The following is a 115,343-nucleotide window of genomic DNA, read 5'->3' on the forward strand; positions in this document are numbered from 1 at the left end:
GCAGCGTCCCGTGCAGGATTGATGACCTCGTCTGCACCGAGGCGCCTGGCGATATCGAGGCGTGAATCGCTGACGTCCAGGGCGATCACGCGCGCGCCCATCGCCTTGGCCAGTTGCGTACCCGCGAGACCCACAGGACCTTGCCCGAAGATTGCGATCGTATCCCGGCCCGACAGATCGAGCCGCCGCAGGCCGCCGAAGGCCGTGCCCGTGCCACAGGAAATGGCGGCGCCTGTGGTGAACGACAACTCGTCCGGTAGTGCCACCAATGTCGTTGCCGGCACTTTCAGGTACTTCGCATGCGCGCCGTGGTCGTTGGCGCCATACACGCGCAATGGCACCTCCTGGCACAGTTGCTGCCAGCCACTGCGGCAAGAATTGCAGCCGCCGCACCCCGCATAGTGATGCACCATGACACGCTGGCCCATACGCGCCAGCGAGGCTGGCACCGCCATGCCAATGGCCACGACAATGCCGCACGGTTCATGCCCGCAGATGATCGGCCCTTCATGAAAGCGGTGGCGCCCCGTTGGCGCCGTGCCCTTCTGGCGCCGGTAAGCGTGCAAGTCACTACCGCACATGCCAGACGCCTTCACCTCCAGTACCACTTCGCCGGCGTCCGGAACCGGATCTGCTAATTCGATGTACTCAACTTGCCGGTCGCCTGGAAACGTCAACCCTTTCATGCGTGCATCCCCTTGAATCGCTCGAAATGTGAAGCCGATTCTAGGATGTGATGGGAGGCCGAACATCCAGCCAGGGCGCGAAGCACCTTAACGCCTGATGTGATCACGGGCGCCAAGGGTCCCCTTTACGATTAATCCGACCCTGCACAAGTACGTGGATCGGGCTGCCCCCCTACCGCTGTCGCCTTGAACAGATCGACGAGGAAGTCAACGAAGACCCGGACCTTGCGCGAGACACCGCGATTGCTGGCATAGACGGCATATAGCTCACCGTCCGTCGCTGCATACTGCACCCGGTAATCGCTCAGCACTCTTTGCAGCCGTCCCTGTGCGATGAATACGCGCGCCCCCCATTCATTGGCGACCATTACACCGGCGCCCGCCAGCGCCGCCGAATAGAGCGCAAGTGTGTTGTCAGTCTGGATCGATCCACTGACAACGACTTCGCTGGGAAGCATTCCCGCTTTGGTAAAACACCACTTGTTTCCATAGTGAGAACCCTTGAACAGCAGGCATTCATGGTGTCGTAGGTCTTCCGGCACCCGCGGCACACCGCGAGCCTTCAGGTATGCCGGCGAAGCGAAGGCAATGCGTTCACCCGGACTGAGTCGTCGGGCGACGATATCGCTGTCCGGAATGGCGCCCATCCAGACCGCCACGTCGATATCGTCTGCAATCAAGTCTTGGCGCTCATCTGAGAAGGACACGTCGATCCTCAGGCCTGGGTACCTGGCAAGAAAGCCTGGCAAGGCCGGAACGATTACCGTGTGCCCCAGGGACGGCCGCAGTGAAATCCGCAGCGTTCCCTTCACGTGCTCCTGGAAGGAACTGGCCTCCTGCATGGCATTGCGCAAGTCCGTACATAGCGCGCATGCACGCGCATAGAACAGCTTACCCGGCTCCGTCAGCGTCAGCTTGCGTGAACTACGATGAAGGAGCCTGACCCTCAGCTCGTCTTCCAGCGAACTGACCTGGCGTGCAATGGTTGTGACCGAAGTATTCAGGGCTCTGGCTGCAGCCGAGAGGCTGCCCAGTTGCACTACGCGGATAAACGTGTGGATGCGAGAGAGGTCATTCATAGCCGTGCGCACTGGCTGTGCCATGCAACTCCTTTGTCGCCAGGCTGAACCTGGATGAACGATCCTAGCACAATGGTTCCGTTATTTAGCTCATGTTCCATTGTACAGAATCCATGCGCCGTTGCCCGCCGGCTTGCGCCCTGCGCGTTCAGGACCATTCGCGAAGCAGGGCCTTGGCATCAAGCCAATCACGGGTATCGAACCCTTCCGCAAATGTGCCATGAACTGCGGCCAGCAAATGGCGGCCGGCGTCACGCTTGCCCTGCAGATCCCGGACGCGGGCCAGGCTTAGTGCACATCGCAACTCAACCGACCGCGCGCCTTGCCGGCGCGCGAGCGCAATGGCCTTGCTGAGACAGGATTCCGCGTCCTTGTGCGTAGCGGCAATACCACCGGCGCCCTTCCCCGCCATCTGCAGCAACAGCTCGGCCTTTAGGCGAAGCAGTGCAGGTTGATCGAGCCGCTCGCCCGTACTTTCCGTCAGCGCCAGCGCGTGGCGCAGCACCCGAAGCGCGAGTTCGCATTTCCCCGCCCTGCCATATGCATCGGCCAGAAGGCCCAATAGCGATGACCGCCCCAGCCTGGATTTCGTGGCCCGGTGCGCGCGAAGACCCAACCGCATCTGCACGATGCCCTCCTCCTGCTTACCCAGCCGCGCGAGCGCCCACCCGCGAAGGATCGTTCCCCATGCCTCATAGAGCGGGAATCCGCGCTCGCTCGATACGGCGATGGCGGCGTCAGCATATTCCAGCGACTTCTGGACCTCATCCCGGCGCTGGTATAGCTCAGCCGCAAAGATCAGGCTCAGCGCCAAGCCAAATGGATCGGCTGCCGCTCTGGCTAGCTCCAGTGCCTCTTCGCAGCGGTTGCGCGACTGGTCCGCTAAGCCGAGATACCAAAGGATCCAACTCAAGGTGCTGCGTATATGGACGGCGGGGTTTCGCACAAGGCGAAGCAGGTGGTCATAGGACTGTCGGCCGGGACGGTGCAGTGTCAATGCCTGCTCCATGTGATGCCGCGCCATCCCGATCTTTCCCAGGCGAAGCAGAGTAACGCCTAAAGCCCGATGCGCCTCCGCAAGCCGTTCCACGTCGTTTGTGTTCTGCGCGAGACCCAGCAGGCGCTCAGCCAGGACGTATGCCCGCTCCAACTCCGCCCGCAACAGATAGTGGGACCACAGGCCTGCCTGCGCGGAAAACTGCTCCGGCATGCCTCCGTCGCGTTCGCACAAGGCTAATGCCTGCGTGTAGGTTTCCTCGACTTCTGCCGACCCATGGCCGCGGGCAGCGATCCAGGCAGGACCGAGCGTCAGCAGCAGGCGGATCTCCTCGCGTGTCCGTTCGGGGCTATCCGGCAACGCCCTGAGCAGCTCAAGGGCTGTACCGAGATGACGGATGCCTTCACGCTGCGCGGACTGCTGTAATGCCTGCTCACCTGCAAGATGCAGATACTGGATCGCTTTCCTGGCATTCCCGCTCTTGCTGTAGTGGTGGGCCAGCTCGTTGACGTAGTCGTCCAGCCGGTCGGGAAACAGGGACTCTATTGCCTCGGCAGTGCACTCATGCAGCTTGCTTCGCTGGCTGAGCAGCAGGGAGTTGGCGGCGACTTCCTGGATCAGCGCGTGCTTGAACGCGTACTCGACTTCCGGGAATGCGGGACGCTCGAAAATGAAATCGCTGCGCTGGAGATCGTCGAGTAGCGGCGGCAGCTTCTGCTCGGGCAATGCGGCAACACACCGCACCAGACTTAATGAAAAGTCCTTGCCGATAATCGCCAGGGTCTGCAACAGCTCCTTCTGCGCTTGCGGCAGGCGGTCAATGCGCGAGGCGACCACGCCCTGCACGGTGGTCGGGATATGAAGCGACACCGGTGCCGTCTCGGTCCGGTAGCTGCCCGGCTCCCCAAGGACAATGCCTGCTTCCGCCAGCGTCCTGACCACTTCTTCCATGAAGAACGGATTGCCCTCGGTCTTCGCCAGGATGAGCTGCTTTAACGCCCCAAGAGTAGGGTGATCACCCAATAGCGTGGTGAGCAGTCCTAGCGCATCCGTTTGGCCCAGGGGTTCCAGATGCAGCTGGATGTAGCACGGCAGGCGCTCCCAGTCATGCCCGTAATCCTGCCGATAGTTGACAAGCAACAGGATTCTGGCACCCGGCACATGCTCGACGAGCTCATCAATAAACGCTTCGGTCTCACTGTCCAGCCATTGCAGATCTTCAAACAACAACAAGACGGGCTGGTTCTGGCTTTCTCTTACCAGTAGACGAATCATCGCTTCAAAGGTGCGCTGGCGCCGGAGCTTGGCGTCCATCATTGGCGGGGTTGACGGCGATTCCGTGATACCGAGCAGATCGAGCAGATAGGGCAGTTGATCCTCCAGCGTGCGGTCCAGTGTCAGCAGCCTGCCGGTAACCTTCTCGCGATACAACCGCTCTTCATCAGACGCGACGATCTGGAAGTAGTTTTTCAACAGATCGATCAAAGGGAGATAGGGAAATGCCTTCCCATGCGAAACCGAGAAAGTTTCCAGCACCAGGCAACCCTGTTGCGAACGGGCTTTGAATTCGTGGAACAAGCGCGACTTGCCAACACCGGCCTCGCCCGCCACCCCCACGATCCTTCCGTGCTTTGCGTTGGCCGAAACCAGCGCCGCCTGCAAACACTCGAGCTCGCGCTCGCGTCCGATGAACTTCGCCAGGCCGCGGTACGCCGACACTTGCAGTCGCGTGCGCAACGTACCGAGCCCGAGCAGTTCATAGACTGAAAGCGGCGTCCGGATGCCTTTTACGTTCGTGGCACCCAACGCTTTGAAATGGAAGTATCCGTCGGCAAGCTTATACGTCGAGTCGCTGACGAGTACCGACGACGGCACCGCCATCCCTTCCATCCGCGAAGCGATATGAATGGTGTGGCCGACCGGGTCATAATCGGTGTGCAGATCGTCCTTGCGAATAGAGCGCACCACCACTTCGCCGGTGTGAATGCCAACCCGGATCTGCAGCGGGATACCCTTTTCCAAACGGATCCTGTCGCCTTGGCGGCGCATCGCTTCCTGCATCCGCAATGCCGCATACAACGCCCGCAACGGGTGGTCTTCGTGCGCGATCGGGGCACCGAACAGTGCCAGGATGCCATCTCCTAACGACTTGGCGACGTACCCTTCATAGTGGTGTACGGCCTCCATCATGATGGCCACGACAGGATCGATCAGTTCTCGGGCTTCCTCCGGATCGAGGTCCTGGATCATTGCCGTCGACCCGGCCATATCGGCGAACAGCGCGGTAATCGTCTTGCGCTCGCCAGCTTCCTGCCCTCTCGCCTCCATCGCTGCCCGTTCGGCCAGAATGCGCTTGGCCAGGTGCGCAGGCGTATACAGCACCGGGGCACCGACCAAATTCGCTGGCACGCTACCGGAGGCCAAAAGACTGCCGGGTCCAGACAAGGCGGCGCCGCATGCACCGCAGAACTTTGCCGTCGCGGGGGATTCGTGGCCGCATTGCAGACAGGTCCGGCCTAATGCATGGCCACATTCCTCACAGAACCTTCCTCGCACGGGGTTCTCGAACCCGCACTTTGTGCAGCGCATAGCACCCTCGAACAGCCTTTGGCTCCTACCATTACAGGCGTAAAGCACGTGCCTCGCAAGGCGGTTATGGCAGCCCGGGTCGCGCAGTGATGGAAAAAAGAAGGCTGGAGCCTGTCGTTCCGCCAGAATGCCAGGCCTGACAGGCTCCGCGGGGAGCAAATGGAGAACTGTGAAGGAGGAAGCGCCCCGATCCTTTAAATCCAGCCCCGCAGTCCATGACCGAATCACGACGCCGCGAGGACAATCAGCACTGGGAATTACAAGCGCGGCCGTATCAAACCGGTCGCAGTGGCATGGCATCCGCAGCAATCATGTCGGCGGCTTTCTCGCCGATCATCATGGACGGAGCATTGGTGTTTCCGGATGTCACCCGCGGCATGATCGAAGCGTCGGCAATGCGTAAGCGTTCCACGCCCCGCACGCGGAGCCGCTCGTCCACGACGGCAAGGTCATCGGTCCCCATCTTGCAAGTCCCTGCGGGATGAAAGGCCGAATTCCCGTGCTGCTGCATGAAGGCCATCAGTTCGTCATCCGTTTTTACACCGGGCCCGGGCAGCGTCTCCTGGCGGATTCGCGACGCCATCGGCTCGGTCGCCATGATGGCGCGTATTTTGCGGATACCGCTGATCATGGCGTCAATGTCTTCGTAATGTGTCAGGAAGTTAGGGGTCAATACCGGTGCGTGTGAAGGATCCGCTGACCTAAGGGTTACGGTGCCACTTGCGGCGGGCCGGACGCGATACACCGAGGCGGCAACGGCTGGCGCGGGATCAACCTCGATCCTGCCACCTTCTTGATAGGTGAACGTCATCGGGCGGAAGCTTATCTGCAGGTCAGCGTAGGGTTGCGCATCCCCGCTTTTGACAAATGCCGCCACCTGGGACGAACCGAGCGCGAGGTAGCCACCGCCGGTCGCGAGATAGCGCATTCCCTCCCAGAACTTGCGCAACCCGCTGATATGACGGTTATAGGAGCTGTCATTGGTCGTCTGAAAGCTGCAGTGGATATAGAAATGGTCCTGCAGGTTCTGACCGACGCCTGGCACATCGCAGCGCACCGGTATGCCGTGCCGCTGCAGTTCCTTGCCGGGTCCAATTCCCGACAGCATGAGCAACTGCGGCGAGTTCAACGCGCCTGCGCTCACAATCACTTCGCGCGAGGACATGAATGTGGTCCGTTGCCCGTTCAGTATGACCTCGACACCGCAGGCTTGTCGCTCTTGAAGCAGGATACGCGTGACCAGGCAGTCCGATTGCACGACAAGGTTCTGCCGATGGCGCACCGGTGCAACATAGGCGCTGTAGGCGGAATGACGGCGGCCATGTCGGATATTGTGCTGGATATAACCAACACCGTCGTGGACCTCGCCGTTAAGATCTGAGCTTCTTGCTATGCCCTGGCGAACCGCAGCCTCGATGAAGTCCGCAGAACTTGGATGCAATACCGCCGGATCGCTGATGTGAAGCGGGCCGCCGATGCCCCGATAAGCGTCTTCCCCGCGCGCGTTGTGCTCCATACGCTTGAAGTACGGCAGCACGTCATCATAGCCCCAGCCAGCGTTTCCTTCCTTTTGCCAATCGTCAAAGTCCTGCTGATGCCCTCGGATATAGACCATCCCGTTGATGGCACTGGAACCACCGAGCCCACGGCCCCGCGGCCAGTACATGCGCCGGTGATTCAACTGCGGCATGGGCTCGGTGAAGTAGTTCCAGTTGAGCTGCTTGTGGAAGAACATCTTGGCCATGCCGGCCGGCGTATTCACCCAGAAGCGCTCGGTCGACGGCCCGGCTTCAATCAGCAGGACCCGTATCTTTGGGTCTTCGCTAAGGCGGCGTGCCAGCACGCACCCCGCCGAGCCCGCGCCGACGACAATATAGTCAAATGTCTGCATTGCAATCCCGACTTTCTTTTGCGTATATCGAGCACGCGGCAACATCCCGGGTCGCCGCGCGCAAACCTACTGTCACTCTTTGACGATCTTCAGATCGGCGGCAACCTTTTCCAGACTGGCAAATTCCGTGACGAGCCGTTCGTCGAAGGCCTCGGGCGAAAGAGTGTAGGGCTCGGCGCCATCGGCCAGGAAGCGTTGCGCCAACGCTTTGTCGGTCAATGCGTACTTGAGTGCGTCTGAAAGACGGTTCATCACGTCCTTGGGCGTACCGGCCTTCGCCAACAGGCCGAGCCAGACGCTGAAGGTGTAATCGAGCCCTTGCTCCCTGAAGGTTGGGATATCCGGTGCGGCGGGCAAACGCTCCGCCGACGTGACGCCCAGCGCCCGCATTTTTCCACTCTTCACATAGGCAGAACTGCTGATATATGCGTCAAAGAACATCGATACGCGACCGGCAATGACGTCGGGCATCACAGCACCGTTCCCCTTATAGGGGACGGGCAGCACATTCAGCCGGTAGGCACGCAGCACCGCTTCGGCCGAAATATGCGGGGCGTTGCCCATGCCGCCATGCCCATAGCTCAGGTTTCCAGCGCTGGCTTGGGCTACGTACTCCTTCAGCGAACGCGGTCCGCCAGCACCGACCAGCATCAGAAACGGGGCGCGAGTCATCGGACCGATCCCGCTGAAGTCCTTGATGCTGTAACCGGGATCCTTCTTGGTGTAAGGAAGCATCAGGAAGCCCAACGACTGGGCCAGGATGGTATAGCCATCGGCGGGCTGGTCGCGGACGTATCGGGTAGCCACCATGGTATCCCCGCCCGGCCTGTTCTCGACAACGATCGGCTGCCCCAGACGCTCGCTCATTTTCTGTGCGACCAGGCGTGTCGTGATATCGGTAGCGCCACCGGGGGCCGTGCCAACGACGATGCGGATAGGTTTTGACGGATAAGGCTCTGCCGAAATGGCGGAGGCGGGACCCAGAGCGGCGATCGAGGCCATCAGGAAGCATACGACCTTCCCTGTTGTTACGTAGTTCATGTGCTGTCTCCGGTATTCGATATGTTTTGCACAACAAACGGACTTCCTGTGCTGCACCCGGGGCTGAAGCTCACCAGGAAATCGGGCGCAACCAGCCCTGCCGGATAAGTTGTCCTATCCGGCAGAGGCACAGCGAATCAGGGGAAACGCGTCAGATACGATTCAGGATGCGGCCGCCATCAACCAGCACCGATACACCCGTGATGAAGTTCGCCTCATCGGAAGCGAGGAACAATGCCGCATTGGCGACGTCCCAGCCAGTGCCCTGGCGGCCGAGGGGAACCTTGGCGTTACGCTCCGCGGACACCTGTTCGCGAGACTGATTCCATTCGCGCACGCGCGTGTCCACTGCCATGGGGGTTGCGATCAGCCCGGGCAACACGCAGTTGGCGCGGATGCCATATTGGGCATTCTGTAGCGCGAGTTGCTCGGTGAACGCGACAACGCCCGCCTTGGCTGCCTTATAGGCGACGTATGGATACTTGCCGACAGCAGCAGCCGAAGAGACGTTGACGATCGCCCCGCCGCCTTGCTTGCGCATGATCGCCACGGCGTGCTTGCATGCGAACACGGTGCCGCGCAGATTGATGCGGCAGACGTTGTCGAAGTTGTCCTCGGTGATATCGAGCAGGTCGGCATCGCCGCCAGCGATGCTTACGCCGACATTGTTGTGCAGCACGTCAAGTGAGCCCCATTTCTGGGTAGCTTCGGCCATCGCGCGCGCCAGATCTTCTTCCCTGGTGACATCCGCGGCAAAGCTGACGCATTCGAAGCCCTCTGCGCGGATGAGCTCCGCAGTTTCCTCGGCGGATTCGAGGCGCCGATCGACAGCGAGTACCCGAGCGCCCTCGCGCGCGAAGCGCATCGCCGCTGCGCGGCCATTACCGACCCCTTCGCCGGGGCTCTGACCCGCTCCGATGACCACCGCGACCTTGCCTTCCAGCCGTTTTGCGGGCGTCCAACCCTGATTGCCTTCCGATGTGTTCATAGCACTTGCCTCCCGTTCTTTCGTAGCTGTTCGATTTCAGCCCGCGACATTCACGTGTTTGCTGAAGCGGGCCCATTTTTCGGTATCTTCCTGAATGACCTTGCGCAGGTCGTCAGGACTGCCGGATCTTGGCTCCGCGTAGTATTTCTCCCGGACTTGCGCTGCGGACACCGACTCGCGCGATACGCGGTTAATGGCCACATTCAGTTTTGTGGCCACTGAGGCAGGCAAGCCTTTCGGCCCCACGAGGCCGTAGTAGGTATATGGATCAAGGCCCTCCAATCCGCTGATGCCGGCTTCCGCAAGGCTTGGCACTTCCGGTAGCGCCTTCACCCGGTGCGTGCCCGTCACCGCCAGCGCCCGGACCTTGCCACTACTGATTGCCGCCACCGCACCCTGGGCCGGCGCAATACCGATATGCACAGACCCAGTAGACATCGCCTGCACGATATCCGCATCCGCCTTATAGGGAATGTGGGTCATGGTGATGCCGGCAACCTTGCTCAGGTACGCGCCGGCCAAATGACTGGCCGAACCGATGCCCGACGAACCGAAATTCAGCGTGGTCGGGTTCGCCTTGGAGTAGGCAGAAAGGTCGCGCAACGCGCGCACCGGCAGGTCGCGGTTGACCACGATCACGCCAGGTGCGGTGGCCACCAGCCCGATCATGCTGAAGTCCTTCAGCGGCTCATAGGACAACGTGCCGCGCTGAACCCCTGGCGTCTGCGAAAGCGCGCTGCCGGTGCCCATATAGAGCGTGTACCCATCCGCTGGCGCGGCCATCAACGCCTTGATGGCAACGATCTGGCCCGCACCAGGCTTGTTCTCGACGACAACCGGCGTCTTCAACTCGAGGGCCAGCTTCTGGGCATAGAAGCGGGCAATCGCGTCCGTACTGCCGCCCGCGGCAAATCCCACCAGGATACGGATTGGACGAGCGGGGTACTCTGCGGCGTGCGCCGCCACGCTGAACATTGCTGCCATGCCAAGGGCAAGGAAGCGCGTGACTGGATTGATATCCATGACTTGTCTCCTACACAAACTATGGGCGTGGCCCCGGTCTCACAGCCGCATCAGCACGGATTTGGTCTGGCTATACGCGTCGATCGACTCCGCGCCCATCTCCCGACCATAACCGGATTGCTTATATCCGCCAATGGCCATCACGGGATCGGTTTCAGCATAGGTGTTGATCCACACGCGGCCGGATTTCAGCGCGCGGGCGACCCGGTGCGCGCGACTGACATCGCGTGTCCAGACCGCCGCAGCGAGCCCATACTCGGTATCGTTGCCCATCGCGACAACGTCGGCCTCGTCCTTGAACGGGATAATGGACAGCACCGGGCCGAAGATCTCTTCTCGCGCGATCCGCATCGCATTGGAGACGCCGCTGAATACGGTCGGCTCGACGAAGTAGCCTATGTCACCAACGCGCGAACCGCCCAGCACAACACGGGCACCATCTTCACGTCCAGCGTCCACATAGGACAGGACGCGATGCATCTGGCGCTCGGAAATAATGGGGCCCATCTGAGTGTCTGGTGCCAGCGGCGAGCCAACCCGGTACGTTGCGGCGATCTCCGCTACGCGCCCGGCGATCTCGTCATGCAAGCTCTCATGAACGAACAGCCGCGTGCCTGCGGAACAAATTTGTCCGGAGTTCCTGCAGAACGCCACCACGGCGGTCTCTATGGCACGGTCAAGATCGGCATCCGGGAAGATGATATTCGGCGACTTACCGCCAAGCTCCAGCGTCACCTTCTTCATGTTACCTGCCGAGGCCTGGAGAATCTGCCGGCCAACACCCGTTGAGCCGGTGAAGGCAATCTTGTCGATATCAGGATGGGCCGCCATGGCCGCGCCCGCCGTTGCCCCAAATCCCGGCACGACGTTGACCACGCCGGGCGGCAAGTCAAGCTCCTGAATCAGCTCGGCCAACCGAAGCGTCGTCAGCGGCGACTGTTCCGCTGGCTTCAGCACAGCCGTGTTGCCGCAGACCAGCGCCGGCGCCAGCTTGGTCGCCGCCATGACGAGCGGTACGTTCCAGGCATTGATCAGCGCGCACACCCCCATGGGCTCACGCAGCGTGTAGATGAAGCGGGACGCGTCCGTGGGGTTGGTGGTGCCATGCGTTTTCGTTGCCCAGCCCGCGTAATACCGGAACAGTTCGGCCGCCGATGCAACGCGGCCGATTGTAAAGGCCAACGGCGCGCCCATATCGAGGGTCTCCAGCACCGCGAGTTCCTCGGCGTGCTGCTCGATGGCATCGGCGATCCTCAGCAGATAGCGGGCGCGGACGTGCGGAGAAATCCCGGCCCACGAAGGCGCCTCGAAGGCCTGCCTTGCGGCGCGAACCGCCGCGTCAATATCTTCGCAGTCCGCCTCGGCCACCTCGACAAGTGTCTGCTCGGTGGACGGATCGATGGTGGCGAACGTTTTACCGGAGGCGGCGTTGACCCACTCGCCGCCGATCAAGAGGCGCTTCGGGCCGCTGGCAAGCCACTCCAATGCCTTGCGATGGCCCGCGTTGACAGGTTTGACGTCCGATGAGAAAGATGACATGCGTTGATCTCCTGAATGCTTTGGTGCTGTTGGGTCAGCGCCCCTGTGTCCCGGGGCGCATCGCTTCCCCTATTGCTTCTCGAGCTTGATTTCCTTCGACAGCCTGGTGACGTCCTCGACTTCCTTGGCCATGAAGGCGTTGAACTCGGCTGGCGACATGAAGGTGTCCTCGATGCCTTCTGCCTTGAATCGCTCCTTGAGGGCCTTGTTGGAGTACACGGCATGCAGCGCTTCGGACAGCTTCTGCACCACCTCCTTGGGGGTGCCTGCCGGCGCCACCAGGCCCATCCATGTATAGAAACTGTAGCCGGGCACGCCTTGTTCGGCGAGCGTGGGGATATCAGGCGCCGTGCTGACGCGGGTCGTCGACGAAACGCCCAGTGCCCTCAGCTTGCCGCCGGCCAGATAGCCCTTGCCGCTGCCGTAAGCTTCAAAAATCATGCTGACACGCCCGCTCATCACATCGGGCATCGCCGGGCCGTTGCCCTTGTACGGAACGTGCAGTAGTTGCAAGCCGGCCCTCTGCAGGTACAGCGCTGCACCGATGTGCGTGCCCGTGCCAACGCCTGCCGACGCGTAACTGAGCTTGTTAGGGTTCGCCTTGGCATTTCTGATGAAATCCGCAGCACTCTTGTTGGGACTGTCCGGCGCGACGACAAGGAGAAGCGGCGACTTGCCAAGGAAGCCGATGCCGGTGAGATCCTTGGTCACGTCATAGCCGGCGTCTTTCTTCAGCACTTGCTGGTACGTCATGGTCCCCGCGGAGGCGAGCAGCGTGTAGCCATCAGCCGGGGCCGCCTTGACGACGTTGATGCCGATCATGCCGTCGCCGCCAGCGCGGTTCTCAACGACGACTTGCTGCTTCAACCGCACACTCAGTTCCTGTGCGACCAGGCGCGTCGTGAAATCGACCAGGCCGCCCGGGCCGGTGTTCACCACAATGCGAACAGGGCGGCTTGGATATGCATCCGCTGCGAGCGCGGGGGCCGCGCTTGCCACCGCCAGAGGCAGGATGGCAAACAGCTTTCTGACAGACTGCTTCATTTCTTGTCTCCCATACTATTTGTAATTGGGTGATGGATCGCGATCAGCGCTCCTTTGCGTGCTCAGTGGCCATAGCGGACCCCTGCCATCGATTCATAAACGCTGCGCATCTGCAAAACATCGGCCGTGTCGGGCAACTGGTTGCCCCCCTGTTCGACCAGGCTGCGGACGATCTGCAGGAGCATCACGGGGGCGCCTGCCGAGACCGCCAGGGCGCAGGTAGACCGAAGTCCATCGATCACGGACCGCAGGCTGATGTCCTCCATCGCTTGGCCTGACACCAGGGCGGGCAATATGGTGCGCGAAGCCTCGCTCCAACCAGAGCTTCGGTTGATGACGGTCGCCAAGTCGGCGAGACCAAGGCCATAGCGAAGGCCGACGGCGGTGCATTCGTAAGTGACCAGGCGGCATAGCGCCGACACGCCATGTTCGAGCAGGTTCAGGGTCTGCTGCGCGTCGAGGTTTGCGCTGCCAGCAGCGTCGCCGGTGGGCGCCGGCGCCAGTTGCGTCCCCGCCAGAGACGCGATCACCCCGACCATGTCCTCCAGCTTCGCGTTCGGGCCCAGGGAATTGGCACCGGCTTGCAGCAGCCCCAGCGTCGCGCTGGTGATCGGCATCGGAACGCCGGTCTGGGCACCCAGCGAGACCGCCTGCGCCACGTCCTTCACCATCAACGCCAGCGCGAAGTTCGTCGACGCCTTGCCCTGCACCAGCGCGGGAAGCATCTTGTCGGTGGTCTGGTTCCGTGCCTTCCCACGGTTCAGATAGTCACTCATTGCCGCCAGCGACAAGCCGGCCCTTGCGCCAAGCGCCGCCATCTCGAGGGTACCGAGACGGGCACACGCGTTCATGGCGTTGTTGACCGTCTTCATCGCCTGGCCGTCGCCAACACGCTGGCCGCAGCGAACGATTGTCTCGCTGATCACGCGCAGGATCGGCAGCGCTTTTTCATACACCGCGTCCGGACCGGAAGCCATCAGAGTCGCACCTCCCTCGGCGACGACATGCGGACTGGCCGATACCGCCGAATCCATCATCTCCACGCCTTGCCGGGCCAACGCTTCCGCGATCTGCCGCGTCTCCCCGGGCACGCCACTGGTCTGGTCGATCACAAGCTTGCCCTTCGACAACCCTGCTGCCAGGCCGTCGGGCCCAAAGACAAGCCGGTGTACATCGGCACTGCGAGGCAGGCACACCAGGACGACGTCGCATTGCCGGCCCAGTTCCCCCGCGGACGATGCCACCGCGGCGCCCTGCGACGACAAGTATTCGCATGCGGCCGGATTCAGATCCCACACGCAAAGGTCATGCGCCGGCAGGAAACGCCGGGCGAGCTCCCGGCCCAGTGCGCCCAAGCCGATATATCCAATCTTCAAAGCAGTCTCCTCACCATGGTCCCGGCTGCGGGCAGCGATACCGCAGGGCCGGGGAACAACGCCTTTAATCTGAAGTGTTGGCGAAATCTCCGGGCTGAGCCGTATCGTCAGATCTCCATCATCTCGAAATCCCCCTTGGCGGCCGAGCACTCAGGACACACCCAGTCGTCCGGCACGTCATGCCAACGCGTACCTGGAGCAATACCGTCTTCCGGGCAGCCCGCCTCCTCGTCGTAGATGTATCCGCACAGGACGCACTGCCAGATCTTGAATGGCATTTCCGAGCCGGATGGTTGGCTGGCTGCCTTGCTTGTTTCATGCTCTGTCATATCGTGCAACTCTTCCACCAGGCTTTCAACGTTGCGCCATCAGAGTGATGCACCCTTCGCCTCCCGCAGCGCTCCACCGGCCGCGGCGATTTCAGCGAGCAGCGTGCTGGGCTGCCAGCGCTTGCCATATCGCTTATGCCATTCGGACACCTGCTGCCAGACTGCCTGTGCCCCGACGGTATCCGCCCAGAACATCAAGCCGCCGCGATGACGGGGGAAGCCAAAACCGTACAGCCACATGACGTCGATGTCGCTCGCGCGGTACGCCTTGCCCTCCTCCAGGATCTTGCAGGCCTCATTGACCGAGGCGAACAGCAGGCGGTGCAGGATCTCCTGGTCGGTGAACGAGCGCTGCGGAATCCCGAACTCCTCCGCCACCTGCGCGATGACCTGTTTCACCACGTCGTCGGGATACGGAGTGCGGTCGCCCTCGCGGTAGGCGTACCAGCCGGCGCCGGTCTTCTGTCCTTTGCGGCCCATCTCCACGAGCCGGTCCGGCACATGCAGCTTGCGATACTCCGGATTCGCCGCGGCGCGGCGCTTGCGCCCTTCATAGCTCACATCGAGGCCGGAAATGTCGTTGACGGCAAACGGCCCCATCGGGTAGCCGAAGTCGACCATGACCTTGTCGATCTGCTCCGGCGTTGCGCCTTCCTCGAGCATCAGCATCGTCTCGGTCATCATCGGGGCGCGACTTCGGTTCGCGGCAAAGCCGTCGCATGAACCGGCGACCGCACATACCTTGCCCATGTCGCGCGCCATCTTCATGGCATTCGCGACCGTCTCGGGCGAGGTCTTGCTGCCCCGCACTACCTCACAGAGTTTCATGACGTTTGCCGGAGCGAAGAAGTGCGCACCGGCGACGTCTTGCGGACGTGCAGTGGCGTTCGCCATGATGTCGATATCAATCGCCGACGAATTGGTCAGCAGCAATGCACCGGGCTTCATCACGGCGTCGAGCTGGCCAAAGATTTCCTGCTTGATGTCGATCCGCTCGAACACAGCCTCGACGACGGCATCGCAATCGGCGATGGCTTCGTAGCTTTGCACGCCTTCAATCAAGGCCAGCCGTGCATCCATGTCACCCTGCGACAGGCTGCCTCGCTTGACACGGACCGCATAGGTATCCCGGATTCGCTGCATGCCGCGATCGAGCGCCTCGCGCGTAGCTTCCAGCACTTTGACAGGGATTCCCGCATCGGCGTAAGACATGGCAATACCGCTACCCATCGTGCCCGCACCGATCACGGCAGCGGACCCGATGCGCTGCGTCTTGCCAGCGGGCGCAGCGCCAGGAACCTTGGCTGCTTCGCGCTCGGCGAAGAACGCGTAGCGAAGCGCCTTTGACTCGTCGGAACTCTCCAGCTCCGCGAAGCGTGCCGCCTCCAGGGCTACGCCCTCGTCAAACGGCATGGTGAGCGCGGCCTGCACGCATTCGAGCGCATACGCCGGCGCCTTGACATGGCGCGACTTCTTAGAGATGGACTTGCGTGCGGTGTCGAGCGTGGCCATGGCCGCAGCCGTCGGCTCGATGCGCTGCACCATATCGCGCGCGCGAGGCAATGGGCGGCGGGCAGCCACGTCCTTGGCGAAGCGGATGGCTGCCGCCTTCAGATCGTTGCCTTCGACGATGGCATCGACGATGCCAAGTCCCTGTGCCTCCCCGGCGCTGACATGGCGGCCGCTGAGAATCAACTCCAGGGCCGCGCCCGGGCCGGCGATGCGGGTCAGCCGCTGCGTGCCACCGCCCGCAGGGATGATGCCGAGGTTGATCTCCGGCAATCCGAGTCTCGCGTCCGGACTTGCAACGCGATAGTGGCACGCCAGCGCATGCTCGAGTCCCCCGCCGAGAGCATAGCCGTGCATGGCCGCCACCACCGGCTTCTCGCTTGCTTCGATCGCCGCTGAACTGGTGCGGGTGGAAACTGGCCGGGCATTCCCGAACCGGCGGATATCCGCGCCAGCGATGAAGTTCTTGCCCTCCCCCAGCAGAACAATGGCTTCTATACCGGCGTCCGCGTTGGCACGCGCGACGCCTTCCATGATGCCTTCGCGCACACCGGCCGCCAGCGCATTGACGGGGGGATTGTTCACGGCGATCAACGCGACGCCGTCCTCAACGGCATAAGTGACAGTCTGGGCTTGATTCATCAGGTTTCCTTCCACCCGCTACGTGCGGATCGGTATGTCCGACGTGGTTGCATGTTCGGATTCATAGTAGCACGAGTTTCATTGAAAGATATAGGTTTCTATGAGTGGAACTTAAAGGGGATCGTGTGAGAAGGCGATTTCGCGCACTCCGAAGACTCCTCTTAAGCGATTTCACACGCACGTGAAGTATCGAGAACCCATAGAGTTTCACTCATCAAAACCAATTTCATTTTATTGACGAGCGAAATTCTGTCGGCTAGAGTTGCCGCATTCCTGCCATCTGCAAGTCGCAGATCTGCACCTGAGGATGCCCTCCATCGCTACGAGAAGGCCTCCTGCGCATTCGATGCTTAGGTTCCGGCCGCGAGACACCGGCGACGCATCATGGCCGGCAAACCCTCTACCAATCGGTGTTCCGGATTGCGATGGGCGCCCTGCTCATCGTCCCCTGCAGTCTTGCTTGCTTCACAACTACAACCAAATGAGGAGACCCCATGAAGTTGAGAGCTAACGTCCTGCTTGCAGCCATCGCTGGCGCTTGTTCCACGTCCGCCGTGGCGCAATCCAGCGTGACGCTGTACGGGTTGGTCGATACCGGCTTCGAGTACATCAACCATCTGACTCCGGGCGATCATTCCGTCTTCCGCATGACGCCAGGCAACATGGCCGGATCGCGCTGGGGGATTCGCGGCGTGGAAGATCTCGGTAGCAACCTGAAAGGCGTGTTCGTCCTCGAAAGCGGCTTTGAGTCCGATACCGGCAGATCATCGCAAGGCGGGCGCCTGTTCGGACGTTCCGCCTATGTGGGCTTGCAGGGGCAGTGGGGCTCGCTGCTGCTGGGTCGCCAGACCAACTCGCTTTATGGCATTGCCGGTGATGTCGACCCCATGGGGATCATGGGCCGATACTCGCTGCTGGCCAACGACGGTGCTTTCGTCGGACGCGCGGACAACACCGTCAAGTATGTGGGCAAGTTTGGGGGCTTGCAGGCGAGCGCCATGTACAGCTTTGGCGCGGAAAGCGGGACGGCAAACGGCAGCGAGGTCCCCGGCAACAGCAAGCTCGGTCGCGAGTTTGGTGGCAACTTCACGTACACCACGGGCCCCTTTTCCATTGCCGCCGCATATGACGAGCTGAACATGGGCACGACCACTGTCAATCCGGACGCCACGGCACGTCGCGCGACAGTGGCTAGCACCTATGCTTTCCAGAAGGCAAAGCTGTACGTAGGCTATCGCTGGGCCAAGGCTTACGATGGTGCGCTGCTGCCTGGGGCTCCGGTGGCTGGCAATCAACGCTCCAATCTCTGGTGGACCGGCGTGCGCTGGGAGGTCACGCAGCCGCTGCAGATCTCTGCCGCGGTCTACTACCAGGACTTTGCGGATACGAAGGCGGATCCCTGGATGTTTGCCGTGAACGCCGACTACTCCTTCTCCAAGCGCACCGACGCCTATATCTCGGTCGGCTACACGAAGAACCGGAACGGGTCCAACCTCGGCCTTGGCGGCGGCGGCTACGGCTTTGGGACGGTGCAGGCGGGCGCCAACCAGTTCGGTACCGCTATCGGCTTGCGTCACAGGTTCTGACGATCCCGGGCAAAGTGGTTATCGAAAGGCCGCGCTGAGCAAGCGCGGCCTTTGTCTTTGTTATTGCGGAGATCGGATTCGCAGCCGCTACACCGCCCGGCTTGACGCGGCCCGATCGGCGAGGATCATGTCGGCCCCCTTCTCTCCGATCATGATGGTCGGCGCATTGGTGTTGCCCGAGGTCACGACAGGCATGATCGACGCATCGACGACACGCAAGCGCTCGACGCCTCGTACACGCAGGCGTGCGTCAACCACTGCCATGCTGTCCTTGCCCATCTTGCATGTGCCCGCGGGATGAAACGCGCACTGGCCTTCGCGCTCCATATAGTCGATCCATTGCGCGTCGGTGCGCACCGGGTCGCCCGGCACAAGTTCGCGGACGATCAGCGCAGAGAGCGGCTCCATGGCAAGTATTTCGCGCAAGCGCCGCAACCCCGCCAGCATGGCGCGGACATCTTCAGGATCCTGCAGGTAGTTCGGCACAAAGGCAGGCGACTGCATGGGATCGCCGCTACGCAGTACCACCTCACCGCGCGAGGCCGGGCGCACGCGATAGACGGACGCGCTGATGGCGGGGAAACTGTCGACTACCGCTTCACTGGACCCATCGTAGGAGAATGTCATGGGCCGGAAACTGAGCTCCATGTCCGCATACTCGACATCCGGCCCGCTGCGCACGAAGGCGGCTGCAATCGATGAGCCGAGTGCAAGGTAGCCACCCTTGGTGATCAGGTAGCGCGCGCCCTCAGCGTACTTTCGCCATCCGCCGAGATGCTGGTTGTAGGAACCGCCAGGCGTGGTCTGTGCCTGCACCCGCACCGCGAAATGGTCCTGCAGGTTCTTGCCGACGCCCGGCACGTGCGCAACGGTCGCGATGCCGTGTTGCCGCAACTGCTCGCCGTTGCCGATGCCGGACAGCATCAGCAGATGCGGCGAACTCAGTGCACCCGCGGACAGTATGACCTCGCGCGCGGCTTCGAACCGCTGGATCCGTCCCTCCAGCAAGACCTCGATTCCCGTAGCAGCAAGGCCACTGAAGAGCACGCGGCGTACATGCGCACCAGTACGGATCTCAAGATTCGGCCGGCGCCCGGCAACGGGGGCCAGGAATGCGTCATAGGTGGACTGCCGCACGCCGTTGCGAATCGTGGCGCGCAGCAGCCCTACACCCTCCTGATCGCCTTCGTTGAAGTCATCCAGGCGTGCCAGGCCAGTCTGTTGCGCCGACGCCAGGAACGCCAGCGCCGCAGGGTGCAGGACCGACGGATCGCTCACGGTCAGCAGTCCGTGCGGCCCGCTGGCGGGTTCGGTGTCAGCGGCATCGCACACCGAGCGCCTGAAATACGGCAACACGTCATCCCAGCCCCAACCAGGGTTGCCGAGATCCCGCCAATGATCAAAATCGCGCCGGTTGCCGCGCACATACACCATGCCGTTGATGGCACTACTGCCGCCAAGCGTCTTGCCGCGCGGCCAGTAGATCTGGCGATTGCGCAAGCTCGGCACCGGCTCCGTCTGGAAACACCAGTTGTAGCGCTCGGACTTGAAAAGCTTGCCCATGCCGGCGGGCGTGCGGATCCAGAAATCGTCGGCGGGCGGGCCCGCCTCCACCAGCAGCACACGCGTGCCCGGGTCCTCGCTCAGTCGACGGGCCAGCACGCACCCTGCCGAGCCAGCGCCAACGATAATGTAGTCGTAGCAATGCACGCAGTCAGTCTCCCCTTCCGAAGCCAGCAAGCCGCCACAGGAACCGAGGGGCCGTGGAGACGCTGCCGGGCAACGCAAAAAAAAAAAGCGCACCGAAGCTTCACGCCCGGATTGCGCCAGCAGATTGAATCTCGCAGATCCAGCTCGATCCCCACGCCCGCTGCCTTGACAGGCGAAGGGGATCACGATCAGTCGTCGCCGAGACGCAACTCGCTCGGCCTGCGCTTTTCAATGCTGGACTTCAACAGCGCTGCGGTGCGGAAGATTCCGTGCGCAAACTTCCCATACGGCAGCGTCGCAAACAACGCCATCACCACTCCCAGGTGTACCGCCAGCAGCAACGGCATCGCAGCCGTCTCACGTGCCGCCAGCAAACCCAGGCCGGTCGCACTGGTCAGCAACAGCAACGCGATAAATCCCCGGTCCATCGGACGCTGTTTCACATCCCCGTGCATGGGATGACGCCGCAGGTTCAGCCACAGCAATCCGGCCGGGCCGATCAACAGCCCGATGCCTCCAGCTGTGCCCAACAGCACCGGCAGGCTGAATACCGGGTACGGCGCATGCCATCCCAACAGATAGTGATAAGCCGTCGCCACCATCGTCGAAGCAAAGCACAGCATGAAGCCATAGAACGTGAAATGGTGGAAGCGCCGCCGCGCCAGCGTAAAGCGATCGCTCGCCTCATTGCAGCCATCGCCATGCCCGCCATCCAGGTAGGTCAACGCCAGCACGTTCTTCGCCGCCTCGGCCACGGCGGGCGCCGAGGCCGTGCCGGACGACACGTCCCGCCAGAAGCGCCGCACCCCGATGCCCAGCGCGATCACCGCAAAGCCGAACACCGCGCCGAACATGCTTGCCAGCGTGTTATGCGGAAACACCGCGTAGAAATTGCCGCCGGCATGCCGCTGCCACAGCGCACCGCCCATCGTGACCGCCAGCACCAGGAACAGTGCCAGCCCGATCGCCAGCGCCACCGAAACCGTCAGGCCGTTGCGCTTGTACAGCTTGCCCAGCGGCGCCGGCCACGCATATTCGCTGTACGTCTCCAGCCGCACCTTGGCCATCGCCTGCGGCACATTGACGCCGAAGTGATGCGGCGGCGCATACTGGCAAGCGTGGTAGCACGCCCCGCAGTTGTGGCACAGGTTCGCCAGGTAGTTCACATCGGCCTTGCCGAACTCAAGCCGGCGCGTCATCGCCGGGAATACCGCGCAGAAGCCTTCGCAGTAACGGCACGCATTGCAGATCTGCATCTGCCGCGCAACTTCGGCTTCGTTGTCGGTCAGCGGCAGCACGCGGATCACGCGTCCGGTGCCGGGCGTGGCGATCGCGCCCTCTTCGTTGCCGGCCAGTTGCGCGGCTTCCCGCGCCAGGGCTTCAAGCTTCTGCATGAATCGCTCCCGCCTTGATCCCGGCCGCCTGTGCGGCCTGCGTGCCGGCGATGCGTCCGAAAGCCGTGCCGATCGACATCCCGACCCCGGCCGTATATCCCTTGCCAAGCACGTTGCCCGCCATCATTTCTCCCGCCACGAACAGATTCCCACTAGGCTTGCCGCCAAAATGCACCTGGGCCCGGTCGTTGACCTTGAGCCCCAGGTAAGTGAATGTGATGCCAGGTCGCAGCGCATAGCCGTAGAACGGCGCCTGATCCAGCGGTCTTGCCCAGTGCGTCTTGGCCGGTGTCAGCCCTTCGGTATAGCAATCGTCCAGCGCCGTATGGTCGAACGTGCCGACGCGGCACGCCGCGTTGTAGTCCTGTACGGTGCGCACGAATTGCGCTTCCGGCAGCCCGAGCTTGCGCGCGAGTTCGGGCAGCGTGTCGGCCTTCTCGCCGGGGAACACCGGCGGCATGAAGCGGCCGATGGCCTGGCTGTCGATGATCGAATAGCCGATCTGCCCGGGCTGCTGCGCCACCAACCGGCCCCAGATCGCATAGCGCTTGGGCCAGAAGTCCTCGCCCTCGTCATAGAAGCGCATGGCGTCGCGATTGACCACGACGCCCAGCGACACGCAATCGATGCGCGTGCAGATGCCGCCGTCATACAAGGGTGCGCGCGCGTCGATGGCGACGCAGTGCGATTGCGACGGGTCACCGATGGCATCGGCGCCAGATTCGATCATGTGCCGCAGCAGCACGCCCTGGTTGAAGCGCGTGCCGCGGATCAGGAAGTTGTCGGCGGGCCATTCGCCGCGTTCGTTCTGGCCCCAGGCTTCGCGCAGCCATTCGCGGTTGGATTCGAAGCCGCCCGCGGCCAGCACGCAGGTGCGCGCGGTAAAGCGCTGGCTGCCGCTGCGCGCGGCGACGAAGCGGTCGCCGTCCAGTTCGATGGCGTCCACCGGGGTCTCATAGCGGACCTGCACACCCATCGCTTCGGCGCTGCGGTAATACGCATTGACCAGCGCCTTGCCGCCACCCATGAAGAAGGCGTTGGTGCGGGCCACGTGCAGCGCGCCCGACAACGGCGGCTGGAAGCGCACGCCCTGCCTGCGCATCCACGGCCGGCAGCTTGACGACGCACGGATCACCAGCCGCGCCAGGTGTTCGTCGGTGATGCCGCCGGTGACCTTGAGCAGGTCCTGCCAGTATTCTTCTTCGGGATAGGCATCGACCAACACGTCTTGCGGTGCATCGTGCATGCAGCGCAGGTTGCGGGTGTGTTGCGAGTTGCCACCGCGCCACGCGCGTGGCGCCGACTCCAACAGCAATACCGAAGCCCCGGCTTCGCGCGCCATCAGCGCGGCGCAGAGCGCGGCATTGCCGCCTCCTATCACTAGTACATCGATCATCCAATTCTCCATCATGGCGCCGCGCCCGGCCGCCAGGATCTGACTGTCACGCCTGCCGGGCGCCGCGGTCGCAAGGCGGGAACACGCACCAGGAACCGTCGGCGTGGCGGAAGAACATCAAGCACAGCGAGCCCGAAGGCCGCTCAACCTCGACCTGCACATAGCCGCGAGGGCTCGCGTCGTCGCGCATGCGGGTGATCCTCGCCATCGCCGGCGCATCTGACCCGAGCCACTTCTGCATCAGCCCGCGCAGGGACATTCCACCGATTCCCATTTCCCCCCTCCCTGGCGATCCTGCCTCGGACCGCGCCTGCTTTACCTGCCTGACCTATACCTCGACCATCTCGAAGTCGCTCTTGCCCACCGAGCACTCCGGGCACATCCAGTCGTCCGGAATGTCAGCCCAGCGCGTACCCGGCGCAATGCCCTCCTCCGGCATTCCCATCGCTTCGTCGTACACGAAGCCGCACAGCACGCACTGCCAAACCTTGAATTCGGCAAGGACGGCACTCGCACCCGAGTGGTCACCGCTCGCGCATAGCTGGTTCTCCATGGTCCTACTCCTTTCGTCATACCTGCCCCTTGCGGGCTCGGCGCTGGGGGACCTGCCTGCGGACAGAGCCCCCTCTTGAATTACTAAAACGAGCCATGCCGGCCCTGTCCCGATGTTTTTCAGGTTCCCCACAACCTTGGACACGATGGTATCATGGGTTCTGATCATTAGCATCGATTCCAGTGTATGAAACCGAACGGCAGTTGTCCAGTGACGGACTGCAAGGAGACTCGGCATGACAATCAAAGGCAAGGCCTACATCATCGGGGCGTATGAACACCCCCTGCGCAAAGCGCCGGAGCACTCCGTGGCGCAGCTCCATGCGGAAGTCGCCAAAGGTGCGATCGAAGACGCGGGTCTGTCGCGGGACGACATCGACGGCTTCTTCTGCGCCGGCGACGCACCGGGTGCCAATGTCTGGTCGATGGCGAACTACCTCAACCTGAACCGGCTCCGGCATGTCGATTCCACGGATATGGGCGGATGCTCGTACCTGGCGCACGTGGCCCACGCGGCCGAGGCGATTGCGGCGGGAAAGTGCAACGTGGCGCTCATCACTCTTGCCGGGCGGCCGAATTCGGAGGGCATCTCCGGCACCCAGGTCCGCGTCCGCGGCGTCAATATGCCTGAGGCGCCGTATGAAATGCCCTACAGCCCGGTCACGCTGAACCTGTACGCCATGTGTGCCATGCGGCATATGTACGAGTTCGGCACGACCAGCGAGCAGCTGGCCTGGGTAAAGGTTGCCGCTTCGCACCATGCGCAATACAACGAAAACGCGATGCTGCGCAACGTCGTCACGGTGGACGACGTGCTGGCATCGCCGATGATCGCGGATCCGCTGCATCGGCTGGATTCCTGCGTCGTCAGCGACGGCGGTGGCGCAGTGATCGTGGCGCGCCCTGAGATCGCCAGAGCCTTGGCGCGCCCTCGCATCAAACTGCTGGGCGCAGGCGAATCGACCAAGCATCAGATGGCCGGCAAAGTCGACCTGAGCTATACCGGCGCGGCATGGACAGGCCCGCGGGCATTCGAGGAAGCAGGCGTCACCCCTGCCGACATTCAGTATGCGTCAATCTACGACAGCTTCACCATCACCGTGATCCTGCAGCTGGAAGACCTCGGCTTCTGCAAGAAGGGCGAAGGCGGCCGATTCGTTGCTGACGGCAACCTGATCTCCGGCGTGGGCAAGCTTCCGTTCAATACCGACGGTGGCGGCCTGTGCAATAACCATCCGGCAAATCGCGGCGGCATCACAAAGATCATCGAAGCGGTGCGCCAGCTGCGCGGCGAAGCCCGCCCGAGCGTGCAAGTGCCAGATTGCACACTTGCCCTGGCCACCGGCATCGGCGGAGCCATTGGCCACCGCCACGGCGCTGCCACGCTCATCATGGAAAGGGAGTAAATGACATGCCGACGTTTTCCGAAGCTCGCAAAATCAGCGACCCCGCCCTGAATCCGGGTGACGAGCCCTATTTCGCCGCCGCTGCCCAGGGAAAGCTGCTGCTCAAGGTTTGCCGCAACTGCGAGCAATCGCATCACTACCCGCGTGCCTTGTGTCCTTTTTGCTGGAGCAGCGATGTGCAATGGGCCGACAGCCAAGGGACCGGGGTGATCTACACCTACAGTGTTACGCGCCGCGGCGCCGGCACGCCATACTGCATCGCATACGTGACGTTGGATGAGGGCCCCACCATCCTGACGAATATCGTGGACACAGATTTGGACACGGTCCGGATCGGCCAGCGCGTCAGGGTGGTCTTCAAGACGTCGGAAGGCGGCACATCGGTCCCGATGTTCACGCTGGTGGCCGACACTACGCCCTGACCCGAATACTCGCCGGAGAATCCGATGGCAAGATCCATCGCTTTATATAGCGCCGTTGACGACATGCTCACCCATTACGCGGTGGATGTCGATTCCGCTACGCTTGTCAGGAAGGGAACCGTCCGGGTTCCCGCCAAGGTGCAATATGCCTGGCGGCATCCTGCCAAACCGTACTTGTATGTTTCCACCAGCAACGGTGGCCCGCGGGTCGAATCGGACTACAACCACGTCAGCGCATTTGCCATCGGCGCGGATGGCGCATTGCTTCCCCATGGGGAAAGCAAGCCATTGCCGCGTCGCGCCGTACATATGTGCGTGGATCCCTCAGGGAGCTATATCCTGAATGGCCACAACTATCCGTCGAGCGGGGTCACAGTGCATCGCGTAGAGGCCAATGGCGAAATCGGCGATCGCGTCGTGCAGGCCACCGCCCTGGACTGCGGCATTTATCCGCATCAGGTCATGGTCACGCCGTCGGGCCGCACCGCGGTGATCGTCGACCGCGGCAACAAGGCACAGGGCGACAAGCCGGAAGAGCCGGGGGCGTTGCGGACCTTCGGCTTCGAAGAAGGCCACCTCTCGGCGGGCGGCGTGGTAGCCCCGCAGGGGGGATATGGATTCGGCCCGCGCCACATCGCGTTCCATCCGTCAAAACCCTGGCTCTACGCATCGGACGAACGCACCAACCGGCTCTATATGTTCCGCTATAGCGAACGCGGCATCGAAGCGGCGCCTGCCTTCACCTGTTCAACGCTGCGTCAGCCGGAACTGGTGCGCCCGCGGCAAATCGGCGGGCCGATTCATGTCCATCCGGCCGGTCATTGTGTCTACGTTGCCAATCGGGCCGACCACACTGTCGCCGACGGCGAGCACAAGGTATTCGCAGGCGGCGAAAACAATATCGCGGTTTACGGGATCGACCCGGAAACGGGGGAACCGACGCTTCTCCAGCACGCCAACACGCAAGCCTTCCACATCCGCACCTTTGCCTGCGATCCGGGTGGGCGCCTGCTGGTTACGGCGAGCATCAAGGCCCTGGACGAGCGCGATGGCGACCATATCCGGCACGTGCCGGCGGCACTTTCGGTCTTTCGCATCGCGGCCGATGGCCGACTCGAGTTCTGCCGGAAGTACGATGTACAAACTTCAGGCAGCCAGCTCCAGTATTGGATGGGAATGGCAGGTCTTGACTAGTAGCCGGCAAATTGTCGACGAACGTTTATCCGCCCCACCTTAGTGAGTAAGAAACATGGATCTCGGAATCAAAGGAAAGACTGCGCTGATCACCGCCTCCAGCGGCGGCATGGGCAGGAACATTGCGCACGCCTTGGCTGCAGAGGGCGTCAACGTGGTGCTGTTCGCCCGCTCCGCTGACAAGCTGCAAGCCGTTGCGGATGAGATCGAACAGCAGCACGGCGTGAAGGCCGTTGCGGTCCCTGGCAATATGCTGGTTCGCGCCGACGTGGAACGTCTGGCCTCCGCGCTCCGGCAGCACGGCGGTGGACCCGACATTGTCGTCCTGAATACGTCACGCCCCCCCAACCCGATCCGCGCCACACTCGAAGAAACCGACGAGGAGCGCTGGAAGGAGGCGTACCAGAACCAGTTGTGGGGCACCATCCAGGTGGTTACCCACGTCATTCCGCTGATGCTCGACCGCAACTGGGGCCGGGTCATCGCCATCACGTCGGCTTCGGTCAAGCAGCCGATGCCGCATCACAGCCTGTCAACGGTGTTTCGCGCCGGCGTGACGGCTTATATGAAGCACCTGGCGAATGAGGTCGGCGCCAGTGGCATTACGGTGAACTGTGTTGCGCCCGCGTTGATCGACACGTCACACCGCAGCGGCGGTGCCGCCTATTCGGCGGAACAGACGGCCGCCCGCAAGAAACTGACGCCGCTGGGCCGGCTCGGTACCCAGCAGGAGACAACCGGCGTGGTGACGTTCCTGGCTTCGATGCAGGCGGGATTCGTCACTGGCGCGACGATTCCAGTGGAAGGCGGGATGGTGGGGTCGCTGCTCTGACGCGCAAGCGTCCGGCGAGCGGGAGTGAAGAGTGGTGGTAGGCCGCGTGCAGCATGCCTACCCCATTTGACCGTCTAGTCCAGCTTGCCGCCGAACTGCAGCGAAATATTGGCGGCGGCGCTGACCACTTGCTTGACGAGTTCCTTTTCCCGCGTCTGCAAGCGCACCGTCGGCGCACCAAGTGAAATGCAATAGTGCACTTCCTCGTGCACGTCCTTGATGGGAGCCGAGATCGCCGAGATGCCCAGCAGGCGTTCCCCATGCGAGACCGAATAGCCCTGCTCGCGCACTTTCTCGAACTCCGCGAGCACATCGGCCTTGGTTCGCTTGGTCGCCTTGGCGACCGCGGTGACGAGAGGCGCCGCCTCATCCTTGGGCATATACGCCATCAGCACCTTGGAACCGGAGCCCATGAGCAGCGGAATCTGCTCGCCCGCCTGGACCACCGCGCGCAGCGGCGATGCGTCCGTCGACACCGCGTCGATGCAGATGCGATTCTGGCCACTGACCGTATGCAGCGAGATTGTCTCCTTGGTCTTCTCCGCTAACTCGACCAGGATCGGGCGGGCGATCTCGCGGATGCCGAGCGTACTCTTGACCAGGCCGGCCAGCCGCGTGAAGCGGAACGAGAGGCAGTATTGTTGGTCTTCCAAGCGAACCAGATAGCCGGCCTGGTCCAGGCTCTGGACAATGCGGAACGTCGTAGACTTCGGCAGCTCGATGCGGTCAGCAATCTCCTGTAGCGTCAGGCTGCTCCGTTCGGCGGTGAAGCTTTCGAATACAGCAAGAATACGTTGCACCGAGCGCATCATTTGGAGGTATTCCATCCATGTTTTCAAACCCTGTATGGTACATCACGGCAGTGGGGTTGGCGCCTCGTCCCACGACGCCCGCGACATCCCCACCGCCATGGACCACCACTGGGCGCGACGCTACATCAGCCCGAATAGGTACCGCATTCGTCACTTCTAGTGTCCTGTGAGCGTGGTTTAGCGGCCTTCGAATACCGGCTTGCGCTTCTCCTTGTAAGCCAGGATTGCCTCCTTGTAGTCACGGGTCGACTGCACCACAGCCATATGCGAGGCAACCGTTTCAAGGCTCGTGCGCAAATCGGTGCGAAGCGATTGATACATCAGCTTCTTGATATCACGCGTCTGGATCGGCGGGCCGTCCGCCAGGCGAGCGGCGAAAGCGATCGTCTCTTGCATCAGGTCATCCGCGCTGCAAACCCGATTGACCAGCCCGATCCGCAGCGCTTCGTCCGCCGGCACGAAGTCGCCAGTCCAAAGCAGCTCCAAGGCCTTGGCTGGGCCCACCAGGCGCGGCAGGAAATAGCAACCCCCGTTGCCTGGCAAAAGGCCGACACGGATGTACGCCTCCGCAAACCTCGCGGTGCTCGCCGCAAAACGCAGATCGCACATCAGCGAAAGGTCCATGCCTGCCCCAACAGCCGCACCGTTCACTGCGGCAATCAGCGGTTTCTCGAACTCTTCCACCGCCAGCGCGACCTGATGTGTGACGTTCTGGAGCCGCTGCTTGCGTTCCAGCGGTGTCGGGTCGGCTTCCGAGCCACGTCGCCCGAGATCGCCGCCCGAGCAGAAGGCATCGCCGCTGCCAGTGATGACAAAGCTGCCGATGGCCGGGTCGTTGTTCGCCGTTTTCAGTGCCGTGCGCAGAAGCTCGAGCATTTCCTCGCTCAGCGCGTTCTTCTTTTCTGGTCGATTCAGGCGCGCAACCATCACGCGGCCAATCGTTTCAATTTCCAGATCTGCCACTTTCTCCTCCTGATTGTTAACGAGCCACGGATTCGGCCGTCGCGACGGCCTTGCGGTGCCGGGCATGCTGGGCACGCGCTTCCAGCAGCGCCGCCTTCAGCTGCCGGTTGATCCATTGCTTGTTGTCCGCAAACACGCGCCGCTCCTTGGCGCCCAACGTTCCCGCAAGCACCGTCGCCGCATGTTTAAGTTCGTCGGCGGGAACCACGACCGCGACCAATCCCCGCGTCAACGCCTCGCGTGCCGGCATGCGCCTGCCTGTCTGGATCAGGTCCAGCGCGAGCGCGCGTCCGCCGATGACCTCAAGAATGTTGGCCCCGGAGAATGTGGGAATGCCCAGGTCGATTTCCGGCAAAGACAGCGAGGCCGTGTCCGCCGCGACACAGGCGTCCGACAGCAATGCCAGCATGGCCCCGCCGCCGCTGGCGATGCCGTTCAGTACGGCAATGACCGGGACCGGGTTGTCCATCACGGCGTCCTGCAACGCTGCCAGTGCATGGGACCGGCGCTCGCGCTGACCCGCCATGTCACCGTCTTCCGGCTGCTCGCGTACGTCCGCGCCGCCACTGAACACGCGCCCCCCCGCGGCCGTTAGCAACACGGCCTTGACGGTGGGATCGCTCGCGCCCGCCCTGATCGCAGCGGTGATGCCCTCCATGATGGCGACTGTCATCGCGTTCGCCTTCTCCGCGCGATTAATCATGATCCATAGAAGATCGTCCGCGCGTTCGACTGCCAGACTGTCTTGCCTGCTATCCATGAAAGCTGTCTCCTGTCTATTTGTACTAAGCAGCCGCCCGCACCGCTTTGCTTCCGCCAGACACAAAGATGTCGGCAAAAAACTCGCTCTCTGGCAGGCGGCAAACGTTGGTAAAATCATTGCGGGCGGACTGCACGACGATTGGCGCGCCACACGCGTAGACCTGATGGCCGGACAGGTCCGGGTAGTCTTCCATCACGGCCTGGTGGACGAAGCCGGTGCGACCCTCCCAGGCATCCTCATCGCGAGCCTCGGACACCACCGGCACGTATCGGACGCCATATTTCTCCTGCCACGTCGTTGCCAACGCATCCAGATAGAGATCGGAAGGACGCCGGCCGCCCCAGTACAGGGTCATCGGACGGCCGCTTCCCTTGCTGGCCTCATGCTCGATCATGGCCTTGATCGGCGCGAATCCCGTGCCGCTGGCCACGAAGATAATCGGCTTCCCGCTCTGCGCTCGCACAAAAAACGCGCCTACCGGGCCTTCGATCCGTAGCAGGTCGTTCTCCTTCATGACATTGAAGACGTGGGTGCTGAACGGGCCGCCGTAGTTGCGCAGATGCAGCTCGACCAACTCCTGGTCCTCCGGCGAATTGGCCATCGACAGGCTGCGGCGAATGCCACCCGGCATCACAATATTGATGTACTGGCCAGGCAGGAACTTCAGCCGTTGCGCGGCAGGCAAGCGCAGGCGGATGCGCATGACGTCGTGCGCCAGCCGTTCCAGCTGATGTACGCGGCAAGGCAGGCGCACGATGGGGATGTCCATGTTTTCACGGACCACGCTGCTTGCGATCGCCAGCGCGGAGCGCGGCCTGGCCTGACAAAGCAGCGCATAGCCTTGCTCCCGCTCCGCCTCCGACAATACGCAGCTGTCGGCGTCGCCGTGATCCACATCGCCCTCCAGTACCTTGGCTTTGCAGGTGCCGCACGTGCCGGTGCGGCAGCCATGCGGCAGCGGAAAATTGTGGCTCAGCGCGGCGGAAAGGATCGTATCGCCCTCGCGCACGGCGAGCGTGTGGCCGACAGGCTCGAACGTGACCGGGTGCGTCACTGGTTCCATCACGGTCTCGTTCATGACGGTTCTCCGGAGACCGGCTGTGATGTGGTGTGACCACGGGGAATGATGACAGCGTCGGCGGCCACCACGCCATTGGGCAGGACAAACAGCGGGTTGATGTCGACCTCGCCCACCTGATGGCGGGATTCCCAGGCAAATTGTGACAGCGCAGCCAGCGCGCGCGCCGCCGCATCGACATCCAGCGCCGGCTTGCCCCGGACACCGTCCAGGATGCGACGGCATTTCAGTTCATCGAGCATCTCCCGCGCGGTCACCTCGTCAAACGGTGCCAGCCTGCAGCTCGTGTCGCCAAGGAGTTCGGCATAGATGCCGCCCGCACCGACCGCCACTACCGGACCGAAGACCTCGTCGTTGACCACGCCCGCAATCAGTTCGAAGCCACCCTGGATCATTTCCGTCACCAGCACGCCGGAGATGCGGGCGGCCGGCGCCTTCTGGCTCGCATTGTCCAGCACCTCGGCGATCGCTGCCTCCAGTTCGGCGCGCGTGCGGATACCCACCTTGACACCGCCCACTTCCGTCTTGTGCGCGATGTCAGGCGAGACGATCTTGACCACCAGCGGTGCGGTCATCCTGTCGAAGACGACAGCGTCCTCGACATCACTGACGATCACATCGTTGGACACAGGAATGCCGGCTGCCGCAAGAATGGCTTTCGCATCGGCCTCGGATAGCGACGCACCCTCCGCGTTACGCGGGAACACTTCGCTCGGTGCCGCCGCATTTCGCGAAGCGGACGAGGCTTTGGCGCGTTCGATACGCGCGCGGGCCTGCCGGTAGTTGGCCAGCATTGCCAGCGCACCGGCCGCGCGCGAAGGCGAAGGCAGCACAGGAATGTTCGACCGCGCGAACACCGACAGCGCTTCGCCGATCTGGCTGGCTGGTGCCGAGGAGAAGACCACGATCGGCTTTTCGCTCGACCCGGCGATTTCGCCCAGCACCTCGGCAGCCACCACGCTCCCGGCCTTGCCGGTTGTCGCGATATTCACGCATACCGCGTGCACATTGGGATCCTCCAGCGTGGCCCGTACCGCCGTTTCCAGATTGGCGCGATTGCCCGCGGAGAAGTAGCCTGCGGTCAGATCGATGGGATTGTGGACTGCCCCGATATTCGGAATGACCGTTTGCAGGCTAGCCTGGGTCTTTTCGGTCAGTTCGCACAGAGACAGGCCCGCCGGTTCACCGGCGTCGGCAAAGACGATCGCGGAGCCGCCGGAAACGCCCATCACCGCCACCCCGCCGCCCGCCGGATACTTCCCGCCTTCCAGTGCCTTCAGGTAGTCAACCGCCTGGTCGATTTCCCGGATCTCCACGATACCGCTTTGCTTGAAGGCCGCCGAATAGTAGTCATAGCTGCTGGTCATGCTTGCGGTATGCGACGCCGCGGCGCGCGCGCCCTGCTCGGTCACCCCTGCCTTCCACAGCAGCAGCGGCTTGCCACGGGCCATGGCACGTTGGCCAACGTCGAGCAGCGCCCGACCGTCCCGGGTCCCTTCGATATAGGCAAGGATGACCTTCGTTTCGTCGTCATCGATCAGGGCATCGATAAGCTGGACGGCATCGATATCGCTTTCATTGCCGGTAGCGATCACATGCCGGAAGCCGATGCCGGCCGCCTCGCATGCCAGCGCGATGCTGTAGCCAAAGCCGCCGCTTTGGGTCACCAGCGAGACGGAACCCGGCTTGAGCTTCGGCTCGCGGGTGATGCTGCCAAAGGCGGCATAGACATTGGCGTGAATGTTTGCAAAGCCCAGGCAGTTCGGCCCCACGATGCGCATGCCGGATCCACGCGCGATCTCCAGCATCCGTCGTTCGCGCTCCACCCCTTCAGGGCCGCTTTCGCGGAAGCCACCGCTGAGGATCAGCGCAAACGGCACGCGCTTCTGCGCTGCCATTTCCACCACCGGCAGCACGCCCTTGGCCGGGACACCGATGACGACCAGATCCACGTCTTCCTCAATATCGGCAACGGACCCGTAGCACTTCATGCCGTCGAACTGCTCGTACTTCGGATTCACCGGGAAGATCTTGCCGCTGTAGCCGTTCTTGAGGAGTGCCCGCACAACCTGCGAACCCGGGCGCGCGACGTCGTCAGAGACACCCACCACGGCGATTGAGCGAGGCTCGAATAGATGACTGAATTTGTTCATACCAAGAGTTGATCCCTTCCCGAGAACATCGGGACAAAACTGCGCACTGATGCGCGACAACGTCTGCGACGAGCAGCCCCCAGCGGGCCAGGCGCTGTGCCGGCTCCGATAGCCCTGACTTTAGTCCGACCCGTCTGGACAGTCAACGTTTTTGGAATCGGTTCCACTGTTCAGAACCAACCAGCTCACATGTTTATGGTTCCGTTGACTGAAACTGATGCTATTCATCAAAACTTCTGCTAGGATGAGTCCATGGGTTGCCCGGCTGCTCTGAGCAACCCGCAAACCAGCGAGGGAATCTTTCGCGACCTGCGGCAGACGCAAAGGAGAAATGACTATGATTTACACGCGAAGTGGCGCCGACGCCTTGGCAAAACGGAATGTTGTGGTCTCCCCGGGGACCGGCAATAAGCATTGGGGAACCGTTTACTTCGGCCCGCGCTCTTCAAACGAGCGGCAGCCGGGTCCTCAGGCCACGATGTCGGAGTTGGACGCCAACGAAACGATCGTCCCGCATTTTCACGGTGTGACGATGTTTCAACTTTTCGTCGCCGGGTCGGGCACCATTGGTAACCGCGGCCAGGTGCTCCAACCCCTGACCGTTCAGTTCAAGGATCACCACACTGCGTATGGCCCGATCGTTTCCGGCCCCCAGGGCCTGTCATTCGTGGCGATGCGCATGTACACCGGGAATTCCGAGCCGATCTATCTCGACAAGCCGGGATACCGCGAGAAGCTGGAGCAAAGCAAACGCCGGCACCTGACTTCGGAACCGGTGCGCTTTTCCACCGAGCCGGTTCTCAAATCGCGCAAGGAAGTGGCATGGGAGACGTTGTTCGCGGACGAATCGGATGGCATGGCTGCGCAGGTGGTGCGGCTCGGTGAGGGTATGACGGTACAGGGCCCTGACCCCCGTGCAGCGGGCGGCTACTACATCTTTGTCGGCAACGGCAGCCTCGTTCATGGCGACGAAGAACTGCCGCAGTGGTCCATGGTGGTTGTGGAGCCGACTGAAGAGAAGTTCGAGATCCGTGCCGGCGCCAAAGGCCTGGAGGCGATGGTGCTGCAATATCCGCGGGAAGAGCGGGCGGCTTGGTGATTGCCGGGGGGGAATGCCCCCTCTACCGAATGTCTCACCTTCGGGGATGCACAACGGATCCGAAGGCTTTTCCCGCGTTCGCGGGAATTTTTTTGTCCGTTGAAGAAAGCGAAAAAGCCACGGTCGTCCCCGCACCCGCGGGAATGACTGTGGCTTGACGGAACGGTCTTACCTTGCAACAGGGCCGTTCGCCCCGGCGCGCTGCGCAATGCAGGGCGCCGGAGCACGAATGACCCGGACTTTGTATCGCGCCCGCCTCAGGCGGTGACGATCACCTCGTCCCCTTCCACATGGAAGGTATGCGGCATATCCTCGGATGCCCATTCCATGTAGTCGAGAACCTCGTCGAACTTCGGGTGCCCGCGCCGCAGGACTTCCGGCCGGTACCGCTGGTCCATGGCCATGGGCAGGAATCCGACGCGCACCACCCCCTCCTTCGACACCACCGCTTTCGCAAGCAGGCTCAGGGTACAGGCCTTGCCATATGGCATGAGCGGGAAATCGGGATCGAGATCCGTGTGGTTCCGGACCGCGCCGTGTGCCCATGCCGGCTCCGCCCAGGACGGCGCCGGGAAGCCCTTCGTCATGGCAAACACGCCCAGGCTGTAGAAGATTGTCTTGCCCTTGTAGACTTCCACCGCTTTCGGAATGTGCGGCGCATGCGCAACGACGAGGTCGGCGCCCGCATCGATGGCGGCGTGCGAAACGGCTACCTGGTAGTCAGCGATAACCCGCGGCAGCCGAATGACGCCGGAGTGAAAAGCGAGAATGACAATATCCACTTCCTCACGCAACGCACGGATGTCCTCCAGCAGCATGGCCAGATCCTCAGGATCGGGCTCCGTCCGGATGCCGACCGGTTGGTGCGGGCCGCGAGTTTCGTAGGATGTCCTGATCCGGATCGACGTGACGCCCGGCTTGTCGGGCCTGGCTTCGCTGCCGGCCGCGGCGACTGACGTATAGCCAAGGTAGGCCACCTTCACGCCGTTCTTTTCCACGATCGCGGCATGGCGGGCTTCCTCGAGATCCCGACCCGCACCCGTCACCTGGATACCGCGCGAATTCAGCAATTCGCGAGTATCCAGCATGGCATCCGGCCCGGCGTCATAGGTATGGTTGTTCGCCATGGTGACGGCGTCGAACATGCCGTTGGTGTAGATCTCCGCCATCTCGACCGGCTGCGCGACCTGTGGGGCGTGCTCCGCCCGGATGCCCCGGTCCGAATAGGTCCGCATGCAGTTCACAAACCGCATGTCCGCCTGCGCGAGCGCGGGACGCACCAACTCCGTGTAGCTCTCTATCGGGAATCCATCCCGCGGCCCATGCGCAGGACCACAATCGCCACCGATCAACACCGTCACACTGCCAGACATAACTCTCTCCTCACAACGCCATTTAGTTCCACTACTCGGAATCAATGCCACCAACAAGAACTGATGTTAGCACCGGCCGGGTTGCGTGCCAAGCCGAGCACCATCGCCCGGCCTTGGCAGTGAACCTGCGCCACTTACCCTTTCCGTGCTATTGGCCCTCGGCCTTGATGTTGGCGGCCCGGATCAGTTCGCCCCATCGCCGGTAGTCCTGCGCCACGAAGGCGGCCATCTCATCACTATTGGATCCTACGGGATCGGCTCCATTGGCTTGGAAGCGTTCGCGTACGTCGCTGCTATTCATGATTTTGACGACAGCCTGGCTGAGCCGTTCGACAACCTCGCGCGGCATCTTTGCCGGGCCGACCAGGCCGTACCACCCGGAGCTGCCGCTAAGGTCCTTCAGGCCCCCTTCTGCCAGAGTCGGGACATCCGGCAGCAGGCTGGACCGGCTGGCTCCGGTAACTGCAATGGCGCGCACCTTGCCGGACCGGATCGACGGCAATGCGGCAACGACGGTGGGCAGCGACATGTCGACGTAGCCGGCCATGACATCGTTCAATGCCGGGGCCGAACCCTTGTAAGGCACGAACGAAAACTTGACGTTGGCCGCCCGCTGCAACAACTCCGTCGCCAGATGACCCGGCGCCGCCTGGCCGGTCGTAGCCGACGTCAGCGGCGTCTTGCTCGAACGGGCAAGACGCAGCAACTCATCCAGATTGCGCGCCGGCAGTTTCGGGTTGACCACAATTACGTTGGGAACATTGGCCAAGAGCGATATCGAGGTGAAATCCTTGAGCGGATCACGCGATTTCGTGTACAGGTATGGATTGGTCGTCATTCCCATTGAAGTCAACAACAGCGTGTAGCCATCGGGAGCGGCGGCCGCAACGGTATTGGCCGCGACCATGCCATTGGCGCCGCCGAGGTTCTCGATGACGACAGGCTGGCCCAATGCCTTGTACAGCCTTTCCCCGACCAGCCGCCCGATCAGGTCGGTCGAGCCGCCCGGCGGAAAGCCGATCAGCAGCTTGATCGGTTTGTCGGGATAGGCTGCATGGGCCTGACCCGGCTGCATCAATGCCGCACCGGCAGCGAGCAAAGGCAGTGAAATGAGCAAACGGCGAATACGCTTCGACTGCAATGGAACCATTGTCTCCATGATTCTGTCTCCAGGGTGGGATGGGATTGCGCGCGCCGCTGTCTGCGGCGTCTGTCCTGACAGGCCCCGTGCCGAATCACTTCGGCACGGTGGTCAAATCTTGCTCGGGTCCGCTTACATCCGGTCGGTTCGCCCACCGTCCACATGGAGCGTGTGGCCGGTAACAAAGCTGGAATCGTCGCTGGCGAAAAACAGTACCGCTGCGGCAAGCTCTTCCAGCCGCCCCGGCCGGTTAAGGACAGCCATGCTCGTGCGAACACGGATATGCTCTGCCACCTCATCCGGGTTCCGCGTTGCGCCCGTGAGCGGTGTCAGGAAGAAGCCCGGCGCCACACAGTTGACATTGACACCGCTTGGGCCAAGTTCTCGCGCCAGTGTCTTGGTCAGTTGAATCACTGCAGCCTTGGCAGAGGCATAAGGCGCGCTGGCACCCGCGGTCAGTTCGCCGATATGCGGCGTGGTCCCGGTACCCAGGCTCGAAGAGATATTGACGATCTTGCCGTACTGCTGCCGTTCCATGTACGGCGCTGCTGCCTGCGCGCAGAAAAACACACCTTTGAGGTCGAGGTCGAGCACCGCGTTCCAGTCCGCATCGCCCATACTGCCGAACGGCCGGTAGCGGGTGACGCCCGCGTTGTTGACGAGGATGTCGACTCGCCCTTCGGCGGCGACCACGTCTTCCATGAAATTGCGCAGTTTCTGCTGCTGTGTCACGTCGACCCTGTACGCACGTGCCTTGCCGCCCAGGCCTTGAATCTCTTCCGCGGTCGCCGCCATCGCCGCTTCATTCACATCAACGATGATGACGATGGCCCCTTCGCCAGCAAAGCGCAAGGCGATGGCCTTGCCGAGGCCGGAGGCCCCACCCGTGACGATCGCCACCTTTTCTTTCAGTCGCATCTTCATTCTCCTTGATCGAACTGAAGAAATTGTAGGTGTCGAAGTTGCGGTAATGGGTCGTGCATCGTCAACGCTGCATTGCAAGTCATTCAATGTCACGCTGCAAAGGCGGTACATGCATCGCCCTATGATGCTGATCACGGGCCGGCTGGCAAGGCCGGAACTCGATGCTGGAATACCACCACTAGGAGATAAAGAATGCTGTGGATGATCAACTGCACTGACAAGCCGAATTCCTCTGCCCTGCGCGAACAATACCTGACCACACATCGCGCTTATCTCGATGGCTGGAACGACAAGATCTTTTTCTCCGGCCCGCAACAAAGCGACGATGGCTCGGTGTTCGTCGGAAGCTTTTTCATTATCGACGTACCGAGCCGCGCGGAGGCGCAGCGCTTCATCGAAGGCGAAACGTTTCACGCTGCGGGCGTGTTTGAATCGGTAAATATCCGCCGGCTGAAGAAGGGGCGATTCCATCCGCAGGTGGCTGACGCCGTCTAAGCGGCCAACGTTAATGCCGACCCGCGCCGAGGCGGGTCGCGCGTCATCATGGCGGGCTGGCGGCAGAGGCCAGTCGACCGTCTGCCGTCGTCCCCCATACAGCCCTTCGCTACGGGTGAAGCAGTCGCGTCAACGTCGTCGTTGATTTCAGCGATTCCAGTCTCTGCACCACGGCGACCACTTCCTGAGCAGGAATTGGAAGGCCAGACAGGCTTGCCAACCGATTGAACTTGGCGATCTGCTCTCCGATATCGCACGGATTTCCGGGCGTTCCGTGCGCGTCGCGCGTCTCGGCATGCCGCACTTCGCCATCCTTCAAGTGGACTTCCACGCGGCACGCAAACTGCTTTGGATAGACTTCATCGGCAACAGGATCCACCAACAGCTCGACCCGCTTCGCCAGCTCGGCGCGGACCGGGTCGCGAATCGCATCCATGCTGAATGCCTGCGGATCTCCCGGATCCCCGGTAAGCGCGACCGCTGCACAGTAGGGGATGCTGTACTGCGCATCCATGGTGTCGGCCACCTCCGTATTGCCGTTGTACCGCACGGCAAAGGCACTGGTCGCGACGACGATCCTGGTGACCTTGTGCGCTTCGACACCGCCCTGCTCCCGCATCGCGAGCAGCAATTGCACTACCCCCTGGATCCAGCCACAGATTGGATACACCTTTACCCAGACGTCATCGATGGCCCACCTGGCACCCAGGCCTGCATCCAGCAGCGCCGGTTGCGCCGTGTTGCCGCTGAAGGCCTCAAGCAATCCGAACTTACCATCGATGGCCGCAGGCGGCGCGGTAAAGCCGCGTCGCGCCAGCATCGCCATGCGAACCGCTGCTTCGGCGGCGCGGCCAGCGTGCATGCGCTTGACCATGCCTGCGGAGCCGACCGCGAAGTTCTTGACACCGGATGCGCAGGAACACGCCAACCCCACCGCGTTGAGCAGCTGGTCCAGCGGCAGGCGCATCGCCACGCCCGCTGCAATCGCCCCGGCGATGGGGCCAACCACGCTGGTCTTGTGAAAGCCACGCTGCGAGGGGTCCATGCCCAACGCCATGCTGATACGCGCGGTCGCCTCGTACCCCGCCACGATGGCCCGTAGCATCTGCACACCGGAGGCCTCCACGGCTTCAGCTGCGGCGAGCACGGCTGGCACGATGACCGCCCCCGGGTGAATCAGGGCCTCGGACAGCAAGTCGTCCAGCTCGAACCCATGGATCGCCGTTCCGTTGCACAGCGCCGCATGACTGGGCGCGACCTTGCCGACTCTGCCTACGATGGTGCAAGGACCGTGCGTGCCGTCCCCCAGCACCTCCGCGGCCATGATCTCGCTCCAGGGCTGAAGTGCTCCGAGCAGTGCGCAGCCCAAGGCATCGAGCAGGCACCAACGGGCTTTCTCCATGGGGGCGCGCGGGGTTTCGCTGCCAAGCCCGTGCAGAAATTCGATGAGCCTGCGTGTGTGGCCTTGCGGCTGATGTGGCGTCTCAGTGATGGGTGTCATTATGATCGGGTTCCAAATGATCGACAGAAATGGCGGCGCGCACCCGCCTTGCCTTACCTGGCTTCGATATGCGCCGCCTTCACGACTCCAGTCCAACGCTCAACGTCCTTGACGAGGAATGTGTTCATGTCCGCGCCATTTGACCCGACCGGTTCGGCGCCTTCGGCGATGAAGCGCTCCCTGACATCGGGCAACTTCATGATCTTTGCGACCTCGTTGCTGAGCAGTGCGGCAACGTCCTTCGGCATGCCGGCCGGCCCCACCAGCCCATACCACCCGCCAGTGTCGTAGCCCGGCACACCCGCCTCCGCAATGGTCGGTACATCTGGCATCAACGGCGAGCGCTTGCCGCCCGTGACCGCCAGCGCCCGGACCTTGCCAGCCTTGACCAGCGGCAAGGCGGTCGGAATCGTCGGAAACGAGAGATCGACGTGGCCGCCGACCAGGTCGTTGATTGCCGGCCCCGAGCCCTTGTAGGGAACGTGATCCAACTGGATGCCGGCCATCACCTGCAACAACGCGCCAGACAGGTGTCCCGGGGACCCATTGCCCGCGGAAGCCTGCGTCAACGGCGAAGGGCGTGTACGCGCCAGTGCCAGCAGTTCGCCAAGGTTCTTCGCCGGCACACCGGGATAGGTGACCAGAACATTGGGGACAATGGCAAGCAGGGAGATCGGGGTGAAGCCCTTGACCGGGTCGTAGTGCACCCGCTTCGTCAACAGTGGATTCGTCGTGAGCCCGATCGAAGACAGCATCAACGTATAGCCGTCTGGTGGCGAACTCGCGGTGGCATCGCTCGCGATCAATCCGTTAGCGCCAGGCCGGTTTTCCACCACCACGGGCTGGCCCAGTGCCGCGGACAGTTTTTGCGCGACCAGGCGTGCCGCGACATCGGTAAAGCCTCCCGGCGCGAATCCGACGAGGATCCTGACAGGCCGATTGGGATAGGGGCGTTGCGCCCAGACGCCGCCGGCTGTCGAAGCGACCGCCAATGCCAGTGTCGAGGTCAACAGCCTTCTGCGTGAAATAAGCTTGCTCATACCTGTCTCCTGCCGGACGTCAGTTGGTCAACTGCTGCAAGCGTTCTACGACGCGTTTGTTCACGAGGATGCCTTGCTTGCGTCGGAGTTCCCGCTCGCGAAAGCCGCGCTCCGACGGAATGCGGATTTCCGCGACACCGACTTGCCGCGGAAGTCCCCTGATCATGGCCAGGAGTTCCTCCATTTCCGACGTGAACTGTTCAGTCGGCATCAGGAGTTCCGGATTGAAGGCCACGAAAAGGTAGCCAAAGTCGCTCACGTCGCCACTTCGCATCCGGGCGCCGGCCATCAATCCGAGCGCCTGGATGGCGAGGGACAGGCCATATCCCTTGTGTCCGCCGAAGGGCAGCACACCGCCCTCCAGCAGCTCGCTCGCTACGCGCGTCGGTTCGCCGTGCTTGTCAATGCCAACGACCTGATGAAACGCCTCGCCGAGAAATGCTTTCATAAGGAGCTCGCCCGACATGACCGAGGCTGTGCCCATGTCAAAGATGAACGGATCGACCTTGCCTGGTAGCGCAATGGCAAGCGGATTGGTGCCGAGCGCCTTGCGGACGGCACCAGGTGGCACCACGGTGGGACTGCTGCTACCAAAGTAAAGCGTGGCGAACCCTTCCCGGGCGATCTTCTCCAGGTAATAGGCATTGCGGCCGGCAAACCAGCTGTTCCTCAGGCCGACTATGGCAATGCCGGACTGGCGTACCTTCTCGATGACGACTTCGACAGCACGATTGAGCGAGATGTAGCCAACATTGTTTCCGCCATCGAGCAACGCTGACACGGGCGTCTCCCGCACGACCGCTACCGGCGCACGCGGCTTCTTCAGCTCCGGCCTTTCGGCAATGACGAGAATTCGGGGCAAACCCGCAAATTCATAGCCCCACGTGGCAGCGTCAACCAGGTGTGTTGCGATTACTGCAGCCTCTTCCGGCGAGTACCCGAGCTTGACCAGGGCGTCCTCGCCGAGCGCTCTTGCCGCGCTCACGCTCATGCGAATGGTGTCGTCGTTGTCGGTATCCAGCAGCTTTTCGGTCATGGTATCGAATCGAGTATCGATGTTGAGAGGGGGCGAGCGGACGTGAGTGTTGACCCCGCACTTCGTTTCATTCCACTTGGAGGTTTACCTTCTTCACCACTGGCCTCCATTTCGTCAGTTCGCTCGCGATAAAGCGGGACAGCTTCTCAGGCTCGCCCCCAACGATCTCGTACCCGGCTTCGGCGAGTTGCGCACGCACCTTCGTATCCGCCAGGGTCTTGTTAAACGCTGCATTGAGCCGGGCGATCACCTCGGGCGGGGTCCCGGCGGGGACCAGCACGCCATTCCATGAGCTCACGTCGAAGTTCGGCACGCCGGATTCCGCTATCGTCGGTACACCTGGCAGAACATTGGTCCGCTTCGACGTCGTGATGCCGATCGCACGCAACTTTCCGGCCTTGAGCTGCGGCCCGAGGACGACGGGTACACCGATCAGGGCGTCGATTTCCCCGGAGAGCACCGCTGTCAGGGCGGGTCCGCCGCCTCGATAGGGCACGTGCAGCATGTTGGCGCCGGTCATCGACGCAAGCAGCTCACCGCCCAGGTGGCCAATGGATCCTGGCGCCGACGAGGCATAGGTGACCTGTCGCTTCTTCGACAGTGCCACGAGTTCCTGCACGTTGCGAACCGGCAGGTTCGCGTTGACCACGAACACCTGTGGGACCAGCGTCAGAAAGATCACCGGCGCGAAGTCATCTTCGGTGAACGGCATTCTCGGGAAAACAAGCGGGTTGATCGAATGCGTCGCCGAGTATGCGAACGTCAGCGTGTACCCGTCCGGCGCCGCTTTGGCTCCCGCGGTAGCCCCAATGTTGCCCGCGGCTCCCCCACGGTTGTCGATCACTACGGGCTGGCCAAGGATCTCGCCCAGCTTCGCATGCAGTATCCGCGCGAGCAGATCGGCACCGCCACCGGGGGGCCACGGGACGATCCAGCGGATGGGCCGGTCCGGAAAGGACTGCGCCGCGCCGGCCGTCGCCGTTATCGCCAGGGCGCAGGCGAAGGCAGCCGTCATCAGCCGCCGAAACACTACACGAAGCAGCGCACCGCCGGCGCTGGCCGCAGAGAAGAATCCCATCATTCGTGGCCACCCCATCAGAAGTCTTGCGTGTCAGTTCACCTGGCGCCATGCGTTGCGCGACACCACTCACTTTGGCAGCAGCATGTCAACAATGATCCTGACCAGGTCGACATAGCTGCGCATGATCAGGTATAGGAACGCTCCGCCTAACGCGCCGGCAACAAGGAAGGCAGGCGAGCCGCCCGTGGCCCAGAACAACAAGCCGCCGAACGGTGGGCACAGGGAAAGCAGTAGCGCCAGTACGTTGCCGTGGTTGACGAGGAAATGCAGCGCCAGAAATGTTGGGGCCGCGTGGTCGGTGTGAGCCTGCATACGTGGTACTCCGCTATCGAGAGGGAAATCGGGTGCTGTGACGCAAATTCGTCACAGCGATCGGTGACATCAGAGGATGGTCGACGGTTCACGCCGGGACTAGCGTCGACGCGATCGCATTCGCCGCGCGCAAGCCAAAGACCGCGGAGCGGCTCAGCCCGCCGATGTACGCGACTTGTTCACGATCACCGCCGCCTTCGATGCCCCCTGTGGCACAGCCGGCCGCATACAGGTTCGTAATCGGCCGGTTGGCCGCATCAAGCACCCGCCCGTCGGCGTCTATGGCGATCCCGCCCATGGTGTAGGTGATGCCGGCACAGAGCTTCACCGCGTAGAACGGCGCGCTGCGGATCGGCCAGGCCCGGTAGCCGCCGGTGCTGCGCGTCGGTACCAGGCTGTCGGTCGAGCCGCTGTCTACGGCGGCGTTGTACTGCGCCACCGTCTGCTGCAGGACGTCTGCGGGCAGGCCGACCTGGCTTGCGAGACTGCCGAGGTCGGTGGCGGAGTAAAGGGTGCCACCGCTCGACACCAATGTCGGATTGGCGGAAATCAGATACTCGCGCCCCGGTCCGTTCCAGATGTCCGCATCAAAGATCACGGTGGCGCCCAAGGGGTCCGCCTGCACTGCGATTGTGTTGGCCATTGTCACGCCGCCCAGGCCCTCGTTGGCCAACCGCCGCCCGGACATGTCGACGACGATTCCCGCTGCGCAGACGAAATCCATCATCGGGAACGGCGACAAGTCATCGTTGTGCATGGCGTCTTGCGCCAGCACATGGCCGTAGAATCGGTTGAGTCCCACCAATTTCGCGCCCGCTTCGCGCGCCATGCGCAGCCCGTCGCCGTGGCCGGTCCGCGCGTTGCGCTGTTTAAGCTTCTCCGGCGCGGGACTGATGAATTCGCGCAGCAAGTCCATGTTCGAATGGAATCCGCCGTCGCAGATCACGACCGCCCTTGCCTCGATGTCGACCGGGCCCGTGGTGCTCTCCGCGTGCAGGCCCACGCAAGCATCGTCGCGCATGGACAGCGCGGTGGCGCGAGCCCCGTGCAGGATCCTGCCGCCGTGTTTCGCCAGGCCGCTGGCCAGGGTGCGCAGCAGGACATCGCCACCGCGGCCGACCCAATACTCGCGGCCCCGCGTCGCGATCGGCGGCGCCAGCGTGTGCTTGCGGTATGACTCATGCCCCACCTTGATAAACCGTACGCCCTGCCGCTTAAGCCATTGCGTGGCTTCCCCGATGTCGTTTGCCAGCGCCTCGACCAGTTCGGTGCCGGCGGAGTCGCCGGTGCGGCTGGTGATCGCGCTGAGGATTACCTGCGAATCGTCTGCCACGTCCTGGTGGGCGACGTGGAACGCGCCGCCAGCCATGCGCGTGTTGCACAGGTATTTTTCCGACTCCCCTCTTTCCAGCACCAGCGTGTTGACACCCTGCTCCGACAAACGCAGCGCCGTCGTCAGGCCCGCGATGCCAGCGCCGACAACGACGACATCGGTATGGATAGATTTCATGCAGACTCCCGTTCTTGTTGCAGGTGAGATGCCCACGCTGGCTGACCTGTCGTTCGGGAGCCAGCGGATGACGAACCCATTCTAGGGTCGTGGTCCCGGCAGAATTTCGACCCGGTCTTTAAGCACCTTCAAATGCAGATTGATAGTGGAGACATGATCTTCCGGGGTCGGGGTGCAGGTGTCGCACGGCGCACGCTCCTGGCTAATCGCGGATATGTTGTCGAGCTGACCAACGCCGAAATTGGGCAAAGGGAGCCGCCACGCCGTCAGCAGCACGACGTAATTGGGCTCCTGGGGCGACTCGCCTCACTCCTGGCGCAGATCGGGGTGCAAGCTGAGCACGTGATACAGAAAGTCCGCCATGACCCGGATCTTTCTTGGTATCTGGTTACGTTGCTGCATGTAGATCGAGTAGCTGAGTTCTCCCTCGACCTGTCCATCCAGCACTGTCTCAAGGCGTCCGGAACGCAGGTAGGGAACGACCCGGTAGCGGGTGAGCAGCCCGATTCCGGCGCCACTGAGCATCGCCTCGATGAGGCTGTCGCCATCGTTGGTCACCAGGCACGCTCGGGCCTGGCTGGTCACGATCTCGTCTCCAGATCGCAGGCGCCATGGCCGTACCGCGTTCGTGACCCAGCTTCGGAGGTCGATGCGGCGATGGTGCGCCAGATCCGCGATGGTCATCGGCCTGCCGTGGCGTTGGAGGTAGGCCGGGGAAGCACAGAGGACAAATGGCGATGTCACCACTCGTCGCGCGATCAACGTGGTGTCCGGCAGCGGGTGAGGAAGGACGCCGACGTCGATGCCTTCAGCGACAACGTCGGGAATCCTGTTTTGGACAATCAGGTCAACGGAAACGCGCGGGTACTTCTCGAGGAACCGTCCCAACGCGGGCGCGATGAAGCGCGAAGCCATGCCAACCGGTGCAGCAAGCTTTACGGTGCCGAAGACTTCCTCCGAGGCGTCACGCATGCGCTCGACTTCATCGTCGATCGAGCGAAAGGCGTCAACGCAGGTACGGTAGAAGCCGGCGCCTTCCTCGGTAAGGCTGATCTTCCGGGTACTGCGGTTGAGCAACCGGACACCGACCCAGTCCTCGATCAGCTTGATGTGAATGCTGGCAGCCTGGGGCGTGATGCCCAGTTCGCGGGCAGCACGGCTGAAGTTGCCGGTCTGCACAATCCGGATGAAGGTATTGATACCGCGAACACTCTCCATGATGTCCAGGTCACATTAGCGACCTCTCCGGCGTAGAAGTTCTTCACGCACTGCCGCCCCAGAACGGGTCTCCCGTTTCAGCCCTCGGTTCCGATAGTTGGAACGTAGTCTGATGTTTAAAACCATGATACCATGGGTCTCGCCGCGCGGTTATAGGGCATTGCCCTATCCTTCCAGGCTGAATCGCCAAGGCAACACAGATGAGACTACCCACCGCATTAATACCGCTCGAAGGCCCTGTATTCCGGAGCCTTTGGTTCGCCTGGCTGGCGGCGAACATGACAATGTGGATGAACGACGTTGCATCTGCCTGGTTGATGACCACGCTGACCGACAGCGCCGTGATGGTCGCGCTGGTCCAAAGCGCGAGCACCCTGCCAGTATTCCTGCTGGGCCTTCCCAGCGGGGCGCTCGCTGACATCACTGACCGGCGGCTATATCTTGCTTCGACCCAGCTATGGGTTGCTGCCGTGTCCCTGCTTACTGCCGCGCTTGCGTTTGCCGATGCGCTATCTGCGGAGTTGCTCCTTAGCCTGACCTTCCTTAACGGCATCGGACTGGCCATGCGTTGGCCTGTCTTTGCCGCCATCGTGCCGGAGGTGGTCACCAGGGGACAGCTACCGGCTGCACTCGCCTTAAACGGCATCTCGATGAATCTTTCCCGCGTCGTTGGCCCGACCATCGCCGGAGCATTGCTGGCGGGAGCCGGAACTGCCTGGGTGTTCGTCCTCAATGCCGTCGTGGCCGCGGGAGCGCTCATAGTCATCCTGCGCTGGCGCTCGGTCAAGAAACCGACAACGCTGCCCGGGGAGAGATTCGTCGGCGCCGTCCGTATCGGCTTGCAGCATGTGCGCGAGTCACCGCGGATGCGAGCGGTCACCTTGAGAGTTTTCCTTTTCTCTCTGCAGATGAGCGCGCTCGTCGCGCTGATGCCTTTGGTTGCACGCCGATTGAGCGGCGCGGGCCCGGGTATGTTCACCCTGCTGTTGGCGACAATGGGGACGGGCGCCATCGCCGCTGCGCTGCTGTTGCCTCGATGGCGAGCGCGTCTCGACCGGGATCAGTTCGTTTTTTGGGGTTCTCTGACGCACGGAGCGGCAAGTGCGGCCGTAGCGCTAGCCCCGGCAGCCTGGATCGCCCTTCCGGCAATCTTCATCGTTGGCATGGCGTGGATATCGACAGCGAACACCCTGTCGACAGCGGCACAGCTGGCTCTGCCCAACTGGGTACGCGCGCGTGGCATGGCGGTCTATCAGATGGCACTAATGGGCGGTACCGCCTTTGGCGCGATGCTATTCGGCAATGTTGCAGCCTGGTTTGGTGTACAGGCAGCCATCGTCTCCGCGGCTGCGGCTGGCGTGCTCCTGCTTCCCCTCGTCCGACGCTGGTCCGTGGGCGGCAAGGATGTCAACCTGGATCTGGTACCCACCAATGACGTGCCGGAGCCGGTGACCGCCGTTCACCCGGACGAAGGCCCTGTCATGGTGACGGTTGAATACCACATCAACCCTGCGCAGGCCGCGGAGTTTGTTGAGGTGATGCAACTCACACGCGCAGCCCGACTGCGACGGGGCGCGCTGTCCTGGGGGCTTTTCCGAGACACTGCGCTTCAGGGATGTTACCTCGAGTACTTCCTCCACGAGAACTGGCTCGAGCACCAGCGCAGACTTGAGCGATTTACTGCTGCAGACGCCGAATTGCGCGAGCGACGCCTTGCCTTTCACGTTGGCGAACAGCCGCCAGTGCGCAAGCGCTATGTCGGAGACCAGCGGTAGCAGTCCAGACAAGCAGATAGCTAGAGGGCTATCCGTGCACGCAGACGCCCGAGACAGCCTAGCTTCTGGCCGCCAGCAATTCTCTGGGCGTGTGAGGGAGGATCACCATCTCATTGGTTAATTAATGCTTAATAGGCCTATAAGAGGCACCCCTTTCAAGGTGACGAAAATTGGGGCACCCTCCGTGTTCTCGAACAGAAACCGGAGTCAATGGCGTGGTACTGGACGCAGTGGTGGAACGCTTTATCGAACACAGCCCGATCAGCGTGATGGCGCGCCTGGGGTTGCAACGCGCCCTTGATCCGGCCTGGATCGACGAGTTGTTCGAGCAAGAGCGTGAAACGCAGTACACGCGGGAGTTATTGTTCTCGACGACGGTGGAAATCATGTCGCTGGTCGCCGTGGGGCTGCGCCCGTCGGTGCATGCGGCAGCCAAGGCCAGTCCGGCGCTGCCGGTTTCCATCACCGCGCTGTACGACAAGCTCAGCCGGACCGAGCCGGGGCTGGTTCGTGCCCTGGTGCAAGGCAGTGCGCAGCGATTGGGGCCGGTCGTGCAACCGATGTTGCGCAAGCAGCCGCCATCGGTGAATGGCTATCGCCTGCGCATCGTGGATGGCAGCCATTTGCCGGCGAGCGAAAAGCGCCTGAAACCATTGCGGGGGTTTCGGGGTGCGGCCTTGCCAGGGCAGTCATTGGTGGTCTATGACCCGGACACGGCGATGATCGTCGATCTGGTGCCCTGTGAAGATGCGCATGCCCAGGAGCGGGCCATCATGGAAACCCTGCTCGCATCGGCCCAGCCGGCCGAACTGTGGATCGCCGATCGCAACTTCAGCACCCGGGCGATTCTTGCCGGGTGGCAGCGTCGCGGCAGCGCCTTCATCGTGCGGGAGCACGGCCGCAATCCGAGCCCCAGCGAGCTGGAGCCATTACGCGAAATGGGCCGGGTCGAAACCGGCATCGTGTACGAGCAAGCGGTCAGCATCCCAGATGAATCGAACGCGCCGCTGGTGCTGCGGCGCATCGAGCTGCATCTGGATGGCGCCACCGAGGATGGTGACACCGTCATCCGCCTGCTGACCAATGTCCCGGCCGCCCATCTGACGGCCGAGGCAGTCGCCCGGCTATACCGGCGACGCTGGAGCATAGAGAATCTGTTTCAGCGACTGGAATCGGTGCTCAACAGTGAGATTCGTTCGTTGAGCCAACCGCGCGCGGCGCTGCTGGCCTTCGGCGTGGCGGCGCTCGCGTATAACGTACTGAGCGTGATTGCGACTGCGGTGAGAATCCGGCATGAGCTGGATACCAGCGACATCGAGCTCTCACCGTATTACCTCGCCAGCGAAATCCGGGCAACTTATGCCGGCATGATGATCGCGGTGCCGCCCGAGGTGTGGCAGGCCTATGACCTCCTCACCCCAGCTCAGCTCGGTCGCGAGTTGATCAAGATGGCGACGCACGTTGATCCCCGCGCGATGCGCAAACATACGCGGGGACCGAAAGCGCCGAAGAAGAAAGGCTATGTGGCCGGATGCGTAGCACGGCGGCATGTTTCTACCGCCCGTGTCATCAAGGCTGGACGTGTCGTCTAATCACCTTGAAAGGGGTGCCTATAAGAGGTACTAATGAATTCTTCGGATAATAATCCGTCGTTAGCGCTTACCTCGCTCCAGCGCTGAGCGTTCCGGACTTCGTTCGCAAAACCAGAGATTCGCCATGACACAACTTCAAGTCAACGGCCAGGCCAAGGACATCAACGCGCCAGACGACATGCCCCTGCTGTGGGTGCTGCGCGATGAGCTAGGCATGACCGGCACCAAATTCGGTTGCGGCATGGCGCTTTGCGGCGCCTGTACGGTGCACATGGATAACACGCCGATCCGGGCGTGCGTCACTCCTGTCTCGGCAGCTTACGGGCATGCGATCTCCACCGTTGAAGGCATGGAGGCCGACCGCGTGGGCCGATTGGTGCAGCAGGCTTGGGTGGACCACAACGTCGCCCAGTGTGGCTATTGCCAGGCAGGGCAGATTATGGCCGCCGTCAGCCTGCTCAAGGCCACGCCCGCGCCCACCGAGAAGCAGATCGACGAGGCCATGAGCGGCAATATCTGTCGCTGCGGCACCTATCCGCGCATTCGCGCCGCCATCAAGCAGGCCGCCAGCCAGCTGTCGCGGGGAGTCAAGTAAATGATGACAACAACTCGACTCTCCCGGCGTGGATTCCTGAAAGGCAGCCTTGGCACGCTGACACTGGCCGTCACCGCGCACGGCCTGGTCAGCGCTGTACGGGCCGCCGACACGGCGTCTAAGAGGTACGGTGCCGACACCATGCCCGGCGGCACGGTGGATGACCAGCTGGCCTTTGTCTCCATCGCGGCGGACGGCACGGTCACCATCGTGGCACACCGCGCCGAGATGGGCACCGGTGTGCGCACCAGCTTGCCGATGGTCGTGGCCGACGAGATGGAGGCGCGTTGGGAACGTGTAAAGGTCGTCCAGGCCGAGGCCAACGAAGCCCGCTATGGCAATCAGAACGTCGATGGTTCGCGCAGCGTGCGGCACTTTTTTGTCCCGATGCGCCGTGTGGGCGCGGCGGCTCGCCACATGCTCGAAGCTGCCGCGGCGGCACGCTGGTCGGTGCCCATGGCAGAAGTTCGCGCGGTGCGGCACGAAGTTGTCCACCAGCCCACGGGCCGCCGGCTTGGCTATGGCGAGCTGGCCGCCGACGCGGCGAAGGTGCCGGTTCCGCAGGCCAATGCGCTCAAGCTCAAGGACATAGCCGACTTCCGCTACATCGGCAAAGAGCAGGTGCGGCTGGTCGACCTGGAGGCAATCGGTAAAGGCCGGGCCACCTACGGCATGGACATGCGCCTGCCCGGCATGGTTTATGCCGTAGTGGCGCGTCCGCCGGTGGTGGGCGGGAAGCTGCGCCGCGTCGATTCAGCCAAGGCGATGGCGGTACCCGGTGTGCTGAAGGTGGTTGAAGTACCAGCCTTCAAGGGCGCGCCTGGCTTCCAGCCGCTGGGTGGCGTCGCCGTGGTCGCGCGCAACACCTGGTCGGCGATGCAGGGCCGCGCCGCACTGGAGATCGAATGGGACGACGGGCCCAACGGCGGCTACGAATCGGCGGCCTACCGCCAGACGCTGGAAGCCGCCGCCCGTACACCCGGCAAGGTGGTGCGCAATGCAGGCGACGCGCTGCAGGCCTGGAGCAAGGCGCCCAAGGCCGAACGCTTTGCCGCTGAATATCACGTGCCGCACCTGGCCCACGCGTCGATGGAGCCGCCGGTGGCCACCGTACAGATCCGGGGCGAGCATGCCGAAGTCTGGACGTCGATCCAGAACCCAGCCGCAGCCCAGAGCGCCGTGGCCACGCGGCTAAAGCTCAAGCCCGAGAACGTCAAGGTGAACGTCCTCTTGCTTGGCGGCGGCTTTGGCCGCAAGTCTAAGCCCGACTTCGTCGACGAGGCCGCTATCGTAGCCCAGGCTATGCCAGCGGGCACACCGGTCAAGCTGGTGTGGACACGCGATGACGACATCCACCATGACTACCTCCACACTGTCTCGGTGGAGCGCCTGGAGGCAGTCGTCGGCAAGGAGAGGCAGGTGCAGTCCTGGCTGCACCGCAGCGCCGCGCCCACGATCGCATCGCTTTTCACTGAAGGGGCCAAGGGGCAGCAGTCGTTCGAGTCCGCCATGTCGGCCATCAACATGCCCTACCGCATTCCGAACGTGCGCGTTGAAACCGCCGAGGTGCCGGCCCATGCGCGCATCGGCTGGTTCCGATCGGTCGCCAATATTCCACATGCCTTCGCGGCGCAGTGCTTCATCGCCGAACTAGCGCATCGCGCGGGCAAGGACCACAAGCAGTTCGCACTCGACCTGATCGGCCCGGCGCGCAAGATCGACCCTGGCACGCTGGCCGACAACTGGAATTACAGTGAATCGCCGCAGCGCTACCCCTTCGACACGGGCCGCCTGCGTGGCGTGATCGAGGCCGCTGCACGGGGCGCGGGATGGGGCCGCAAACTGCCCAAGGGCCGCGGATTGGGCCTGGCCTTCTGCTATAGCTTCATGAGCTACACCGCCACCGTGGTCGAGGTGGCAGTGGACGCCAAGGGCGAGGTGCGCGTACTCGCCGTTGATATGGCGCTGGACTGCGGCCCGCAAATCAACCCAGAGCGCATTCGCGCCCAGATGGAGGGCGGCGCCATCATGGGCCTGAGTCTTGCGCTCGCCAGCGAGATCACTTTCGACAAGGGTCGCGTGAAGCAGAGCAACTTCCACGACTACGAGGTGCTGCGCCACCACGCCTCGCCGCGCGTTATCCGTACCCACCTGGTCAACGACAATCATGACCTGCCGCCGGGCGGCGTAGGCGAGCCTCCAGTGCCGCCCGTGGCACCTGCGCTATGCAACGCAATCTTTGCCGCCACCGGCAAGCGTGTGCGCAGCCTACCGGTGCGCACAGTGGCTTAACGCGTCGTGCCGGAGCACCACACACCCATAGATGGAACCGGCCAACCTATCCTCGTTGAAGCGTTCACGCTCTGTAGCGCTTCAACGCAGACAGCGGCACATGTAGCTCTTCGAGCTTCGCGAAGGCTTCCAGCAGGTATTCCACGGTCACCCGTACCCGCGGCGCCATGAGGGCGCGATGCGGATATTGCAGGGTCATTTCAAAGCTGCCGGGATGATGGGCGTTAAGCAGCAGGACCTTCAACTCGCCTGTGAGCAGGTGCCTCCAGGCGTGATGCACGCCCACTTCAGCGATACCAGCGCCAGCCACTGCAGCCTGTACAAGCGCTTCCGGCGAAGAGAGCGTCATGACTGCCGCCTCCATATTGAGCGTGGTGATGCTCCCGTCATTTGCCTTGAAGTTCCACGGCGACACGCACCCTCCCAGGAACCGTCTGGTGAGTAGGCGATGCTGGTCAAGATCCCCTGGCTTGCGCGGCACCCCATAACGGGAAAGGTACGTGGGCGAGGCGACCAGCGCCATGTTGAACTGGCAAATCGGTCGCGAGACAAGGGAGGAGTCGGCAATGCGACCACCTCGCAGCGCCAGGTCGTAACGATCATGGACAAGGTCAACCACGCGGTCGTCGAAATCGACTTCGACCGAAAGGCCTGGGTACTTCTGTACCAATCCTGGCAGGGCAGGCATCAGTTGCTCGCGACCGAAACCGACGCTCGTCGAAATACGTACCCGCCCTGAAGGCGCAGCGCGATGCGCGCTTACAGCCTCGGCTGCGAGGTCCAGCGCCTCTATCGCGATCCGCGCCTGACGCAGGAAGGCCTCTCCCTCTTCAGTCAGGTTCAAGGTGCGCGTGGTACGGTTCATCAGCCGCACACCAAGCGCCCTTTCCAGTCCCGCGATGTTCTTGCTCACTGCGGCCGAGGAAATACCAAGCGCACGCCCGGCTGCTGCAAAACTACCGGCATCTGCGGCCTGCACGAAGGAGAGAATGGCGCGAACACGTTGCGAAGAATCCATGCTTCGGAGCCTTTCCAAAGGGCGGGGTCAGCGCTTCCACTATCAACCCCAAGTTAATAAATCATCAACCCCGTGACTCATTCTCGTCACGAATGATATCACCCAGAATGCACCCATCGCATCAATCAACGGAGTGCAGAATGCAAATTTCAATCGTGTATGACAGTGGGTACGGTCATACGGCACGGCTGGCAGAAGCTGTCGCCGAGGGTGCGCGCCGACACCCGGGCGCTGAGGTGAACCTCGTATCCGTTCGCGACGACAGCTCGCCATGGAATGTGCTGGAAGCAAGCGACGCCATCATCTTTGGCTCACCGACGTACAACGGCATGTTCAGCGCGAAGCTCAAGCAGTTCTTCGAAGACGCAACCAAGCCCGTCTGGGACGATCTCAAGTGGCGCAACAAGATTGCGGCCGGCTTTACCAACTCAGGTGCGCATAGCGGCGACAAGCTTAACGCGCTGGTCTCGATGGCACTGATCGCGGCTCAGCACGGGATGATTTGGGTAGGGCTGGACCTCAAGCCCGGCAACAGTTCGAGCACAGCCAGCAGCGCTGATCTCAACCGGCTGGGTAGTTGGCTGGGCGCCATGGCACAAGCAAACGTCGACGAAGGGCCTGACATTGCCCCACCCAGCAGCGATCTCCAAACGGCCGCCTATCTCGGCGAGCGCGTTGCACAAATCACGGCTCGCCTCAATGCGGCTTAGGCCTGATTCTCATCTATCACGAGTGATTTGTCGCTCCGTTCCACAAAACTCCAATGCTGAACTTCGAGTTCCACAACCCTACCCGCATCGTCTTTGGCAAGGACACCATGTCGTCGCTCAATGACCTGGTCCCCCGGGATGCACGCGTCTTGATCGTCTATGGCGGTCAGAGCGCAGAACGTAACGGCACCTTGGCTGAAGTGCGCAAGGCGCTGGGCGACCATGCTCATTACGAGTTTGGTGGTGTCGAGCCCAATCCCAGCTTCGAGACACTTAGCAGGGCGGTCGACCAGGTTCATGCACAGAACATCGATTTTCTGCTTGCCGTAGGGGGAGGCTCGGTCATCGACGGCACAAAGTTCGTCGCTGCCGCGGCAAAGTACGCTGGCGATCCGTGGCATATCCTTGAAACCGTGGGTGGCGTGGTCGAAGACGCCCTTCCCTTCGGAGCTGTGCTGACCTTGTCCGCGACCGGCTCCGAGATGAACTTCAATGCCGTGGTGACGCGCAAAGCAACGCAGACCAAGGCCTTCTTTGCCTCGCCCCATGTCTTCCCGCAGTTCTCCATTCTGGACCCGACCAAGACCTACACACTGCCGCCTCAGCAGCTCGCTAACGGTGTGGTGGATGCGTTCACCCATGTGGTCGAGCAGTACCTGACCTATCCCGTCGAAGCCCGTGTCCAGGACCGCTTCGCCGAGGGTCTGCTGCAGACCTTGATCGAAATCGGCCCGAAAGTGGTCCATGACCCTGCAGACTATGACTCGCGCGCCAACATGATGTGGGCCGCCAGCATGGCGTTGAATGGCCTGATCGGCGCCGGCGTGCCGCAAGACTGGGCCACCCACTTGGTTGGCCACGAACTTACAGCAATGTACGGCATCGACCACGCCCGCACACTGGCCATCGTGCTTCCCTCGATGCTTCGCATCCGTCGCGAAGGCAAGCGCGCGAAGCTGCTGCAATACGCAGAGCGCGTATGGCATATCACGACGGGAAGCGAGGACGAGCGCATCGAGCTTGCCATCGAGAGGACCCGCGATTTCTTTGAACGACTCAGCGTCAAGACCCGTCTTTCTGACTATGGCATCGCTGCCGATGCCATCGATGGGCTGGTTCAGCAACTGCAAGTGCACGGCATGACCCAGCTTGGTGAGCACAGTGACGTGACACTGGAGATCAGTCGCAAGATCTTTGAAGCCAGCCTCTAACGAAGCCATGCCGTCGGACAGCCCATTTCGATTGGACTGTCCGCTCGTCAGCGCATCTGCAGGATGATGACGTTGCTGCTTGCCGGATCGGTCCGCTCGCGAAGGTCCTTCACTTCCTCGGCCTTCACCGCGCCGCCCTTGTTGCCCCACGACGTCCGGACAAAGGTAAGAACGTCCGCCATTTCCTGATCGGAAAGCTGATTGCGGAAAGGCGGCATCCGATAGGCATCCGGGACCCCATTGGCAACGATGCGCCCCGAGCCATTCAACGTCACGTTGATGGAAGAGGCGTTCTCCCTGGCCATGGACGATGCCGAGCCCGCCAGTGGAGGCATCCATTGGCCCTGCCCGCCCCCGTCCTGTGCATGGCAGGAACTGCATTTCGTCGCGAAAGTCTGGGCGCCAGGCACCTTCATTCGCTGCTCAATCCCCAATGTCTCATTGGCGCTCGCCTCGTATTGCCAAGGCTCCCCGTCGTGCCTGGGGTCACCGGGCAGCGACTTAAGGTAGTGTGCGACTGCCTTCAGGTCGTAGTCTGTCATGAACTGCGTTGAATTGTTGAAGACGTCGGCCATCGAGCCGAAGACGACGGCATGCTTGTTCCGACCTGTCTTGAGGAACTGAACGACTTCGTCCTCGCTCCAGCGGCCAAGACCCGTGCTGGCACCGCCACGCAGGCCAGGAGCATACCAACCATCCAGCAGCGCGCCGGAAAGATAGAGTGAACTGCTTTCGCTGAGCGCCTTTTCGTTCATTGCGAAACCGCGCGGCGTATGACAACTGCCGCAGTGGCCCGCGCCCTGAACAATGTACGCGCCACGGTTCCACAGTTGCGCGTCAGCGCCGGCAGGCGCTTTAGCCTCGTACGCTCCAGATTCCGTGAAGAAGCCATTCCAGAGCGCTAGCGGCCAGCGCATGTTCAGCGGCCAGGGAATCTCGCCGGGCTTGTTCTTCTGGTTGACGGCACGGACCTCGTGCAGGAAAAAGGCATACAACGCACGCACATCGTCGTTGCTGAGCTTGGCATAGGATGGATAGGGCATCGCCGGATAGAGCCGGTGGCCGTCACGCGCAACGCCCTGGCGCAGCGCCCGATCGAAGTCCGCCAGGCTGTAGTCGCCGATGCCGGTCTCCGTGTCGGGCGTGATGTTCGTGGCGAATATCAAACCCATCGGGGTTGCCATCTCAAGACCACCGGCGAACGGCTTGCTGTTCGGCGTGCTGTGGCACGCCACGCAATCGCTGAGACGAGCGACATACTCGCCTCGACGGATCAACTCGGCCGACGGCATCTCCGTGCTGACCACGCCATCGAATGGTGATGGGGGAGTGCGGGTCACGAACCACGCCACGCCGGCTGCCGCGACAAGGCAGGCCGGTAGCAGGATGGCAAGGACGCTTCTGAACCGTAATTTCGTCATTGATTGTCGCTAACCCTGGAATGTCAGCCTTGCTAGGCCTCGAACTTGTAGTGCGAGAGCGGCATGCTGCGTATACGCTGCCCTGTCAGCCGCGACACCGCATTCGCCACGGCGGGCGGGACGGCGGGTAGCGGCGGCTCTCCAATGCCGCCCATCTTTGCGCCACTCTCGATGATCTGGACGTGCACACGCGCCATGCGATTGGGCGGAAGGATCGGGTACATGTCGTAGTTCCGCGCCACGGGTGCGCCGTTCTTGTAGACGGCCTCTTCAAGCAGAACCTGCGAAAGCCCAAGCGCCACGGCCCCGTTGACCTGCGCTTCAATGATGGCCGGGTTCACGATGCTGCCAGGATCGATCGCCTCCCAGATGTCGTGCACTTTGACCTGACCGTGCTCGATTGACACCTCCGCGATGGCCGCTGTCTCCGTGCCGAAGGCTTTTGCCATCGCCACGCCACGCGCGCGCCGCGTGCCGTCCGCAGCGGTGAAGGGACCCCGTTTCCAGCCTCCTGACAGCTCGCCGACCGCGCGCAACAGGTTAGTCAGCCGCTGGTTATCCTGCAGCAGCCGCATCCGAAGCTCATAGGGATCCTGACCACCCTTGTCGGCCAGCTCGTCAAGAAAGGCTTCGTAGAAGAAGTCGTTCATCGAATTGCCGACCGAGCGCCAATAGCCAAGCACAGCCGGGCTCTTTACGAATCGCTGGGCAATGCGACGGTCCGGAATTGCATAGGTCTTGTTGGTCAGACCTTCCAGAGCCGTATAGTCGACCTTCTCGCCCCGCTTGTTATTGATCGCCTCGGTAGGGCCTTCCGTTGCGCTCACTGCCTCCAGGGCGATAGGCATCCCCTTGTCGTCGAGTCCACCGCGGAACCGAACGACGGCCATGGGACGCAAGGCGTCGCGCAGGAACTCTTCCTCTCGACTCCAGATGACCTTGACAGGACGCCCAGTCTCCTTGGCCAACTGGATCGCCTGTGGATAGACCACAGCGGTCTCATAAAGAAAGTGGCGCCCGAAGAAGCCGCCCAGTAGCGGCGAGTGAATGAGAATCTTCTCGGGCGGCAGGCCGGTCTGCTTGGCAATGGCAGCCTGGTACATTTCCGGCGCCTGGTTCGGCACCCAAAGCTCAAGCGTGCCGTCCGGATTGAATCTGGCGAGCGCCGAAGGCGGCTCCAGCTGCGCGTGGTTGAGGTACTGGCTGTGGTAGGTCGCACTGACAACCGTATGCGCCTTCGACAACGCATCGGTCACATCGCCGACGACTTCGGAGTCATCGATCTTCCCTTTCGCGTTGGCAAGCTGGTCGGCGAATGCCGCTGTGGAGAAGTCGGCGGGCATATAGCGCGGGTTGGAACCGGGCCCCGGATCCTGCCAGTCAACCTGGACGCCTTCGGCCCCGCGCTTGGCATCCCACCAGCGCTCGGCGACGACCGCAACCGCGCCGGGCATGCGATGGACCGAGTGCACGCCTTTCATCTTCCTGACCTGGTCCTCATTGCGGATGGCACCTACTGTCAGGCCTAGCCGCGGCGCATGCTGGACTGCAGCCTGCAGCATGCCCTCTACGCGGGTGTCGATCCCATAGATGGCCTTGCCCGTCGATTTCTCGTACACATCCACGCGGCGAACCGGCTTGCCGATCCAGCGGAACGTGGCCGGGTCCCTGAGTCTCACGCTGGCCGGATCGGGCACCGGCAGATCCATGGCCCGCGGCGCGAGTTGCCCGTAACTGAGCGACCGGCCCGACGCCGCATGGACGACCCGCCCCGGCGCGGTGGTGAGCGTATCGATGGGCACGTCGAGTTGGACCGATGCAGAATGCAGCAGCATTCGGCGCATCAACGCGCCGAGTTGCCGCATTGTCGAATAGCTCATGCGGACAGACATGCTGCCACCGGTAATCCTCATGCCGTTCTCCATGACCTTGTACTCAGCTCCGGCTGGTGCGTTTTCCACGATAAAGCTCGCCGGATCAGCATCGAGTTCTTCACCAACGATCTGCGCCATGGCGGTGAAGATGCCTTGCCCGCCCTCCATGAAAGGACTTTGCAGGCGGATGGTATTGTCGGGCCGGATCTCAAGGAACGCGGGTACCCGCGTTCCGGGGACCACGGCGCCTACGGCGGCCTGGGCGCGCGCTGAGCCAAGCGGAAGACCAAACCCGAGCACGAAAGCGCCCGCCCCAGTGCCTGCCGAAGCCAGAAGGAAGCGACGCCGCGAAATGTTCGTCGGCTCCCCCGTCGGGAAGGCGTCGTCGTCAATGGGCTTATCGGTCATCTTCGTCATGCCTCGTCCCCCGCGTCATCAGCCTTCCTGGACTTTCTCAGGTGCATCACGCCCAGGGCGCCGAGGCCCGTCAGCGCGATGGTTGCAGCGGCGACCGCCGTGCCCACCGCAGTCTCCCGGGCCTGGTCTGGACGATCTACTGCCGCCGCTCTGCCAGCGCCGTCGCCGGCCAAGTCATGGACGGCCGCGCTGATCGCGTTATAGGTTCCGCAGCGGCATAGGTTGACCATTGCTGCGGCAATCTGTTCGTCGGTCGGGTGCGGGGTCTGCTTGAGCAGCGAGGTCGCGGCCATGACCTGGCCGGACTGGCAATAGCCGCACTGAGCAACTTGATGCTGGACCCACGCCTCGACGACGCGCTTGCCTACGGCGTCCTCTTCGATCGCTTCGATCGTGGTGATCTTTCGGCCGGACACCCCTTCAATGGGAGTGACACAGGAACGCATCACCACGCCGTCCACCAGAACAGAGCAGGCCCCGCACTGCGCGAGGCCGCAACCGTATTTCGTACCCGTCAGGCCGAGTTCGTCGCGAATCACCCAAAGGAGGGGTGTATCGGCATCAGTCTGGACGTCGTAGGTCTTGTCGTTGATCTGAAGTTTCATAGCTCTCCAACCGTTTGCTTGAGGTTGTCCTTGGTTCCACACCACGACGCTCGCCGGGCATTCACGGTGATTCGTCTGTCGCGTCCAGCGCAAGCGTCATCGCTCGTCGCTCTAGGATTCATGGTCGCCTGCGATCTTCTGTGGGCTGTCTGGATGGATGGCCTCCCACCATGGAGAGAATTCCTGTGCCCGGCCATCCAGATACATGGGCTGTCCGATCTCCGGTGTCCACAGGGTGTAGCTACGCCCTTGACTGGCCGCAGCGATGCGCTTGAATGGGTCGTCCCAGTCATGTGGAGAGATGGAAAAACGGCCCACATGTCCGGGCATCAGCACACGGGTTCGCAGGTCTTCGGCTGCCTGTGCGGCCTGCTCGGGAGTCATGTGCACATTCGCCCAGCGAGGGTCGTACTGGCCGGTATCCAGCGCCACCCAATCGAATGGACCGTAGCGCTTGCCAACCTCGACGAAGTGCGGCGCATAGCCGGAATCGCCGCTGAAAAACAGCCGGCGCTGCCCGGACACCAGGGCAAAGCCCACCCACAACGCTTTGTCGCGTGTAAAGGTCCGTCCCGAGAAGTGGCGAGCCGGCGTGACGTGGATCTGCAACGCCGGTGCCTGTTCGATGGCCTCGTACCAGTCGGCCTCGTGCACGGTTCGCATGTCATAGCCCCAGGCTTCGAAATGCGCGCCCACGCCCAGGCCCGCCACCACCTGCTTGACCTTGGGCTGCAGCGCCCGGATGCTCGGGTAGTCCAGGTGGTCGTAGTGGTCGTGGGTGATCAGCAGGAAGTCAACCTCCGGCATATCGTCTGCCGCATAGATGCCGGTCCCGTCGAACGCCACGTTGGTCAACTGCACTGGCGCGGCATTGATGCTGAACACCGGGTCGATCAGGATGCGACGCCCGCCCAGTTGCACGAAGAACGACGAGTGGCCCAGCCAAATCACCAGATCCTGCGATGCGTCCAGTGCCTTGAGGTCGGCCTTGACGGCGGGAATGGCGCCTGGCGGGCGGGGGTGGCCCTTCTTGCCAAAGGCGTTGCTCAGCATGATCGAGACCTGGGACTCGTCCGTTGTCAGCACCGGCGTGTCGATCTGGTTGTGGAACGTGCCGTCGGATTGGTTGGGCGAGTGTGCAATGCGGGCGAGCCGCTCTCCACCTGGCAGCTCGCCGAACAGGGGATGTTGCAGGTAGGCCACGATGGCCAGCGCACCGAGCGCGACGAGAATCATGATGGCTTTGGCGAACGGGCGGACCTTGGAGCGGATCATTTCGCGTAAGCCGGCGGCAGGCCTCGGGCAAACGCCTTCGCATGAAAGACCGTCGCGCCTTGGCCACCTGCTCCATCGCTGCTCACCGCATAGAGATCGTTCGTGTCAGGGCGGATCGCCAGGCTGGTCGACTGAAGGTTGTGCCCTTGCTCGCGGCCCGGCAGCAGCACCTGGCCGATCGGGATGCCGTTCCGGTTAAAGGCCAGCACGCGGCCTTGGCCGTAGATCGCCACGTACAGATTGCCATCGGCATCGATGCGCATCGAATCCGGGGCCGGGCCTGTGAAGTGGTAGGCGACGGCCGAGCCGATCGGCGTGATCGTGGTCGGGTCGGCCAGCTCGATCCGGTGCAGGAGGTTGCGGCCGAATTCCGTCGCCCACAGTTCCTTGCCATCCGGGCTGAGCGCCACACCGTTAGCCATCGCGAGGTGCGGTAGCACAGGCTTGATCGTCGTGAGATCCGGTGACATGTAGTAGACCCCGCCTCTGGGCTCGGTCGACGTGCCGCGGAAGTCGGTGAAGTAGAAGCCGCCGTGGGCATCGAACACGAGGTCATTGGGCATATACCCCGCCTGCGGCGCGACGATGGTCTGCATCCCGGCACCGTCAGGTTTCACCGCGAAGATGGCCCCGGCGCCCCTGGCGAGATCCAGGGCGGCAATGAACAGCCGTCCATCCTTGTGGAATGCCAGTCCGCCGGGAAACAGTGCATCCAGGCTGGCGACGGTGGACAGCCGCTTGTCCGGCGTCAGGCGTAGTACGCGCCGGCCCGTCACGTCGCAAAAGAGCAGATTGCCACTGTGATCGAAAATCGCGCCTTCTAGGATCCGCCCTTCGTCCGAGGCCTTGAACCAGGGCTTCGCCACCACGGCCTGCAAGGCCCGTTCGGAAGGCGGAATTGGCACCGGGCCTTGTGTCTGGGCGTCATAGGCCAGCCCAGGGGAGGCGAACGTCTGCTGGGCCGAAGCCTCCGCGGTAAGGCAGACACTGGCAGCAAGGCATGCCATTGCGATGACGGCCCTGGCTCTTGTGCCCAGGACGTTGCCCCCTTCCCTGTCTGCCGGAAATCCCTCATGCCGCGACAAAGCTCGACTCCTGGTCATCATTGCACGGTAAAGCCGCCGTCGACGGCCAATGCCTGTCCGGTCACGAAGGTCGAGCCCGGACAGCACAGCCACAGCACGGCGTCGGCAATTTCCTCCCCACGCCCCAGGCGCTTCATCGGCAGGTCACGAAGGAGGTCGTCAATCGACAGCATCCCCCGCTCCAGCATCGTCGACACCATCGGCGTGTCGATCGTGCCAGGACACACGGCATTGATACGGATGCCCCGCGCGGCGTACTCGAGCGCCGCGCTGCGCGTCAGTCCGATCACGCCGTGCTTCGTGCCGTGATAGGCGGCAATCTGTGCACGACCGACGAGCCCACCGATGGACGAGCAGTTGACGATCGCTCCGCTGCCTTGCTTGCGCATCTGCAGGAGTTCGTGCTTCATGCACGCCCACACGCCGCGCTGATTGATGGCGTTGATCCGGTCATAGTCCTGCGCCGACTGGTCGGCGATCTCCGAGGCGGGTACCTGGATGCCGGCGTTATTGAAGGCTGCGTCCAGGCGGCCGAAGGTGGCGACGGTGCGTTCCACCATTGCGGCCACCTGGGCTTCGTCGGACACATCGCAGACCACACCGATCGCCTTGCCGCCGGCCGACGTAATCTCGTCCACGGCCTGCTGCAAGGCAGCCTCGCTGACGTCGGCCAACGTGACGGCCGCACCGGCGTTGGCAAAAGCCCGTGCTGTGGCCAGTCCCATGCCGGAGGCGGCTCCGGTGACCAGGGCAACTTGTCCTTTGAAATCGTAGGTAATGCTCATCAGCGTCTCCTGATCGGGTCAGATTGCCAACGAAGCGTTGTCGATCACGAACCGGTACTTCACATCGCCCTTCAGCATGCGTTCGTAGGCTTCGTTGATTTCATCGGCGCGGATCATCTCGATGTCCGCGACAATGCCGTGCTCGGCGCAGAAATCCAGCATCTGCTGTGTCTCTGGAATGCCCCCGATCATCGAACCCGCCAGGCTGCGGCGCTTCATGATCAGGCTGAACACCTGCGGCGAAGGATGCGGCGTGGCAGGAGCTCCCACCAGGGCCATCGTGCCGTCACGCTTGAGCAGCGCGAAGAACGGGTCCAGGTCGTGCGGCGCTGCCACGGTGTTGAGAATGAAATCGAAGCTCTTGGCACGCGCCGCCATCTCGTCTGCATGCCGCGAAACGACGACCTCGTTCGCCCCCAGCGCCAGGGCCGCCTCGCGCTTCGATTCGGAGGTGGTCAGCGCCACCACATGCGCGCCCATGGCATGCGCCAGCTTGATGCCCATGTGGCCCAGGCCGCCAATGCCAACCACGCCCACTTTGTGGCCCGGCCCCACGTTCCAGTGGCGCAGCGGCGAATAGGTGGTGATGCCCGCGCACAGCAGCGGCGCCACGGCGGCCAGCTGCATCTCGGGGTGGCGGATACGCAGCACGTAGCGCTCGTGCACGACGATCTGCTGCGAGTAGCCGCCCAGCGTGTGGCCAGGCGCGTCCGGCGTCGGACCGTTGTAGGTGCCGACCATGTGGTCGCAGTAGTTCTCCAACCCCGCGTCGCAGTCCTCGCAGTGCTTGCAACTGTCGACGATACAGCCGATGCCGACCAGATCGCCCAGCTCAAAGCCCGTTACATGCGCGCCTACCGCCGACACGCGGCCCACGATCTCGTGTCCCGGCACGCAGGGATACAGCGTGCCCGCCCACTCGGAGCGCACCTGGTGGATGTCCGAATGGCACACGCCGCAGTAGGCAATATCGATCTGGATATCGTGGGCGCCAGGCGCACGCCGGGTGATACCCATGGATTCGAGGGGCCGGTCGCTTGCCTGCGCGCCATAGGCTTTGATGGTCATGGTGTGTACTCCTGAAGTATCCGGAAACTAGTTCTGAGAAAACACGACCCGTACTCCGCCTCGGGCCAAGCCATTCTCTCCTTTGCTCTACGGGGGCTCAGGCGCTCTGTGACGCTTGCGAGCGTGAAGCCAGGAACGTCAGCAGCGCCGCAAACAGGAGCACTGCTGCGCTCGCCACCAAGGTGCTCTGGTAGCCGCGGTGGTCGAACAGCAAGCCGCCAACGGTGGAGCCCAGGGCAATGGCCAACTGGATGACCGCGACCATCAACCCACCGCCGGCCTCGGCGTCCCTGGGCATGGCTTGAGCAATCCAGCTCCACCAGCCTACCGGCGCTGCGGTGGCCATCAGGCCCCACAGGCCCAGCAGTGCAGCGACGGCGGCGATCCAGGTCCCGAAGGGAATCAGCATCGCGGCGATCATGGCCATCAGAACCGGAATGGCGATCAGCGCCCTATACAGGCCTCGCCTCAGGAATGTGCCAATGAGCGTGGTGCCAATGAAGCCCGCCACGCCGATGACAAGCAGGATGAGCGACACCGACGACACGCCGGCGTGCGTCACCGTTTCGAGGAACGGTCGCACGTACGTAAACAGGGCGAACTGTCCCATGAAGAAGGCACCACATGCGGCCATGCCGAGCGCGACGGATCGGCTCTTGAACAGAGTGAACACATTGCCGGAGCCCGGCGAACCATCATGCGCCTTCATGGCCGGCAGGCTGACCCACTGCCAGGCCAGGGCAATTGCGGCCACCGGCACCAGGCAGAAGAAGGCGCCGCGCCAGCCCATGACCGAGCCCAGATAACTCCCCAGCGGCGCCGCCACCACCGTGGCCAGCGCATTGCCGCCGTTGAAGATCGCCAGGGCGCGCGGCACCTTGTCGGGGGGAACCAACCGCATGGCCGTCGCCGCCGACATGGTCCAGAAACCACCAATGACCACGCCAATGAGTGCACGGCCAACCATGTAGGTCAGGTAGTTCGACGCCAGTGCGACCACGGCGCCGGACAAGGCCATCACCCCGGTCAGCACCAGCAGCAGCGTCTTGCGGTTCATGGTGCCGGCAAGCGCGGAGATCGACAGGCTGGTCAGTACGGCGAACGCGCCGGAGATCGCGATGCCTTGCCCAGCCATGCCTTCGGTGACATGGAGGTCCGCTGCCATTGGCGTCAGCAGGCTGACGGGCATGAATTCGGAGGCGATTAGCGCGAAGACGCACAGCGACATTGCAAAAACGCCGCTCCAATGAGCGGGTGGCGCCTTTGCCTCGCGCTGGGGGGAAACAATCCCCGCAGGGACTTGGATTGACTTACTCATGCCATGAATGTTGTCGCACGGAAGCGCTTTCTACTAGCTAATGAATACTTAAAAGGGATATAAGATTCACTAATCAATCCTGCTTCGTGTGCCTCAGTCAGCACTCAACCCGACCATCAGTTGATGGGATATCCTGGCTGACCGCTTTCACGCGGGCGTTTCATCTGGGTAACACCATTACAAGGACGTGCTCGCATCCTCATCTGGGCCACTTTGGCTGTCACGGCATCGCCGGCGTACTTTGCTAACCTAGCCGGCGCCCCGAAAGCCCCCATGAGCTGATGAACCACAGTCGCTAGCAGCCCCCACACGCGTTTTCGCTGGTGCCAACGCGCTACGCGTGGCCAGTACGCTCTCCCAACAAAAGGCGGCACTATTGCACTGTCATAGCGCGATCAGGGCCATGAAAACCGGAAGGTGCTTGCGCGTAAAGACTTCAGCAAGCGGTTCAATGCAAGCGATACTCTCTTCCCGTGTATCCAGCCGGCGCCCATCCTTCTTTATCTTTTCCCCGATCCTTTCAAGGGTCTCCCATACGAAGGCAGCCATGCCGCTGGAGGAACGTATGCCCCGCTCCAGTGCGAGGATGAAAAGCTGACAGATTTGAGGCACATGAACCCCGCCGCCGGTAACGGGGGAAGCCAGATATTCCAGCTCTGTGGTGGCGAGCGCGCGACGGAGCACGTACCGATTGAACTGCCTAGACCGCTCCATCGTTAGCGCTGTTGGCAACTGAGCAGGACTCACATAGCCCGCTCCAACGAGAACAATGATTGCTCGCACCACATCGTCGAACGCAACACCCGCCAGTACCGGGCTCGCGAGCATTTCTGAAACCGTCTTCGGTCGATATTCGTCCTGACAGAGAAGATCGGCGATGGTGCTGGGGATTGTGTCCTGAAGCGACACATGTCCGAGTGGAATCAACACTTCCTTGGGCAGGTCTTCGCGGGCGGTTGTCATGACGAACCGTTCATTGCACCATCGGTCATGGAGCTCAGGCATAGGAATACGTCTGAGACCCTTGATGAAGATGTCGCTTCTGAACCGCTCATTGACCATGTAGTCCCGGGCTGACTCTCTGAGGACAGGGTCGCCAATAGCTTCCAGCGTCCTCAAGCCAGTGTCGGTGATGCGAAACGCGTCAATGTTGCTAAGCAGCCGTGCTGAGGCGGCAAAGCTGAGCTTCGCCCGTTCCATCGCTGTAGCGACGTCGGCAAAGCTTGCAAGCTTCCAATCTCGATTCAGGAACTCATGCGCGATGTAGTTCGGGCTGAACTCACCGTTCTTGAGCTTCCCGATGTACTGTGCTGCGACGGGGTTGTCCGCCAGATAGACAGGCTGTGCTTCGAGAATGTTGCGCGCGAACTCGATACAGCGAACGACGGCTTCCTCCTGGCTGGCCCCTCGCTCATGGCGCTCCGCGCAAACGGCAAGCAGCTCACGTATGGGTATTAGTGGTGCCCAGCCTGGGAGGCAGTTGTAGCTGACAAGCACGGCTCCGCCGACTTTAAGCTTGGTGCGGACTAGCTTTAGGATAAGCTCCCGGTTCTCTTCCGAGATCCAGCTCCATATGCCGTGCAGGGACACCACATCAAACTCGGGCAGATCCGGGCGAGCGAGGAAATCTTGAAAGGAGTCATCATGCAGACTCGCTTTCGCACCCGAAGCGTAAGCCAGCGCACGCGCACCGGCAGCGTGAGCTGGATTGAAGTCGGTACCCCAGAAGCTACCTTCGTTTGCTGACGCGTGAATATTGATCGATATTCCCTGACCATACCCGAGTTCGAGATAGTGGAACTCCTCACCGGCCATGGGAGGTTCGAACCCGCCCGCCAGGCATGCCATCCGTATCTGGAGCGGGTTTAGCTGTGAGTAGTATCCGTGCGTGTAGGTTAGGCCAGTAAAGTAGCCGTCCGACCAGTTCATAAGTCTTGTCCGCGCGGGTAATGTGTGCTGCCTTGCGTTCCGTTGCCGCCCAACGCCTTGTAGACCGCGACCACATTGACGTTTACCTGGGCTTCCGTTTGCGCCAATGCATCGTCGGCAGCCAGTCGGGTTCGCTGTGCGTCAAGTAGAGTCAGGAAGTCCTCGGAACCTTCGCGAAAGCGTGCCTGGGCCAGCTCCTCAGCGCGACGTGCCGCGATCGCCTGTTCCTCGACAATCTTGAGTCTGGCTTGCTGCGTGGCATACCGGTTGAGCGAATTCTGGGCTTCCTCAAGCGCCAGCAGGACACTCCTTTCATACTCAGCCAGCGCACCGTCGGCTTGAGCTTCGCTCGCCCGGAGCCGCGCCCGGACCGTGCCGAGGTCAAATGCCGCCCATCGCATCGACGGCGTCAATGCCCATGCCTGGCCTGCGCTACGGAGAAGGGTCTGGATTGCCTGACAGGAAGCCGATGAATCCGGTCAGGCTAATGCGAGGGAACAGGTCGGCGGTAGCGACACCAACCTGCGCAGTCGCGGCGGCCAAGCGGCGTTCAGCGGCGCGGATGTCCGGGCGATGACGCAAGAGATTCGCCGCATCTCCCAAGGGCAACGGCCGCGCGAAGGCAGCCTCCTTCCACCGGCGAGTATCCTGCCTCCCCCACCAGTCCGACTCGAACCGGAAGCTCGTTGGGGCGACCGTTGCCGTGAGCACTCTCGGCATACCGCCGATAGGCGCCCTCATCGGCGTCGAAGTATATGTAGACCCTATCCTGAGACACCAATGTGGTCAGAACACTGCCGGAGTCGCCAGCTGTGACCAGGTTCCCGGCCGTAAACAGCGCTCGACCGGCGCGACCATCAATCGGCGCACGAACCTGCGTCCATTCAAAATTGAGTCTTGCCTGTTCCACGGCAGCCTCGGCGGCCTGGACATCCGCCTGCGCCTGGGCCGCGGCCGCGCGGCGCTGTTCCCACGTTTCGGTGGAGGCCGCCTGTTGTTGGTTAAGCCTTTGCGCACGCGCAGCCTCACTGCGTGACAACTCGGCCTGTGCACGAGTTCGCGCCAGCTCAGCCAGGGCACGTTGGAGGCCGGCCCGGTAGTTGCGCGCGTCTATTGTGAACAGGACGTCGCCTTTCTTGACCTCTTGCCCTTCGGTATAGGCGACCCTATCGATGTACCCTGACACGCGCGGACGTAAGGACACGTTTTGTACCGCCTCAATACGTCCGTTAAATTCGTCCCACTGGTGGACCTTCTTCACGACCACGGGGGCAGCGTTGACTACCGGCGGCGCCGGGGCTGGCGGCCTGAGGGCTACAAGCCGCAATCAATGCAGCAATCAGGGGAGCCGCGCAGAACGCGTTGAGGGTAGAGAAGCTGTCGCGGGGCGCACCGTTTGTCATGGGGATGAATCTCGAAGCGTTGGTCGGATGCATGCCCGGTGGGGCTACGCCATTGCATGCCTCCCGTCATCGCATCGGTATATGACGGAAGGCCTTTGGCAGGCAGGGCACGGCCGTAAAGATCGGCGCGCTGAGGGCCGGAACCGACGTAGGGCAACCTCGGTTCCGGCCGATCTCAGTCTTTGCCGATCTGCGACATCTGCGTCGCGTTCATCCGGCCACCATGGACTTTTAGTCGAGAAAATGCAGCCTCGATCTCGCGAAGGTCCTCAGGCGTGAGGTGAAGGTGGATCGCGTTCAGGTTCTCGCGCGAATGGTCAAGATTGCGCGTGCCCGGGATGGGAACGATCCACGGCTTCTGAGCCATCAGCCAGGCCAGCGCGATCTGGCCAGGCGTTGCCCCCTTCTTCTGGCCAAACGCCTTCAGAAACTCGAGAATCGGCTGGTTCGCCTTCATGACCGCCCGGCTGAAGCGGGGAAAGCCCGCGCGCAGGTCTGCCTTCGGGTCGAAGGCGGACTGTGCATTCAGGGCCAGTCTTCCGGCCAGGAAGCCTTGTCCCAGAGGGCCCCAGGGAACGAAGCCAATCCCCAGTTCGTCACACACCTGCAGGACGCCGTTGCGCTCCGGACTTCTTTCCATCAGCGAATATTCGGTCTGGATAGCCGCGACCGGTTGAACTGCGTGCGCACGGCGAATAGTTCGCGCGCTCGCTTCCGACAGGCCGAAGTGCAGCACCTTCCCTTCTTTGATCAGATCCTTGATCGTGCCTGCCACATCCTCGATCGGCACGGTCAGGTCGACGCGGTGCTGGTAGTAGAGGTCAATGCGGTCCGTCCTGAGGCGCTTGAGCGACTCTTCGACGACCTTCCGGATACGCGCTGGCCTGCTGTCCAACCCGATCGTGCCATCGATCGCGAAGCCAAACTTAGTGGCAATGGCGACCTTGTCCCGCACAGGCGCCAGTGCCTCGCCGACGAGTTCCTCGTTCGTGTACGGCCCGTAGACCTCGGCCGTGTCAAAGAATGTGACGCCCCGCTCGTATGCGTCGCGGATCACGCGGATGCCCTGGGCCCGGTCCGCCGGGGGGCCGTAGTTGCCGCTGATGCTCATGCAGCCGAAGCCGAGCTCCGACACCTCCAGGCCTCCCAGCTTTCGCGTTTTCATGGTGTAGGGCTGACCATCGCTGCGTTGCGCGGATTGAGCCGCGGCCGGGCTTGCCCACGATGCTGCGCCGACAGGCAGCGCCGCACCTGCGGCGGCCAGGCCAGCCGCTTTCAGGAAGCCGCGCCGGTCGGAGGTCGAGGTGGGCTCTTCTGCGGCCTCACGACTATTGATGGCTTGCGCGCTCATATTCGATGTCTCTCAAGATGAAGTGGATGTATGAGATGGATGGGAGACCGGTGATCTTGCCGCGATCAGTCCGGCAGGCGCTCGATCCTGACCTTCAGCGGGCCAGGGCGTTGCAACGCTGGCAGGCCCGTCTCAACCCTGCCTAGCCGCACCAGCCCGCCTGAGTAGTTAGCGTCCCCGCTCTCGACGAAGATCGCCAGATTCCCCCAAGGTGCGTAGTAGGCGATGTCGCCAGCCTTGACTGGCATTCCGGCTGTGGCGCCTGCGGGGGTGAGCTTTCGCGGCAGATAGGCGATACGCTCGATCCGCGCATAGTCAGTCAGCGTCAATGACAGCGGCAGCAGGGCCGCGAAATCTCGCGCGCTGGCGTTGTCGTCCAGCGTGGCGGTGACGGGCTGACCATCGACCTGAAGGCGAATCTTCATGGGGAACTCCTGTGAGGGGGCGGCCGAGGCGCCGGTCGATGGCGCGGCCACCGCGATGCCGGGAACGCAAGCCGGCAGTCCCAGGATCGATCCGGCAAGGAACGCCAGACCCTCGCGCCGCAGCCGCCGCAAAGGCGTCGGGATTGACTTTTTCATGCCTGGAATGTTGTCGCATGGAAGCGCGCTTTACTAGCTAATGAATCCTTAAAAGGGATATAAGATTCACTAATCAATCATCCATGGGACACTACGTCATGGTCAGACGCAACCTCAACGATCTCCTCGCCTTTGTGACGGTGGCGCGTGAAGGCAGCTTCACGCGCGCCGCCGCGCTCCTTGGCGTAACTCAGTCAGCGCTCAGCCAGACCGTCAGTGGCCTGGAGACACGCCTTGAGATAAGGCTGCTGACGCGCACCACGCGCAGCGTGTCGCCCACCGTAGCCGGCGAACGCCTGTTGACGGCCATCGGTAGCCGCTTCGACGAGATTGAAGCGGAACTGGATTTGCTCACTGAGATGCGTGACAAGCCAGCCGGCACGGTGCGAATTACCTGCGGCGAACATGTCCTTCGGACAACACTCCTCCCCAAGCTCGCACAGTTGTTGCAGGACTATCCCGACATCAAGGTCGAGTTCGACATCAACTACGGGTTCAGGGATATCGTAGCCGACCGCTTCGATGCGGGCGTGCGTCTGGGTGACACCATCGACAAGGACATGATTGCCGTCCCCATCGGGCCACCGTTGCGCATGGCTGTCGCGGCCTCGCCGGCATACTTCGCCAGCCACCCGGCGCCCACGAGCCCGCGTGACCTGGTGAACCATAACTGCATCAATCAGCGCATGCAGACGTCGGGGGGGCTTTACGTCTGGGACTTCGAGCGACGCGGCGAAAAGTTGAACGTGCGTGTAGCCGGCCAGCTGATCTTCAACACGTCGCTCAGCATGGTCGATGCGGCGCTGGCGGGGCTGGGCATAGCGTTTCTTCCCGAAGAAGAGTTCGCCCCACACATCGATGAAGGCCGCCTGGTCCGCGTCCTGGAAGACTGGTGTGCACCGTTTTCTGGGTACTACCTGTACTACCCCAGCCGCCGACAGCCATCACCGGCCTTTTCGCTGGTTGTCAACGCACTGCGCATGACCAGTGCCGCTGGCTCAAAACGGCAATAGTGCCCGGCCGGTTTCCAGGTTTGCCGGGACAACTCGCGGATCAAGACACCACGCAGAACTTACCGGCGCCGCAGCTCCCATGTATTTTCGTGAGAAGCCGGACCTTGTCAAAGCCAAAGTCAATCACAATGTCCCAATCTCCGGTCTCGCCGACCGATCGCACCCTGCTGACCTTAATGGCCTGCGTCTTCACCGTGTTTCTGGTCACGGGCGCAGCTGTTGCAGATCGCTATTTCCGCCAATGATGGTCACAATTTCGGCCAATATCGAAATCTCAACGCTTTTACCTACCCCATGCGCTGTCGCTTGCTGATCGCACGGAGAACCGCAGTGAGGTTGCGGCAGATGCGTAGCGTGCATGGCGGGAGCGTATTCAGCTATGCCCAGGGACTTGGCAAACACCCGTGCGCGGATCCAACCAATCCCGCTTCCAGCGAGGCGAGGAAACGTCGAAAGGATTCAGAACAAGGCAGTCGAAGCAGTATGGGAGCTGATCTCGGTCTGACACCGTGAAGTGTAATAAAGATAGGGGTCTCCCGCACTTTGTGTGACGGCCGAGTCGAGGGCTTGATTTCCGGCCGGTTTGGCCGTACGTTGATCGTTACCATGAGGCAAGTTCTCGGTGGGATCGATCGTATTCTCTCCCGTGTGGGCAAGCGCTTCGTCTCCAGCGAAGTGCAAGGGGAGACCATTACTGTCGAAGCCCGCAGTACAGTTCGCAGGGCACCGTGCCCGGCCTGCCATCGCTGGAGTCACCGACTCCACGGCCGCTATGTGCGCAAGCTGGAAGAACGTCCAATGCTCGAGCAGCGGGTCGTTCTCGCTATTGAGGTACGTCGCTTCAAGTGTATGAACGCCAACTGCCCTCGTCGTACGTTTGCCGAGAACATCCACGCCTTGGCCGGTCGGTATCAACGTCGTACGCGATCGCAGGCTCGGGCGTTGTACGCGCTGGGCCACGCCCTCGGTGGTGAGGCAGCAGCCCGGCTTGCCGACGCCTTGGGCTTGCGCACCAGTGCTGACACCGTGCTGCGAGAATTGCGCAGAGTACCTGAGCGCAAGCGCAAACCACAACCGCGGGTCGTCGGCATCGATGACTGGGCGATCGCGCGCGGTCACCAGTACGGAACGATCATCGTCGACTTGGAGCGACGTGAGCCGATCGAAGTGTTCGCCGGTAGGGACGCCATTGCGGTGGCTGCGTGGATGCGTGCGCACCCATCGATCGAGATCGTCGCCAGGGACCGGGCCGGGGCCTATTCCGAAGCGGTCGACCTCGCGCTGCCGGCAGCCAAGCAAGTCTCGGATCGCTGGCATTTACTGAGCAACCTGCGCGACAACGTCGAGCGGCTGCTATACCGACTCGGGCCACAAATGCGCCAAGCCGCCCAGCAAGTAAACGTCAGTAGGGTGACCCTGGGCCGGCAGGGTCTGCGCCGAAGCTCACAACGGTCATGGGAGCGCCTGAGCGCTCAGCGACGCGCCAAGCGGCTAGCGTTGTACAAGAAATTGATGGCGCTACGCGCCCAGGGCGGCACGATCAGAGGAATCGCGCGCGAACTCTCCATCAGCAAAACAACGGTGCAGAAGTACGTCAAAGCCGGAGCATTCCCCGAGCGCGCACCCAGGGCGCGGGGTCCGACGCCTCTGGAACGTCAGGGGATTCCGCGCCGAAACTCACAACGGTCATGGGAGCGTCTGAGCGATCAGCGACGCGCCACACGGCTGGCGTTGTACAAGCAGTTGATGGCGCTACGCGCCCAGGGCGGCACGATCAGAGGAATCGCGCGTGAACTCTCAATCAGCGCAGCAACCGTGCAGAAGTTCGTCCATGCTGGGGCATTCCTCGAGCGCGCATCCAAGGCGCGGGGTCCGACGCCTTTGGATCCCTATCGCGACTATATCGAGGAACGAATCATCCAGGGCTGTCGCTTTCCTGAACTGATCTGGCAAGAACTCAAGCAGCGCGGCTATAAGGGCAGTCCCGCCTGCGTGCAGAGTTGCGTGACCCGCCTCCTCTTTCCGTTGGGCAAGACTCCGCTTGTCCTGAAGCCCACGATGCCGATGCCGTCGGCCCGACGCGTGTTCGGATGGCTAGTCGGATGGAGGAACCTCGCCATCGAGGAGCCAAAAAGCCCGGACCACGAGCGGTTCGTGAAGGCGCTGTGTAAGATCGAACCCGTGGTGGGCGAGGTCCGCAGTCTCGCGCGGGAGTTTCTCGGACTCATGCACCGGCGAAGTGTGCTGCATTTCGATCGATGGTTGAAACGTTTGTCGTGCTGCGACGCTGAGGAAATGCGTCGGTTCGCGCAAAGCCTGAGCTCCGACTTACCGGCTGTGCGGGCGGCCTTCAGGCTGCAATGGAGCAATGGCCAGACGGAGGGTCATGTCAACCGGCTCAAGCTCCTCAAGCGCCAAATGTATGGCCGCGCCAATATCGAGCTTCTGCGGCTGCGGGTGTTGAAGCCAAACTAAACCGGCCTGCTTTGTCCTACTGGACCCGCTGGTCCGGTCGCTATCGTCGGCGCCTGAGTTCGTGCGGCCAGGACGAGGCTGGCGGACTCGCCCACGTTACTCATAAGTCAGGAATTTAGCGGACAAATGATCTATGCTTGAGCAATAGACATTGAGGGGAGCGATCATGAAACGGGACGGTCGTAGTCTGGCTCACAATACGCTTGAAGAAATGCGCATCCTAGCGGTGCAACGCATGGCAGAGGGAGAGCATCCGGATGATGTCGCTGCATCGTTCGGGATGAATCGGTCGTGGGCATACAAGGTTCGCGCCCAGGCGCACGGCCGAGGTGTACGGGCGCTGCGCTCGACCAAAGGCACGGGTCGCCCCCGTGCGCTCACGTCTGCGCAGGAGCAGCGGGTGCTGCGATGGATCAACGGCAAGAATCCGATGCAGTATGGGTTCGATTTCGGCCTCTGGACACGCAACCTGGTTCGCGAACTGGTACAGCAAAAATTCGACGTGAAGCTGAGCCTGGCATCGATCGGTGCGATGCTGGCACGCCTAAACCTAACGCCGCAAAAGCCACTGCAGCGCGCCTACCAGCGCGATCCGGAAGCAATTGATCGCTGGCAGCACGACACGTATCCGGCTATTGCCAGGCAGGCTCGTGAGCAGAAGGCGGATATCTTCTTTTGGGATGAATCGGGCTTTCGAGCTGACTCGGTGCATGGCAAGACCTGGGCGCCGCGCGGCGAAACGCCGATTGTCGAGCGACCGGGCCAGCGGCAAAGCATGAGCGCGGCGTCCGCCGTCAATTCAAAGGGGGCCTTCTGGTTTGCTACGTACGAAGGCGGGCTCAGCGGCGAGTTGTTTGTCACGCTGCTCAAGAAGCTGATGCTCAATCGAAAGAAGGCAGTACATCTGATCGTAGACGGATTGCCAGCGCACAAGAAAGCCATCGTCAAAGCCTACGTCGCCAGTACGCAGGGCAAACTGACCTTGCATTTCCTGCCCGGTTACGCACCTGACCTAAATCCAGATGAATTGGTGTGGAGTCACGTGAAGCGCAACGGCGTCGCGCGACGTCCTTTGCAAAAAGGCGAAGAGCTGGGCCCGCGAGTTCACGAGCAGCTTGCAAAAATTCGACGCAACCCGAAGCTCGTGCGCTCGTTTTTCAGGCACCCATCTGTCCGCTATATTTCTGACCTATGAGTAATCAGAAAGAGGAATGGTGGGTAGTGGGGCGGGAAAAACGACGACAAGGTCCTCCACGCGAATTCGCCGTCGTCACACAAATTGCGGAAAACCCAGTTTTACTTCTCTTCACGGCTGCGCCACACCGCCGGCTCGCACATGACCGACCAGCAGGTCGACCTGCGCTATGTGCGGGACAATTTTGGCCATGCCTCGATCGCGACCACCAGCGGCTACCTGCACAGCGAAGAGGATGCGCGGCACGAGGCGACCCAGGAGCGGCATCGGATCGGCTGGACCAGCAAGACGTAGGCGCGCGAGCATGCCAATCCATGGCCTTTGCACACGGATATGAGCCGCACCTGCGGCCCAGCTCAGCGCAGGATACGCGGCTGCTAAAATCGCTCCACGCGATAATCACTAGAGACGATGGGCTTCGAACAACTGGCGGCACTCAAAGCACAACTGGCAGCACAAGCAAAGGCTGAAAAGGCCGCAAAGTCCGCAAAGGCTGCCGAGGTTCCGAAGCGGGCCACGCCGCCCCGCGCACGGGACGCTGCGCCGGCCAATCCGGCAAAGCCGCCCGTCGATCCGGTGGTCCACGCGATCGCCAGGCTGCAACGGCGTTTTCCGCTAGCCTTTCCGAAGAACCCGGCGCCCAAGGTGCCGCTCAAGATCGGCATCTTCGAGGATCTCCTCCCGCATGCCCAGGCGCTTGCCCCTCACGGAGGCCGAATTGCGCGAGGCGATCAAGACCTGGTGCCGCGGCGCCCGCTACTGGGCCTGCCTCCTCGAAGGCGCATCACGGATGGATCTGGCCGGCCAGGAGGCCGGGGCAGGTTCGCCCGGAGGATGCAAAACGGGCGCAGCAACTGCAAGCGAGGCGTTCGCGGGGGGCACCATCCAAATCGGCGAAGGCGTCGCACCCCGTTGATGCGGCTCGATAGGTTGAGGTTTTGGCATGGACAGCCGGCTCAGGGAAGGCGCACCGCAATCCATCTCCGCGCCACGGCACCCTGGGGGCGCGCTTATCCCACGCGGCATTTTGTCTGACCTCGGCTGAGTCAGACCCGGGGCTTCGCACATCGGCGACTCCCAACTTTGACGCCGATGCTGACCACAAATGCCAGGATGTCAGCCTCGCTAAGGAGGCTAATCCCACGCTGCCAACTCGCCGGTCTTGGACGCATGGGCCGCAGCCTCTTCGAGCCAAGGTGCATGCGCCTTGGGAACGACCAGCATCGTCAAACCCAGGCCCGTCCATCACACGCAGGACGTGCTCGAGATTGACGCCCTTGCCATTCTCTAGCTTGGACAGCATGCCGACGGAAACCCCGCAATGCGTCGCCGCCTGGTCAATGGGCATCCGGTCCCCTGCCCGGGTGGCTCGAATGCGGTCGCCCAGTTGTTGAATGGTGCGAATTGTCGCGCGCGACGGTGGCGTCAGATCAGGTAGTGGTCGCGCCATAAAGGCCCGTCCCGTGGAGAAGGCAAGCCAGCGTGGAGGCTGCCTGGTCAGATTATTTCATGATAGCGAAACTATAATCCGAACTGACGAGCGAAACGAGGCGTAGGCCTGCCGCTCGGAGCGATGCTGGAACGGCATGCCGGACAATTTTTTTGCCTGCCGTTGTAAAAGTGGCCGAACAGATTTCCAGGGGCAACGCAGGCCCCCGACAAGGGTCGGGCTGTCAAGCGTTATCCATTTTCCAAGTACGCGACCCGACCGTCCTTGCGCACATACAAGCCTGAACACGCCAGCACAACGTTCAGTTTATCCGGGCACCAACGAAATCCGCCGGGGTCACGAGCGGCGTTACTGATCAGCATGACCAAATGATTGCCCACCCGATAGCGAACCTGTGCACTCGCCAGTGCCTTGAATAAGCGCTTCCACTTGGTCATGGTCTGGCACGGATCGGAGAGTCCGATTTCCTTGAGCAGCCTCCCTATTTGTGGTCCTGTAAGGCCGCGTTCTGTGTCGCCAAGAACCCGGCATGCCGCTTCGAGATGCTGCATAGTGAAAGGCACGAAGTGCGTCATCGAAACTCCCGCTAGTAAATCGGAAACAAAACCACCGTCTCGCCAAATCTAGTCATCCCCGCCCAAAATCACATCAATTGCAGCCCTTCCGGCCAACTCGCCGACAAGATAGGCCCAACGCCGGCTGTACGGCCCCCCGTGGACTTTGACAAGCTTTCCAAGCACGGAAACTCCCGGCAGCTTCATGGGCCCCACTATCTTGAACCACGCTTCGAACATGTCCTTAGCGCTGGCAATAAGGGCAACGTGAATTTCATATCCACGGTACTGGCTCAACCGCTTGTCATCGATATCCATGTCCCGGGCCCGTAAGGCCATCCCAAATGCGCAAAGTCGTTAATGCAGTCTAACCTCTGTCGGGCAGGGTATTACCCGCTCGTGGAGGCATCTTCCGTCAGATTGGCCGCGTTAGCTGACAACGATGAAGGCGTGAAAGTGAGCCATAGCATGGACGACGCAAAAGAAAATCATGCAGCCAAGGCCCGAGCCCGCCATGCCGTCAGAGACGGAGAGACACCCTAAAAAAATTCTCGCAGCAGCTCGCAACGCGGTTCGGCAAAAGTGTGGCCAGCCCCTATCGCGACGGACAGGCTCTCCAAAAGTCATGAACCGGGTCTGGGACCCATGGCCTTTCTCCCCTCAGGGGATTTTTTCTCGAACCGCTCAGCGAGATGTCCGGAAACATGCGTGTCGGTGGAAGTCAAACCGCAAATCAGGCCAGCCTCGATCTGCCAATCCGCCAGAAATTTTGCCTTCCCGGGCCCCAAGCCATGCATCTGCGCGACGGGCGCATCCAGCCTGCACGCCTGCCCGCCGGTGCGCACACGAGCGCGCGGCGCGGTATTGCTGGCAGATTCCGCAAAAGCGCTGGTAATCCGAGTCCTGGTGGTCGCCCGGCACCTGCCGATTTGGCGGCCAGACATTACGTCAGTTGATCACGTGGGCTAGGCGATTCCGCCAGTACCGAAGCGAGTACTTCGCTTTGTGAAGCACCGGCTTACCGTGAATTTCCACACGAATGATAAAGGCGTAAAACGCGATCAACACCACCAGGAAAGCAAGCGGCCAGATGACCATTAAAACTCCTTGCTACGAGCTAAGCCCGTGTGGGCGCGCCTTCAAGCGCCGCCCGACTGCGAAACTACCGGTGTGCCGACACACCTCACCGCCCTTTCATACTCTCGCCTTCCATCGCGGCGCGCCATTCCTCGTACGCCTCGATTGGCTCCATATCCTGGTCGACAAACACAGTAGCCCGTTCCGCGGCGGAGGATGCATTGAGGGGAAAGTCACCCTGGCTGTCCTCCTCGTCAGTACTTGGAGGCAACAGCATGTCCTCGAGCATCCCGTCCAGCTCGGGTGTATTCCATGGCTGGCCCAGCCTAGCCTTCCTTTTAAAGTAGTGACGGATCTCCGAGTTTTGTTCGGCGGTCAGTGGAAGCCCTCGGAACGAAGTGGTCGCGTTGTAATGAGTCATATGCATCTCCCAAAGCAGTCTGCGCTCCAATGTAGGTGTTTCGAATCCGAGTGGAACGTCACTGGCTGCCAGGTGACAAGATCCTTCATTTAGGCACCCAAGCTCTCACTTCCTCTTCTTAGCGCCAGCATCGCTTCCAGCACGAGACTGAAGAGTGCTGAACGGGGTAGCAGGCACCGACGGCTTCTTTGGTTGCTTTGGTTTCTTAGCTTCGCGGTTGCCGCGTAGTTGACTTTTGGCCATTTTGGTACTCCTGTTGGCTTGCTCCGCCAGACTGGCAACCCCAGCATACGCGCTAATTCCCTGACACGGAAAAATCTTTTCCGGGACCCGGGTAGCGGCGAGTGCCGGAAAAAATTTTTTCCAGTTGTCCTTAAAAAGGCCGACAAAACAGGAGGTTTGTGACGCCCGCCAACGCCGGCCGAGGAGCTAATACGCAACCTATGCTCGAGAAAACGAGCGCATACTGGGGTTGGCAATGCCTATTGCTGTGAACGCTTCGCTGCGCCCGGCGCACCTACGCGCGGGTATTAGCAGCGCTCCATCAGGTCGCGTTGGAACGTGGTATATCGGGAACGTGCCTGAAGGATTGAAACGACTTGCTTTTCCGGCATCTCTGCCAGTTCCCATACTCTCGGAGTCTTGGATGTTCAGGAAGGCGCGCGCAGGCACGGGGAGGGATAAAGCGGCGTCGCACATGGACGGCATGGCAGCGGCTCCATTTCTGAGCTTCGTGGTGCCGTCGGTTGGTTTGGAACACATTTTTCCCGGCTTCTGCTATGAAGTGGCTATCTGAATACCGCATCCCCCCGGGCGCAACCTCGGTGCAGCGCGCTATATCTTGTCCATCAACCACAGTACGAGCAGGATTACCAACACCAGCCCAAGACCACCGCTGGGACCATAGCCCCACCCCCGGCTGTGCGGCCAGGCTGGAATCGCGCCAATCAACAGTAGGATGATCACGATCAACAGTATCGTTCCCAATGTCATTCGATGTCTCCCAACGGTCAGGCGTAGCAGCGGAGTTTCCAGGAAAACTCCTGCAGCGCATCGATGCCGCTCTCATCGGCGCGCCAGCACCAGTCTTCCAGTTGTTTGACCAACTGCTCCTTCGAGGTGGCGGAATTGCTCCACAACGCGGTGAGATCCTGGCCCATCGCATAGATGGTGCGCAGCAACTTGCTGGAATGCAGTGCCTGGTGCAGGACTACGCGTTCACACTCCGGTAGCGCCCCCACCTCCCTTTGCAGCCAGTGCTTGAGCGCTCTTCCTGCGCCTTGGCCTCATTCAGACCCGGTAGCGCACGCGCCCGCAGGGTTCGGATTTCCTCCAACGTGGTTTTCCGCAGGATGCTGGCGAATCTGGCCAGTACGTCGTAGCGATGCGTGCTGATGGCCTGCAGGATCTGCGCATCGTAGCCTGCCCTGGCCGGATTGAAGCGGATCTTTGGCGCCACCCTGCGTACGCTGGCTAAACGGAGCGTCACCAGCATACGGATGTACACCCAACCAAGGTCAAGTTCCCACCACTTGCTGGACAGCCTGGCTGAGCTGACGTAGGCATGATGGTTGTTATGCAGCTCCTCGCCACCGATCAGAATGCCCCATGGCACGATATTCTTGGAGGTGTCATTTGGAGCGTACGTGCGGTAGCCCCAGTAGTGGCCGATGCCGTTGATCACGCCCGCGGCGAAAAGCGGGACCCACAGCATCTGCACTGCCCAGATGCTCAGTCCGATCGGACCGAACAGCACCAGGTCGATCGCCAGCATGAAGCCAATCCCTAGCCCGACGTGCTTCGCATAGAGATTGCGCTCAATCCAGTCGTCCGGGGTGCCGTGTCCATACCTCTCCAGCGTTGCGGCGTTCCTGGCCTCGCTGCGATAGAGTTCCCCACCTTCCAGCAGCACTTGCCTGATGCCGTAGAACTGCGGGCTGTGCGGGTCTTCCGGGGTTTCGCGCTTGGCGTGGTGCTTGCGATGGATCGCCACCCATTCCCTGGTCACCATCCCGGTGGTCAGCCACAGCCAGAAGCGCAGGAAATGGCTGGCGATGGGATGCAGATCGAGGGCGCGGTGGGCCTGGTGACGGTGCAGGAAGATGGTGACCGACGCGATGGTGACGTGGGTCAAGCCCAGCGTCACAAGTGCGTAACCCCACCAGGGGAGACTAAGCAGGCCAAGGTGCATCGCCGGCTCCTTCGCAAGATCAGAATGCGTAAGAGACAGATACGCCTAATATCTTCAGTACGCTGCCGGACACGCGCGGTTACGCCGCAAGGCCGGCAAACGGCTACTGGGCAATACGGTGATTGATATCCATCACGATCTGCCCGTTCAAAACGCCCCCTCACATGAGAAGACTCCTGAGCTTCACCCCGGTAGAAGTCGCACGCACTGTTTCTGGTCGGATCTGGGCGCAATCAAATAAATAACACGGACTGTGCGCTGGCGGACGGCGCTCTGGCCAGGTGTGAACTATATATAAAGGGCGACGCGTGACCGCTGTCGACTGGACGCACTGGAAATCTGCAGGAGTCTCTCGGTCGGCGACATTCCGCTATTCCACTTCCGGATTAAGCGGTCCGACTTATTTGCTAGCCTTTCCTTGCGATGTGAAGGGATGTTTGCTTCCGGGGTTGCCGGGGTATCGCACCGGCTTCATTGAAAGGCGAGGAAAATGCCAGCAGATTATCCCACCACCGTCATTGTCATTTATCACGGCAGCCCCAGCAATTGGTATTTTGCGGAGGTTGATCCGGCGGGATGCATCTGTCGCTTTGGCCCGTTTGGCAGCGAACAAGCGGTCCATGAAATTCTTCCTGTCATCTATCCCGCCGATCTGCCCCGTGAAACCTTCGACGCGCCGGCCGACTGCGACGACGTCACGCTCCTGCGCGCAGCAAGAGGGGCAAAGGATGCACCGCTAGTCAGCCTTTGCCCGACTGGAGACGCAGGGTCAGGGACATCATCTTCGTGGTGGAAACTTTTCTTCGGCCGCAACGCTCCCGCGCGTGGTTCTCTGCGTGCACTAGGATCGAATAACTAGAACCCATCAGGACCGTTTTCCAGGCATTGAGGTAATGGCGGCTGGCTTGCCGAGTGGCGAGGTCGCCTGAGGCCGCCCTGCCTGAAAACTCAAATCGATGACATGTCCGGCAACAACCGGTCGAACTCCCGCTTCACGACCGAGTAGCACTCGCACACCCGCTTTTCCAGCCCCGCCCGATCGAGTACCGCAATGTGCCCATGGCTGTAGCGGATCAGGCCCGCGGCCTGGAGCTTCAGGGCGGCCTCGGTCACGCCGGAGCGCCGCACCCCGAGCATGTTGGCAATGAGTTCCTGCGTCATCGTCAGGTCGTTGGAGGGCAGCCGGTCGATGCTCAGCAGCAGCCATCGGCACAGTTGCTGGTCGATGGAGTGATGGCGGTTGCATACCGCGGTTTGCGCCATCTGCGTAATGAGCGCCTGCGTGTAGCGAAGCAACAGGCGCTGCAGAGGTCCGCCCCGCACGAACTCCTGCTTCAGGATCGCTGCGCTCAGACGGTATCCCTGCCCGGCGCTTTGTACGATGGCGCGGCTCGGCGTCGTTTCGCCCCCCATGAAGATCGCAATCCCGACCATCCCCTCATTGCCCACGATTGCGATCTCGGCGGACGCGCCATCTTCCATCACGTACAGGAGCGAAATGATTGAATTTGTCGGGAAATAGACGTTGCCCTGTTGATCTCCTGACTCGTACACGACATGGCCCAGCGGCAGCTCCACCAGCGTCAGGTGTGGTGCGAGACGCTCCCAGTCGACCGCCGGCAGCGCGGCGAGAAGGTGGTTGGACTTCGGATCATGCGTGACGCTCATGACTGCATCTCACCGGTCAGAACAGGTTGAATCAGCGACGTCGACCTTGCCAGGGCCCCTGGAAGCAGACCACGGGACGGTAGGGGATCACTTGCCTTCCTAAATATAGGTCGGCGGGTCGACTAGGCAAATGCCGGGAAACAGTGCGCCGAAGTCACGCGCACTTCATCGGATACGCGCGCTCGGGTTCCGCCCTGCCCGCTCGGGAAATCTGACTGCAATGGAATAAATGTCCCGATCCGTACGCCTGCGGACGGCAATCGTCCCGTCTCTGGCTCATATTTCGCAGTGGTGCGCCCCTTTCCACCATCGTGAAGTCAAATAAGGGATGACGAGCGTGCCCACGGGAACAATGATGCCATGGCACTTTTCGCTTCCCTGACCGCTGAATGGGCCTGTCCATGAACCTGAATCTCACATTCCCGCTGCGCGCATTCGGCGCGCCCTCCGTGCCGTCACCCTGGGACAGCATGGCGCCGGTACGGGAGGAGTTGTTCGGCATCGAACGGCTGGAGCAGCACGCGCAAAGCCTCGCCGCAGCCCAGCCGGTGACAGCATCGCCGCCACGCGTGCCATCCCTGCGCAGCCGGCTCAGCGACAATGCGACTGTCCTGCTGGCCGCCTATCGGGCGAGCGCCGCCGAGGTGGAGAGCGGCGCCGAGGTGGCGCCGGCGGCGGAATGGCTACTCGACAACTATCACATCGTCGAGGAGCAAATCCGCGAGATCCGGGACGACCTGTCCCCCGGCTACTATCGCCAGTTGCCCAAGCTCGCCGACGGTCCATTCGCTGGCTATCCGCGCGTTTTCGGGGTGGCGTGGGCCTTTGTCGCCCACACTGACAGCTACCTCGACCCCGACATCCTGCGCCGCTTTATCGCCGCCTATCAGCGCGTCCAGCCGCTGACGATCGGCGAGTTGTGGGCGGTTGCGATCACGCTGCGTATTGTACTGGTCGAGAACCTGCGCAGGCTCACCGGCCAGATCACCGCCGGCCGGGTTGCCCGTGCCGATGCGGATGCGCTGGCCGTGCGGCTGCTGGCCACAGGGGGCGCCCGCACGGCACTCGAAACAGATATTGCCGCACGCCCCGCTGCGCCGCTGTCCGAGTTGTTCGCCGCGCAACTTGCCAGGCGCCTGCGCGACCAGGACCCGAGAACCATGCCGGCACTGGGCTGGCTGGAGAAGCGCCTCGGGCTGCAGGGCACTTCGGTCGATGAGGTGGTGCTGCACGCGCAGCAGCGGCAAGGCGCCTCCAACGTGACGGTGCGCAACATCATCACGAGCATGCGGCTGATGTCCGATATCGACTGGGCCGAGTGGTTCGAGAGTGTCAGCCTGGTCGACGCGCGGCTGCGCGCGGGCAGCGCCTTTGCCGGGATGGATTTCCCGACCCGCAACCTGTACCGCAACGCAATCGAGGAGCTCGCGCGCGGCGCCTCGTGCCCGGAACTCAGGGTTGCCGAGCTGGCGCTCGGCGCCACGCCAATACCGGCGTCCACCTCGCCCTCACCGGTCCAGGTGGACGACATGACCGACGCGACCGAGGCCGGTCGCCGGGTCGATCCGGGCTATCACCTGGTCGGCCCGGGCCGCTGCGCGCTCGAACGAGCCATCCGGTTTCGCCCCCCGCCCCGCCTGTGGATCAGCCGCTTCAGCAAGCACCTGGGCATCGGCGGCTACGTCGGCGCACTCCTGCTCGTCACGGCCGGCCTGCTGGCGTTCGCGCTATGGATCTTGCCGGCTGCCAGCCTGACGCCCGGCTGGCTTGCCCTGCTTGCGCTGATCTGGATTGTACCGGCCAGCGAGGTCGCAGCAACGCTGGTCAACCGCGCGCTTGCAGGGCGACTGGGTGCGACGATCCTGCCCGGCCTGGAGCTCAAGGCGGGCGTTCCGCCCTCGCTGCGCACGCTGGTGGTCGTGCCGACCCTGCTGACCGGCGAGGCCGACCTGAGCGAGCAGATCGACCGGCTGGAGGTGCATCACCTCGCCGGCGCAGGCGGCGACCTGAGCTTTGCCTTGCTGACCGATGGCGTCGACGCGGACCAGGAGGAGCTGCCTGGCGACGCGCACCTGCTTGCCGTCGCCAGCGCGGCGATCGCCCGCCTGAACCAGCGCCATGGCCCGGGTCCGGCCGGCGACCGCTTCCTGCTGCTTCACCGACGGCGCGTATTCAACGCGGCGCAAGGCCAGTGGATGGGATGGGAACGCAAACGCGGCAAGCTGCTCGAGCTGAACCGGCTGCTGCGCGGCGCGACCGACACCAGCTACGTCGCCGTCGACGGTCAGGCGCCGCAGGTGCCGGCCGGCGTGCGCTACGTCATCACCCTCGACGCCGACACGCGGCTGCCACGCGACGCCGCGCTGCGGCTCATCGGCAAGATGGCCCATCCGCTGAACCGGCCATGGTTCGATGCGGCCCGGCAGCGCGTCGTGGGCGGCTACGGCATTCTCCAGCCGCGTGTTACGCCTTCGCTGCCGATCGGCCGTGAGGGGTCGCTCTTCCAGCGGGTCTTCTCCGGGCCGGGCGGCATCGACCCCTACGCGGCGGCCGCCTCCGACGTCTACCAGGATCTCTTTGGCGAAGGCTCCTTTACGGGCAAGGGCATCTATGATGTCGATGCTTTTGAAGCCGCGCTCAGCGGCCGGGTCCCGGAGAACGCGCTGCTCAGCCATGACCTGTTCGAAGGCGTGTTCGCCCGTGCCGGGCTGGCCTCCGACGTTGAGGTGGTCGAGGAGTTTCCCCCGCGCTACGACGTGGCGGCCAGGCGGCAGCACCGGTGGACGCGTGGCGACTGGCAACTGCTAGGCTGGATCTTCAGGCACCACAAAGGCATACACGCGGTGCCGGCCATCGGCCGCTGGAAGATGCTGGACAACCTGCGCCGCTCGCTGCTCGCGCCCCTGTTGCTCCTGAGCCTTGTGCTGTGCTGGTTCCTCCCCTGGCCGGCGGGGCCGCTGGCGACTATCTTGCCGCTGGCTGCGATTGCCATTCCGGCCGTCCTGCCGGGCATCTTGTCCGGTCTGCGGCACCGCAGCGGCATGCGCCTGCGCAACCATGTGCAGGCGCTGTTCGCAGACCTGCGGCTAGCCGCCACGCAGATCTTGCTGGGGCTGGCCTTCGTGCCCGACCAGGCCTGGCGCACGGGTGACGCCATCGCCAGGACGCTGGCGCGGCTGTTTTACACGCACCGCCATCTGCTCGACTGGACCACGGCCGCGCAGTCCGCCACGCGCCCGCGGCTGGACCTGGCCGGCTTTTACCGGCTGATGGCCGGCGGCACGCTGCTCGCGCTGTCGATGGCCGCCGCCGGGGTGGGCCTGGTGCCATCGTCATGGCCGCTCGTGCTGCCCTTTGCCCTGCTATGGCTGACGGCGCCAGCCCTTGCCCTGTGGACCAGCCGTGCGCCGGCCGTTGCGCGCCGGCTCGCGCTGCCGGCGACCGACGCGCTTGCGCTGCGCCTCACCGCGCGCCGCACCTGGCGCTTCTTCGAGACCTTCGTCACGCCAGTGGACAACATGCTGCCGCCCGACAACTTCCAGGAGACGCCAAAGCCCGTGGTGGCGCACCGGACCTCGCCGACCAATATCGGGCTCTACCTGCTGTCGGCCATCGCCGCGCGCGACTTCGGCTGGGCCGGGACCACCGAAACTGTCGAGCGCATGGAAGCGGCGTTCGCAGCGATGCGCAAGCTGCCGCGCTACCGGGGCCACTTCCACAACTGGTACGAGACGCTGGGCCTGCAGCCGCTGCATCCCGCCTACGTCTCGTCAGTCGACAGCGGCAACCTCGCCGCGCACCTGATCGTGGTCGCCAATGCCTGCGAAGAATGGACCAGCACCGCCGCGCCAGATCCGTGTCGCGGCCTGGCGGACACTGCGCGGCTGGCAAACGAGGCCCTGGCTGCGCTGCCCTTCGCACACAGCGAACCCGGACGGCAGCTTGGCGGACTACTGGCCGAGATCGACACCATGCTCGCTGGCTCACTCGACATGGCAACAGGGGCACCAGTGCTCAGGCGCCAGACGGAGAAGGTCGCCACGCTGGTGCAGGACATCCCGCCCGCGGCTGGCGACGACAATATTGCCGACCTGGTCTTCTGGACCGGGGCGCTGCAGCGCGCCGTCACCGAGCACGAGCGTGACCAGCTGCAGCAGGCTGAAGCCCCGCAGGCGCTGGCCGCCAGGCTGACGGCGCTCGCCCACACTGCGCGCGAACTGGCGCTGGCGATGGACTTTGCCTTCCTGCTCGATCCGGCGCGCAAGCTGTTGTCGATCGGCTATTCGCTTGCCGACAACCGGCCCGATGCCAGCTGCTACGACCTGCTCGCCTCCGAAGCGCGGCTCGCCAGCCTGTTCGCGATTGCCAAGGGAGACGTGTCGACCCCGCACTGGTTCCGGCTGGGGCGCATGGCGACGCCACTTGGCAGGGGCTCGGCACTGATCTCGTGGTCGGGCTCGATGTTCGAGTACCTGATGCCGTCACTGGTGATGCGCGCCCCCGCCGGCAGCCTGCTTGAACAGACCGCGCGCCTGGTGGTGGCGCGCCAGCGGGGCTACGGGCAGTCGCTGGGGATTCCCTGGGGCGTATCCGAATCGGCGTACAACGCCCGCGACAGGGAGTTCACCTACCAGTACTCGAACTTTGGCGTCCCCGGCCTGGGGCTCAAGCGGGGCCTGTCCGAGAACGCGGTGATCGCCCCCTATGCCACCGGGCTGGCGGCCATGGTCGATCCGCAGGCCGCACGCGACAACTACCGTCGCCTTGCCGAAGCCGGCGCCCTTGGACGCTACGGTTTCTACGAGGCGCTGGACTATACGCGCGCGCGCCTGGCCGAGAGCGAGACGGTCGCCATCGTACGCAGCTTCATGGCGCACCACCAGGGCATGACCATCGTTGCCATCGCCAACGCCCTCGACGGGGGGCGCATGCGTGAGCGCTTCCATCGCGAGCCGATGATCCAGGCCTGCGAACTGCTGCTGCAGGAACGCATGCCGCGCAACGTCGCCGTGGCGCACCCCCGCGCCGAGGAAGTGAAGGTCTCGGCAACGGCGGTACAGCCGCAGGACGCTGCGGTGCGGCGGTTCACGGCGCCGGCAACTGGCAATCCGGTCACCCATCTGCTGTCCAACGGACGCTACACCGTGATGCTGACCACCACGGGAATGGGCTACAGCCGCTGGCGGGACCTGGCCGTGACGCGCTGGCGGGAAGATGCCACTCGCGACGATTCGGGCTCCTTCATCTTCCTGCGTGATACGCAAAGCGGCACCACCTGGTCTGCCAGCACGCAGATGGCAGCCGATGGCGAGCGCGGCGGCGAAGTGGTGTTCGCCGAAGATTGCGCCGAGTTCGTCCGGCACGACGGCGGCCTGACAACCATCCTGGAAGTCCTGGTTTCCGGCGAGGACGACGGCGAGGTCCGCCGCGTGTCGCTGGTCAACAACGGGCGCCGCCCACGCGAGATCGAGCTCACTTCCTATGCCGAAGTCGTGCTCGCCGCGCGCGCGTCCTATGACGCGCATCCGGCCTTCTCCAGGATCTTCATCCAGACCGCACACCTGCCCGAGTCCGGCGCGCTGACCGCGACACGCCGCCTGCGCTCGCCCGAGGAGTCGCCGGTGTGGGCTGCCCACTTCTGCGTGGTGGAAGGCGAGCTTGTCGCCGATCCGCAGTACGAGTCCGACCGCGCGCGCTTCCTGAAAGACGGTCGCACGCCGGCTGCGTGCGCAGTCGTCACAGCCGGGCTGCCGCTCTCGAACACGGTCGGCACGGTCCTCGACCCGATCTTCTCGCTCAGGCAGCGCGTGCGGATTGCGCCTGGCGGCAGCGCGCGGGTGGCGTTCTGGACCGTCATTGCGTCGTCGCGCGCCGACCTGCTCGACCTGATCGACAAGCACCAGGACCGCAACGCCTTCGACCGGGCCAAGACCCTGGCCTGGACGCAAGCCCAGGTCGAGCTTCGCCACCTTGACGTCGACGCGGCGGAAGCGGCCGACTTCCAGCGCCTCGCGGCTCCGCTGCTCTACGCCGATGCCCGCTTCCGGGCCCCGCCCGACGCCATCCTGCGCGGCGCGGGTCCGCAGTCAGGACTATGGCCGATGGCGATTTCCGGCGACTTGCCTGTTGTCCTCCTGCGCATCGACGAGATCGAGGATATCGTCCAGGTGCGCCAGTTGTTGCGCGCCCACGAATACTGGCGCATGAAGGGGCTTGGCGTCGATCTGGTCATCGTCAACGAGCGCGCCTCGTCCTATATCCAGGACTTGCAGATGGCGATCGAGACCGCGGTTCGCAGCAGCCATGCGCAAAGCCAGACGGGCGAAGAAGCGGTGCGCGGATCGGTCTATACCTTGCGTGCCGACATGATGACTCCCGAAGCCCGCGCCCTGCTCCAGTCGGTCGCGCGCGTCGCGCTGATGGCCCGACGCGGTTCCATCGCGGACCAGCTCGCCCGACTGCCCGGCGCGGCGGCCCCGCTTGCCGTACCGGCCCGGCGCCGCCAGCGCGCGGCACCGTCAGTGCCGCCGGTGCCGGCGCAGCCCGGGCTCGAGTTCTTCAACGGCCTGGGTGGCTTCGATCAGGACGGCAGGGAATATGTCGTGGTGCAGAACGCAGAGCGGTCGACCCCTGCCCCATGGATCAATGTGATCGCGAATCCCTGCTTTGGCTTCCAGGCGTCGGCCAGCGGCAGCGGCTGCACCTGGGCGGAGAACAGTCGCGACAACCAGCTGACGCCCTGGTCCAATGACGCTGTCGCGGACCCGTGCGGCGAGGCAATCTATATCCGCGACGAGGACAGTCTCCAGGTCTGGAGCGCCACCGCGCAGCCGATCCGGGACCAAGGCACCTACACCGCACGCCATGGCCACGGCTACAGCTGCTTCACGCATGAGGTCGACGACATCGCGCTGGCGTTGCTGCAGTACGTTGCGCTGGACGATCCGATCAAGATTTCGCGCCTGACGCTGCGCAATCTCTCCGGCACCCCGCGCCGGCTTTCCGTGACGGCCTATACGGAATGGGTGCTCGGCACCTCCCGGGGTGCTTCGGCGCCGTTTATCACGACGGCGCCGGACCAGGCCACCGGCGCCATCCTGATCCGCAATCCGTGGAGCACGGCGTTTGCGGGTCGCGCGGCCTTTGCCGATCTGGGCGGCAGGCAGACTGCCTGGACCGCCGATCGTACCGAGTTCCTTGGCCGGAATGGCGGCCCGGACGCGCCCGCGGCGCTGCTCGGCAAGGCACCCTTGTCCGGCACGACCGGGGCCGGGCTCGACCCCTGTACGGCCTTGCAGTGCAAGGTCGAGCTGGCAGCCGGCGAAACCGTCGAAGTCGTTTCGTTCATCGGACAATGCGCCTCGGCCGCCGAGGCCAGCGCGCTGATTGCGCGCTATCGCCAGACGGATCTCGACGCCACGCTGGCGACCGTCACCCGGCACTGGCAGCGCCTGCTTGGCGCGGTACAGGTCAGGACACCGGACCGCGCCATGGACATCATGCTCAACGGCTGGCTTCTCTATCAGACGCTAGCCTGCCGCATCTGGGCGCGCGCGGCCTTCTACCAGGCAAGCGGCGCCTACGGATTCCGCGACCAGTTGCAGGACCATATGGCGCTCACCCTTGCCAGTCCCGACGCCACGCGGCGGCACCTGCTGCGCGCCGCCGGGCGGCAGTTTGTCGAAGGCGACGTCCAGCACTGGTGGTTGCCGCATTCCGGGCAAGGCGTGCGAACCAGGATTTCCGACGACCGCGTGTGGCTGGCGTTCGCTACCGCCAGCTATATCGCCAGCGCCGATGACACCGGCGTGCTGGACGAGATGGTGCCGTTCCTGGATGGCCAGCTGCTGGGCCCCACCGAGGCGGATGCCTTCTTCCAGCCAATGGTCTCGGATGTGTCAGCCTCGCTGTTTGAACATTGCGCGCGCGGGATCGACGGCTGCATCGCGCATACCGGCGAGCACGGGCTGCCGCTGATCAGCAGCGGCGACTGGAACGATGGCATGAACCTTGTCGGCGCCGGCGGCAAGGGCGAGAGCGTCTGGCTGGGCTGGCTGCTGGCACGCACCCTCGACATGTTTACACCGTTGGCGCAGACCCGCGATGCCGGGCGCGCCAACCGCTGGCGCGCGCATGCGGCCTTGCTGCGCGAGGCGCTGGAACGAGTGGCCTGGGACGGCGACTGGTATTGCCGTGCGACCTTCGACAACGGCACCTGGCTCGGCTCGAAAGACCGTGAGGAATGCTATATCGACGCCATCGCGCAGTCATGGGCCGTGCTGTCGGGCGCGGCCGATCCCACCCGTGCCCGTGCCGCGATGGCGTCGCTGGAAAAGTATTTGGTGCGCCGCGAAGACGGGCTGGCATTGCTGTTCACCCCACCCTTCGACAAAGGCGCCCTCGACCCCGGCTACATCAAGGGCTACCCGCCCGGCCTGCGCGAGAACGGCGGGCAATACAGCCATGCCGCGATGTGGGCAGTCCTCGCATTCGCCAGGCTGGGCGAGGCCGGCAAGGCCGTCGAACTGTTCTCCCTGCTCAACCCGATCAACCATGCGCTGACACCCGTAGCCGTCGAGCGCTACAAGGTCGAGCCCTATGTGGTGGCGGGCGACGTCTACTCGGTAGAGCCCCACATCGGCCGCGGCGGCTGGACCTGGTACACGGGTGCCGCGGGATTGATGTATCGCGCCGGTGTAGAGGGCATCCTGGGGATCCGGATCGAGGGAGGCCAGTTGGTCGTTGCCCCTTGTATTCCTGCCTCGTGGCCAGGCTTCCAGGCCACAGTGACCGTGGCGTCTACCCGCTATGAGATCAACGTGGAAACGTCATTGCACCGTGCCGGCGGTGTCTCGCAGGCGATCCTTGACGGCGTCAGCATCCCCTGTAAGGACGGCCAGGCCAGCATCCCTCTTGATGGGGGCGAGCACACGCTGCTGGTCCAGGTCTAGCTCCCCCGTATCCGGGCAGTCAATCCATGCCGGTGCCCCGTCAAGCGTACGGCACCGGACTGACACGACATCCCATCCGGACTAGGCTCTGATCAGGATAGAGCTGTCTCTATCGATACGACGTACCGGCGACAAGTACTTCAGCGAATCCCCCGAATCGGTGCTCTGGATTCCATGGCATGGCCATCGACAACGCGATCCGCTAGAACGGCCGCCACCCGCCTGGCAGCATCGGCGGAGGGCATGTTTTTGCAGAATCAGGAGCGCATCATGTCAATTGGTCTCTTGCTGTTGATTGTCCTGGCTATCTTCTTCGTTGGGGCAATTCCCACCTGGTCGTACAGCAGCGGTTGGGGCTACGCTCCGTCCGGCGCACTCGGGGCGATTCTTGTTGTGGTCCTTGTCCTGTTGCTGCTAGGCAGACTCTAGGGCAGGCATCGGGAATACTCCCGACATCGCAAGCACGCTGTGCCGCGGCCGAATTGCCTCAGCATCCGGCACGCAACACCAATGAAGAGGAATACATCATGAACAAGGATCAAGTGAAGGGCCGGGTCACGGCGGCCGCCGGGAAAGTCAAGGAAGCCTTTGGCAGGATGACTGGAAACAGACAAACGCAAGTGGCGGGAATCCTGAAGAAGGATATCGGCAAGACGCAGGCAGCGTATGGCGACGTCAAGGCGGATATCAAGAAGGCGGAATAAAGCGATACGGAGTGAGGGCGAGCACCCGAGCCAGCGCACCGCCGGCGGGATGGGATAGGCGACCAGTCGGCTGGTCGCCTTCTCCCGATTCGGCTTTTCCTCGTTACATGCCGGCGCCAGGAGACACCCATGCTGGACACGATGCTGAATCAATTCCCTCCCATCGAGCAGGAGGCTTTCCGCGAGACCTGCCTGCGCAATGGAGTCGCCCCCGACGGATTTACCGTGACAGCGGTTGAAGACGCGGCAGGCGCTGTGCCGGCTCACGGCCGCACCATCTCGGTAGGCTTCGGCAGGGAAATCCGCCAGTACGACGGAAACCTGGGTGCGCAATGGACTGTCGATTTCGAGGACGACCTGAGATCGCGCGTCTTCGGCTGAGGTTCTCGCCGAGGCAGGTACCGCGGCGCTGCTGATGTCAGGTTTCAAGTCGAGGCAAGAGCAGCGGCACGCTGTTCGCTGCCTCCGTACGCTGTCGTACCGCTTTCCCACCCGCTTTGGCGTACGCTGAATCATTGCCAGATCAGCAGGCTGACCAGCCTGTAGCCACCGGCAGGAATACCGCCCGAGCACGCCAATCAGATGGAGCCATCGTGAACATCATCACCAGCGCCGGCCCTCTCATATCGCTGATCGCTGGCATCCTGATTCTTGTCATGCCGCGACTGCTCAATTACATCGTCGCCATCTACCTTATCGTCATCGGCCTGCTCGGACTGTTTGGCGGACATCTGCGCTGAGCGGACGGGGTGGCCTGCTTCGTTCCAGCTGTCCCTCAGGAGGCATTTCCGCAATCCAGAGTTTCTCCCCGTGGCGCCTCATCTCCATATGCGGCCGCCCGGTTTAGTCCTCGCCGCCCCATGAAAACTGACGTCGCGGTAAGGATCCACCTTCCGGGCACCAGCACGCCCGGGCAGTCGAGTACATCATGCGTACCCTGCTCTGTCTTCGCTTCAAGAATGCCGCTGCCGCCCGCAACGGCTGGGCAAAACTGCTTCCCCTAGTGCGCGCGCCGGCCTATGTGACCGGCCCGTGGTTCATTGGCCGGGGCCTGCGGCCGGTCGAGGGTTTTCCGGGCGCAGACCCCACGCACACCACCTTCCGGCATGAAGGCTCGATCGCAGGCTATGCCGCCTTTGCGATACTTGGCCTAGTGCTGGCGGGCTATTACGGCGACCATTCCGCCCCCCTGAGTGGCCTCACCACCTTTGGCCTTGGCTTCGTAGCCTTCGGCGTTTGTGGCTGGCTCCTTGGTGCGTTGTTCGGCGCCACGTTGCCGCGACAGCGGCTGGCGCGGGCTGCCGCACTCTTGTCGCAGGGCGAACTCATCATGATCGTCGGATGCAGATCCTCCGAGAAGGAAACGATCAAGACGCTGCTATACGAGCTGGGCGGGGTAGGCATTGACGAGCACGGCGACTTCTTGCCACATCTGCGCTGGACCTAAGCGTGACCGTCCCGCGGCACCAGGCGGTGCCGCCGGTGAAAGATAGGCCTGGTGAAAGCCAGATGTCCGCTTTCAGAGATTGATCAGACCTGCTGCCACGTTTACGCACAGTCCCAGTACAGCGATATTGAAGTAGAACGAGAGCACGGACTGCGCAAGTACCGCTTTGCGGATGGGCCGCGATCTCAGTGCCACGTCCGACGTTTGCGAGGTCAACGCGATCGTGAACGAGAAGTACAGGAAGTCCCAATAATTCGGCTCAAGCGCGCTATCCGGAAAGCTGAGTGCCGATTCATCGGTACTCTCCTGCGCTGAGCCGTAGAAGAGCCGCGCATAGTGCAACGCGAACATTGCCGGAATCAGGAACCAGGCGCCGAACAGCGTCGCCACGGTGAAGGCAAGATGCCCCAGCCCCGCGCCGAGCCCCAAATCTTTCACCGTGGCCAGCTGGCGACCGCAGCAATGCAAACGACTAGCAGAAACGTAGTGGCCGTCTCGTCCTCGCGAATGGCAATTTCCCTGACCATGTCTTGTGGCGCCCTGGCCATCAGCCACCAGATCAGCACGAGATACGACCAAACGGCGATGTCCCAACCGAAGATGACGCGCACTAGCGGGCGCAGCGACACCGGCGCCATGGATGCAGCGATGATGCCGATCACTAGCGCGATGGCGGCGCGCGGCCGGAATCGAATGAGCTTCGGGACAGGGAGAACGGGGAGCATGAGCATCAGATGGTGGGTGGAATGGCCGCTTGCGCAGGCCGCCCGATCTGGCGCCGACGCGCGTTCCAACGAAGCTCCTCGACCATCAACGGCTCGCCAGGCTAGGCTCGCGCTCCGGGCCGCGCCGACCCTTTGCACGAGGGTGGCCTATGCCTGACAGCAGCTATGCGGTGAGAACCTATGCCAGCGTAGCGCGTTCCAGTCGCCCGCTCAAGCTGCCTTCACCGGTCTATCGAGTTGGCTTTCATGCCTCAATGAATGCCTTGAGCGCTGTCGTGAATGCAGCGTTCCCGATGCTCTCGTGAACATCGCGGAAGTCGTCCAGTTGGAAGCGAGGGATGATCAGCGCTTTGGATCAATCTTGTGAGACGGCAATATGCTGAGGAGCATTGGTGTGCATCCACGGGTTGAATCCGCAGGCCAATCCGGCGGTTCGGCGTCTGTCACCAAACCGCCGAGATTGCTCAAGAGAAGCCATCTCGGGCTAGCCTGATATTTCCCAGAGTCAATTCACGCGGTTGCTAGTGGATGGCAAAGGCAACTGCAAACTGCTGGGCTCGTTGCCATTTCGGCCTCGCGGTAGCCGCCCGAACATCCAGCGTGAACTAGTTCAAAGCGAGGGCTTTGTTGTTGACGCAAGCATCATCAACGCATCCGCGCTTGCAGATCATCCATTTCTTCCAGCAGGTCGGCCACCAAAGCGGCCAGTTCGGGTATGGCGTCAAAGTCACGCTCCAACTGACGCATGCGCCGCGCCCGTCGAAGGCTGGCGCTGGAAAACCGCCAGACGCCAGCGACACTTACAGCATGGGGGAACAAGCCCTCATTTACATGCCGCCTGAGCCACTCTGGTTCTACCATGCAGGCTGCCGCCACTTGCTCCAGAGTCAGCCAGGCATCTTCCATCAGGCAGCCGATCAGAACGTCATTATCCGGCATGGGTCAGGCTCTCCTATCCGGGCGCGGATTAAAGCTCAATTCCCGCGCCATGGTTTCATAAAGCTCCCGCGCCTTGGGGGTGTTTGCCGGCGGCAACACCACCTGGATGTCCAGCAGCAGATCGCCCGGTGGATTAGCGGGAATGCCCTTGCCGCGCACACGTAGCTCGCTGCCGCTCTGGGCGCCAGGGGGAATGCGCACCTGCAGTTCGCCCCCAGGTAAATCGACGGGCACCACCGCCCCCAGCGCCGCCTCCCATGGCGCCACCTGCAGCGTGAGGTGTAGATTTCGCCCCTTCACTTTCAGTTGGTCGTGCGGTTTGAAATGCACCTCCAGAAAAAGATCCCCGGCCGGCGCACCGCCGATCCCCGGCGCTCCCTGCCCGGCCAGACGGATGAGCTGACCTTCGCGCACGCCTTTGGGAATTTTCACGCTGAGGGTCCGGCTCCTCGACTGCGCTCCGCCCTGAGCGTCCATGCTTGGCACCCGCAGCGAAAGTTGACGGGTGGCGCCGGTAAAGGTGTCGTCCAGGTCCAGCAGCACCTTCGCGTGGTGATCCACACCGCGTGACTGGAAGCTGCCACCGTGCGTATGGAAGCCGCGGTGTCTGCCCCCCACATGGCCAAACAGCTCGGCGAAGAAGTCGCTGAAATCGGCCTCTTCCTGAGGCGAGAAGCTCCGACTCGAGAACTCGAAGCCGGTGTCCCAGCCCGGTGGCGGACGGAACTCCTGGCCGGGCTGATTGCCTCGTCCCAATTGATCGTAAGCGGCGCGCTTTTCCGGGTCGGAGAGCACGGCGTAGGCCTCGTTGAGCTGCCTCATGCGCAGTTCGGCATCCGACTCCTTGGAAACGTCAGGATGGAACTTGCGCGCGAGCTTGCGGAACGCCTTCTTGATGTCCTCCGCCGTGGCATCGCGTGCCACCCCCAGCGTTTTGTAGTAGTTCTGGAACTCCATGCGTGTTCCCCTTTTCCGGTCTCGAGGGCTGCTCTTCACCTCGGAAGAATGATGTCGAATACCAGTCAAATCAAGAACTTGAAATCCCCAGGCGAAGCCTTACCATTGCAACCGGGGGCGTCCGAATATGGCGCCCGCGCGAAAGCGAATGGAGGCAAACATGATGTATCGATCGTTGTTTCCCCGTGACGTATTCTCAGAACTGGAACGGCTACAGCGCGAATGGCAGCAGCCATTCGAGCTGTCTTCCAGCATTCGTGGTCGGGTCAGTTTTCCGGCCATGAATGTAGGCGGCACCCCCCACTCGGTGGAAATCTACGCTTTTGCCCCTGGCGTCGATCCGGCCAGCATCGACGTGCAGCTGGTGCAGAGCGTGCTGACCATTGTCGGCGAGCGCAAGCCCGATCTCCCCAACAAGGACGAGCAAACCTCCATGCATATCGATGAACGCTTCGCCGGCCGCTTCCGCCGTGTGGTAAGCCTACCAAACGACGTGAATCCCAATGCGGTGGAGGCCAAGTACCGCGACGGCGTGCTGCACATCAGCATCCAGCGCCTCGAAGCCGCGCAGCCGCGCCAAATCAGCATCCAGTGAGCGAGGAGGATCAGGCCATGAGCGAAACTACTGCTGTCACCAAGCAAGCCGACACTGCCAGCACTGAAGCAGCCCTGATGCCGCCAGTGAATGTGTACGAGGACGCCGCAGGCATCACCCTGTACGCCGATCTGCCGGGTGTGCCCAAGGACAAGCTGGCCGTGCAGGTGCAAGGCGATATCCTGACCATCAAGGGCGAAGTCGCCCTGGATCTGCCGGAGGGCATGGAAGCCAGTTACGCGGAGGTTTCTCTGCCCCGTTACCGGCGCGTGTTCACGCTATCCAAGGAACTAGATGCCGAAAAGGTTGTCGCCGAGTTCAACCACGGCGTGCTCAAGCTGCGCATCCCGAAAGCCGAACACACGCAACCCAGCCGCATTGAGGTCAAGGTGGTGTGATGTAAGCCGGGCGGCCGTGGGCATCACCCATGGCTGCCCACACGTAGGAGGGCTGACATGAAGCTGGAATCGTTGAAAGAGAGTTTCGGTATTCGCCCCTTTGAACAGCGAGAGGCCGACGATGCGACTGATCGAACCGGATGAACAACAGGACTTTCTTGCGACCTTGCAGCATAATGGTCTGGCAGCAGATGATTTCGAACTCCTGGAAACGGATACGACTGACCCAAAAGGCGACGAGAACATCGGTTTACAGGGCTACGTCACGGTAACCAGACTATCGACACAAGTTACAAGGGAATACCCCATCGGCGATGAAACCGATTGGGTTCAGCATTTCAGCAAAGATCTCGAAGCCGGCATCTTCGATAAGTCGGAATGAGATCCCGCGTGCTATTGGGGCGGCGGGTGAAAGATGACTACCTACCCGATTGGATACTCACTTGGAAACTCGAGCTGGACGGCCTGAGCGATCAGGCCTGGCGCGAGCGCATAAGAATCTGTTCCTCCAGATACATGCGCATCGTCTGGATATGCCAGATATTCCTCGGGCTCAACGAGGGACTGCAGGCGGGCCAGTTCCAGCGGCAACGCTGTGCCGCAGGACACGGCGCGCGCGATCGCGGAGGTGATGGGCACCAGCCTGCTGCGGGCCGAGTCAGGCGAGACGTTGATGCCGTCAGCCACACCGGTGTGGGTACGGCCGGTGGCAGTGGCGCTGTCGGTGGCACAGCCTGCGGAGGTTATGTAATGGCCTATTTTCCGACCAAACCGGCCACGGCCACAAATGCGGAAACGATAGCTATACCGAGAGCCCATTTCGAAATGCGGAGCGCTTGTCGCGCAGTCTCGACTTGGTCCTGCGGCGCCCCCGCTGCCTGCTCCGTCGCCAGAAGCGCTCGTTCCTTGCGTATCTCCGCTCGCTGGCTGTCGATCCTATCGAGATATGCACGAGCGTTCTCTAAACGCCTGTCGCCGAACGTGTGGCGCTCTACGTGTTGCCGGAATTCGTCCTCGCTGTGTTTAGCAATCCACTCGAGTATTTCGGCATCGGTTTCGAAGTTCGCCATGGCTTGCCCCTATCGTTCCAGAGGATCGTAGCACGCGAAGGAAGCGAGGCGGATGGGGATGGGGATGGCGGGGTGAGCCTGTTCCTCCACGCCAAGAATTACATCCACCGCGGCTCTGCCTGCTACCTCGGCGACGAGATATGCCCAGCGACGAGAGAACGGGCCGCCGTGGACTTTGATTCGCTTGCCGAGTGCAGCAACTCCCGGGGGTCTCATCGGGCCCTCGATCTGGAACCAGACATCGAACATGTCATCGGATGTGCTCGCAAGGTCAATATGGATCTCGAATCCTCGATATTCGGTAACGCGGTCCATGGCTATCTCCCAATGCTGCCAAGGATCCTAGCATGGCCAATGAACGCCCCATCCTCTTCAGCGGCGCCATGGTGCGCGCCATCCTGGACGGCCGGAAGACGCAGACGAGGCGCGTGGTGACCGGCGCCGGGCTCGGCATGTTGAACGACGGCTTCACGCCTGACTATGTTGCACTTGGGAGCGTTAAAAACCTTGGGGTTCGGCTTCAGCAATTCGCCCTAATGGTCGAGGAACTCCGCCACCTCAGCGGGTAGCTCCTCCATGCGCCGCCTGGATTCGCCCCAATCGGTAATGGTCTCCAGGCGAATGATGACTTTCGTCTCGCACCTCGGCTGGCGGTCAACTGTTGCAGATCGCTAATTCCGGGAGTGGAACGAAGTTGGGGGATGCGCCCGTCTACGTGCTCAGTTGGATCTACGGCGACCGAAAGTGCGGGTACTTGTAGATGAATTGCTCCTCCAGCTTGCCATCCAGCAGTTCGACTCGCGCCTGGAGAAGGTAGTGCGCACCGTTGATAGACCACCGCATCTGCTGTCGTTTGGACAGGCGACGGTTTATCAAATGATTCATCACTGATTCTGCCGGAGCGGTAGAGATTCGCCTCCCCGCCCGCCGTGCGCGCGCATAGTCAACAAGGATGGCTGCGTTGTGTTGGAGAAAGTCGAGGAGTCGATTGGCAGCACCGAAGGTAGTCGCTGCGGTAGGGCCATAGAAGCTTTCACGCTTCAACGCCTCCTCTTTCATGGAAGCAGCCAACGTCCTAGTCAACTCTATACCTATTGCCGCTCAGCCTCTCCACAGTGCCCCTCGTATTTTGCGCCATATTTTTTCGCACCGTGAGAAGATCTCTGGGCGCGGTAGGAAGTAGTGGTGCGAGAACAGCGATGATCGTATCGCGTGAAGTTTCATCGCAAGGTGGAACCAGTCGAGCATTGGTGACGCTACTCGAGGCGCGATTTGGGTCACCAGGCTTCGCATCCCGCTTGCACCGTCGTTAACGACGTCCACGAACGTCGACGGAGACCAACCGCACTGCTTCAAGGCTGCGCTCACTAAAACACGCGCCAGGGTTCGGCGAGGAATTGCGCAGGCGAATCGCCTTGCCATCCTACCCTCTCGTTCGATTCGGCCTGCGATCATCTCAAACTTCGAGATCTCCTCGAATGGATAGGCTGTAAGCACAGTACTGTCAATTGCCATCGAGAGTGATTTCGCCCGTTCCTCGCACTGAGGATCCGAACCCCATCCCAGAGCGAACTGGCGGTCTTCAATGTACTCACCGATCTTGATTGTCTCGCGTCGGACACGCATATGAGACAGGCAAGAAACCGATGTCAGCGCAGAAACGACGGCCGCACAGACCTGTATGATCCTGTTGCTCCGTGACGCGCACACAGGTAGGCCAGCTCAGGGGTAGTTCGTGAGGGAAGAAGCCGTTCGATGGGGCACAACGTTTCCCTGTAGTCTTCTATATCGCCGTTCTCATCAAGCGGCTCCGGCAGGCACATGCAAGCCACAACCCGTGGAACGCGAATGTGAATTGTGCCTAGTGCAGTATCGAACGTGCGTGGTCGCCAATCTTTGATGCGGCGATACGCTCCGCAATGCGGGCACCTTCTCTTGGCGCGATCGTAAGCGTAGATCTGCTGCTGTGCCACAGTCTGTTGAAGCGCGAGAGCCAGCAGCCGCAGTTCTCACAGCGAAAGACCGAAGTCTGCAGGCTCCGCGTTACACGTTGGTCGCTCTACTGTCCCGAGTTGGATAGTTTCGACGCTCCCATCGTCCGCATGGGATTGTAGGCAAAGAGTCCAGCGTAGTGACATGGTGGCCCCCGATACTCATCTGGAAACATCATCACTTTAGTCGCAATGTGACACCCTCCCCCAGTTTCTTTCCACTCCCTGGCTCGCACGAACCTCGTTCTTCTACACGTGTCGGACCGGCTGCATTCGCTGACGCAGGACGGCTTCGATGTCGCAATCCGCCACACGACCACCGCGCGCCGCAGACGCATGTGGCGTGGACGCTGTGCCAGACGCGTTCGCTGCTGGTGGCCAGCTGCGACTACCTTGAGCGGCGCGGAACGCCGCCGCACCCGCCTCAGCCATTGACAGCGATAACGCTGTGGTACGGTAGAGGGAACAGCGCAAGACCGCCTACACCCCGCCCCTTACGGTGCGCAGCACGCGCAGCCCCCCGGGGCTCGAGTACATGAAGGATCGAACCCGAAGGGGCGAGAATTGGAATGATGCAGGGGCAACGCCTGAGGTGACGTTGCCCCTTGTCGGTTACAGCTCAGCTCTCAAAAGCGACTATCCACCGGGATACCGGAAGTCGCTCCCCAGAAGTTGCAATGATGTGCCGTCTCGTAATCAGTTTGCCTCTGGGACTTGGGGCCGATTAGACGAATGTACCTGTCTTGCGCGGTGAGGCTCTGCCATTCTTTGCTTCCGCCAACATTGGGATCCCCACTTCGCGCGAACTGCCCAAAGATCTGGCGAATACTTTTTCCTACATCCGTTTCCGCCTTCTTGGACCATGACACGTCAAAGAGATACTCGACGTCAGCGTAATGACCGGACGCGTACGTTTCGTCAGTAGCCTCATCGAACTCGTAAGCATAGACTGGTGTGCGCGAAGCCATCGCCAAGTCGCTCTGCAAAGCGGGGCAATTGAAGGCAGCATCCGTCACAATGGCACTTGCGGCCTCGAAAGGCGTGGGAAAACTGGCCAAGGGGTACACCGCAATAACGTCCTCGGCGCTCTTTGAAGCGGCCGTGGCATAAGCCCGGGCCACAACCTCATATTGGCTAGGGGGTGAGTCAGGACTCTGCGAAGGAATGGCGCGCCCCTCATACCGCGTGACTCCCTGCATGACGGGCATTTTCTGAAATTTTCCTTCTAGAAGAGCCATTCGCTGTGCTTGGGGAATCGTTGTTCCGTCTATGGTTGACTGATTGAATGCACTCGATGCCGTGTTGGTTTTGCCCTGACTTGCAAGGACATCCGCCAACGCCTTCCCTCGCAGGCATGTAGTCGATTGGTCCGTGCACCCCAATCTCTCAGCAAAGCTAGTACCCCGTGTCTGAGAAACGCCCAACGTGGGTGTAAACGGTTGGTATGCGCCGCTTTGAACGATCGCCTTCTGGAACAAACCTGAAGACGATCGTGCAATCAGATGATTGAGGATGTTCAGCCCACCCGAGGACGCGCCGAATACGGTGACGTTGTTGGGATCCCCGCCAAAGGACTGGATGTTATTCTGTACCCAGGCGAGGGACACCTGTTGGTCGAGAAGTCCATAGTTTGCGGCCGGATGGCCCTCCTTGTCGATTGCGGGATGAGAGAGAAAGCCCAGAACTCCAACCCGGTAGTTGGTCGAGACGACGATGACTCCTTGCTCCTTCACAAGGCGACCAGGATCATAATCACTTGCACTGCCGCTCGCGTTTGCACCGCCGTGGATCCAGAACATCACCGGCAGATTGCTTGCCCCCGCCGCTACGTTATCGGGAACGTAGATGTTCAAAAACAGGCAATCTTCACTCGTCGACCTTTGAACGCCTTCAGGCGTTTCGTTGATTACTGGAATCTGCGGTGACGTCCACACTGGGCCTCTCAGCAGCTCGACCTACGAGCAGTTGAGCAAGTTTGAGATTTGCGCGATCACCCAGGGCGCATGCGGCGCGCTGTCGCTGGGTGCTGACGGCGCTCTATCTGGGTGGGTTGCGCGCGTCGGAACTCACGGGCACGCCCATGGGGGCGTTCTTCTGCCGGCGCGACGCCCAGAGCATCGAGCGCTGGTGGCTGGAAGTGAGCGGCAAGGGCAACAAGACCCGGCTGGTACCGGCCACCGATGAGCTGATCGCCGAACTGGCGCGCTACCGCCGCGCCCACGGACTGCCGCCCACGCCACAGCTGGGGGAAACGCGCCCGCTGCTGCTGCCGGTGACCGGCCGTGAGGCGGGTCGCGACAAGGCCCTGTCACGCGGGGCGCTGCACTTGATCCTGAAGGAGGTGTTCGGCCTGGCGGCCGGGCGCCTGCGGGCGCGCGGGCCCGAGTGGGAAGCCCAGGCCGATGTCCTGGCCAGCGCCTCGGCCCACTGGCTGCGCCACACCGCCGGCTCGCACATGACCGACCAGCAGGTCGACCTGCGTTTTGTGTGCGACAACTTTGGCCATGCCTCGATCGCCACCACCAGCGCTTACCTGCACAGCGAAGAGGATGCGCGGCACGAGGCCACCCAGGAGCGACATCGTATTGGGTGGACCGGGAAGACGTAAGGCGCACCCCGCGTGGCAAGCCCCGAAGGGGACGCGGCTGCTAAAATCGCTCCACGCGATCCACCACTGAATTCAATGGGCTTCGAACAACTGCCGACACTCAAAGCACAACTGGCAGCACAAGCAAAGGCTGAAAAGGCCGCAAAGTCCGCAAAGGCTGCCGAGGTTCCGAAGCGGGCCACGCCGCCCCGCGCACGGGACGCTGCGCCGGCCAATCCGGCAAAGCCGCCCGTCGATCCGGTGGTCCACGCGATCGCCAGGCTGCAACGGCGTTTTCCGCTAGCCTTTCCGAAGAACCCGGCGCCCAAGGTGCCGCTCAAGATCGGCATCTTCGAGGATCTCCTCCCGCATGCCCAGGCGCTTGCCCCTCACGGAGGCCGAATTGCGCGAGGCGATCAAGACCTGGTGCCGCGGCGCCCGCTACTGGGCCTGCCTCCTCGAAGGCGCATCACGGATGGATCTGGCCGGCCAGGAGGCCGGGGCAGGTTCGCCCGGAGGATGCAAAACGGGCGCAGCAACTGCAAGCGAGGCGTTCGCGGGGGGCACCATCCAAATCGGCGAAGGCGTCGCACCCCGTTGATGCGGCTCGATAGGTTGAGGTTTTGGCATGGACAGCCGGCTCAGGGAAGGCGCACAGCAATCCATCTCCGCGCCGCGGCGCCAGGATGGCAGCCTCGCTTAGGACGCTAATCCCACGCTGCCGGTTCGCCAGGCTTGGCCGCATGGGCCGCAGCCTGTTCGAGCCAAAGTGCATGCTCCTTGGGCACGACCAGCATCGTCAAACCCAGTCCGTCCAGCACGCGCAGGGCGTGCTCGAGATTGACGCCCTTGCCGTTCTCCAGCTTGGACAGCATGCCGACAGAGACCCCGCAATGCCTCGCCGCCTGGTCAATGGGCACCCCGCCCCCTGCCCGGGTGGCTCGAATGCGGCCGCCCAGTTGCTGAATGGTGCGAATTGTCGCGCGCGAAGGAGGCGTCGGATCAGGTAGTGGTCGCGGCATGGAGGCCCGTCCCGTGAAGAAGGCAAGCCAGCGTGGAGGCTGCTCGCCAAATTATTTCATGATCGTGAAATTATACTAAACACAGCGTCTTAAATAATGCAGCATAGTCGTCGTAGTACCTCGTTTGGTCTCTTCCATTGCTGGAAGCAGGCGTCGACTGCCGAGAGAACTTCTACGAGGGTGGCGAAGTACCGGTTATGTAACCCCAGGCGCCGTGTCAGTTTCCATACGCGTTCGATAGGCGCCAGTTGCGGGCTGTATGGTGGCAGGAACAACAACGTCATGTGCCGCCTGTATTTGTGCAGTAACGGTTTGAGCAGGACGGCATGGTGGTACTTTGCGTTGTCCAGGACCACGACGATGCGCTTGCCGCGACGTCGATGGCGGAGTAGTTGGCGAAGAAAGGATGCAAACGTTTCTGCGTTGAAGACAGGGCATACCTGCCAGACGAAGCGACCCGTGCTCAGACTGACGGCGCCAAAACATGCCACCGACTTTCGCGTCGGCGCATGCATCAACACCGGATCGCGGATCTCCGGGGCCACCCACATGCGACAGCGCGATCCGTGTTGCTGGAAATGGCATTCGTCCAGGCTCCATAACTCAATGTCGTCGCGCTTTGACAGTCGCCGCAGTTTTTTTTACCGCCGCAACGCGAACGGGATCAGACTGGGCGACCTGCGGGCGCGGCTTGCGCAGCCGGAAACCCATCTGGCGAAACAGCCTCTGGCACTGCCGCACGCCCAGTTTGATGCCATAGCGCTGACGCAAGTGCTCCGATAGAACGGGCCCATCCCACAGGCCCGCTTCAAATCCGAAGTCGCGTGGTGTCTTGCGCAGATCCGCCTCGATGCGACGCCATTGCGAGTCATTCAACGCACGCGGGCGACCGGGCCGTTCACCTTCCCGCAATCCGTCGAAACCGCCCCGCTCGAAACGTCGGACCCATCGCTGAACTGTCGTGGCCGCTTGACCGAACATCTGGCCCACTTCAGTGCACGAGTAACCGCTGCTGACCAGCAGCACCCCGTGCAGGCGGTGGTCATACCGCGACTCCTCGCTTCGCTCGATCTCCTGTCGAATCGCCAACTGCATTATCTGTGCGTCTGCAATCTCGAGTCTGCGCATGGCTGCCTCTCCATTAGAGTAACCACGCAATCATACATGCTGCAATACTTATGTCGTCATGTTTAGACACGGAAAGATGGCCCCCTTCTAGGTCGGGCCGTCAAAGCCGGTCAAGCTGAACCGCTGAAAGTAGTGACGGCCGACGACTGCCCCACCCCTTGTAAGCCAGCATGTCTGAGCTTGTAGTTTGAGCCAGGCGATTAATTGCGTTTTATCCCATAGCAAGCCTACCAAGAGACTTGGCAATGCGAGCGCCCTCCAAGGGGGCAAAACGTGCTTTGACCTTGGCGATCACAGTCAACGCCGCCTCCTTGTCACCCGCTGCCACGGTATAACGGCTCGGCCCTTGCACGGCGTCACTCAGCGATAGCTACGGCCTTGCGATAGACGGCAATGGGGCATCTAATGGACTGAAGGAGGTCCGAAGGAGGCTCCCATGGCGCAGTGCACAAAATGCGCGTTCGAAAATGCCGTTGGCGCCAATTTCTGTCAGCAGTGCGGCAACAGGCTGGTGCGCGTTTGCCTGCGTTGTGGCCATGCACTCGATCCGACGGCACGCTTTTGCAATGCGTGCGGCGAGCCCGTCAGCGAATTACCGCAAGCATTACCTGTTGCCCCTATTCACTACACCCCTCCCTACCTGGCCGAGCGCATTTGGGCCGAACAAGCCGCCCTGGAGGCCCGAGGCAAGACAGCCGGCGAACGCAAGACCATTACCGTTCTGTTTGCCGACATGGCGGGCTCGACTGCGCTTATTCACGACCGGGACCCTGAAGAGGCCTACGGCCTGATCGCCCCCGTTATCGAGATGATGATGGAGGCCGTACATTACTATGAGGGCTACGTCGCAAAGTCATTGGGCGACGGAATACTAGCGCTGTTCGGCGCGCCCATTGCCCACGAGGACCACCCGCAGCGGGCGCTGTATGCGGCGCTGCGCATGCAGGCGGCGATGCACCGGCACAGTGACCGGCTTCGCCTGGAGCAAGGCATCTCACTGCAGATCCGGGTGGGCGTCCACACGGGCGAAGTAGTGGTGCGCTCGATCCGCAAGGACGACTTGCACACTGACTATGACCCGGTAGGACACACGATCCACATTGCCTCGCGGATGGAGACCATGGCCGCGCCCGCGTCCATCCTCGTCAGCGAAGCGACGCACAAACTCGCCGAAGGGTATTTCGAGTTCAAGGCGCTGGGCGAGGCTCAGGTCAAAGGTATCCCCAAGCCACTGGCGGTCTACGAAATGCTGGGACTGGGCGCGGTGCGCACGCGCTTGCAAGTGGCGGCGCACCGCGGCCTGGCCCATTTCGTGGGCCGCCAGGCCGAACTGCAGGCACTGCACCGAGCGCTAGATCTGTGCACGGCCGGACACGGGCAGATCGTTGCGGTGGCGGGGGAAGCGGGGGTTGGCAAATCGCGGCTATTTCACGAGTTCAAGGCGCGCTCGCAGAGCTGCCTGGTGCTGGAGACCTTCTCGGTGTCGCACGGCAAAGCCTTTGCGTATTTGCCGCTCATCGAACTCTTGAGGAACTATTTTCAGATTACCGCCCAGGACAGCGAGAAACAGTGTCGCGAAAAGGTTACGGGTAAGGTGCTCACTCTAGAGCGCAGCCTGGAAGACCTTTTGCCCTACCTGCTTCAACTGCTGGGTATCAGCGAAGGCGACTCTGAACTGGCGGACATGGGTGCCGCTCTCCGGCGAGAGCGGACGTTCCACGCCATCACGCGCCTGCTAGTGCGCGAGAGCTGCAATCAACCTGTCGAAGTCCTATTTGAGGACCTGCAATGGCTGGATAGCGAGACCGAAGCATTCCTCGCTTTCCTCATTGATCGGGTAGCGGACGCCCGAATCCTCCTTCTCGTAAACTACCGGCCCGAGTATTGGCTCGCCTGGAGGCACAGGGACAATTGCACTGAAGTCAGGCTCATTCCTTTGGGTTCAGGCGAGGCGCAGGACTTGCTCAGTGTCTTGTTGGGCGATGACTCCGGCCTCGGGCCGCTCAAGCAGCTCATCATGGAAAAGACCGAGGGGAATCCCTTTTTTATGGAGGAGGTCGTCCAGACGCTGGCCGAGCAAAATGCGCTGCTCGGTACACCGGGCCATTACCGCATCGAAGAAACCCCAGCCGCGCTGCATATTCCGACCACAGTACAGGGCGTGCTCGCCGCACGCATAGATCGGCTGCCACGCGCGCAGAAGGAACTGCTGCAAACCTTGGCCGTGATCGGCAAGGAGTTCCCTTTGAGCTTGATCCGGCAAGTTGCCGGACAGTCGGAAGAGTGCCTGTATCCTCTGCTGACCGGCCTGCAGGCCGCGGAGTTTATCTACGGGCGACCTGCCTTCCCCGAGGTCGAGTATGCGTTTAAGCACGCCCTCACACAGGAAGTCGCCGGCAACTCCTTGCTCTTGGAACAGCGCTCTGCGTTGCACGAACGCACTGGCCGGGCCATCGAAGCCCTTTTCCATTCTCAGCTGAAAGACCACTGCAGCGAACTGGCCCATCACTACAGCCTCAGCCGCAACATCCCCAAAGCCGTGGAGTATCTGCATTGCGCCGGGCGCCAAGCCGTCGACCGGTCAGCTAATCTTGACGCTGTCCGTCACCTAAGTACAGCTCTGGATCTGCTCAATTGCCTGCCTGACACGTCTGAACGAGCGCCCTTAGAGCTGAATTTACGCTTCACGCTCGGGCAGGCCTTAATTGCCGTGCGGGGCTATGCAGCGTCTGAGGTAAAGTCCAACTATACCCGTGCTCTTACTCTGTGCGACTCAAGTAGTGAATCCCAGCAGCTCTTCAAGGTAAAGTCGGGATTGCGCATGTTTTTTCTATCTCACGGACAGCATGAAACAGCATACAAACTAGCCCAGGAACTGCTTGACCTTGCTGTGCCCACACAGGATCCGGTGTTGCTCGCGCAAGCACATATAGCATTGGGAGCATCCTCGTTTTTTTTGAGCGAGCTTCCCATGGCACGCACTCACTTGGAGCAAGGGCTTGCTTATTATGACACCGAACAACATCCCACTCATGTCGCATTATATGGGACCGATCCCGGGGTGCGCGGCCTTAGCTTGTTGGCATGGACATTGTGGCTCTTGGGCTTCCCGGCTCACGCCAGCAAACAAGCACAAGAGGCGCAGGCACTAGCGAATCGGCTTGCTCACCCATTTAGCCTCGCAAGCGCCCTCATTTTCGCAGCTGGCATTCATCAATGGCGACATGAGGTAAATCTGGTCCGAGAGTGCGCTGATGCGGCCCTCGCGCTCTCCGCCGAACAAGGATTTCCGTTCTGGAACGCATGGGGAACCATCCTAAAAGGCTGGGCGGTTGCTGAGATGGGAGGGCGTAAGCAGGGCATCGCGCAAATACGCCAAGGTTTGTCCGCATACCAAGCAAATGGCGCCGAGTTGGCGCGGCCATATCTCCTAGCCCTATTGGCCCAAACGTATGGGAATGCGAGGCAGCCACAGCCAGGACTAAAAGTGTTGACCGAGGCATTTGAAATCGCTGATAGAAATGGGGAACGCTACTACGAAGCGGAGCTATATCGCCTGAGAGGCAAATTGCTTCTCGATCAATCTAATCAGCGCCACTTGTCCATCGATCCCGAAGCGGAAGCCTGTTTTCATCAAGCAATAGAGATAGCTCGCCGGGACAGTGCTAAGACGCTTGAGGTTCGCGCAGCTCGGAGCTTGGCACGCTTATGGCGGCAAATAGGCAAAAATGAAGCTCACTAGAATGATGCTCGACGGGCTCGACTGACGATTTCCGACGGAGAGCACTCCGCTGACAGTCAGGCGCGTCTTCACCAGGGCATCGGCGTCGTAACCCTTGTCGGCGATAACCGCTCCGGTGCGCCAACTGCACGACCTTCTCCGGCACACGAGATGTGGCAACCAATCCTTCGGGGATGATCAGCCGCAGTGGACGGCCTGCGCCGTCAACTGCCAGGTGCGTGCAGCACGGGACTCAGTCCGCCACGGGAACTGCGAAGCGAGCGCGGGCGGCAGGTCACGTCGCAACTCCAGAAGGAATCAACCTAAGGCACCGAACAGGCCCTGGTGCAAATCGGCGATCCTATGACATCGAGCGGGAGATCCGTGGACAACTGCCAAACGCATCGGAAGATCCTGCAACCGCGAGGCTGTGTTGCGACTGACGATGGCCTGGCGATCCACTACGCAATCGTGTACGGGCCCAGGTTGTTGCCAATGATCTTGTAGGAGACCATCAAAATGCGCGTGCTCTCGTCCGTCGAATGCGCATCGAGGCTCGCGCTCGGCGGGTCGGTTTCCGACGCGGTTTCGAGTCGTGGTGGAGTCGAATGCCTCCATATCCCTTACCGAGGCGAAAAAGAGCCCGACATCCCGGGTACGATGCCGGACCGGTGAAATCCCGCGCTGGGGGTCTATCAGCGCAGGCGAGAAAGGTCTTTACAGAGCGTCCGTATCGCTCATCGGCCACGGCGCCGAGGCGCACTCGGCGGGAGTAGCGAACGGACTGCCACGATGTACACCGTTCACCTCACCTGCGTCAATACCAACGCCTATTCGTTACTGCACGGAGATGTGCGGCAGACTACGCGCGAGTCTCGGAATCAACTCCAGCACCGGTACGTTGAACGCCTCAGCTAGTTCATCAATGGTGATTTCCTGGCCTCCATCCGCCCCGAGGAACGTGACAATGCTTCCGATGCCGGCCTGCGGAATGTCGGTGAGATCGACGACGGTATGCTGCAGCGAGCGGCGCCCCATCACAGGCGCCTCCCGACCTTGGACCAATACTCGTCCCAATGGCGGGACGTGATTGAGTCCATCACCGAAGCCGATCGGCACGACGCCCACTCGCACAGTTCGTTCCAGGCGGATAGGCGCTGAATACCCGATGCCTAGCACTGATCCAGCGGGGTGCTCCTGTACATGAATGACGCGACCCCGAATGGCGTGCATCATCGGTGTAAGATCCGCGCGGCTCATCCATTCATGGTCAAGGGCACCGTACAGGAGACGGCCGGGATCCACCGCCCGATAACTCAGTTGAGGATGCGCGATCATGACTCGCGAACTCGCCAGCATCGTCACCACATCGTTGAAGCCGGCCGCACTCGCGTCCGCCAGCGCAGCGTTGAAGACGCCGGCCTGCCTCTCCGTTACGACTTCATCGCCCGGCGAACTCAAATGGGTGTAGATGCCCTTGAGCCGTACGGTCGACTGCGCGGCAAGCGCCCTGAGCGCTACACCCCATTGCGACGGAAGGAAGCCAAAGCGACCGAATCCAGGATCGATCTCAAGAAAAGCATCTACCGGGACCCCAGCGGAGATGAAAGCTCGCAGGCTCTCCATGCTCTGGATCGTTACCGTCAGCCCCAGCGACGCTACGCGAGCGGCATCCTCGGGAAGCGTAGACGCAAAGAGCAGGATTTCCTTCTCAATACCGGCCTTGCGGATCGCAAGGCCCTCCTCCGGACTTCCGACACAAAGCGCGTCAACACCCGCCTCCGCAGCCAGCTTTGCTACACGAGCTGCGCCAAAACCGAAGCCATCGCCCTTGCAAACAAAGTAAATCTCTACGTCGTTGCCTACCAGCTTACGGGCGACCGCCAAATTGGAACGCAATGCTCCCCAGTTGATCTCAGCCCAGGCAGGCCGTAACAGCTGCACCTCGCGTTCACTCAACTCAAACTCTCGCATGGTCACCCTATTCAAAGCTGGGACGAGATAGACGGAGGAATGCCATTCGCCTCGAAAAACTGCTCGTCCTGTCGATCAATTAGCGCATCCGTCGACAGCGTCTGCAACGAGGCCCGCAGGGCAGCCGTCTGTGCCAAGTTGACCTCCTTCAGGCCGCTGTCGACCACAACGCCATAGACGTCCTGAGCCATGCGCACGGAGATCCGATCGTCCAGAACATCCTCAAGGACCGCTTCCGCGTCCCGCTCCAGGGGATTGCCATACCCAGCACCGCCAGCGGCGATGTGACACACCTGGTCCCCGAGGTCGAGTTTCGAAACAGAGTTCGGCATGCTTGGCAGCAGGGTCGAGTTTCCATTTCGCGTCAGAATATTGAGCGAGGGGGTACCGTTGAGTCCCCCCTTGGCGCCAAGTGGTCGATGAATGCGACGGTCAGACCGCAATCCGAGCTGTACATCGTCAGCAAGCATTTCATAGGTTCGCCGCATAGCAAGGCCGCCGCGGTGCTTACCGGCGCCACCCGAATCATTCACGAAGCTGTAGTCAGTAATCTTGATCGGCAGTCTGGCCTCGATCAGTTCGATCGGTTGGTTCGACAGGTTGCCAAGGGGATTGGCGATCCCTTCGATGCCATCGCGACGCCCGCCGCCGCCCCAGCTTCCGAGGACGCCGTCCGTAATGAGCCAGTTACCGTCGGTACCCCGTCCCGAGATCGAGATCACGGATGGACCGCCCTCGCCCGGTGCTGGAATGATGTCGGGAACAATTTGCGCAAACGCACCCTGCAAGACATCGAACATGCGGTAAGCCATGATACCTCGCGCCGCACAAGCTGCCGGTTCAACCGGGTTGACGATGGAACCTTCCTCCGCATATACCTTGACAGCCCGTGAGAAACCCTCGCAGTTCGGAACATCCACACCGATCGCCGTCCGAACCGCCGCATAGGCAACGGATTGGGTGGTGGCGAAGGGACCGTTGATCGCACCCTGAACCTGGCCCGCCGTACCGGTCCAATCGATCGTGACTTCATCCCCCGCCACTGTGATCTTGACACGGAACAGGATAGGATCGGGATGGTTTCCGAGCCCATCGATGTAGTCCTCGTAATAATAGTCACCGTCCGGCATGGCAGAAATCGCTTGCCGCGTAAGGCGATCCGCGTAGCTATGCAGCGCCTCCACGAGCTCATTGAAGCCGTCGTAGCCGTACTTCTCCAACAACTGCTGCAGCCCACGCGACCCTGCCCTGCACGAAGCAATCTGGGCGCGAATGTCCCCACGAAGCTGGTCGGGCATACGCGAATTGGTTTCCAGCAGGGTCATGAGTGTCTCATTCACCTCCCCGCCATCGACAAGCTTCATCAACGGGATACGCAGGCCTTCCTGGAAGATCTCGGTCGCGCCGATCGCCATGCTGCCGGGAGCCATGCCACCGATATCGGTATGGTGGACGATCGTAGCAGCGTAGCCACCGATCCTTCCATCATGAAACACCGGCTGAATCAGATACACATCCGGCAAATGCATACCACCGGAGGTGTACGGATCATTCATGATGTAGACGTCGTTCGGCTTGCCGGACTTTCCATAGCGTTCCACGACGTTTCGCATCGCCGCCGGGAATGCGCCCAAATGGATAGGCAGCGTCAGGCCCTGGGCGATTGCCCGGCCAGCGTGGTCGAACACCGCCGTCGAGAAGTCCATGGAATCACGTACGATCGGCGAATAGGCGGATCGCAGCACTACGAGAGCCATTTCGTCGGCAATCGAGCTGAGCGCGTTCTTGACGATCTCAAGGGTGATCGCGCTGTCGGCCGAAGTAGAGTTGTCGGCGGTCTTCATGCTTTTTGCTCCGGGAGGGTGATGACAATGTTTTCGTTCTCGTCGACGAACGCGGTCGCGCCTGGCGGAATCACACAGGTCGAGTCGTATTCCTCAACGATGAGCGGGCCGACGCTGACACCACTTCGCAGCACGGTGCGCGAGATGACCGGCGTATCAATAAAACCGTCCTTCTTCCCGAAGTACGCGCGACGCGAGCGACGTTTTGCATCGGGGGCCCGGCTGCCGCCCGCTCGCCGTGCGTCATAAGAGCGGGCCTTCTCTGAAAGAAGACTCGCCGCGGCGCGCAGATTCACCAACTCGACAGCGTCTTCCTTCGACGCATGCCCGTAGGTACGCTCATGCTCGGCGTGGAAAGCGGCTGTGATCTCGCTGACATTGACCTTGTCGCCCGGCCACCAGCTAATCGGAACAGTCAGTTCGTATGCCTGCCCTGCGTAGCGTAGATCCAGGGAGCAGGCCACTTCAATATCGCTTCGTGCCTTGCCTTTCGCGACCAGATCATTCGTAGCCACGGCGACCAGATCTTCCAGGGCGTTGCCGATCTGCGCACCTGCGGCCTCGCCAAGCCGGCAGAACATCGTCTGGGTGAACTCATGCTGGGTGGTGGAGAAGAGAAGCCCCAGTGCACTAAACACGCCCGGGCTGGGAGGCACGATCACAGTACGCATGTCAAGCAACTCGGCAATCGCGTGGACGATGATTGGGCCATTGCCACCGAAGGCGAACAGTGCAAACTCACGCGGGTCGCGACCGCGATATGTCGAAACGGCTTTCACCGCACGTGTCATCGTCGACGCTGCAATCGAGAAGACTCCGTAGGCGGCCTCATGCAGTTCGGTGTTTGTCGGCTGCGCAATCTGCGTCAGTAGAGCGTCCCGGGCCTTCTGCTGGTTTACCGGAAGTTCACCGCCCGCCAAGTACTCGGGATTGAGATAGCCCAGGGTAAGCACCGCATCGGTGAGCGTCGGTGTCGTGCCGCCTGCGTCGTAGGCCACCGGACCAGGAACCGAGCCTGCCGAGTCCGGTCCGACCTTCACCAGACCGCCCGCATCGATACGGACCATGCTGCCGCCGCCCGCCCCGATCTCGGACACATCGATGAACGGCAGCTTCACTGCGTGGCCACCACCCTTCACGAGCTTGCTGCTGACATTGATACCGGCCCCCACTTCGTACTCGGTGGTACGAGCTGGCTCACCTTGTTCAATGATTGCTGCCTTCGCCGTGGTGCCGCCCATATCCACCGTGATGCAGTCAGCATAGCCGGACGCCTTGGCGACCGACGCACCCGCAATGACGCCAGCTGCTGGGCCCGACTCGATGATCGCCGCCGGCTTTTGCATCACGCTTTCCGCACTCATCACGCCGCCGTTGGAGTGCATGATCTGGACCGGCCCCTTCATCCCGATCGCGCGCAGCTTGTCGATCAGCGAATTCAGATAGCTCACCACCACCGGCCCGAGGTACGCATTGACGACAGTCGTGCTGGTCCGCTCGTACTCACGAATCTCAGGCAGAATCTCGTGCGAGCATGTCAGATAGACCTTGTCCCCCAAGGTGCTACGCAGAAGATCGCGCACGCGGATCTCATGCTGCGGATTGGCATACGCGTGAATGAGGCTGATGGCAACCGCTTCGATTCCTTCGCTCGCGATCTGGAGTCCGATTTCCAGTACAGCCGCTTCGTCCAGAGGCGTCTCGACCGAGCCATCGGCACGCAGGCGTTCATCCACCTCGTAGCGGTGCCTGCGCTTGGCCAAGGGCGTGGGCTTCTTGTACGCGAGGTTGTAGAGCATCGGTACCCGCAGTCGACCAATCTCCACCACATCACGGAAGCCACGCGTCGTCACCAATGCGGTTTTTGCGCCTTTTCCTTCCAACACTGTGTTGGTCGCTACCGTCGTCGCGTGCACAAGTTCTGTCACTTGACCAGGGTGCGCACCCAGGGACGCCAGAAGAGCCTGTAGGCCCGTCACGATCGCGAGACCGTAGTCGCTCGGTGTCGAAGACACCTTCTTCGTATGAACTACGCCGTCGTCGCTGATTAGCACGATATCCGTGAACGTCCCGCCGATATCGACACCTGCCCGAAACTGTCTTTCAGCCATTACACACCTTGCTCAGTAGTTAATGCAGTACCCCGTTGACAAGTAGCTGCGTCGCTCTAACCCACACTCCATACACCTCACCATAGCATCGGTGAATCGATTCATCAACTGAATTTTTTAAAGCGCCGTGATGGCGCTTTGGGATTTTCCTGATCGCCTGCATGCCCCACCCGGCGCGTCAGAAGGCCTCGGTCTTGAGGGCTCCGCGCGTCTAATCCAGTCCGCGCAAAGCCTGTGCTGCATATGTCCTTACCGCCTAAAAAATCACCGTCAGCCTGCACGCCTCTCTTCCAGGGCGTGAATGCCTCGCGGGATGGCCGACAACAACTCAGCCGTATAACGATCCTTCGGCGCCGACAGGATATCTGCTGCATTGCCCTCCTCAACAATGCGTCCATGCTGCATGACGACAACGCGGTCACAGAGCTCGCCCACCATCGCCAGGTCATGGCTGATGACGACAAGCGTCACACCTGCACTTTGATGCAAGTCCCGCAGCAGCCGGATGATTTCCGATTGAATCGACACGTCGAGCGCCGATGTCGGCTCATCTGCCACCACGAGTTCTGGGCGTCGTGCCAATGCTCGGGCAATCCCGACACGTTGGCGTTGCCCCCCCGAAAGCTGATGGGGCAATCTTCCAAGTACCGTACGCGGCAGACACACCATATCCAACAGTTCATCGACCGGGACACCATTCTTCCCGATTGCCTCACGTAGGGAGGTCAAGATCGACTTGCGTGGATTCAGCGAATTCATCGTGCTCTGGAACACCATCTGCACGTGCTGCCGATAGTTGTGCCGTTGACCGGACGACATCTTTGGCAGAGGAACGTCTCGATAGGAAATGCTACCGCCGGTTGCCTCCGTCAGCCCCACCATCAGACGCGCCACGGTCGATTTCCCGCTGCCGCTTTCGCCAACGATCGCCAGGGAATCACCCTTTGCGACCTCGAGACTCAGGTCAGACACGGCAAAGAAGCGCTTTCTGTTGAAAAGCCCTTCGAGATGGGATCGTGCCATCGGGTAGGACTTCTCAACATGCTCGAGTCGAAAAAGGACTTCTTCAGTCGACTTCATAGTGGTCACCGCCACCCTCCGTAGTT

The 115,343-nt window shown here is 62.1% G+C and carries 95 protein-coding genes and 9 pseudogenes (2 of these 104 running past the window's edge); 35 read left to right on the top strand and 69 right to left on the bottom strand.

Annotation, left to right across the window (positions count from 1 at the left end):
- From ABNX08_RS39855 to ABNX08_RS39910, 12 genes are all read right to left on the bottom strand, one after another.
- Positions 1-686, bottom strand: partial view of a zinc-binding dehydrogenase gene (locus ABNX08_RS39855; protein ID WP_349607731.1) — the 5' portion only. Its footprint begins 364 nt before the window's first position; only the first 686 of its 1,050 coding nucleotides appear in the window; the start codon lies at positions 684-686; the stop codon falls past the left edge of the window.
- Between the two features lie 131 nt (positions 687-817).
- The gene (locus tag ABNX08_RS39860; protein ID WP_349607729.1) at positions 818-1,789 is read right to left on the bottom strand and encodes a LysR family transcriptional regulator; all 972 of its coding nucleotides are present in this window, start codon (positions 1,787-1,789) and stop codon (positions 818-820) included.
- Positions 1,790-1,913: 124 nt separating this feature from the next.
- Positions 1,914-5,351, bottom strand: coding sequence for an adenylate/guanylate cyclase domain-containing protein (locus ABNX08_RS39865; RefSeq protein ID WP_349607727.1), 3,438 nt, complete (start codon positions 5,349-5,351; stop codon positions 1,914-1,916).
- Between the two features lie 274 nt (positions 5,352-5,625).
- Positions 5,626-7,242 (bottom strand): GMC family oxidoreductase N-terminal domain-containing protein, encoded by a 1,617-nt coding sequence (locus ABNX08_RS39870; protein WP_349607725.1) that lies wholly within the window; start codon positions 7,240-7,242, stop codon positions 5,626-5,628.
- A 72-nt stretch (positions 7,243-7,314) separates the two neighbouring features.
- Positions 7,315-8,283, bottom strand: coding sequence for a tripartite tricarboxylate transporter substrate binding protein (locus ABNX08_RS39875; protein WP_349607723.1), 969 nt, complete (start codon positions 8,281-8,283; stop codon positions 7,315-7,317).
- Positions 8,284-8,434: 151 nt separating this feature from the next.
- Positions 8,435-9,271: an SDR family NAD(P)-dependent oxidoreductase gene (locus tag ABNX08_RS39880; RefSeq protein ID WP_349607721.1), complete on the bottom strand. Its 837-nt coding sequence runs from the start codon at positions 9,269-9,271 to the stop codon at positions 8,435-8,437.
- Positions 9,272-9,307: 36 nt separating this feature from the next.
- Entirely contained in the window at positions 9,308-10,294 is a 987-nt protein-coding gene (locus ABNX08_RS39885; protein ID WP_349607719.1) for a tripartite tricarboxylate transporter substrate binding protein, read from the bottom strand.
- Positions 10,295-10,333: 39 nt separating this feature from the next.
- On the bottom strand, positions 10,334-11,833 hold the full coding sequence (locus ABNX08_RS39890) for an aldehyde dehydrogenase family protein (RefSeq protein ID WP_349607717.1): 1,500 nt from the start codon (positions 11,831-11,833) through the stop codon (positions 10,334-10,336).
- Between the two features lie 69 nt (positions 11,834-11,902).
- Positions 11,903-12,877 (bottom strand): tripartite tricarboxylate transporter substrate binding protein, encoded by a 975-nt coding sequence (locus tag ABNX08_RS39895; RefSeq protein ID WP_349607715.1) that lies wholly within the window; start codon positions 12,875-12,877, stop codon positions 11,903-11,905.
- Positions 12,878-12,939: 62 nt separating this feature from the next.
- Positions 12,940-14,253: an NAD-binding protein gene (locus ABNX08_RS39900; protein ID WP_349607815.1), complete on the bottom strand. Its 1,314-nt coding sequence runs from the start codon at positions 14,251-14,253 to the stop codon at positions 12,940-12,942.
- A 107-nt stretch (positions 14,254-14,360) separates the two neighbouring features.
- Positions 14,361-14,600, bottom strand: a complete 240-nt coding sequence (locus ABNX08_RS39905; RefSeq protein ID WP_374063749.1) for a rubredoxin — start codon at positions 14,598-14,600, stop codon at positions 14,361-14,363.
- 21 nt (positions 14,601-14,621) lie between these two features.
- Positions 14,622-16,733 (bottom strand): 3-hydroxyacyl-CoA dehydrogenase NAD-binding domain-containing protein, encoded by a 2,112-nt coding sequence (locus ABNX08_RS39910; protein WP_349607713.1) that lies wholly within the window; start codon positions 16,731-16,733, stop codon positions 14,622-14,624.
- Between the two features lie 494 nt (positions 16,734-17,227).
- Here ABNX08_RS39910 and ABNX08_RS39915 point away from each other — a divergent pair, with 494 nt between their 5' ends.
- Positions 17,228-18,319 carry a porin gene (locus ABNX08_RS39915; protein WP_349607711.1) on the top strand — a complete coding sequence of 364 codons (1,092 nt, stop codon included), beginning with the start codon at positions 17,228-17,230 and terminating at the stop codon, positions 18,317-18,319.
- Between the two features lie 87 nt (positions 18,320-18,406).
- Here the strand turns inward: ABNX08_RS39915 and ABNX08_RS39920 are convergent, their stop codons facing one another.
- From ABNX08_RS39920 to ABNX08_RS39940, 5 genes are all read right to left on the bottom strand, one after another.
- Positions 18,407-20,029, bottom strand: a complete 1,623-nt coding sequence (locus ABNX08_RS39920; RefSeq protein WP_349607709.1) for a GMC family oxidoreductase N-terminal domain-containing protein — start codon at positions 20,027-20,029, stop codon at positions 18,407-18,409.
- Positions 20,030-20,217: 188 nt separating this feature from the next.
- On the bottom strand, positions 20,218-21,423 hold the full coding sequence (gene tcuB, locus ABNX08_RS39925) for a tricarballylate utilization 4Fe-4S protein TcuB (RefSeq protein WP_349607707.1): 1,206 nt from the start codon (positions 21,421-21,423) through the stop codon (positions 20,218-20,220).
- The gene (tcuA, locus tag ABNX08_RS39930) at positions 21,410-22,819 is read right to left on the bottom strand and encodes an FAD-dependent tricarballylate dehydrogenase TcuA (protein WP_349607705.1); all 1,410 of its coding nucleotides are present in this window, start codon (positions 22,817-22,819) and stop codon (positions 21,410-21,412) included. The genes tcuB and tcuA overlap by 14 nt, the downstream gene beginning before the upstream one ends.
- Before the next feature lie 46 nt (positions 22,820-22,865).
- The gene (locus ABNX08_RS39935; RefSeq protein WP_349607703.1) at positions 22,866-23,093 is read right to left on the bottom strand and encodes a hypothetical protein; all 228 of its coding nucleotides are present in this window, start codon (positions 23,091-23,093) and stop codon (positions 22,866-22,868) included.
- Between the two features lie 54 nt (positions 23,094-23,147).
- Entirely contained in the window at positions 23,148-23,372 is a 225-nt protein-coding gene (locus ABNX08_RS39940) for a rubredoxin (RefSeq protein WP_013959059.1), read from the bottom strand.
- Positions 23,373-23,607: 235 nt separating this feature from the next.
- Between ABNX08_RS39940 and ABNX08_RS39945 the strand changes: the two genes are divergently transcribed.
- Genes ABNX08_RS39945 through ABNX08_RS39960 form a run of 4 tightly spaced genes read left to right on the top strand, consistent with a single transcriptional unit; the run spans position 23,608 to position 27,225 of the window.
- The gene (locus ABNX08_RS39945; RefSeq protein WP_349607701.1) at positions 23,608-24,777 is read left to right on the top strand and encodes a thiolase domain-containing protein; all 1,170 of its coding nucleotides are present in this window, start codon (positions 23,608-23,610) and stop codon (positions 24,775-24,777) included.
- Positions 24,778-24,782: 5 nt separating this feature from the next.
- The gene (locus ABNX08_RS39950; RefSeq protein ID WP_349607700.1) at positions 24,783-25,199 is read left to right on the top strand and encodes a Zn-ribbon domain-containing OB-fold protein; all 417 of its coding nucleotides are present in this window, start codon (positions 24,783-24,785) and stop codon (positions 25,197-25,199) included.
- A 24-nt stretch (positions 25,200-25,223) separates the two neighbouring features.
- Positions 25,224-26,393 carry a beta-propeller fold lactonase family protein gene (locus tag ABNX08_RS39955; RefSeq protein WP_349607698.1) on the top strand — a complete coding sequence of 390 codons (1,170 nt, stop codon included), beginning with the start codon at positions 25,224-25,226 and terminating at the stop codon, positions 26,391-26,393.
- A gap of 55 nt (positions 26,394-26,448) precedes the next feature.
- A complete protein-coding gene (locus ABNX08_RS39960) occupies positions 26,449-27,225 on the top strand; it encodes an SDR family oxidoreductase (RefSeq protein ID WP_349607696.1) in 777 nt (258 codons plus the stop codon).
- Positions 27,226-27,299: 74 nt separating this feature from the next.
- Here the strand turns inward: ABNX08_RS39960 and ABNX08_RS39965 are convergent, their stop codons facing one another.
- From ABNX08_RS39965 to ABNX08_RS39985, 5 genes are all read right to left on the bottom strand, one after another.
- Positions 27,300-28,037, bottom strand: coding sequence for an IclR family transcriptional regulator (locus tag ABNX08_RS39965; RefSeq protein ID WP_035816008.1), 738 nt, complete (start codon positions 28,035-28,037; stop codon positions 27,300-27,302).
- A 177-nt stretch (positions 28,038-28,214) separates the two neighbouring features.
- On the bottom strand, positions 28,215-29,000 hold the full coding sequence (locus ABNX08_RS39970) for an enoyl-CoA hydratase-related protein (RefSeq protein ID WP_349607694.1): 786 nt from the start codon (positions 28,998-29,000) through the stop codon (positions 28,215-28,217).
- A 16-nt stretch (positions 29,001-29,016) separates the two neighbouring features.
- The gene (locus tag ABNX08_RS39975) at positions 29,017-29,760 is read right to left on the bottom strand and encodes an enoyl-CoA hydratase/isomerase family protein (protein ID WP_349607692.1); all 744 of its coding nucleotides are present in this window, start codon (positions 29,758-29,760) and stop codon (positions 29,017-29,019) included.
- Positions 29,761-29,785: 25 nt separating this feature from the next.
- A complete protein-coding gene (locus ABNX08_RS39980; protein WP_349607690.1) occupies positions 29,786-30,841 on the bottom strand; it encodes a CDP-6-deoxy-delta-3,4-glucoseen reductase in 1,056 nt (351 codons plus the stop codon).
- Positions 30,838-33,054 (bottom strand): acetate--CoA ligase family protein, encoded by a 2,217-nt coding sequence (locus ABNX08_RS39985; RefSeq protein ID WP_349607688.1) that lies wholly within the window; start codon positions 33,052-33,054, stop codon positions 30,838-30,840. The genes ABNX08_RS39980 and ABNX08_RS39985 overlap by 4 nt, the downstream gene beginning before the upstream one ends.
- A gap of 277 nt (positions 33,055-33,331) precedes the next feature.
- On the opposite strand from ABNX08_RS39985, the gene ABNX08_RS39990 reads away from it, so the two are divergent.
- Complete coding sequence (locus ABNX08_RS39990) at positions 33,332-34,093, top strand: hypothetical protein (protein WP_349607686.1); 762 nt, start codon at positions 33,332-33,334, stop codon at positions 34,091-34,093.
- A 257-nt stretch (positions 34,094-34,350) separates the two neighbouring features.
- On the opposite strand, the gene ABNX08_RS39995 is transcribed toward ABNX08_RS39990, so the two are convergent.
- The 3 genes from ABNX08_RS39995 to ABNX08_RS40005 form a co-directional block, all read right to left on the bottom strand.
- Positions 34,351-35,466 carry a CapA family protein gene (locus ABNX08_RS39995; protein ID WP_349607684.1) on the bottom strand — a complete coding sequence of 372 codons (1,116 nt, stop codon included), beginning with the start codon at positions 35,464-35,466 and terminating at the stop codon, positions 34,351-34,353.
- Positions 35,467-35,614: 148 nt separating this feature from the next.
- Positions 35,615-36,625 carry a tripartite tricarboxylate transporter substrate binding protein gene (locus tag ABNX08_RS40000; protein WP_349607682.1) on the bottom strand — a complete coding sequence of 337 codons (1,011 nt, stop codon included), beginning with the start codon at positions 36,623-36,625 and terminating at the stop codon, positions 35,615-35,617.
- A 114-nt stretch (positions 36,626-36,739) separates the two neighbouring features.
- Positions 36,740-37,525, bottom strand: a complete 786-nt coding sequence (locus ABNX08_RS40005) for a glucose 1-dehydrogenase (protein ID WP_349607680.1) — start codon at positions 37,523-37,525, stop codon at positions 36,740-36,742.
- A 198-nt stretch (positions 37,526-37,723) separates the two neighbouring features.
- Here ABNX08_RS40005 and ABNX08_RS40010 point away from each other — a divergent pair, with 198 nt between their 5' ends.
- The gene (locus ABNX08_RS40010; protein WP_349607678.1) at positions 37,724-38,026 is read left to right on the top strand and encodes a YciI family protein; all 303 of its coding nucleotides are present in this window, start codon (positions 37,724-37,726) and stop codon (positions 38,024-38,026) included.
- A gap of 109 nt (positions 38,027-38,135) precedes the next feature.
- Here the strand turns inward: ABNX08_RS40010 and ABNX08_RS40015 are convergent, their stop codons facing one another.
- From ABNX08_RS40015 to ABNX08_RS40045, 7 genes are all read right to left on the bottom strand, one after another.
- Positions 38,136-39,527, bottom strand: coding sequence for an MmgE/PrpD family protein (locus ABNX08_RS40015; RefSeq protein ID WP_349607676.1), 1,392 nt, complete (start codon positions 39,525-39,527; stop codon positions 38,136-38,138).
- A 53-nt stretch (positions 39,528-39,580) separates the two neighbouring features.
- Positions 39,581-40,567, bottom strand: coding sequence for a tripartite tricarboxylate transporter substrate binding protein (locus ABNX08_RS40020; protein WP_349607674.1), 987 nt, complete (start codon positions 40,565-40,567; stop codon positions 39,581-39,583).
- A 19-nt stretch (positions 40,568-40,586) separates the two neighbouring features.
- On the bottom strand, positions 40,587-41,603 hold the full coding sequence (locus tag ABNX08_RS40025) for an Ldh family oxidoreductase (protein ID WP_349607672.1): 1,017 nt from the start codon (positions 41,601-41,603) through the stop codon (positions 40,587-40,589).
- Between the two features lie 67 nt (positions 41,604-41,670).
- Positions 41,671-42,684, bottom strand: coding sequence for a tripartite tricarboxylate transporter substrate binding protein (locus ABNX08_RS40030; RefSeq protein WP_349607670.1), 1,014 nt, complete (start codon positions 42,682-42,684; stop codon positions 41,671-41,673).
- A 66-nt stretch (positions 42,685-42,750) separates the two neighbouring features.
- Complete coding sequence (locus ABNX08_RS40035; protein ID WP_349607668.1) at positions 42,751-42,996, bottom strand: hypothetical protein; 246 nt, start codon at positions 42,994-42,996, stop codon at positions 42,751-42,753.
- An 88-nt stretch (positions 42,997-43,084) separates the two neighbouring features.
- Positions 43,085-44,506: an FAD-dependent oxidoreductase gene (locus ABNX08_RS40040; RefSeq protein WP_349607666.1), complete on the bottom strand. Its 1,422-nt coding sequence runs from the start codon at positions 44,504-44,506 to the stop codon at positions 43,085-43,087.
- Positions 44,507-44,812: 306 nt separating this feature from the next.
- On the bottom strand, positions 44,813-45,724 hold the full coding sequence (locus ABNX08_RS40045) for a LysR family transcriptional regulator (RefSeq protein WP_349607664.1): 912 nt from the start codon (positions 45,722-45,724) through the stop codon (positions 44,813-44,815).
- A 200-nt stretch (positions 45,725-45,924) separates the two neighbouring features.
- Between ABNX08_RS40045 and ABNX08_RS40050 the strand changes: the two genes are divergently transcribed.
- The 4 genes from ABNX08_RS40050 to ABNX08_RS40065 all read left to right on the top strand — a co-directional run bounded on the left by ABNX08_RS40050 (position 45,925) and on the right by ABNX08_RS40065 (position 51,978).
- Positions 45,925-47,499: an MFS transporter gene (locus ABNX08_RS40050; RefSeq protein ID WP_349607662.1), complete on the top strand. Its 1,575-nt coding sequence runs from the start codon at positions 45,925-45,927 to the stop codon at positions 47,497-47,499.
- A 269-nt stretch (positions 47,500-47,768) separates the two neighbouring features.
- Complete coding sequence (locus ABNX08_RS40055; RefSeq protein ID WP_374063686.1) at positions 47,769-49,091, top strand: IS4 family transposase; 1,323 nt, start codon at positions 47,769-47,771, stop codon at positions 49,089-49,091.
- A gap of 124 nt (positions 49,092-49,215) precedes the next feature.
- Positions 49,216-49,686, top strand: coding sequence for a (2Fe-2S)-binding protein (locus ABNX08_RS40060; RefSeq protein WP_349606086.1), 471 nt, complete (start codon positions 49,216-49,218; stop codon positions 49,684-49,686).
- Positions 49,687-51,978, top strand: a complete 2,292-nt coding sequence (locus tag ABNX08_RS40065) for a molybdopterin cofactor-binding domain-containing protein (RefSeq protein ID WP_349606084.1) — start codon at positions 49,687-49,689, stop codon at positions 51,976-51,978.
- A gap of 64 nt (positions 51,979-52,042) precedes the next feature.
- Here the strand turns inward: ABNX08_RS40065 and ABNX08_RS40070 are convergent, their stop codons facing one another.
- Entirely contained in the window at positions 52,043-52,996 is a 954-nt protein-coding gene (locus tag ABNX08_RS40070) for a LysR substrate-binding domain-containing protein (protein WP_349606082.1), read from the bottom strand.
- A 140-nt stretch (positions 52,997-53,136) separates the two neighbouring features.
- On the opposite strand from ABNX08_RS40070, the gene ABNX08_RS40075 reads away from it, so the two are divergent.
- Positions 53,137-53,706, top strand: coding sequence for a flavodoxin family protein (locus ABNX08_RS40075; RefSeq protein ID WP_349606081.1), 570 nt, complete (start codon positions 53,137-53,139; stop codon positions 53,704-53,706).
- Between the two features lie 53 nt (positions 53,707-53,759).
- Positions 53,760-54,917: an iron-containing alcohol dehydrogenase gene (locus tag ABNX08_RS40080; protein ID WP_349606079.1), complete on the top strand. Its 1,158-nt coding sequence runs from the start codon at positions 53,760-53,762 to the stop codon at positions 54,915-54,917.
- Positions 54,918-54,964: 47 nt separating this feature from the next.
- Here the strand turns inward: ABNX08_RS40080 and ABNX08_RS40085 are convergent, their stop codons facing one another.
- The 14 genes and pseudogenes from ABNX08_RS40085 to ABNX08_RS40150 all read right to left on the bottom strand — a co-directional run bounded on the left by ABNX08_RS40085 (position 54,965) and on the right by ABNX08_RS40150 (position 70,029).
- Positions 54,965-56,338, bottom strand: coding sequence for a cytochrome c (locus ABNX08_RS40085; RefSeq protein ID WP_349606077.1), 1,374 nt, complete (start codon positions 56,336-56,338; stop codon positions 54,965-54,967).
- A gap of 32 nt (positions 56,339-56,370) precedes the next feature.
- Entirely contained in the window at positions 56,371-58,629 is a 2,259-nt protein-coding gene (locus ABNX08_RS40090) for a xanthine dehydrogenase family protein molybdopterin-binding subunit (RefSeq protein ID WP_349606076.1), read from the bottom strand.
- Entirely contained in the window at positions 58,626-59,234 is a 609-nt protein-coding gene (locus tag ABNX08_RS40095; protein WP_349606075.1) for a (2Fe-2S)-binding protein, read from the bottom strand. The genes ABNX08_RS40090 and ABNX08_RS40095 overlap by 4 nt, the downstream gene beginning before the upstream one ends.
- A 111-nt stretch (positions 59,235-59,345) precedes the next feature.
- The gene (locus ABNX08_RS40100; RefSeq protein WP_349606073.1) at positions 59,346-60,509 is read right to left on the bottom strand and encodes an MBL fold metallo-hydrolase; all 1,164 of its coding nucleotides are present in this window, start codon (positions 60,507-60,509) and stop codon (positions 59,346-59,348) included.
- Positions 60,506-61,516 carry an SMP-30/gluconolactonase/LRE family protein gene (locus ABNX08_RS40105; RefSeq protein ID WP_349606071.1) on the bottom strand — a complete coding sequence of 337 codons (1,011 nt, stop codon included), beginning with the start codon at positions 61,514-61,516 and terminating at the stop codon, positions 60,506-60,508. The genes ABNX08_RS40100 and ABNX08_RS40105 overlap by 4 nt, the downstream gene beginning before the upstream one ends.
- Before the next feature lie 95 nt (positions 61,517-61,611).
- A complete protein-coding gene (locus tag ABNX08_RS40110) occupies positions 61,612-62,379 on the bottom strand; it encodes a glucose 1-dehydrogenase (RefSeq protein WP_349606070.1) in 768 nt (255 codons plus the stop codon).
- A gap of 18 nt (positions 62,380-62,397) precedes the next feature.
- Positions 62,398-63,447 (bottom strand): NAD(P)-dependent alcohol dehydrogenase, encoded by a 1,050-nt coding sequence (locus tag ABNX08_RS40115; protein WP_349606068.1) that lies wholly within the window; start codon positions 63,445-63,447, stop codon positions 62,398-62,400.
- Between the two features lie 97 nt (positions 63,448-63,544).
- Positions 63,545-64,675 (bottom strand): MFS transporter, encoded by a 1,131-nt coding sequence (locus ABNX08_RS40120; protein WP_349606067.1) that lies wholly within the window; start codon positions 64,673-64,675, stop codon positions 63,545-63,547.
- 474 nt (positions 64,676-65,149) lie between these two features.
- Positions 65,150-66,694, bottom strand: coding sequence for a class I SAM-dependent methyltransferase (locus tag ABNX08_RS40125; RefSeq protein ID WP_349606066.1), 1,545 nt, complete (start codon positions 66,692-66,694; stop codon positions 65,150-65,152).
- The gene (locus ABNX08_RS40130; RefSeq protein WP_349606064.1) at positions 66,691-67,107 is read right to left on the bottom strand and encodes a TolC family protein; all 417 of its coding nucleotides are present in this window, start codon (positions 67,105-67,107) and stop codon (positions 66,691-66,693) included. The genes ABNX08_RS40125 and ABNX08_RS40130 overlap by 4 nt, the downstream gene beginning before the upstream one ends.
- 19 nt (positions 67,108-67,126) lie before the next feature.
- Positions 67,127-67,435 carry a TolC family protein gene (locus ABNX08_RS40135; protein WP_374063750.1) on the bottom strand — a complete coding sequence of 103 codons (309 nt, stop codon included), beginning with the start codon at positions 67,433-67,435 and terminating at the stop codon, positions 67,127-67,129.
- Positions 67,338-67,994, bottom strand: a pseudogene (locus ABNX08_RS40140) (efflux RND transporter periplasmic adaptor subunit); the annotation flags it as partial. The gene ABNX08_RS40135 and the pseudogene ABNX08_RS40140, both read right to left, overlap by 98 nt.
- Before the next feature lie 278 nt (positions 67,995-68,272).
- Entirely contained in the window at positions 68,273-69,448 is a 1,176-nt protein-coding gene (locus tag ABNX08_RS40145) for an aldo/keto reductase (protein WP_349606062.1), read from the bottom strand.
- Positions 69,449-69,513: 65 nt separating this feature from the next.
- Entirely contained in the window at positions 69,514-70,029 is a 516-nt protein-coding gene (locus ABNX08_RS40150; protein WP_349606061.1) for a cyclophilin-like fold protein, read from the bottom strand.
- Positions 70,030-70,127: 98 nt separating this feature from the next.
- On the opposite strand from ABNX08_RS40150, the gene ABNX08_RS40155 reads away from it, so the two are divergent.
- The 5 genes and pseudogenes from ABNX08_RS40155 to ABNX08_RS40175 all read left to right on the top strand — a co-directional run bounded on the left by ABNX08_RS40155 (position 70,128) and on the right by ABNX08_RS40175 (position 75,641).
- The gene (locus ABNX08_RS40155) at positions 70,128-71,042 is read left to right on the top strand and encodes a LysR family transcriptional regulator (protein ID WP_349606059.1); all 915 of its coding nucleotides are present in this window, start codon (positions 70,128-70,130) and stop codon (positions 71,040-71,042) included.
- Positions 71,043-71,648: 606 nt separating this feature from the next.
- Entirely contained in the window at positions 71,649-73,517 is a 1,869-nt protein-coding gene (locus ABNX08_RS40160; protein ID WP_349606058.1) for an ISL3 family transposase, read from the top strand.
- Between the two features lie 166 nt (positions 73,518-73,683).
- Positions 73,684-74,712 (top strand): IS630 family transposase, encoded by a 1,029-nt coding sequence (locus tag ABNX08_RS40165; protein ID WP_374063751.1) that lies wholly within the window; start codon positions 73,684-73,686, stop codon positions 74,710-74,712.
- Between the two features lie 117 nt (positions 74,713-74,829).
- Positions 74,830-75,006: pseudogene (locus ABNX08_RS40170) on the top strand (tyrosine-type recombinase/integrase); the annotation flags it as partial.
- Between the two features lie 117 nt (positions 75,007-75,123).
- Positions 75,124-75,641, top strand: a pseudogene (locus ABNX08_RS40175) (ProQ/FinO family protein).
- 751 nt (positions 75,642-76,392) lie between these two features.
- Here the strand turns inward: ABNX08_RS40175 and ABNX08_RS40180 are convergent.
- The 4 genes from ABNX08_RS40180 to ABNX08_RS40195 form a co-directional block, all read right to left on the bottom strand.
- Positions 76,393-76,737, bottom strand: coding sequence for a hypothetical protein (locus ABNX08_RS40180; protein ID WP_349606655.1), 345 nt, complete (start codon positions 76,735-76,737; stop codon positions 76,393-76,395).
- A 48-nt stretch (positions 76,738-76,785) separates the two neighbouring features.
- Positions 76,786-77,034, bottom strand: coding sequence for a hypothetical protein (locus tag ABNX08_RS40185; protein ID WP_349606653.1), 249 nt, complete (start codon positions 77,032-77,034; stop codon positions 76,786-76,788).
- Positions 77,035-77,664: 630 nt separating this feature from the next.
- The gene (locus ABNX08_RS40190; protein WP_349606651.1) at positions 77,665-77,814 is read right to left on the bottom strand and encodes a hypothetical protein; all 150 of its coding nucleotides are present in this window, start codon (positions 77,812-77,814) and stop codon (positions 77,665-77,667) included.
- Positions 77,815-77,899: 85 nt separating this feature from the next.
- Positions 77,900-78,214, bottom strand: a complete 315-nt coding sequence (locus ABNX08_RS40195) for a hypothetical protein (RefSeq protein ID WP_349606649.1) — start codon at positions 78,212-78,214, stop codon at positions 77,900-77,902.
- Positions 78,215-78,860: 646 nt separating this feature from the next.
- Here ABNX08_RS40195 and ABNX08_RS40200 point away from each other — a divergent pair.
- Positions 78,861-79,010 carry a hypothetical protein gene (locus ABNX08_RS40200; protein ID WP_349606648.1) on the top strand — a complete coding sequence of 50 codons (150 nt, stop codon included), beginning with the start codon at positions 78,861-78,863 and terminating at the stop codon, positions 79,008-79,010.
- 38 nt (positions 79,011-79,048) lie between these two features.
- Here ABNX08_RS40200 and ABNX08_RS40205 read toward each other — a convergent pair whose 3' ends face one another.
- The gene (locus ABNX08_RS40205; protein ID WP_349606646.1) at positions 79,049-79,207 is read right to left on the bottom strand and encodes a DUF3309 family protein; all 159 of its coding nucleotides are present in this window, start codon (positions 79,205-79,207) and stop codon (positions 79,049-79,051) included.
- A gap of 17 nt (positions 79,208-79,224) precedes the next feature.
- Positions 79,225-80,405 (bottom strand): annotated as a pseudogene (locus ABNX08_RS40210) (fatty acid desaturase).
- A gap of 490 nt (positions 80,406-80,895) precedes the next feature.
- On the opposite strand from ABNX08_RS40210, the gene ABNX08_RS40215 reads away from it, so the two are divergent.
- The gene (locus ABNX08_RS40215) at positions 80,896-81,264 is read left to right on the top strand and encodes a hypothetical protein (protein ID WP_349606640.1); all 369 of its coding nucleotides are present in this window, start codon (positions 80,896-80,898) and stop codon (positions 81,262-81,264) included.
- Positions 81,265-81,353: 89 nt separating this feature from the next.
- Here the strand turns inward: ABNX08_RS40215 and ABNX08_RS40220 are convergent, their stop codons facing one another.
- Entirely contained in the window at positions 81,354-82,073 is a 720-nt protein-coding gene (locus ABNX08_RS40220) for a Crp/Fnr family transcriptional regulator (RefSeq protein WP_349606638.1), read from the bottom strand.
- 401 nt (positions 82,074-82,474) lie between these two features.
- On the opposite strand from ABNX08_RS40220, the gene ABNX08_RS40225 reads away from it, so the two are divergent.
- The 6 genes from ABNX08_RS40225 (at position 82,475) to ABNX08_RS40250 (ending at position 93,175) form a co-directional block, all read left to right on the top strand.
- On the top strand, positions 82,475-91,024 hold the full coding sequence (locus ABNX08_RS40225; RefSeq protein WP_349606636.1) for a GH36-type glycosyl hydrolase domain-containing protein: 8,550 nt from the start codon (positions 82,475-82,477) through the stop codon (positions 91,022-91,024).
- Positions 91,025-91,294: 270 nt separating this feature from the next.
- On the top strand, positions 91,295-91,453 hold the full coding sequence (locus ABNX08_RS40230; RefSeq protein ID WP_349606659.1) for a DUF3309 family protein: 159 nt from the start codon (positions 91,295-91,297) through the stop codon (positions 91,451-91,453).
- Between the two features lie 98 nt (positions 91,454-91,551).
- Positions 91,552-91,728, top strand: coding sequence for a CsbD family protein (locus ABNX08_RS40235; RefSeq protein WP_349606633.1), 177 nt, complete (start codon positions 91,552-91,554; stop codon positions 91,726-91,728).
- A gap of 129 nt (positions 91,729-91,857) precedes the next feature.
- Positions 91,858-92,109 (top strand): hypothetical protein, encoded by a 252-nt coding sequence (locus tag ABNX08_RS40240; protein ID WP_349606631.1) that lies wholly within the window; start codon positions 91,858-91,860, stop codon positions 92,107-92,109.
- A gap of 212 nt (positions 92,110-92,321) precedes the next feature.
- On the top strand, positions 92,322-92,468 hold the full coding sequence (locus ABNX08_RS40245; protein ID WP_013952956.1) for a DUF3096 domain-containing protein: 147 nt from the start codon (positions 92,322-92,324) through the stop codon (positions 92,466-92,468).
- 188 nt (positions 92,469-92,656) lie between these two features.
- On the top strand, positions 92,657-93,175 hold the full coding sequence (locus ABNX08_RS40250) for a hypothetical protein (protein WP_349606629.1): 519 nt from the start codon (positions 92,657-92,659) through the stop codon (positions 93,173-93,175).
- 72 nt (positions 93,176-93,247) lie between these two features.
- Here the strand turns inward: ABNX08_RS40250 and ABNX08_RS40255 are convergent.
- The 3 genes and pseudogenes from ABNX08_RS40255 to ABNX08_RS40265 all read right to left on the bottom strand — a co-directional run bounded on the left by ABNX08_RS40255 (position 93,248) and on the right by ABNX08_RS40265 (position 95,796).
- Positions 93,248-93,900, bottom strand: a pseudogene (locus ABNX08_RS40255) (DUF1345 domain-containing protein).
- A 645-nt stretch (positions 93,901-94,545) separates the two neighbouring features.
- Positions 94,546-94,839 carry a chaperone modulator CbpM gene (locus ABNX08_RS40260; protein ID WP_349606627.1) on the bottom strand — a complete coding sequence of 98 codons (294 nt, stop codon included), beginning with the start codon at positions 94,837-94,839 and terminating at the stop codon, positions 94,546-94,548.
- Positions 94,840-94,842: 3 nt separating this feature from the next.
- Complete coding sequence (locus ABNX08_RS40265; protein ID WP_349606625.1) at positions 94,843-95,796, bottom strand: DnaJ C-terminal domain-containing protein; 954 nt, start codon at positions 95,794-95,796, stop codon at positions 94,843-94,845.
- Between the two features lie 160 nt (positions 95,797-95,956).
- Here ABNX08_RS40265 and ABNX08_RS40270 point away from each other — a divergent pair, with 160 nt between their 5' ends.
- The 4 genes from ABNX08_RS40270 (at position 95,957) to ABNX08_RS40285 (ending at position 97,540) form a co-directional block, all read left to right on the top strand.
- Positions 95,957-96,391: an Hsp20/alpha crystallin family protein gene (locus tag ABNX08_RS40270; protein ID WP_349606623.1), complete on the top strand. Its 435-nt coding sequence runs from the start codon at positions 95,957-95,959 to the stop codon at positions 96,389-96,391.
- Positions 96,392-96,408: 17 nt separating this feature from the next.
- Positions 96,409-96,789: an Hsp20/alpha crystallin family protein gene (locus ABNX08_RS40275; RefSeq protein ID WP_349606657.1), complete on the top strand. Its 381-nt coding sequence runs from the start codon at positions 96,409-96,411 to the stop codon at positions 96,787-96,789.
- Between the two features lie 121 nt (positions 96,790-96,910).
- Entirely contained in the window at positions 96,911-97,171 is a 261-nt protein-coding gene (locus tag ABNX08_RS40280) for a hypothetical protein (RefSeq protein WP_022540297.1), read from the top strand.
- Between the two features lie 213 nt (positions 97,172-97,384).
- Entirely contained in the window at positions 97,385-97,540 is a 156-nt protein-coding gene (locus tag ABNX08_RS40285) for a hypothetical protein (protein ID WP_349606622.1), read from the top strand.
- 4 nt (positions 97,541-97,544) lie between these two features.
- On the opposite strand, the gene ABNX08_RS40290 is transcribed toward ABNX08_RS40285, so the two are convergent.
- Positions 97,545-97,859: a hypothetical protein gene (locus ABNX08_RS40290; protein WP_349606620.1), complete on the bottom strand. Its 315-nt coding sequence runs from the start codon at positions 97,857-97,859 to the stop codon at positions 97,545-97,547.
- A 9-nt stretch (positions 97,860-97,868) separates the two neighbouring features.
- Positions 97,869-98,174: a hypothetical protein gene (locus tag ABNX08_RS40295; protein WP_349606618.1), complete on the bottom strand. Its 306-nt coding sequence runs from the start codon at positions 98,172-98,174 to the stop codon at positions 97,869-97,871.
- A 32-nt stretch (positions 98,175-98,206) separates the two neighbouring features.
- Here ABNX08_RS40295 and ABNX08_RS40300 point away from each other — a divergent pair, with 32 nt between their 5' ends.
- Complete coding sequence (locus tag ABNX08_RS40300) at positions 98,207-98,428, top strand: hypothetical protein (protein ID WP_349606661.1); 222 nt, start codon at positions 98,207-98,209, stop codon at positions 98,426-98,428.
- 160 nt (positions 98,429-98,588) lie between these two features.
- On the opposite strand, the pseudogene ABNX08_RS40305 reads toward ABNX08_RS40300, so the two are convergent.
- Positions 98,589-99,997: pseudogene (locus ABNX08_RS40305) on the bottom strand (ISKra4 family transposase).
- Positions 99,998-100,099: 102 nt separating this feature from the next.
- Between ABNX08_RS40305 and ABNX08_RS40310 the strand changes: the two are divergent.
- A pseudogene (locus ABNX08_RS40310) lies at positions 100,100-100,317 on the top strand (LysR family transcriptional regulator); the annotation flags it as partial.
- A 159-nt stretch (positions 100,318-100,476) separates the two neighbouring features.
- Here the strand turns inward: ABNX08_RS40310 and ABNX08_RS40315 are convergent.
- Positions 100,477-101,784 carry a carboxylesterase family protein gene (locus ABNX08_RS40315; RefSeq protein ID WP_349606616.1) on the bottom strand — a complete coding sequence of 436 codons (1,308 nt, stop codon included), beginning with the start codon at positions 101,782-101,784 and terminating at the stop codon, positions 100,477-100,479.
- A gap of 62 nt (positions 101,785-101,846) precedes the next feature.
- On the opposite strand from ABNX08_RS40315, the pseudogene ABNX08_RS40320 reads away from it, so the two are divergent.
- Together ABNX08_RS40320 and ABNX08_RS40325 are read left to right on the top strand one after the other, a co-directional pair.
- Positions 101,847-102,458, top strand: a pseudogene (locus tag ABNX08_RS40320) (tyrosine-type recombinase/integrase); the annotation flags it as partial.
- A 75-nt stretch (positions 102,459-102,533) separates the two neighbouring features.
- A pseudogene (locus ABNX08_RS40325) lies at positions 102,534-103,051 on the top strand (ProQ/FinO family protein).
- 93 nt (positions 103,052-103,144) lie between these two features.
- On the opposite strand, the gene ABNX08_RS40330 reads toward ABNX08_RS40325, so the two are convergent.
- The 3 genes from ABNX08_RS40330 to ABNX08_RS40340 form a co-directional block, all read right to left on the bottom strand.
- Entirely contained in the window at positions 103,145-103,459 is a 315-nt protein-coding gene (locus tag ABNX08_RS40330; RefSeq protein WP_349608165.1) for a helix-turn-helix domain-containing protein, read from the bottom strand.
- Positions 103,460-103,548: 89 nt separating this feature from the next.
- Entirely contained in the window at positions 103,549-104,094 is a 546-nt protein-coding gene (locus ABNX08_RS40335; protein WP_374063823.1) for an IS630 family transposase, read from the bottom strand.
- Complete coding sequence (locus tag ABNX08_RS40340; protein ID WP_374063752.1) at positions 104,063-104,587, bottom strand: IS630 family transposase; 525 nt, start codon at positions 104,585-104,587, stop codon at positions 104,063-104,065. Before ABNX08_RS40340 ends, ABNX08_RS40335 begins: the two co-directional genes overlap by 32 nt.
- A gap of 436 nt (positions 104,588-105,023) precedes the next feature.
- On the opposite strand from ABNX08_RS40340, the gene ABNX08_RS40345 reads away from it, so the two are divergent.
- Complete coding sequence (locus ABNX08_RS40345) at positions 105,024-108,329, top strand: adenylate/guanylate cyclase domain-containing protein (protein WP_349606461.1); 3,306 nt, start codon at positions 105,024-105,026, stop codon at positions 108,327-108,329.
- Positions 108,330-109,145: 816 nt separating this feature from the next.
- Here the strand turns inward: ABNX08_RS40345 and alr are convergent.
- From alr to ABNX08_RS40370, 5 genes are all read right to left on the bottom strand, one after another.
- Positions 109,146-110,282 (bottom strand): alanine racemase, encoded by a 1,137-nt coding sequence (gene alr / locus ABNX08_RS40350; protein WP_349606463.1) that lies wholly within the window; start codon positions 110,280-110,282, stop codon positions 109,146-109,148.
- A gap of 11 nt (positions 110,283-110,293) precedes the next feature.
- A complete protein-coding gene (locus ABNX08_RS40355) occupies positions 110,294-112,126 on the bottom strand; it encodes a hydantoinase B/oxoprolinase family protein (protein WP_349606465.1) in 1,833 nt (610 codons plus the stop codon).
- The gene (locus ABNX08_RS40360) at positions 112,123-114,237 is read right to left on the bottom strand and encodes a hydantoinase/oxoprolinase family protein (protein WP_349606467.1); all 2,115 of its coding nucleotides are present in this window, start codon (positions 114,235-114,237) and stop codon (positions 112,123-112,125) included. The genes ABNX08_RS40355 and ABNX08_RS40360 overlap by 4 nt, the downstream gene beginning before the upstream one ends.
- A 270-nt stretch (positions 114,238-114,507) precedes the next feature.
- Positions 114,508-115,317 carry an ATP-binding cassette domain-containing protein gene (locus ABNX08_RS40365; RefSeq protein ID WP_349606469.1) on the bottom strand — a complete coding sequence of 270 codons (810 nt, stop codon included), beginning with the start codon at positions 115,315-115,317 and terminating at the stop codon, positions 114,508-114,510.
- Between the two features lie 24 nt (positions 115,318-115,341).
- Positions 115,342-115,343, bottom strand: a 2-nt sliver of a protein-coding gene (locus tag ABNX08_RS40370) for an ABC transporter ATP-binding protein (protein WP_349606471.1). 814 nt of this gene lie beyond the right edge of the window; just 2 of its 816 coding nucleotides fall inside the window; the start codon falls outside the window, past its right edge; its stop codon straddles the right edge of the window (only 2 of its three bases are visible, at positions 115,342-115,343).

Source organism: Cupriavidus sp. DF5525 (assembly GCF_040149425.2).
GTDB lineage: Bacteria > Pseudomonadota > Gammaproteobacteria > Burkholderiales > Burkholderiaceae > Cupriavidus > Cupriavidus pickettii_A.

Excerpts from the sequence above, each read along its gene's own strand:
- ABNX08_RS40365 (WP_349606469.1), bottom strand. The coding sequence starts at position 115,317 with ATGAAGTCGACTGAAGAAGTCCTTTTTCGACTCGAGCATGTTGAGAAG.
- ABNX08_RS40045 (WP_349607664.1), bottom strand. The coding sequence starts at position 45,724 with ATGGAGAGTGTTCGCGGTATCAATACCTTCATCCGGATTGTGCAGACC.
- ABNX08_RS39935 (WP_349607703.1), bottom strand. The coding sequence starts at position 23,093 with ATGGGAATCGGTGGAATGTCCCTGCGCGGGCTGATGCAGAAGTGGCTC.
- ABNX08_RS39870 (WP_349607725.1), bottom strand. The coding sequence starts at position 7,242 with ATGCAGACATTTGACTATATTGTCGTCGGCGCGGGCTCGGCGGGGTGC.
- ABNX08_RS40280 (WP_022540297.1), top strand. The coding sequence starts at position 96,911 with ATGCGACTGATCGAACCGGATGAACAACAGGACTTTCTTGCGACCTTG.
- ABNX08_RS40075 (WP_349606081.1), top strand. The coding sequence starts at position 53,137 with ATGCAAATTTCAATCGTGTATGACAGTGGGTACGGTCATACGGCACGG.
- ABNX08_RS40125 (WP_349606066.1), bottom strand. The coding sequence starts at position 66,694 with ATGAACTGGTCGGACGGCTACTTTACTGGCCTAACCTACACGCACGGA.
- ABNX08_RS40060 (WP_349606086.1), top strand. The coding sequence starts at position 49,216 with ATGACACAACTTCAAGTCAACGGCCAGGCCAAGGACATCAACGCGCCA.
- ABNX08_RS40185 (WP_349606653.1), bottom strand. The coding sequence starts at position 77,034 with ATGGATATCGATGACAAGCGGTTGAGCCAGTACCGTGGATATGAAATT.
- ABNX08_RS40340 (WP_374063752.1), bottom strand. The coding sequence starts at position 104,587 with ATGCGCAGACTCGAGATTGCAGACGCACAGATAATGCAGTTGGCGATT.
- ABNX08_RS39890 (WP_349607717.1), bottom strand. The coding sequence starts at position 11,833 with ATGTCATCTTTCTCATCGGACGTCAAACCTGTCAACGCGGGCCATCGC.
- ABNX08_RS40050 (WP_349607662.1), top strand. The coding sequence starts at position 45,925 with ATGAGACTACCCACCGCATTAATACCGCTCGAAGGCCCTGTATTCCGG.
- ABNX08_RS40120 (WP_349606067.1), bottom strand. The coding sequence starts at position 64,675 with ATGTCGCTGTGCGTCTTCGCGCTAATCGCCTCCGAATTCATGCCCGTC.
- ABNX08_RS40180 (WP_349606655.1), bottom strand. The coding sequence starts at position 76,737 with ATGACGCACTTCGTGCCTTTCACTATGCAGCATCTCGAAGCGGCATGC.
- ABNX08_RS39980 (WP_349607690.1), bottom strand. The coding sequence starts at position 30,841 with ATGAACGAGACCGTGATGGAACCAGTGACGCACCCGGTCACGTTCGAG.
- ABNX08_RS40035 (WP_349607668.1), bottom strand. The coding sequence starts at position 42,996 with ATGCAGGCTCACACCGACCACGCGGCCCCAACATTTCTGGCGCTGCAT.
- ABNX08_RS40275 (WP_349606657.1), top strand. The coding sequence starts at position 96,409 with ATGAGCGAAACTACTGCTGTCACCAAGCAAGCCGACACTGCCAGCACT.
- ABNX08_RS39990 (WP_349607686.1), top strand. The coding sequence starts at position 33,332 with ATGATTTACACGCGAAGTGGCGCCGACGCCTTGGCAAAACGGAATGTT.
- ABNX08_RS40135 (WP_374063750.1), bottom strand. The coding sequence starts at position 67,435 with ATGAGGGCGCCTATCGGCGGTATGCCGAGAGTGCTCACGGCAACGGTC.
- ABNX08_RS40225 (WP_349606636.1), top strand. The coding sequence starts at position 82,475 with ATGAACCTGAATCTCACATTCCCGCTGCGCGCATTCGGCGCGCCCTCC.
- ABNX08_RS40020 (WP_349607674.1), bottom strand. The coding sequence starts at position 40,567 with ATGAGCAAGCTTATTTCACGCAGAAGGCTGTTGACCTCGACACTGGCA.
- ABNX08_RS40065 (WP_349606084.1), top strand. The coding sequence starts at position 49,687 with ATGATGACAACAACTCGACTCTCCCGGCGTGGATTCCTGAAAGGCAGC.
- ABNX08_RS39960 (WP_349607696.1), top strand. The coding sequence starts at position 26,449 with ATGGATCTCGGAATCAAAGGAAAGACTGCGCTGATCACCGCCTCCAGC.
- ABNX08_RS40025 (WP_349607672.1), bottom strand. The coding sequence starts at position 41,603 with ATGACCGAAAAGCTGCTGGATACCGACAACGACGACACCATTCGCATG.
- ABNX08_RS40360 (WP_349606467.1), bottom strand. The coding sequence starts at position 114,237 with ATGGCTGAAAGACAGTTTCGGGCAGGTGTCGATATCGGCGGGACGTTC.
- ABNX08_RS40300 (WP_349606661.1), top strand. The coding sequence starts at position 98,207 with ATGGCCAATGAACGCCCCATCCTCTTCAGCGGCGCCATGGTGCGCGCC.
- ABNX08_RS40265 (WP_349606625.1), bottom strand. The coding sequence starts at position 95,796 with ATGGAGTTCCAGAACTACTACAAAACGCTGGGGGTGGCACGCGATGCC.
- ABNX08_RS39945 (WP_349607701.1), top strand. The coding sequence starts at position 23,608 with ATGACAATCAAAGGCAAGGCCTACATCATCGGGGCGTATGAACACCCC.
- ABNX08_RS40100 (WP_349606073.1), bottom strand. The coding sequence starts at position 60,509 with ATGATCCGCTCCAAGGTCCGCCCGTTCGCCAAAGCCATCATGATTCTC.
- ABNX08_RS40250 (WP_349606629.1), top strand. The coding sequence starts at position 92,657 with ATGCGTACCCTGCTCTGTCTTCGCTTCAAGAATGCCGCTGCCGCCCGC.
- ABNX08_RS40295 (WP_349606618.1), bottom strand. The coding sequence starts at position 98,174 with ATGGACCGCGTTACCGAATATCGAGGATTCGAGATCCATATTGACCTT.
- ABNX08_RS40290 (WP_349606620.1), bottom strand. The coding sequence starts at position 97,859 with ATGGCGAACTTCGAAACCGATGCCGAAATACTCGAGTGGATTGCTAAA.
- ABNX08_RS39875 (WP_349607723.1), bottom strand. The coding sequence starts at position 8,283 with ATGAACTACGTAACAACAGGGAAGGTCGTATGCTTCCTGATGGCCTCG.
- ABNX08_RS40030 (WP_349607670.1), bottom strand. The coding sequence starts at position 42,684 with ATGATGGGATTCTTCTCTGCGGCCAGCGCCGGCGGTGCGCTGCTTCGT.
- ABNX08_RS40000 (WP_349607682.1), bottom strand. The coding sequence starts at position 36,625 with ATGGAGACAATGGTTCCATTGCAGTCGAAGCGTATTCGCCGTTTGCTC.
- ABNX08_RS40165 (WP_374063751.1), top strand. The coding sequence starts at position 73,684 with ATGAAACGGGACGGTCGTAGTCTGGCTCACAATACGCTTGAAGAAATG.
- ABNX08_RS40055 (WP_374063686.1), top strand. The coding sequence starts at position 47,769 with ATGGCGCGCCTGGGGTTGCAACGCGCCCTTGATCCGGCCTGGATCGAC.
- ABNX08_RS40155 (WP_349606059.1), top strand. The coding sequence starts at position 70,128 with ATGGTCAGACGCAACCTCAACGATCTCCTCGCCTTTGTGACGGTGGCG.
- ABNX08_RS40235 (WP_349606633.1), top strand. The coding sequence starts at position 91,552 with ATGAACAAGGATCAAGTGAAGGGCCGGGTCACGGCGGCCGCCGGGAAA.
- ABNX08_RS39965 (WP_035816008.1), bottom strand. The coding sequence starts at position 28,037 with ATGATGCGCTCGGTGCAACGTATTCTTGCTGTATTCGAAAGCTTCACC.
- ABNX08_RS40090 (WP_349606076.1), bottom strand. The coding sequence starts at position 58,629 with ATGACGAAGATGACCGATAAGCCCATTGACGACGACGCCTTCCCGACG.
- ABNX08_RS40115 (WP_349606068.1), bottom strand. The coding sequence starts at position 63,447 with ATGACCATCAAAGCCTATGGCGCGCAGGCAAGCGACCGGCCCCTCGAA.
- ABNX08_RS39955 (WP_349607698.1), top strand. The coding sequence starts at position 25,224 with ATGGCAAGATCCATCGCTTTATATAGCGCCGTTGACGACATGCTCACC.
- ABNX08_RS40355 (WP_349606465.1), bottom strand. The coding sequence starts at position 112,126 with ATGAAGACCGCCGACAACTCTACTTCGGCCGACAGCGCGATCACCCTT.
- ABNX08_RS40270 (WP_349606623.1), top strand. The coding sequence starts at position 95,957 with ATGATGTATCGATCGTTGTTTCCCCGTGACGTATTCTCAGAACTGGAA.
- ABNX08_RS40230 (WP_349606659.1), top strand. The coding sequence starts at position 91,295 with ATGTCAATTGGTCTCTTGCTGTTGATTGTCCTGGCTATCTTCTTCGTT.
- ABNX08_RS40095 (WP_349606075.1), bottom strand. The coding sequence starts at position 59,234 with ATGAAACTTCAGATCAACGACAAGACCTACGACGTCCAGACTGATGCC.
- ABNX08_RS40040 (WP_349607666.1), bottom strand. The coding sequence starts at position 44,506 with ATGAAATCTATCCATACCGATGTCGTCGTTGTCGGCGCTGGCATCGCG.
- ABNX08_RS40015 (WP_349607676.1), bottom strand. The coding sequence starts at position 39,527 with ATGACACCCATCACTGAGACGCCACATCAGCCGCAAGGCCACACACGC.
- ABNX08_RS40085 (WP_349606077.1), bottom strand. The coding sequence starts at position 56,338 with ATGACGAAATTACGGTTCAGAAGCGTCCTTGCCATCCTGCTACCGGCC.
- ABNX08_RS40200 (WP_349606648.1), top strand. The coding sequence starts at position 78,861 with ATGTTCAGGAAGGCGCGCGCAGGCACGGGGAGGGATAAAGCGGCGTCG.
- ABNX08_RS40215 (WP_349606640.1), top strand. The coding sequence starts at position 80,896 with ATGCCAGCAGATTATCCCACCACCGTCATTGTCATTTATCACGGCAGC.
- ABNX08_RS39885 (WP_349607719.1), bottom strand. The coding sequence starts at position 10,294 with ATGGATATCAATCCAGTCACGCGCTTCCTTGCCCTTGGCATGGCAGCA.
- ABNX08_RS40010 (WP_349607678.1), top strand. The coding sequence starts at position 37,724 with ATGCTGTGGATGATCAACTGCACTGACAAGCCGAATTCCTCTGCCCTG.
- ABNX08_RS39915 (WP_349607711.1), top strand. The coding sequence starts at position 17,228 with ATGAAGTTGAGAGCTAACGTCCTGCTTGCAGCCATCGCTGGCGCTTGT.
- ABNX08_RS40260 (WP_349606627.1), bottom strand. The coding sequence starts at position 94,839 with ATGCCGGATAATGACGTTCTGATCGGCTGCCTGATGGAAGATGCCTGG.
- ABNX08_RS39995 (WP_349607684.1), bottom strand. The coding sequence starts at position 35,466 with ATGTCTGGCAGTGTGACGGTGTTGATCGGTGGCGATTGTGGTCCTGCG.
- ABNX08_RS40080 (WP_349606079.1), top strand. The coding sequence starts at position 53,760 with ATGCTGAACTTCGAGTTCCACAACCCTACCCGCATCGTCTTTGGCAAG.
- ABNX08_RS40145 (WP_349606062.1), bottom strand. The coding sequence starts at position 69,448 with ATGAGCGCGCAAGCCATCAATAGTCGTGAGGCCGCAGAAGAGCCCACC.
- ABNX08_RS39975 (WP_349607692.1), bottom strand. The coding sequence starts at position 29,760 with ATGGATAGCAGGCAAGACAGTCTGGCAGTCGAACGCGCGGACGATCTT.
- ABNX08_RS40150 (WP_349606061.1), bottom strand. The coding sequence starts at position 70,029 with ATGAAAAAGTCAATCCCGACGCCTTTGCGGCGGCTGCGGCGCGAGGGT.
- ABNX08_RS40345 (WP_349606461.1), top strand. The coding sequence starts at position 105,024 with ATGGCGCAGTGCACAAAATGCGCGTTCGAAAATGCCGTTGGCGCCAAT.
- ABNX08_RS40220 (WP_349606638.1), bottom strand. The coding sequence starts at position 82,073 with ATGAGCGTCACGCATGATCCGAAGTCCAACCACCTTCTCGCCGCGCTG.
- ABNX08_RS39950 (WP_349607700.1), top strand. The coding sequence starts at position 24,783 with ATGCCGACGTTTTCCGAAGCTCGCAAAATCAGCGACCCCGCCCTGAAT.
- ABNX08_RS40160 (WP_349606058.1), top strand. The coding sequence starts at position 71,649 with ATGAGGCAAGTTCTCGGTGGGATCGATCGTATTCTCTCCCGTGTGGGC.
- ABNX08_RS40070 (WP_349606082.1), bottom strand. The coding sequence starts at position 52,996 with ATGGATTCTTCGCAACGTGTTCGCGCCATTCTCTCCTTCGTGCAGGCC.
- ABNX08_RS40240 (WP_349606631.1), top strand. The coding sequence starts at position 91,858 with ATGCTGGACACGATGCTGAATCAATTCCCTCCCATCGAGCAGGAGGCT.
- ABNX08_RS40195 (WP_349606649.1), bottom strand. The coding sequence starts at position 78,214 with ATGACTCATTACAACGCGACCACTTCGTTCCGAGGGCTTCCACTGACC.
- ABNX08_RS40205 (WP_349606646.1), bottom strand. The coding sequence starts at position 79,207 with ATGACATTGGGAACGATACTGTTGATCGTGATCATCCTACTGTTGATT.
- ABNX08_RS40190 (WP_349606651.1), bottom strand. The coding sequence starts at position 77,814 with ATGGTCATCTGGCCGCTTGCTTTCCTGGTGGTGTTGATCGCGTTTTAC.
- ABNX08_RS40330 (WP_349608165.1), bottom strand. The coding sequence starts at position 103,459 with ATGCCGCGACCACTACCTGATCCGACGCCTCCTTCGCGCGCGACAATT.
- ABNX08_RS39895 (WP_349607715.1), bottom strand. The coding sequence starts at position 12,877 with ATGAAGCAGTCTGTCAGAAAGCTGTTTGCCATCCTGCCTCTGGCGGTG.
- ABNX08_RS39860 (WP_349607729.1), bottom strand. The coding sequence starts at position 1,789 with ATGGCACAGCCAGTGCGCACGGCTATGAATGACCTCTCTCGCATCCAC.
- ABNX08_RS40105 (WP_349606071.1), bottom strand. The coding sequence starts at position 61,516 with ATGGCATGCCTTGCTGCCAGTGTCTGCCTTACCGCGGAGGCTTCGGCC.
- ABNX08_RS39910 (WP_349607713.1), bottom strand. The coding sequence starts at position 16,733 with ATGAATCAAGCCCAGACTGTCACTTATGCCGTTGAGGACGGCGTCGCG.
- ABNX08_RS39940 (WP_013959059.1), bottom strand. The coding sequence starts at position 23,372 with ATGGAGAACCAGCTATGCGCGAGCGGTGACCACTCGGGTGCGAGTGCC.
- ABNX08_RS40110 (WP_349606070.1), bottom strand. The coding sequence starts at position 62,379 with ATGAGCATTACCTACGATTTCAAAGGACAAGTTGCCCTGGTCACCGGA.
- ABNX08_RS39880 (WP_349607721.1), bottom strand. The coding sequence starts at position 9,271 with ATGAACACATCGGAAGGCAATCAGGGTTGGACGCCCGCAAAACGGCTG.
- tcuB (WP_349607707.1), bottom strand. The coding sequence starts at position 21,423 with ATGCAGAAGCTTGAAGCCCTGGCGCGGGAAGCCGCGCAACTGGCCGGC.
- tcuA (WP_349607705.1), bottom strand. The coding sequence starts at position 22,819 with ATGATCGATGTACTAGTGATAGGAGGCGGCAATGCCGCGCTCTGCGCC.
- alr (WP_349606463.1), bottom strand. The coding sequence starts at position 110,282 with ATGCGAGAGTTTGAGTTGAGTGAACGCGAGGTGCAGCTGTTACGGCCT.
- ABNX08_RS39865 (WP_349607727.1), bottom strand. The coding sequence starts at position 5,351 with ATGCGCTGCACAAAGTGCGGGTTCGAGAACCCCGTGCGAGGAAGGTTC.
- ABNX08_RS40005 (WP_349607680.1), bottom strand. The coding sequence starts at position 37,525 with ATGCGACTGAAAGAAAAGGTGGCGATCGTCACGGGTGGGGCCTCCGGC.